Origin of the sequence: Parerythrobacter lutipelagi (assembly GCF_005434975.1) — a bacterium.
GTDB lineage: Bacteria > Pseudomonadota > Alphaproteobacteria > Sphingomonadales > Sphingomonadaceae > Parerythrobacter_A > Parerythrobacter_A lutipelagi.
This window is the reverse complement of sequence record NZ_SKCJ01000001.1, coordinates 448448-563333: the sequence shown is the minus strand read 5'-3', so window position 1 is coordinate 563333 and position 114886 is coordinate 448448. Positions and strand designations below refer to the sequence as shown.

At 60.4% G+C, this 114886-nt stretch carries 108 protein-coding genes, 2 tRNA genes and 1 other RNA gene (2 of these 111 cut by a window edge); 54 read left to right on the top strand and 57 right to left on the bottom strand.

What is annotated here, in order from left to right; genetic code table 11:
* A protein-coding gene (gene rimO, locus E0502_RS02795; protein ID WP_137676445.1) for a 30S ribosomal protein S12 methylthiotransferase RimO crosses the window boundary here: on the bottom strand, positions 1–137 show its 5' portion. The gene continues 1234 nt to the left of window position 1, outside the view; the window shows 137 of its 1371 coding nt (coding positions 1–137); the start codon lies at positions 135–137; its stop codon lies off the left edge, out of view.
* A 59-nt stretch (positions 138–196) separates the two neighbouring features.
* On the opposite strand from rimO, the gene E0502_RS02790 reads away from it, so the two are divergent.
* Positions 197–619, top strand: a complete 423-nt coding sequence (locus E0502_RS02790; RefSeq protein WP_240048831.1) for a DUF1761 domain-containing protein — start codon at positions 197–199, stop codon at positions 617–619.
* A 22-nt stretch (positions 620–641) separates the two neighbouring features.
* Here the strand turns inward: E0502_RS02790 and E0502_RS02785 are convergent, their stop codons facing one another.
* The 15 genes from E0502_RS02785 to E0502_RS02710 form a co-directional block, all read right to left on the bottom strand.
* Positions 642–1742, bottom strand: coding sequence for a potassium channel family protein (locus E0502_RS02785; protein WP_137676444.1), 1101 nt, complete (start codon positions 1740–1742; stop codon positions 642–644).
* A gap of 5 nt (positions 1743–1747) precedes the next feature.
* On the bottom strand, positions 1748–2515 hold the full coding sequence (locus tag E0502_RS02780) for a M23 family metallopeptidase (RefSeq protein ID WP_161593690.1): 768 nt from the start codon (positions 2513–2515) through the stop codon (positions 1748–1750).
* Positions 2516–2519: 4 nt separating this feature from the next.
* Positions 2520–3287, bottom strand: a complete 768-nt coding sequence (surE, locus tag E0502_RS02775; RefSeq protein ID WP_137676442.1) for a 5'/3'-nucleotidase SurE — start codon at positions 3285–3287, stop codon at positions 2520–2522.
* Between the two features lie 11 nt (positions 3288–3298).
* Positions 3299–4135, bottom strand: coding sequence for a TIGR00266 family protein (locus E0502_RS02770; protein WP_137676441.1), 837 nt, complete (start codon positions 4133–4135; stop codon positions 3299–3301).
* Positions 4136–4155: 20 nt separating this feature from the next.
* On the bottom strand, positions 4156–5436 hold the full coding sequence (gene serS, locus E0502_RS02765) for a serine--tRNA ligase (RefSeq protein ID WP_137676440.1): 1281 nt from the start codon (positions 5434–5436) through the stop codon (positions 4156–4158).
* 56 nt (positions 5437–5492) lie between these two features.
* A complete protein-coding gene (gene hemN, locus E0502_RS02760) occupies positions 5493–6806 on the bottom strand; it encodes an oxygen-independent coproporphyrinogen III oxidase (RefSeq protein ID WP_137676439.1) in 1314 nt (437 codons plus the stop codon).
* A 237-nt stretch (positions 6807–7043) separates the two neighbouring features.
* Positions 7044–7199 carry a cbb3-type cytochrome oxidase assembly protein CcoS gene (gene ccoS / locus E0502_RS02750; protein WP_137676437.1) on the bottom strand — a complete coding sequence of 52 codons (156 nt, stop codon included), beginning with the start codon at positions 7197–7199 and terminating at the stop codon, positions 7044–7046.
* Positions 7196–9322: a heavy metal translocating P-type ATPase gene (locus E0502_RS02745; protein WP_137676436.1), complete on the bottom strand. Its 2127-nt coding sequence runs from the start codon at positions 9320–9322 to the stop codon at positions 7196–7198. The genes ccoS and E0502_RS02745 overlap by 4 nt, the downstream gene beginning before the upstream one ends.
* On the bottom strand, positions 9319–9765 hold the full coding sequence (locus tag E0502_RS02740) for a FixH family protein (RefSeq protein WP_137676435.1): 447 nt from the start codon (positions 9763–9765) through the stop codon (positions 9319–9321). Before E0502_RS02740 ends, E0502_RS02745 begins: the two co-directional genes overlap by 4 nt.
* Positions 9762–11219: a cytochrome c oxidase accessory protein CcoG gene (gene ccoG / locus E0502_RS02735; RefSeq protein ID WP_137676434.1), complete on the bottom strand. Its 1458-nt coding sequence runs from the start codon at positions 11217–11219 to the stop codon at positions 9762–9764. Before ccoG ends, E0502_RS02740 begins: the two co-directional genes overlap by 4 nt.
* Positions 11206–12132, bottom strand: a complete 927-nt coding sequence (gene ccoP / locus E0502_RS02730) for a cytochrome-c oxidase, cbb3-type subunit III (protein WP_137676433.1) — start codon at positions 12130–12132, stop codon at positions 11206–11208. The genes ccoG and ccoP overlap by 14 nt, the downstream gene beginning before the upstream one ends.
* A complete protein-coding gene (locus tag E0502_RS02725) occupies positions 12122–12286 on the bottom strand; it encodes a cbb3-type cytochrome c oxidase subunit 3 (RefSeq protein WP_137676432.1) in 165 nt (54 codons plus the stop codon). The genes ccoP and E0502_RS02725 overlap by 11 nt, the downstream gene beginning before the upstream one ends.
* Positions 12283–13062: a cytochrome-c oxidase, cbb3-type subunit II gene (gene ccoO / locus E0502_RS02720; RefSeq protein WP_137676431.1), complete on the bottom strand. Its 780-nt coding sequence runs from the start codon at positions 13060–13062 to the stop codon at positions 12283–12285. Before ccoO ends, E0502_RS02725 begins: the two co-directional genes overlap by 4 nt.
* A 12-nt stretch (positions 13063–13074) precedes the next feature.
* Complete coding sequence (ccoN, locus tag E0502_RS02715) at positions 13075–14751, bottom strand: cytochrome-c oxidase, cbb3-type subunit I (protein WP_137676430.1); 1677 nt, start codon at positions 14749–14751, stop codon at positions 13075–13077.
* Between the two features lie 78 nt (positions 14752–14829).
* Entirely contained in the window at positions 14830–15552 is a 723-nt protein-coding gene (locus E0502_RS02710) for a Crp/Fnr family transcriptional regulator (RefSeq protein WP_137676429.1), read from the bottom strand.
* A 143-nt stretch (positions 15553–15695) separates the two neighbouring features.
* Here E0502_RS02710 and E0502_RS02705 point away from each other — a divergent pair, with 143 nt between their 5' ends.
* Positions 15696–16367, top strand: coding sequence for an OmpW/AlkL family protein (locus tag E0502_RS02705; protein ID WP_137676428.1), 672 nt, complete (start codon positions 15696–15698; stop codon positions 16365–16367).
* A gap of 55 nt (positions 16368–16422) precedes the next feature.
* Entirely contained in the window at positions 16423–16659 is a 237-nt protein-coding gene (locus E0502_RS02700; RefSeq protein ID WP_192895944.1) for a hypothetical protein, read from the top strand.
* Positions 16660–16671: 12 nt separating this feature from the next.
* Here the strand turns inward: E0502_RS02700 and E0502_RS02695 are convergent, their stop codons facing one another.
* Positions 16672–19014 carry a TonB-dependent receptor gene (locus tag E0502_RS02695; protein ID WP_137676426.1) on the bottom strand — a complete coding sequence of 781 codons (2343 nt, stop codon included), beginning with the start codon at positions 19012–19014 and terminating at the stop codon, positions 16672–16674.
* 104 nt (positions 19015–19118) lie between these two features.
* Here E0502_RS02695 and E0502_RS02690 point away from each other — a divergent pair, with 104 nt between their 5' ends.
* The 4 genes from E0502_RS02690 (at position 19119) to E0502_RS02675 (ending at position 24827) form a co-directional block, all read left to right on the top strand.
* Positions 19119–19757, top strand: coding sequence for a TetR/AcrR family transcriptional regulator (locus E0502_RS02690; RefSeq protein WP_137676425.1), 639 nt, complete (start codon positions 19119–19121; stop codon positions 19755–19757).
* Positions 19758–20492: 735 nt separating this feature from the next.
* Positions 20493–21257 carry a 2OG-Fe(II) oxygenase gene (locus E0502_RS02685; RefSeq protein ID WP_137676424.1) on the top strand — a complete coding sequence of 255 codons (765 nt, stop codon included), beginning with the start codon at positions 20493–20495 and terminating at the stop codon, positions 21255–21257.
* 288 nt (positions 21258–21545) lie between these two features.
* Positions 21546–24161 (top strand): M16 family metallopeptidase, encoded by a 2616-nt coding sequence (locus E0502_RS02680; protein ID WP_137676423.1) that lies wholly within the window; start codon positions 21546–21548, stop codon positions 24159–24161.
* A gap of 18 nt (positions 24162–24179) precedes the next feature.
* Positions 24180–24827 carry a hypothetical protein gene (locus E0502_RS02675; protein ID WP_137676422.1) on the top strand — a complete coding sequence of 216 codons (648 nt, stop codon included), beginning with the start codon at positions 24180–24182 and terminating at the stop codon, positions 24825–24827.
* Between the two features lie 14 nt (positions 24828–24841).
* Here the strand turns inward: E0502_RS02675 and E0502_RS02670 are convergent, their stop codons facing one another.
* The 4 genes from E0502_RS02670 to sppA all read right to left on the bottom strand — a co-directional run bounded on the left by E0502_RS02670 (position 24842) and on the right by sppA (position 30654).
* Positions 24842–26968, bottom strand: coding sequence for a peptidase domain-containing ABC transporter (locus tag E0502_RS02670; RefSeq protein WP_137676421.1), 2127 nt, complete (start codon positions 26966–26968; stop codon positions 24842–24844).
* A 13-nt stretch (positions 26969–26981) separates the two neighbouring features.
* The gene (locus E0502_RS02665; RefSeq protein WP_240048830.1) at positions 26982–28001 is read right to left on the bottom strand and encodes an HlyD family secretion protein; all 1020 of its coding nucleotides are present in this window, start codon (positions 27999–28001) and stop codon (positions 26982–26984) included.
* A gap of 606 nt (positions 28002–28607) precedes the next feature.
* Positions 28608–28682: transfer RNA gene (locus tag E0502_RS02660), tRNA-Val, on the bottom strand.
* A gap of 82 nt (positions 28683–28764) precedes the next feature.
* Entirely contained in the window at positions 28765–30654 is a 1890-nt protein-coding gene (gene sppA, locus E0502_RS02655; RefSeq protein WP_137676419.1) for a signal peptide peptidase SppA, read from the bottom strand.
* A 114-nt stretch (positions 30655–30768) separates the two neighbouring features.
* Between sppA and E0502_RS02650 the strand changes: the two genes are divergently transcribed.
* The gene (locus E0502_RS02650; RefSeq protein WP_137676418.1) at positions 30769–31800 is read left to right on the top strand and encodes an aspartate carbamoyltransferase catalytic subunit; all 1032 of its coding nucleotides are present in this window, start codon (positions 30769–30771) and stop codon (positions 31798–31800) included.
* Positions 31797–33023, top strand: a complete 1227-nt coding sequence (locus tag E0502_RS02645) for a dihydroorotase (protein WP_137676417.1) — start codon at positions 31797–31799, stop codon at positions 33021–33023. Before E0502_RS02650 ends, E0502_RS02645 begins: the two co-directional genes overlap by 4 nt.
* On the opposite strand, the gene E0502_RS02640 is transcribed toward E0502_RS02645, so the two are convergent.
* Together E0502_RS02640 and E0502_RS02635 are read right to left on the bottom strand one after the other, a co-directional pair.
* Entirely contained in the window at positions 33020–34306 is a 1287-nt protein-coding gene (locus E0502_RS02640; RefSeq protein WP_240048829.1) for a DUF418 domain-containing protein, read from the bottom strand. The genes E0502_RS02645 and E0502_RS02640 overlap by 4 nt on opposite strands.
* A gap of 88 nt (positions 34307–34394) precedes the next feature.
* Complete coding sequence (locus E0502_RS02635) at positions 34395–35567, bottom strand: SPOR domain-containing protein (RefSeq protein WP_137676416.1); 1173 nt, start codon at positions 35565–35567, stop codon at positions 34395–34397.
* 261 nt (positions 35568–35828) lie between these two features.
* Between E0502_RS02635 and E0502_RS02630 the strand changes: the two genes are divergently transcribed.
* The 5 genes from E0502_RS02630 to bfr all read left to right on the top strand — a co-directional run bounded on the left by E0502_RS02630 (position 35829) and on the right by bfr (position 39534).
* Entirely contained in the window at positions 35829–36545 is a 717-nt protein-coding gene (locus E0502_RS02630; protein WP_137676415.1) for a ParA family protein, read from the top strand.
* A 16-nt stretch (positions 36546–36561) separates the two neighbouring features.
* Positions 36562–37176, top strand: a complete 615-nt coding sequence (locus E0502_RS02625; RefSeq protein WP_240048828.1) for a hypothetical protein — start codon at positions 36562–36564, stop codon at positions 37174–37176.
* A gap of 19 nt (positions 37177–37195) precedes the next feature.
* Positions 37196–38590: an SPOR domain-containing protein gene (locus tag E0502_RS02620; protein ID WP_137676413.1), complete on the top strand. Its 1395-nt coding sequence runs from the start codon at positions 37196–37198 to the stop codon at positions 38588–38590.
* 143 nt (positions 38591–38733) lie between these two features.
* Positions 38734–38925, top strand: coding sequence for a (2Fe-2S)-binding protein (locus tag E0502_RS02615; protein ID WP_137676412.1), 192 nt, complete (start codon positions 38734–38736; stop codon positions 38923–38925).
* Positions 38926–39051: 126 nt separating this feature from the next.
* Complete coding sequence (bfr, locus tag E0502_RS02610) at positions 39052–39534, top strand: bacterioferritin (RefSeq protein WP_137676411.1); 483 nt, start codon at positions 39052–39054, stop codon at positions 39532–39534.
* 6 nt (positions 39535–39540) lie between these two features.
* On the opposite strand, the gene E0502_RS02605 is transcribed toward bfr, so the two are convergent.
* Genes E0502_RS02605 through der form a run of 3 tightly spaced genes read right to left on the bottom strand, consistent with a single transcriptional unit; the run spans position 39541 to position 43511 of the window.
* Positions 39541–40056: a DUF2721 domain-containing protein gene (locus E0502_RS02605; RefSeq protein WP_240048827.1), complete on the bottom strand. Its 516-nt coding sequence runs from the start codon at positions 40054–40056 to the stop codon at positions 39541–39543.
* 9 nt (positions 40057–40065) lie between these two features.
* The gene (locus E0502_RS02600) at positions 40066–42063 is read right to left on the bottom strand and encodes an acyltransferase family protein (RefSeq protein ID WP_137676409.1); all 1998 of its coding nucleotides are present in this window, start codon (positions 42061–42063) and stop codon (positions 40066–40068) included.
* An 8-nt stretch (positions 42064–42071) separates the two neighbouring features.
* Positions 42072–43511: a ribosome biogenesis GTPase Der gene (gene der / locus E0502_RS02595; RefSeq protein WP_137676408.1), complete on the bottom strand. Its 1440-nt coding sequence runs from the start codon at positions 43509–43511 to the stop codon at positions 42072–42074.
* A 254-nt stretch (positions 43512–43765) separates the two neighbouring features.
* On the opposite strand from der, the gene E0502_RS02590 reads away from it, so the two are divergent.
* Complete coding sequence (locus E0502_RS02590) at positions 43766–44413, top strand: CHAP domain-containing protein (protein WP_420813485.1); 648 nt, start codon at positions 43766–43768, stop codon at positions 44411–44413.
* A 3-nt stretch (positions 44414–44416) separates the two neighbouring features.
* On the opposite strand, the gene E0502_RS02585 is transcribed toward E0502_RS02590, so the two are convergent.
* Complete coding sequence (locus E0502_RS02585; protein ID WP_137676406.1) at positions 44417–44701, bottom strand: DUF3297 family protein; 285 nt, start codon at positions 44699–44701, stop codon at positions 44417–44419.
* A gap of 48 nt (positions 44702–44749) precedes the next feature.
* Entirely contained in the window at positions 44750–44917 is a 168-nt protein-coding gene (locus tag E0502_RS15150) for a hypothetical protein (protein WP_192895904.1), read from the bottom strand.
* Positions 44918–45058: 141 nt separating this feature from the next.
* On the opposite strand from E0502_RS15150, the gene E0502_RS02580 reads away from it, so the two are divergent.
* The 3 genes from E0502_RS02580 (at position 45059) to E0502_RS02570 (ending at position 47327) form a co-directional block, all read left to right on the top strand.
* Positions 45059–45143 (top strand) — tRNA-Leu (locus E0502_RS02580).
* Between the two features lie 63 nt (positions 45144–45206).
* Entirely contained in the window at positions 45207–46799 is a 1593-nt protein-coding gene (gene tig, locus E0502_RS02575; protein ID WP_137676405.1) for a trigger factor, read from the top strand.
* A 27-nt stretch (positions 46800–46826) separates the two neighbouring features.
* Positions 46827–47327, top strand: coding sequence for a hypothetical protein (locus E0502_RS02570; RefSeq protein ID WP_137676404.1), 501 nt, complete (start codon positions 46827–46829; stop codon positions 47325–47327).
* 3 nt (positions 47328–47330) lie between these two features.
* Here the strand turns inward: E0502_RS02570 and E0502_RS02565 are convergent, their stop codons facing one another.
* Positions 47331–48884: an amidase gene (locus E0502_RS02565; protein ID WP_137676403.1), complete on the bottom strand. Its 1554-nt coding sequence runs from the start codon at positions 48882–48884 to the stop codon at positions 47331–47333.
* A 178-nt stretch (positions 48885–49062) separates the two neighbouring features.
* Between E0502_RS02565 and E0502_RS02560 the strand changes: the two genes are divergently transcribed.
* Positions 49063–50295 (top strand): acyltransferase family protein, encoded by a 1233-nt coding sequence (locus E0502_RS02560; protein WP_137676402.1) that lies wholly within the window; start codon positions 49063–49065, stop codon positions 50293–50295.
* Between the two features lie 6 nt (positions 50296–50301).
* On the opposite strand, the gene E0502_RS02555 is transcribed toward E0502_RS02560, so the two are convergent.
* Positions 50302–52419: a TonB-dependent receptor plug domain-containing protein gene (locus E0502_RS02555; protein WP_137676401.1), complete on the bottom strand. Its 2118-nt coding sequence runs from the start codon at positions 52417–52419 to the stop codon at positions 50302–50304.
* Between the two features lie 226 nt (positions 52420–52645).
* Between E0502_RS02555 and E0502_RS02550 the strand changes: the two genes are divergently transcribed.
* From E0502_RS02550 to E0502_RS02540, 3 genes are all read left to right on the top strand, one after another.
* A complete protein-coding gene (locus E0502_RS02550; protein ID WP_137676400.1) occupies positions 52646–53347 on the top strand; it encodes an ATP-dependent Clp protease proteolytic subunit in 702 nt (233 codons plus the stop codon).
* Between the two features lie 192 nt (positions 53348–53539).
* Positions 53540–54805 (top strand): ATP-dependent Clp protease ATP-binding subunit ClpX, encoded by a 1266-nt coding sequence (gene clpX / locus E0502_RS02545; RefSeq protein ID WP_137676399.1) that lies wholly within the window; start codon positions 53540–53542, stop codon positions 54803–54805.
* A gap of 40 nt (positions 54806–54845) precedes the next feature.
* Positions 54846–55139: a low molecular weight protein tyrosine phosphatase family protein gene (locus E0502_RS02540; protein ID WP_240048826.1), complete on the top strand. Its 294-nt coding sequence runs from the start codon at positions 54846–54848 to the stop codon at positions 55137–55139.
* An 87-nt stretch (positions 55140–55226) separates the two neighbouring features.
* Here the strand turns inward: E0502_RS02540 and E0502_RS02535 are convergent, their stop codons facing one another.
* From E0502_RS02535 to E0502_RS02495, 9 genes are all read right to left on the bottom strand, one after another.
* Entirely contained in the window at positions 55227–55796 is a 570-nt protein-coding gene (locus tag E0502_RS02535) for a fasciclin domain-containing protein (RefSeq protein ID WP_137676397.1), read from the bottom strand.
* Positions 55797–55892: 96 nt separating this feature from the next.
* Positions 55893–56603 carry an anti-sigma factor gene (locus E0502_RS02530; protein ID WP_137676396.1) on the bottom strand — a complete coding sequence of 237 codons (711 nt, stop codon included), beginning with the start codon at positions 56601–56603 and terminating at the stop codon, positions 55893–55895.
* Entirely contained in the window at positions 56600–57190 is a 591-nt protein-coding gene (locus tag E0502_RS02525) for a sigma-70 family RNA polymerase sigma factor (RefSeq protein ID WP_137676395.1), read from the bottom strand. The genes E0502_RS02530 and E0502_RS02525 overlap by 4 nt, the downstream gene beginning before the upstream one ends.
* A complete protein-coding gene (locus E0502_RS02520) occupies positions 57190–58149 on the bottom strand; it encodes a cation diffusion facilitator family transporter (protein WP_192895903.1) in 960 nt (319 codons plus the stop codon). Before E0502_RS02520 ends, E0502_RS02525 begins: the two co-directional genes overlap by 1 nt.
* Before the next feature lie 228 nt (positions 58150–58377).
* On the bottom strand, positions 58378–59049 hold the full coding sequence (gene mtgA, locus E0502_RS02515; RefSeq protein WP_137676393.1) for a monofunctional biosynthetic peptidoglycan transglycosylase: 672 nt from the start codon (positions 59047–59049) through the stop codon (positions 58378–58380).
* 27 nt (positions 59050–59076) lie between these two features.
* Positions 59077–59994 (bottom strand): hypothetical protein, encoded by a 918-nt coding sequence (locus E0502_RS02510; protein ID WP_137676392.1) that lies wholly within the window; start codon positions 59992–59994, stop codon positions 59077–59079.
* Positions 59995–60004: 10 nt separating this feature from the next.
* Positions 60005–60595, bottom strand: a complete 591-nt coding sequence (locus tag E0502_RS02505) for an alpha/beta hydrolase domain-containing protein (protein ID WP_137676391.1) — start codon at positions 60593–60595, stop codon at positions 60005–60007.
* Positions 60596–60697: 102 nt separating this feature from the next.
* Positions 60698–61585, bottom strand: coding sequence for an RNA polymerase sigma factor RpoH (rpoH, locus tag E0502_RS02500; RefSeq protein ID WP_137677492.1), 888 nt, complete (start codon positions 61583–61585; stop codon positions 60698–60700).
* A 138-nt stretch (positions 61586–61723) separates the two neighbouring features.
* On the bottom strand, positions 61724–62668 hold the full coding sequence (locus E0502_RS02495; protein ID WP_137676390.1) for an RluA family pseudouridine synthase: 945 nt from the start codon (positions 62666–62668) through the stop codon (positions 61724–61726).
* Between E0502_RS02495 and E0502_RS02490 the strand changes: the two genes are divergently transcribed.
* The 7 genes from E0502_RS02490 to E0502_RS02460 all read left to right on the top strand — a co-directional run bounded on the left by E0502_RS02490 (position 62667) and on the right by E0502_RS02460 (position 68230).
* A complete protein-coding gene (locus tag E0502_RS02490; RefSeq protein ID WP_240048825.1) occupies positions 62667–63080 on the top strand; it encodes a M67 family metallopeptidase in 414 nt (137 codons plus the stop codon). The genes E0502_RS02495 and E0502_RS02490 overlap by 2 nt on opposite strands.
* Before the next feature lie 46 nt (positions 63081–63126).
* Positions 63127–63786, top strand: a complete 660-nt coding sequence (locus tag E0502_RS02485; protein WP_137676389.1) for a histidine phosphotransferase family protein — start codon at positions 63127–63129, stop codon at positions 63784–63786.
* Positions 63786–64493: an N-acetylmuramoyl-L-alanine amidase gene (locus tag E0502_RS02480; protein WP_137676388.1), complete on the top strand. Its 708-nt coding sequence runs from the start codon at positions 63786–63788 to the stop codon at positions 64491–64493. The genes E0502_RS02485 and E0502_RS02480 overlap by 1 nt, the downstream gene beginning before the upstream one ends.
* Positions 64494–64592: 99 nt before the next feature.
* On the top strand, positions 64593–65312 hold the full coding sequence (aqpZ, locus tag E0502_RS02475) for an aquaporin Z (protein WP_137676387.1): 720 nt from the start codon (positions 64593–64595) through the stop codon (positions 65310–65312).
* Positions 65313–65368: 56 nt separating this feature from the next.
* An RNA gene (gene rnpB / locus E0502_RS02470) (RNase P RNA component class A) lies at positions 65369–65794 on the top strand.
* Positions 65795–65862: 68 nt separating this feature from the next.
* Positions 65863–67389 carry a pentapeptide repeat-containing protein gene (locus E0502_RS02465; protein WP_137676386.1) on the top strand — a complete coding sequence of 509 codons (1527 nt, stop codon included), beginning with the start codon at positions 65863–65865 and terminating at the stop codon, positions 67387–67389.
* Positions 67390–67447: 58 nt separating this feature from the next.
* On the top strand, positions 67448–68230 hold the full coding sequence (locus E0502_RS02460) for a hypothetical protein (protein ID WP_137676385.1): 783 nt from the start codon (positions 67448–67450) through the stop codon (positions 68228–68230).
* Here the strand turns inward: E0502_RS02460 and E0502_RS02455 are convergent.
* The 4 genes from E0502_RS02455 to E0502_RS02440 all read right to left on the bottom strand — a co-directional run bounded on the left by E0502_RS02455 (position 68192) and on the right by E0502_RS02440 (position 74246).
* Positions 68192–69982 carry a D-arabinono-1,4-lactone oxidase gene (locus tag E0502_RS02455; RefSeq protein WP_137676384.1) on the bottom strand — a complete coding sequence of 597 codons (1791 nt, stop codon included), beginning with the start codon at positions 69980–69982 and terminating at the stop codon, positions 68192–68194. The two genes, E0502_RS02460 and E0502_RS02455, sit on opposite strands and share 39 nt — an antisense overlap.
* 86 nt (positions 69983–70068) lie before the next feature.
* Positions 70069–71808 carry a TIR domain-containing protein gene (locus tag E0502_RS02450; RefSeq protein ID WP_161593688.1) on the bottom strand — a complete coding sequence of 580 codons (1740 nt, stop codon included), beginning with the start codon at positions 71806–71808 and terminating at the stop codon, positions 70069–70071.
* 321 nt (positions 71809–72129) lie between these two features.
* The gene (locus tag E0502_RS02445; protein WP_137676382.1) at positions 72130–73440 is read right to left on the bottom strand and encodes a UDP-glucose dehydrogenase family protein; all 1311 of its coding nucleotides are present in this window, start codon (positions 73438–73440) and stop codon (positions 72130–72132) included.
* Positions 73437–74246 carry a metallophosphoesterase family protein gene (locus E0502_RS02440; RefSeq protein WP_137676381.1) on the bottom strand — a complete coding sequence of 270 codons (810 nt, stop codon included), beginning with the start codon at positions 74244–74246 and terminating at the stop codon, positions 73437–73439. The genes E0502_RS02445 and E0502_RS02440 overlap by 4 nt, the downstream gene beginning before the upstream one ends.
* 270 nt (positions 74247–74516) lie before the next feature.
* Between E0502_RS02440 and E0502_RS02435 the strand changes: the two genes are divergently transcribed.
* The gene (locus E0502_RS02435) at positions 74517–75425 is read left to right on the top strand and encodes a TorF family putative porin (RefSeq protein WP_240048824.1); all 909 of its coding nucleotides are present in this window, start codon (positions 74517–74519) and stop codon (positions 75423–75425) included.
* 207 nt (positions 75426–75632) lie between these two features.
* A complete protein-coding gene (locus tag E0502_RS02430) occupies positions 75633–76070 on the top strand; it encodes a VOC family protein (protein WP_137676380.1) in 438 nt (145 codons plus the stop codon).
* Between the two features lie 17 nt (positions 76071–76087).
* Here the strand turns inward: E0502_RS02430 and nhaA are convergent, their stop codons facing one another.
* Positions 76088–77302, bottom strand: coding sequence for a Na+/H+ antiporter NhaA (gene nhaA / locus E0502_RS02425; RefSeq protein ID WP_137676379.1), 1215 nt, complete (start codon positions 77300–77302; stop codon positions 76088–76090).
* Positions 77303–77388: 86 nt separating this feature from the next.
* Here nhaA and E0502_RS02420 point away from each other — a divergent pair, with 86 nt between their 5' ends.
* The 9 genes from E0502_RS02420 (at position 77389) to E0502_RS02380 (ending at position 87184) form a co-directional block, all read left to right on the top strand.
* Complete coding sequence (locus E0502_RS02420) at positions 77389–78795, top strand: glycosyl transferase family protein (RefSeq protein ID WP_137676378.1); 1407 nt, start codon at positions 77389–77391, stop codon at positions 78793–78795.
* The gene (locus tag E0502_RS02415) at positions 78792–79922 is read left to right on the top strand and encodes a hypothetical protein (protein ID WP_137676377.1); all 1131 of its coding nucleotides are present in this window, start codon (positions 78792–78794) and stop codon (positions 79920–79922) included. Before E0502_RS02420 ends, E0502_RS02415 begins: the two co-directional genes overlap by 4 nt.
* Before the next feature lie 46 nt (positions 79923–79968).
* A complete protein-coding gene (locus tag E0502_RS02410; RefSeq protein WP_137676376.1) occupies positions 79969–80883 on the top strand; it encodes a sulfite exporter TauE/SafE family protein in 915 nt (304 codons plus the stop codon).
* Positions 80880–81635: a TIGR02186 family protein gene (locus E0502_RS02405; protein ID WP_137676375.1), complete on the top strand. Its 756-nt coding sequence runs from the start codon at positions 80880–80882 to the stop codon at positions 81633–81635. The genes E0502_RS02410 and E0502_RS02405 overlap by 4 nt, the downstream gene beginning before the upstream one ends.
* A 137-nt stretch (positions 81636–81772) precedes the next feature.
* Positions 81773–82702, top strand: a complete 930-nt coding sequence (locus tag E0502_RS02400; protein ID WP_137676374.1) for an MBL fold metallo-hydrolase — start codon at positions 81773–81775, stop codon at positions 82700–82702.
* On the top strand, positions 82699–83145 hold the full coding sequence (locus E0502_RS02395; protein WP_240048823.1) for a YeeE/YedE family protein: 447 nt from the start codon (positions 82699–82701) through the stop codon (positions 83143–83145). The genes E0502_RS02400 and E0502_RS02395 overlap by 4 nt, the downstream gene beginning before the upstream one ends.
* Positions 83145–83567, top strand: coding sequence for a DUF6691 family protein (locus E0502_RS02390; protein WP_137676373.1), 423 nt, complete (start codon positions 83145–83147; stop codon positions 83565–83567). Before E0502_RS02395 ends, E0502_RS02390 begins: the two co-directional genes overlap by 1 nt.
* A gap of 11 nt (positions 83568–83578) precedes the next feature.
* Positions 83579–85336, top strand: a complete 1758-nt coding sequence (locus E0502_RS02385) for a SulP family inorganic anion transporter (protein WP_137676372.1) — start codon at positions 83579–83581, stop codon at positions 85334–85336.
* 84 nt (positions 85337–85420) lie between these two features.
* Positions 85421–87184 carry an ATP-binding protein gene (locus E0502_RS02380; RefSeq protein ID WP_137676371.1) on the top strand — a complete coding sequence of 588 codons (1764 nt, stop codon included), beginning with the start codon at positions 85421–85423 and terminating at the stop codon, positions 87182–87184.
* A 150-nt stretch (positions 87185–87334) separates the two neighbouring features.
* On the opposite strand, the gene E0502_RS02375 is transcribed toward E0502_RS02380, so the two are convergent.
* Positions 87335–88081 (bottom strand): 7-carboxy-7-deazaguanine synthase QueE, encoded by a 747-nt coding sequence (locus tag E0502_RS02375; RefSeq protein WP_137677488.1) that lies wholly within the window; start codon positions 88079–88081, stop codon positions 87335–87337.
* 358 nt (positions 88082–88439) lie between these two features.
* A complete protein-coding gene (locus E0502_RS02370) occupies positions 88440–89297 on the bottom strand; it encodes a M90 family metallopeptidase (protein WP_240048822.1) in 858 nt (285 codons plus the stop codon).
* 142 nt (positions 89298–89439) lie between these two features.
* Here E0502_RS02370 and E0502_RS02365 point away from each other — a divergent pair, with 142 nt between their 5' ends.
* Positions 89440–89838, top strand: a complete 399-nt coding sequence (locus tag E0502_RS02365) for a VOC family protein (RefSeq protein WP_137676369.1) — start codon at positions 89440–89442, stop codon at positions 89836–89838.
* A 147-nt stretch (positions 89839–89985) separates the two neighbouring features.
* On the opposite strand, the gene E0502_RS02360 is transcribed toward E0502_RS02365, so the two are convergent.
* On the bottom strand, positions 89986–92718 hold the full coding sequence (locus E0502_RS02360) for a valine--tRNA ligase (RefSeq protein ID WP_137676368.1): 2733 nt from the start codon (positions 92716–92718) through the stop codon (positions 89986–89988).
* A 78-nt stretch (positions 92719–92796) separates the two neighbouring features.
* Here E0502_RS02360 and E0502_RS02355 point away from each other — a divergent pair, with 78 nt between their 5' ends.
* From E0502_RS02355 to E0502_RS02340, 4 genes are read left to right on the top strand one after another with little or no spacing between them, the layout of a single operon-like run.
* A complete protein-coding gene (locus E0502_RS02355; protein WP_137676367.1) occupies positions 92797–93906 on the top strand; it encodes an MlaE family ABC transporter permease in 1110 nt (369 codons plus the stop codon).
* The gene (locus E0502_RS02350; RefSeq protein WP_137676366.1) at positions 93906–94742 is read left to right on the top strand and encodes an ABC transporter ATP-binding protein; all 837 of its coding nucleotides are present in this window, start codon (positions 93906–93908) and stop codon (positions 94740–94742) included. The genes E0502_RS02355 and E0502_RS02350 overlap by 1 nt, the downstream gene beginning before the upstream one ends.
* Positions 94743–94798: 56 nt before the next feature.
* Positions 94799–95746, top strand: a complete 948-nt coding sequence (locus E0502_RS02345; RefSeq protein WP_137676365.1) for an MlaD family protein — start codon at positions 94799–94801, stop codon at positions 95744–95746.
* Entirely contained in the window at positions 95743–96363 is a 621-nt protein-coding gene (locus E0502_RS02340; RefSeq protein WP_240048821.1) for an ABC-type transport auxiliary lipoprotein family protein, read from the top strand. The genes E0502_RS02345 and E0502_RS02340 overlap by 4 nt, the downstream gene beginning before the upstream one ends.
* 17 nt (positions 96364–96380) lie before the next feature.
* Here E0502_RS02340 and E0502_RS02335 read toward each other — a convergent pair whose 3' ends face one another.
* The 5 genes from E0502_RS02335 to crcB are packed head-to-tail and all read right to left on the bottom strand — an operon-like array spanning position 96381 to position 99489.
* Complete coding sequence (locus E0502_RS02335; RefSeq protein WP_137676363.1) at positions 96381–97076, bottom strand: ATP12 family chaperone protein; 696 nt, start codon at positions 97074–97076, stop codon at positions 96381–96383.
* Positions 97073–97282 (bottom strand): hypothetical protein, encoded by a 210-nt coding sequence (locus E0502_RS02330; RefSeq protein ID WP_137676362.1) that lies wholly within the window; start codon positions 97280–97282, stop codon positions 97073–97075. The genes E0502_RS02335 and E0502_RS02330 overlap by 4 nt, the downstream gene beginning before the upstream one ends.
* Positions 97275–97928: an HAD-IA family hydrolase gene (locus E0502_RS02325; RefSeq protein WP_137676361.1), complete on the bottom strand. Its 654-nt coding sequence runs from the start codon at positions 97926–97928 to the stop codon at positions 97275–97277. Before E0502_RS02325 ends, E0502_RS02330 begins: the two co-directional genes overlap by 8 nt.
* Positions 97928–99085 (bottom strand): RluA family pseudouridine synthase, encoded by a 1158-nt coding sequence (locus E0502_RS02320; protein ID WP_137676360.1) that lies wholly within the window; start codon positions 99083–99085, stop codon positions 97928–97930. Before E0502_RS02320 ends, E0502_RS02325 begins: the two co-directional genes overlap by 1 nt.
* On the bottom strand, positions 99082–99489 hold the full coding sequence (gene crcB / locus E0502_RS02315; RefSeq protein WP_137676359.1) for a fluoride efflux transporter CrcB: 408 nt from the start codon (positions 99487–99489) through the stop codon (positions 99082–99084). The genes E0502_RS02320 and crcB overlap by 4 nt, the downstream gene beginning before the upstream one ends.
* Positions 99490–99604: 115 nt before the next feature.
* Here crcB and E0502_RS02310 point away from each other — a divergent pair, with 115 nt between their 5' ends.
* The 8 genes from E0502_RS02310 (at position 99605) to E0502_RS02275 (ending at position 105294) form a co-directional block, all read left to right on the top strand.
* Positions 99605–100153, top strand: coding sequence for a DUF4287 domain-containing protein (locus E0502_RS02310; RefSeq protein WP_137676358.1), 549 nt, complete (start codon positions 99605–99607; stop codon positions 100151–100153).
* Positions 100154–100358: 205 nt separating this feature from the next.
* A complete protein-coding gene (gene rpsU / locus E0502_RS02305) occupies positions 100359–100565 on the top strand; it encodes a 30S ribosomal protein S21 (RefSeq protein ID WP_095012790.1) in 207 nt (68 codons plus the stop codon).
* 91 nt (positions 100566–100656) lie between these two features.
* Positions 100657–101223: an FKBP-type peptidyl-prolyl cis-trans isomerase gene (locus tag E0502_RS02300; RefSeq protein WP_137676357.1), complete on the top strand. Its 567-nt coding sequence runs from the start codon at positions 100657–100659 to the stop codon at positions 101221–101223.
* Positions 101224–101320: 97 nt separating this feature from the next.
* The gene (gene gatC / locus E0502_RS02295; protein WP_137676356.1) at positions 101321–101623 is read left to right on the top strand and encodes an Asp-tRNA(Asn)/Glu-tRNA(Gln) amidotransferase subunit GatC; all 303 of its coding nucleotides are present in this window, start codon (positions 101321–101323) and stop codon (positions 101621–101623) included.
* The gene (gene gatA, locus E0502_RS02290; RefSeq protein WP_137676355.1) at positions 101623–103104 is read left to right on the top strand and encodes an Asp-tRNA(Asn)/Glu-tRNA(Gln) amidotransferase subunit GatA; all 1482 of its coding nucleotides are present in this window, start codon (positions 101623–101625) and stop codon (positions 103102–103104) included. Before gatC ends, gatA begins: the two co-directional genes overlap by 1 nt.
* The gene (locus E0502_RS02285) at positions 103098–103316 is read left to right on the top strand and encodes a hypothetical protein (RefSeq protein WP_204517912.1); all 219 of its coding nucleotides are present in this window, start codon (positions 103098–103100) and stop codon (positions 103314–103316) included. The genes gatA and E0502_RS02285 overlap by 7 nt, the downstream gene beginning before the upstream one ends.
* Positions 103309–104811 carry an Asp-tRNA(Asn)/Glu-tRNA(Gln) amidotransferase subunit GatB gene (gene gatB / locus E0502_RS02280; protein ID WP_137676353.1) on the top strand — a complete coding sequence of 501 codons (1503 nt, stop codon included), beginning with the start codon at positions 103309–103311 and terminating at the stop codon, positions 104809–104811. Before E0502_RS02285 ends, gatB begins: the two co-directional genes overlap by 8 nt.
* 27 nt (positions 104812–104838) lie before the next feature.
* Positions 104839–105294: a tRNA (cytidine(34)-2'-O)-methyltransferase gene (locus E0502_RS02275; protein WP_137676352.1), complete on the top strand. Its 456-nt coding sequence runs from the start codon at positions 104839–104841 to the stop codon at positions 105292–105294.
* Between the two features lie 69 nt (positions 105295–105363).
* Here E0502_RS02275 and E0502_RS02270 read toward each other — a convergent pair whose 3' ends face one another.
* The 4 genes from E0502_RS02270 to E0502_RS02255 all read right to left on the bottom strand — a co-directional run bounded on the left by E0502_RS02270 (position 105364) and on the right by E0502_RS02255 (position 111877).
* Positions 105364–106056, bottom strand: a complete 693-nt coding sequence (locus E0502_RS02270; protein WP_137676351.1) for a hypothetical protein — start codon at positions 106054–106056, stop codon at positions 105364–105366.
* Between the two features lie 234 nt (positions 106057–106290).
* Entirely contained in the window at positions 106291–106596 is a 306-nt protein-coding gene (locus E0502_RS02265; protein ID WP_137676350.1) for a hypothetical protein, read from the bottom strand.
* A 73-nt stretch (positions 106597–106669) separates the two neighbouring features.
* Complete coding sequence (locus E0502_RS02260) at positions 106670–109585, bottom strand: M16 family metallopeptidase (RefSeq protein ID WP_137676349.1); 2916 nt, start codon at positions 109583–109585, stop codon at positions 106670–106672.
* Between the two features lie 54 nt (positions 109586–109639).
* A complete protein-coding gene (locus tag E0502_RS02255) occupies positions 109640–111877 on the bottom strand; it encodes a penicillin acylase family protein (RefSeq protein ID WP_137676348.1) in 2238 nt (745 codons plus the stop codon).
* Between the two features lie 129 nt (positions 111878–112006).
* Between E0502_RS02255 and E0502_RS02250 the strand changes: the two genes are divergently transcribed.
* Positions 112007–113455: a helicase HerA domain-containing protein gene (locus E0502_RS02250; RefSeq protein ID WP_137676347.1), complete on the top strand. Its 1449-nt coding sequence runs from the start codon at positions 112007–112009 to the stop codon at positions 113453–113455.
* Positions 113456–113470: 15 nt separating this feature from the next.
* Here E0502_RS02250 and E0502_RS02245 read toward each other — a convergent pair whose 3' ends face one another.
* Positions 113471–114886, bottom strand: the 3' portion of a protein-coding gene (locus E0502_RS02245) for a hypothetical protein (protein WP_240048820.1). Its footprint extends 150 nt past the window's final position; only the last 1416 of its 1566 coding nucleotides appear in the window; the start codon falls outside the window, past its right edge; it ends in the stop codon at positions 113471–113473.

Below are 114886 nucleotides of genomic sequence, written 5' to 3'. Positions count from 1 at the left end.
GCATAATCGGGTGACATGGCGTAGCCGTCTGCGCGCAAACGGGTGAGAATGCGCTCGGAATCGACCAGCGCCTTGGGGCAGCCGAGACTGACCATGCCGACCTTCTTCTGATCGGGAAGAGTTTTGGTAATGCTCATAGTTGCGCGCGCCTCTACACGCGCTGCGCGCAATACGCTATCCCTTGCTGCGGGTCCGCATGAAGAGGGGAACAGTGATGTTCGATGTTAACTGGCTGGCCATTGTGCTGGCTGCGCTTGCAGGGTTCGTGGTTGGCGGCATCTGGTACGGCCCGGTGATGGGCAAGCAATGGATGGGTGCGGTCGGCCTGACCGAAGAACAGGTCAAGCAGGGCAATATGGCGCTGATTTACGGCGGCGCATTCGCCTTTTCCCTGCTTGCCAGCTGGACGCTGGCACACACTTTCGCCAGCTATGGCTACGAATTAGGGGTGGGTGCCAAGGTCCTGACCGCGTTCGGCGTGGCACTGGGCTTCATCGTTCCGGCCATCGGCACGAACTACCTTTTCAGCCAGAAGGGCAAGGCGCTGTTCTTCATCGACGCGGCATATTGGCTGCTGTTCTACACTGCGATGGGGCTGGTTCACGCCTATATGCCATAAAGGCAGGACTACGGTTTCTGCGTCAATCGTGGCCGTTATGGCCGTCACCGCGTTGAGTGCCATTCTGTGTCGGGACGATTTCGACGACGATATCGCCCGGCAGCAGGCTTTGGCAATCGTCTTCCCAGAAGCCGAGCACCTTGCCGCTGCGGTAGACGCGCAAGCCGCGTCCGCCTGAACGCAGCTCCGATATGGCAAGACCGCATTCCTCGGCGGTCACTTCACGCTCGACCAGCTGGACCCGCCCGGTCACCGATGCGAGATCCGCGAGATAGTCAGCGATATGCTCGCCCTTGGCGCTTCCGGCCAGAAGCAGGCCGGTAAAGCGGACCGGATTGATGACATTGTTGGCCCCGGCCTGACGCGCGAGCGATTCATTGTCGGCCGCCCGCACGACCACGCTTATCGGGACGTCGGGGGCTATCTGGCGCACCGTGAGCACGATCAATATCGATGTATCATCACGCCCGGCGGACACGAGCACATTGGCTGCCTGCCTGATCCGCACGGCCTTGAGGGTTTCGTCACGCGTGGCATCGGCCGCCATGACGTTGCAGCCCATATTTTCGGCGTCAGCGAGACGATCCGCGCTCGGGTCGACCACCACAATTTCGCTCGGATCGGCACCGCGCTCGATCAATTCATTCACACTCTCGGATCCCGAGACGCCATAGCCAAGCACGACGATATGGTCGGTAAGCTGTTCCTGAATGCGGGCCATGCGCCATTTCTCCCAGCTGTGTTTAATAAGAAAATTGTAGGCCGTGCCCACGAATATGAAGAGCACTGCGAAGCGTACCGGCGTAACAATCACTGCTTCCACCAGCCGCGCCCGATCCGTAACCGGGGCAATATCGCCGAAGCCGGTCGTGGTGATGGAGATCATGGTAAAATAGACCACGTCGAGAAAACTGACTTCACCGTCCAGATTGTCGACCAGTCCTTCCCGGTCCCACCAGTGTATCAATATCACCATGCCGATCAAAAACAGTGCGAGACCAACCCGGATGCCCAGATCGCCCCACACCGGGACCTTGACCGCGCGGCGCAGTGGTTGGAACCGAGACCCGCGCACGCGGCGTCCGCTGCCGGGTGCTACAATCCGGTCGTTCTGCTTTTCCATCGCGGTCAGCGTTGCGGCAGCTTCTTGGCCGGGTCAACCGGCACGTTGTCTTTGAGGATGTCGAAATGCACCTCGGGCCGGGTTGCGACGCCGCCGCTGCCCGCCAAGCCCAAGCGCTCGCCGGTCTTCACCACATCGCCCAACTTGACTGTGATGCGCGATAAATGGCCATAACGGGTGCGCCATCCGTTGCCATGGTCAAGCACGATCAGCCGGCCGAAACGTCCGGAATCCTGCTGGGCATAGACCACCGTACCCGAGGACGAGGCGCGCACCATGTCACCGGTTTTGGCTGCGAGGTCGATCCCTTCGTGGCCCTTGTCATCGCGCCGCTGGAAACCGAGCAGGACCGCGCCATCATGTGGCCAGCGGAAATAGGGTTCTGTGCGCGTTTCGACCGGCGTTTCAGACACTGCGATAACCGCAGGGATGATCAGCCGCTGTCCAGTTTTGACGGTGTATGGTTCATCCATCCCGTTGGCGATGGCGATATTCTCAAACGGAACTCCGTAGCGGCGCGAAATGGCGAGACCGGTGTCACCGTCCTTGACGACATGCACACGCTGCCGGGGGATTGCGAGGGTTTGGCCGACGCGGACGTTGTAGGGTTCGACCAGTCCGTTGGCTGCAGCAATCACGCCCATCGGCACGCCTGCGCGACTGGCGATCCCGCTCAGGGTCTCACCCTCGGCCACCACATGGTGCGCTTCGGTCGCCGGATCGCCGGCTGCGAGAAGGAGCGGCAAGAATGCGAGCAAAGCGAAATGTTTCATGCGGTTATTCCTCGGCGGCGAAGCTTTCACGCAGTGTGGCGAGTGAGGAGTCATGCGTCAATTCGGGGCGCAGCGGTGTTACAGAGATATACCCGTCGGCAATGGCCTCCAGATCGGTGTCGTGGTCATTGGTGTGTTCGATCGCATGCAGTCCGAACCAGTAATAGGTCAGCCCGCGCGGGTCCCGCCCTTCGACCACGCTGCCGCGCGAATAGTCATGAAAACCCTGCCGGACCACGCGGATGCCTTTGATATCGGCGGCGGCGCGCGGCGGGAAATTGACGTTCACCAGCATCCGGTCTGCGAAGTCGAGTGTGAGCAACGGACGCAGCACCTTCGCGCCCCACTGGCGCGCTGCTTCGAATACATCGCGATCACCTTCGCGGTCGAGCACCTGACTGAGCGCAATCGAGCGGATGCCCGCAAGCGCACCTTCCATTGCCGCCGAAACGGTGCCCGAATAGGTGATATCATCACCGAGGTTCGCCCCGCGATTGACCCCGGACAGAATCAGATCGGGCTTGAGTTCCTTGAGCACCGTACGCAGCGCCAGCATGACGCTGTCGGTCGGGGTGCCGGTTACGGAGAAACGTCGCTCCCCCAGCTTGCGCAGCCGCACGGGCTGGTTGAGCGTCAGGGAATGGCCCGCGCCCGATTGCTCTTCAGCCGGGGCGCAGATCCAGACGTCCTCGCTCAATTCGCGAGCAATCTCCTCCAGCACGGCAAATCCGGGCGCATTGATCCCGTCGTCATTGGTGAGGAGAATGCGCATCGAATTTCCGATCAGTTGTTGCCCATCACGATATCACCGAGCGAGCCGAGCACGCTGCCTTCGCCGGCATTGTTCTTGCTGCCGAGCGGGCCCGCTGCTGCGAGCATTCGTCCGGCAAGGCGGCTGAATGGTAGCGATTGTATCCACACCTTGCCGGGGCCGCGCAGCCGGGCGAAGAACACGCCTTCGCCGCCCACCAGCATGGTCTTGACCCCGCCCACGCGAGTGACATCCATGTCGACCCCGGAAGTGTAGGCCGCGACGCAGCCGGTATCGACATGCAGTTCTTCGCCCGGGCCGAGCTCGCGCTCGATCAACGTGCCGCCCATCTGGACGAAGACCCAGCCATCACCGGTCAGTTTTTGCATGATGAAGCCTTCGCCGCCGAACAGGCCGGTCATCATCTTCTGCTGAAACTCGATCCCGATCGCCACCCCGCGAGCAGCGGCGAGGAAGCTGTCTTTCTGGCAGATCAATGTGCCGCCGACACTGTCCAGCTTGATCGGCAAGATCGTGCCGGGAGTAGGGGAAGCGAAAGCGACCCGCGCCTTGCCCTGGCCCTGATGGGTGAAGACCGTGGTGAACAGGCTTTCGCCGGTCACCAGCCGCTTGCCCGCACCGACAAGCTTGCCCATGAAGCCGCCATCCTGGCTGGCGCTGCCGTCACCGAAGACGGTCTGCATATCGATGCTGGCGTCTTTCCATACCATGGCACCGGCTTCTGCCACTGCGCTTTCACCCGGATCGAGTTCGATTTCGACGAACTGCAGGTCCTCTCCGCGGATGGCAAAATCGATATCATCGGACACGCTGCCGCTGCGGCTGTGGCTCCAGGGGCTATTGCTCATCGGGGATTCTCCTTGGTTGATCAGGCGAGAGGCTCCAGCCGCTCGATGCCGCCCATATACGGTTGAAGAACTTGCGGAATTGTAACGCTGCCGTCGGCCTGCTGGTAATTCTCCAGCACCGCGACAAGCGTGCGCCCGACCGCGAGGCCGGATCCGTTGAGTGTGTGGACAAAGGCGGTCTTCTTCTCGCCCTCGGGCTTGTAGCGCGCATCCATCCGGCGGGCCTGGAAATCGCCGCACCAGCTGATCGAGCTGATCTCGCGATAGGCACCCTGTCCGGGCAACCAGACTTCGACATCGAAAGTCTTGCGCGCGCCAAAGCCCATGTCACCGGTGCACAGCAGCATCTTGCGATAAGGCAGCTCAAGAGCTTCGAGCACACCTACGGCGCTTGCGACCATATGGTCATGCTCGGCCTGCGCTTCTTCGGGGCGGCAGATGCTGACCAGCTCGACCTTTTCGAACTGGTGCTGGCGGATGAAGCCGCGCGTATCCTTGCCCGCCGCACCCGCTTCGGAGCGGAAGCAGGGGGTGAGGGCAGTCATCCGGAGCGGGAAGTCGCTTTCGTCGAGAATCTGCTCGCGCACCGCATTGGTCAGGCTGACTTCGGCGGTGGGGATCAGCCAACGGTCGTCGGTGGTGCGGAAATTATCTTCGGCAAACTTGGGTAGCTGGCCGGTGCCGTACAGACTCTCACTGCGGACCAGCAATGGCGGCGCGCATTCGCGATAGCCGTTGTCGCCTGTTTGCCGGTCGAGCATGAACTGGCCAAGCGCACGATGAAGGCGGGCCATGCCGCCACGAAGGAAGGTAAATCGCGCGCCGGAGATAGAGGCGCCGGTTTCGAAATCCATGCCCAATGCGGGGCCGATATCGGCGTGTTCTTTCGCCTCGAAATCAAACGCGCGCGGGTCGCCCCAACGGCTGACTTCGACATTATCGTCTTCGTCAGCGCCTTCAGGCACGTCTTCGGCGGGCAAATTGGGAATCGCGGCCAGCACGGCTTCGAGCTCAGCGCTCAGCTGCCGGTCCTGCTCTTCCAGCTCCGGCATCTTCTGCTTCAAGTCCGCCACTTCGGCCTTGAGAGCTTCGGCCTTGTCCTTGTCGCCCTGGCCCATCGCCTGGCCAATCGCCTTGGACACATCGTTGCGGCGGCTTTGTACGACCTGCAGTTCAGTCGTCACTTCGCGGCGCTTCGCATCGAGCGCAAGGATGGCGGTGGACGACGCCTCGACCCCGCGCCTTGCCAGCGCGGTGTCGAAGGCTTCGGGATTGTCTCGGATAGAGCGGATATCGTGCATGGGCGGGCGCTATGCCGCTTTATCGGAGCCGCTTCAAGCGCATGCTGGCAGCGCAATCAGATCGCAGAGCTGAACTGCCGCGCCGACTCCTGGCGGTAACTGTCGAACAGAGCGGCAATCGAACGTGCGTAGGGCAGGCCATCGGGCGTGATCGACAGCCAACCGTCCTCGTAAGTGGCAAGTTCGCGCGCGATGAACGACTGCAGCCCGGACCATGCCTTTCGCATCAGACAGGCACCGATCCGCGCCCGTCCGTCACACAGCAGGCGCGTGATCACTGCGCCGCGATAGCGGTCATCAACGCTACGCACGATCCCCCGTTCGCTGGCCAGCAGCCCCTGGCTTGATTTCATGCGATACCGTCCGCTGTTCTTCTCGTTTTGCGCGATCAGGTCCGGGAAGCTGCTGATGGCGGAACTTCCCAGGCCGATGAGGTTGGGCGAAGGATCGTCGGTAAAGCCCTGAAAGTTGCGGTGCAGTCTGCCCTCGCGCACGGCCTTCGCCAGGGGATCACTGACGGTCCGTGCGAAATGGTCGAATCCGACCGGCGTGAAGCCATGGCTGCCGAGATAGGAGTAACCGAGCTGTGCCATCTCGAAGCGCGCGCGGGCACCGGGCAAATTGCTGGCATCGATTGCCCGCTGGCGCGGTACGATGTGCGGCACATGGGCATAGCCGAACAGCGCAATCCTGTCTGCGGCCAGCGCGCAGGTGCGGTCCAGGCTGTCGAGCAGATCGTCCTGCGATTGACCGGGCAGGCCGTACATCAGATCGAAATTGAGCGATTGGACCCCCGCCGCGCGCAGCCTCTCGACGGCTCTGACGATCAGCTCTTCCGGCTGGACGCGGCCGATTGCCTGCTGGCACGCAGCAGAGAATGTCTGCACACCAAGGCTCGCGCGCTGCACGCCGGTTTCCGCAAGGACATCGGCCCATTCGCCAGTCATGCTGCGAGGATCAAGCTCGATCGACCATTCGGGATCGGCAAGATTGAACCGCTGATGGAGCGCTTCGACCAGCGTGCGGAATTCATCGGGGGCTATGGCATTGGGACTGCCCCCGCCGAACGAGATACGCCGAACCCGGGCATCGCCGGGCAGCAACGCGCCGACTGTCGCAATTTCCTGCAAGAGAGCGCTAACATAACTCTCGAGCCGGTGGCGCCGGTTGGCGCGTCCGGTGTTGCAGCCGCAGTAGAAACATATTTTTTCGCAGAACGGGATATGCAGGTACAGCGAGACATCGCCTTCTGCGTTGTGCAGGGCGCTGCGATAGGCGTCAGCCGCCAGCGGGCCGAAGTCCGCTGCAGTCGGGTAGCTGGTATAGCGCGGGACCGGCTTCGCGAGCAGGTCGGGGTGATAGGTCCACATGCAGGCCCTATGGCCGCGGGCGAGTAGCCTTTCTTTGACGCAGATCAATTGTCTTGCGGCAATTGCCGGCATGACAGGCATTTTCGTGGCACGGCTCCGGCAGATGACGCGGTGAACGCTTGAGCGGGATACTTATCTCAGGCCCGCCGCATTGTTTGGCGACAATCTCTGCGCCGCCAGCGGGCGGAGGGCCCGCCATCAATGACACAAGGGCAAGCAGGGCCAGCGGCAGACGCATCAGTCCTCTTCCTCTTCCAGCTCGTCGATCAGGATGCGCTGGGCGGCTCCGTCGAGGTCCTCGAACTGGCCGCTGCGCATCGCCCAGAAGAACAGCGCAAGCCCGACGCCGCCCATCAGCAAAGCGACCGGGATCAGGATTGCAAGCACGCTCATCCTACAGCCCTCCCGGATCTTGCCAGGCGAAGCGAATTGGCGACGACCACAAGCGAACTGAGTGACATGGCTATGGCTGCGATCAGCGGTGTGACCAGCCCGGCCAGCGCGAGCGGAACAGCGAGGATGTTGTAGCCAATGGCGAAAGCAAAGTTTTGCCGCACAATTTGCATCGTCTGCCGCGCTGTGTGGACGGCCAGTGCAACCGGCATCAGTTTCTCGCCGACAAAAACGGCATCGGCTGCCTGCTGACTGGCGTCACTCGCAGTTCCGGGCGCGATCGAGGCATGAGCGGCAGCAAGGGCCGGGCCGTCATTCAGCCCGTCGCCCACCATCAGTGGTCGATGGCCGGTCTTGGTGAGACGGCTGAGAAACTCGAGCTTCGCCGCCGGGTCCATCGCACCCATGCCAGCGATGCCGAGCTGCGCCGCGATCGAAGCGACCGCACCGGACCGGTCACCAGAGATGATCGAGCCGTCGATCCCCATGGCGCCAAGCGCTGCCAGCGTCTCGGCAGCATCGCTGCGCAAGAGGTCGTTGAAAATTATCCGTTTCCGCTTGCTGCCGACCAAAAGATCGACCGCCATTGCCTGCGTGGCGCTGCCAGGCCGGACCAGCGCGACCGCAGTACCTCCGCACTCCGCCGCAACGCCCTGTCCGCTTTCTTCCCGGACCTGTTCGATTGCTGCGGGAGCAATCTTGCCTGCAAGCGATCGTGCGATACCGAGGCTGAGCGGATGACGGCTGGTTTGCGCGAGAGCCAGCGCGATCGATTTCTCCGCTTCGTCCAAGTCGGAGATATCCGCACGCGGCTCCCCCAGAGTCAGTGTGCCGGTCTTGTCGAACAGAGCGATATCGACTTCGGCCAGCCGCTCGAGTGCCGTTCCGTCTTTCACCAGCAGTCCGCGCCGGATCAGCGCGTTGCTCGCCACCACCTGTGCTGCCGGTACTGCAAGGCCGATGGCGCAGGGGCAGGTGATGATCAGCACGGCTATCGCTATGACCAGCGACTGGTACCACCCGGCGCCGGCAATCATCCATCCGGCAAAAGCCAGCGCGGCGAGCGTGTGTACGGCGGGTGCGTAGAGGCGTGATGCGCGATCGGCGATGCGGACATAGCGGCTACGCGACTGGCCCGCCTCGTCCATCAGGCGCGCGATTTCAGCGATTGCAGTGTCCTGCGCGACAGCAGAGATGCGAACCTTCAGCGGCTCAAGCAGATTGATCGACCCGGCATGGATGACTGCCCCAACCGAAACGGCTTCGGGCGCGCTTTCGCCGGTCAGCATCGAATTGTCGATCGCGCCGCTGCCCTGCTCGATCACACCGTCAGCCGCGAGCGCTTCTCCCGCAGCGACGAGCATCAGCATACCCGGTTCGAGTTGCTCGGCATCGATCCTGCGGGTTGATCCGTCGGGCTGGATCACGCTGCCACTGCGCCCCATCCGCCCGAGCAGCGCGCCGATACCCGCTCGGGTCTTGCCGCGCATCGCCGCGTCGAGTGTGCGTCCGGCCAACAGGAAAAACAGCAGCATCACTGCGCCATCGAAATAGGCATGCTCGCCGCCGGTCAGCGTTTCATAGAGGCTAAGCGCAGTCGCCAGCAGAACGCCAATGGAGATCGGAACATCCATGTTCGTCCGCCGATATCGCAGCGCCATCGCGGCGGACGCGAAGAAGGGCCGCCCGGAATAAGCTACCACAGGCAGCGCGATCAGCGCGGACAGCCAGTGAAACAGCTCGCGGGTCACGCCGCCAGCACCGGACCAGACGCTGACCGAAAGCAGCATGATATTCATCATGCCGAAGCCTGCGACCGCCAGCGCGCGCAGCAATTGACGGCTTTCGCGGTCATCGCTTGCTAGGGGATTGGCGCTGACTTCCTGCGCTTCGAAACCGAGCTGGTTGAGCGCTTCGATCAGCGCCGATTTTTCGGTCCTGGGATCATGGCGAACCGCCACCCGCTTGGCAGAAAAGTTGACGCGCGCAGACTCGACTCCGTCCAGTTCGCCTAGGCCGCGCTCGATTTTGGCGATACAGCCCGCACAGCGCATGCCCGGCACAGTGAAGCGCGTGTCGACCAGAACCTGGTGGTCGGTCGGCAGGTCTACCGGGACATTCATTCGATCCGCTCTTCGCCGAACCAGCTTTCATCGCCTGACTCGATGCGAAAGCGGATAATCCAGCGGCCTGCAGGGATTGCTTCGGTCGATTGGTAGGCCCCACCTGCGGTTGGTTCGAAGGCCAGACCAAGCCTTTCCCTGCTGCCCAGCGGGCGGCGCAGTTCGGCGGTCACCTGCGCCCCCGCTGGAACCTCTTGTGTGAACACGGCCAGTTTGCCGTCTCCCCGCCGCTGGCTCCGCGCCCGCCAGCCCAGCGCGCGGTCGCTCTCGGCCTGTTCGAGCCAACCGTTGAATTTCTGGCTCGCCACGTAGGAATTCTCGACCGTCACGCCGCCAAAGCCGCGCGTCGCCACTGTCGCCATGGCAATGTTGACCGCGAAAACGATGCCGAAGCCCACAATCAGGATGATCGCCATATGCCGTCCAGTGAATTCGCGGGTCATTCTGTGTCTCCGGGCGTGGCGAAGCGGATAGTACCGCTGTCTGTCTCGCGCTCTTCATCCAGTGTCGTGATGTGGAAGGTGATCTCGCGGCTGTTGGTGTCGGCCGGCGCTCGGACGTAGGCACGAACCGTCAGCGTCTGATCGGCGGCCACTTCAACCACTTGTGCGCGAGCGGCATCATCCGATCCGATCGTATCGGTCCACATGACCGCGCCTGACGGGCCATCGAGGGCGATTTCCATTGCGCGCGGATTGCTTTGCATATTGCGCAGTTTGAGCGTGTAGGAATTGCGGATCGATCCGTCGCTCATCAGCATGAAGGGCGGATTGCGGTCCTGCGACACGGAAATATCGGCATGAGTCCGGTTGCCGAGCGCGAACAGCAGGGCGAGACCGATGCCGCCCCAGATCAGCGAATAGGCGATCGTGCGCGGGCGCAGCAGTGTTTTCCAGACCGGGCGGGGCGGCTCGCCGGCAGCTTCGGCTTTGCAGTCTTCCAGCGTGGCGTAATCGATCAGCCCGCGCGGGCGGCCAATGTCGGCCATGACCTTGTCGCAGGCGTCGATACACAGGGCGCAGGTAATGCAACCGATTTGCGGACCCTCGCGGATATCGATCCCCGTGGGGCAAACCTGCACACATTGCATACAGTCGATGCAATCGCCGAACTCGCCGGGGGTCTTCCGGGCTTTCTTCAGACTGCCGCGCGGTTCGCCGCGCCAGTCCTTGTAGGTCACCAGCAGCGATTTTTCGTCCATCATGGCTGATTGTATGCGGGGCCAGGGGCACATGTAGACGCACACCTGTTCGCGCATGAAGCCGCCAAGCACGAAGGTCGTGAGCGTCAGGATCGCAACGGTGATATAAGCGACCGGCGCAGCCTGTCCGGTCCAGAAGTCGACTGTGAGCGTGGGCGCGTCGGCGAAATACATGATCCATGCCCCGCCGGTCCAGAAAGCGATGAAGAGGTAGATGGTCCATTTTGCACCGCGCCTTGCCACCTTGCCCCAGGTCCACGGCGCAGCGTCGAGCCGTGTTCGCGCGTTGCGATCACCATCGACAAAGCGGTCGACATGCTGAAACAGATCGGTCCACACCGTTTGCGGGCAGGCATAGCCGCACCACGCGCGCCCGACTGCGGTGGTTACCAGAAAGAGCCCGATTGCAGCCATGATGAGCAGCCCGGCGACGAAATAGAATTCATGCGGCCAGATCTCGATCCCGAACATGTAGAACCGCCGATTGGCAACGTCGATCAACACCGCCTGGTCGGGCGCATAGGGGCCGCGGTCCCACCTGATCCATGGCGTGATGTAATAGACTGCCAGAGTGGCCACCATGACCGCCCATTTGAAGCGGCGAAACGGGCCGTCGATCCGCTTGTTGTGAACCGTCTGATTTGCCTCGTATAGCTTGGCCGGGCCCGGACTGCCTGCGATATCAGGGCTGTTCATCGACCTGCGTTTCCGGGTCCTGCGCGACCTCGATGAAATCCTCGCCGCCGCCCAGCGAGTGGACATAGGCCGCGAGCATCTTGATCGTCACCGGGTCGAGCCGCTTCTGCCAACTCGGCATCATGCCCATGCGGGGGTTGAGGATTTGCTGCATGACCTGTTCCCGGCTGGAGCCATACAGCCAGATTGCGTCCGACAGGTTGGGGGAACCCTGCGCGCGGTCGCCTTCGCCGTTCGCGCCGTGGCAGACAGCGCATTGAGCCGCGTAAACTTCCGCCCCTGCCGGATTGGCCTTGGCCTTGCCGCTCAGCGAGAGGACGTGATCCGTCACCGCGCCAAGCTGAGCAGCGTCCAGCAGGCCTTCGAACGCCGGCATGGCACCGGTCCGTGTGCCTTCGGTTCCTTGCTCGCGAATGCCGTGTACCAGCGTGTACTCGATTGCCCGCAGGTCGCCGCCCCAGAGCCAGTCGTCATCGCTGAGGTTGGGATAACCGAGCGTCTGGCTGCCTGCCGCACCGGAGCCGTGACACTGGACGCAATTGACCTTGAAAGCGGCCGCGCCACCGGCGACTGCGCGCTGCATCAGCACGCTGTCATCCGGCAGCCGCTCGATCGGAACGCGCGCGAGCTGTTCGCGGAAAGTCGTCTGCGCCTGATCGGCGACGCTCATTTCCTGCGCCAGCTGGCCGCGGCTGGTCCAGCCAAGCACACCCTCGGTGCCTTTCTCGATCATCGGCCATGCCGGGTAGAGAACCACATAGACGATCGCCCAGATGATGGTCGCGTAGAAGGTCAGCACCCACCAGCGCGGCATCGGCGTATCGAGCTCCTCGATGCCGTCCCATTCATGGCCGACAAACTCGGTGCCTGTGGCCTGGTCGACGCGCTTGCTGTCCGGGCGTTCATTCGCCATCGTCTTGTCCTTCGAAAATCGAATTGGCAGCTGCCTGGTTGTGATCCTTCGCGCCGGGCCGGAACGGCCACAGGCAAAACGTCAGGAAAAGCAGGAACATCACCAGCAGGAACCAGCTGTCCGCGAAGTGGCGCAGAGTTTCGTACACGCTCACCGGCCTTTCTCCTCGGCCAGTTCTTCCTGCGCCGCTGCGCTGTTCACATCCACCAGAGTGCCGAGCATCTGCAGATAGGCGACCAGCGCATCCATCTCGGTCAGCCGTCCGGGGTCACCGTCGAAATCGCGCACCTGAGCTTTGGGATAGCGCGACTGGAGATCCTTCGCGTTGCCGAAGGCTTCCGCTTGCAGCGCGAGATCGCTTTCAGCCTGCTTAACCTGCGTATCGGAGTAGGGCACGCCCACTGTGCGGAGCGTGCGCATGGTTTCGGCCGGGTCCGGCACCTTGAGGTCGGTCTCCGCGAGGAACCTGTATGACGGCATGATGCTTTGCGGCACCACGCTTTGCGGGTCCTTCAGGTGCTGGACATGCCATGCGTCCGAATAGCGGCCGCCGACCCGTGCAAGGTCCGGTCCCGTGCGTTTCGAACCCCATTGGAACGGGTGGTCGTACATTGACTCCGCAGCCAGGCTGTAGTGGCCATAGCGCTCGACCTCGTCGCGGAACGGACGGATCATCTGGCTGTGACACGAATAGCAGCCTTCGCGGATGTAGATGTCCCGCCCCGCCTGTTCGAGCGGCGTGTAGGGACGCATCCCGTCAACCTTCTCGATCGTGTTGTCGATCCAGAACAGCGGCGCAATTTCCACGATGCCGCCGATGGCCACAGTGACGAGGGTGGCGACCGCCAGCAAGGTCACATTGCGTTCGAGCCGCTTGTGACCCTTTGGCTTGTCCTCGGCGGCGTTTGTCGTGTCGACGTGTTCGGTCATTGTCGGCAGTTCCTATTCGGCGGGTACGGCTGCGGGCACGGCTGCGGGCAGCGGGCGATCCGCTTGCGCATCATGCGGGGTTTCAGTCATCGGGGCTTCGTCGCGCAGCCTGCCAGCCAGCGTCATCGCTATGTTGTAGGTCATGATAATCGCGCCCGAGAGGTAAAGCAGGCCGCCGAACGCGCGGGCGACATACATCGGGAACATCGCGTCCATTGTGTCGGCGAATGACCAGATCAGGTAGCCGTCAGGCCCGTATTCGCGCCACATCAGGCCCTGGGTCACTCCGGCAACCCACATGCTCGCGGCGTAAAATACGATGCCGAGCGTCGCGAGCCAGAAGTGCCAGTTGATCATCCGCAGCGAGTACATCCGCTCGCGCTTCCACAGTCGCGGGACAAGAAAGTACAGCGCGGCAAAAGTGATCATGCCGTTCCAGCCGAGCGCGCCGGAGTGGACGTGGCCGATCGTCCAGTCGGTATAGTGGCTGAGGCTGTTCACCGCCTTGATCGACAGCATCGGCCCTTCGAATGTGCTCATCCCGTAGAACGCGAGCGCCATCACCATCATGCGGATTATCGGGTCGGTGCGGATCTTGTCCCATGCGCCGTTCAGCGTCATCAGGCCGTTGATCATCCCGCCCCAGCTCGGCATCCACAGGATGATGGAGAACACCATGCCCAATGTCTGCGCCCAGTCGGGCAGGGCGGTGTAGTGCAAATGGTGCGGCCCGGCCCAGATGTAGAGAAAGATCAGCGACCAGAAGTGAATGATCGACAGGCGGTAGGAATAGACCGGCCGTTCCGCTTGCTTGGGCACGAAGTAATACATCATCGCAAGGAAACCGGCAGTCAGGAAAAAGCCCACCGCATTGTGGCCGTACCACCACTGAGTCAGCGCATCCTGCACGCCCGACCACACGCCGTAGCTCTTGGCGCCGAGCAGGCTCACCGGCACAGCCAGATTGTTGACGATGTGGAGCATCGCAACGGTTACGATGAATGCGAGGAAGAACCAGTTCGCCACATAGATATGCGGCTCTTTGCGTTTAACGATGGTGCCCATGAAGACGATGAAATAGGCCACCCAGACGATCGTCAGCCACAGGTCTACATACCATTCCGGCTCGGCATATTCCTTCGACTGAGTGATGCCGAGCAGGTATCCGGTCGCCGCCAGCAAGATGAACATCTGGTAGCCCCAGAATACGAACCGCGCGAGCGAGGGGAAGGCAAGCTGCGTGCGGCAGGTTCGCTGGACGATGTAGAAACTCGTCGCGATCAACGCATTGCCGCCGAACGCGAAGATGACTGCAGACGTGTGTAGCGGACGAAGCCGTCCGAAATTGAACCAGGGTTCGATGTTCAGCTGCGGAAACGCCATTTGCAGCGCGATAAACAGCCCCGCGAGAAAGCCTGCCATGCCCCAGAATGTGGTGGCGAGGACGCCCCAGCGGACCGGGTCGTCATCATATTTGTCGGGTCCGTCCGGCATGCGAAAGAATGATCTGCCGCTGCTCAGCGGGTCAAACCTGGCCGCCGACACGAGCACCAGCAGGAACGCGACCGCAGCCACAATCGTAGCGTGCGCGGCAAAACCGCTGTCCTTGGCCGCGACAATCGCGACGATCGCGAGGAACATCAACGCGAACCAGAGTCCGATTCGGCCCAGTGCTGCTTCCGCTTGCATGAAAATCTCCGTTGGTTTCCTGCCGCCTATGCGGCTGCGTCCGGGCAGACATTGACTCAGATCAAATTGGAGAAATTCTCACGCGGCTATGGAGAAATTGCCCGAACGCGCTACCAGGCCGGCTATGTCGAGCAGCCGGACTTCCGACCTGCCGGAGGTGGCGATCAGCCCCATTTGCCGTAGATCGGTGAACTGGCGGCTCACGGTTTCAGTCGTCAGACCGAGGCTGTCGGCAATGTCGCGGCGCGACATCGGCAGGCTCAGGACGCATGCTCCGCGCTCGATCGAGCCGATTCTGCGGGCCGTTGCGATGAGGAAGGACGCGATCCTTTCCTGCGCCGTCTTGCGGCCGAGCAGGACCGCCTTTTCACGGCACCGCCAAAGAGCATGGAGCGCGCGCCGCGCCACTTCGCCCAGAGTAACCGGTTCAGTGTGAGCAATCTGCATGAACTCGAGCGACGGGAAGACAAGGATATCGCAATCGGTCAGCGCCCGCAGCGTATAACCATGTGGCCCGCGGGCCGGAATGGAGACAAGATCGTCGGCGAAATGAAAAGCGACCACTTGCTCACGTCCGCCGGAAGCTTCGGCAACCAGCTTGGTTGCACCCGATGCCAGAAAGACAAACCGGTCGGCGAGATCCATATTTGGAACGGTCTCGCCTGCATTGATCTGGCGGTATGCTGCCAGCGACTGGAAGCGCAGGTAGGCAGAATCGGAGACCTTGCCTGACAGCATTGCGGCGCCGAACCGCTCGAACGATTGCGCTTCACCGGCGCATTTTTCCGTTTGTGTTGCCATGACGGGCTATCTGGCCTTTTGCGCGTCCAGCGTCTTTGACTCAGGTCAATGATCCTGCCCCGCAATCGCCCCAAAGGGGTTCAGCAGCGAAGCAAGAATCCTGGGCCGCGCAGTGCGGCCGCTGTTTCGCCAGGGAAAAACCAATGAACACCAAGATCCTGATGCTCGCGGCCGGCGCGTGTGCCGTGGCCACGGTACCTGCGCAGGCTGCCGAGCGCGAAGGTTCGGTCCAGGTCAAGGCATTCGTCACCGGTGTCCTGCCGGATGGCAAGATCAAGACTGTCGAAGTGGATACGATCGGTCTACCGGCGAATACTCAGACCAGAGCCAACGACAATGTGGTCCCGACGATTGCGATCGAGTATTTCGTGAGCGACAATTTCTCGATCGAGACGATCTGCTGCCTGACTCAGCACGATGTCGACGGCACGACCGGATTGCCCGGGGCCGAGCTGGTCGCTGACGCGAAGCTGATCCCGGCCACGGTGACGGCCAAATATCATTTCGATGCCGGTCCGGTGAAGCCGTATGTCGGGGCGGGTCCGGCCTATTTCATGTTCATCGACGACGAGCCCGGTGCGGCAACGATCCCGCTCGGCGTGACCGATTTCAGCCTGTCGGATGAATTCGGCTTTGCGTTGCAGGCCGGCTTCGATGCCGAGCTCAACGACAGCGGTCTGGGGATCAGTGTGGATGCCAAACGGTATTTCGTCGACACGACCGCACGTTGGTTTGCTGGCAATACAATTGCCATCCAGACGGAGCACCAGCTCGATCCGTGGGTCGTCAGCGCGGGTCTTTCTTACCGTTTCTAGCGCCACGACCCCTCCGGGGCTGGAAACGCACGTCGGGGCGGGGCATTGGATGACAATGTCCCGCCTCGTTCATTTTGTCGGCTTTCGCGATGACCGGTATTGGAATGCGCTGCGGATCTTCGGTCCGCCCGATATGATCCACCGCGACTGGGATCGGTATGCGGCAGACGATGTCGCGCCAGACGATCTGGTTGTATTCGCAATCGGTGACGCGAACCAGAAACCGCGCAGCTTCACAGTGGAAGCTGCGCGGTCGCGGGCGAACCGGCGGCCCGCTAGCGCTTTCGATTGAGTGGATGTCAGATCAGAAGCGGAATTCGCCGGTGATGAAGAAACGCTGCGGATCGCCGTAGAAACCGGTCAGCGTGCCTTCGAGGCCGAGGGTAGATGCAAAAGGCTGACCGTTGGTCCCGCCAGCGACAAAGTTGTATCCTGAAACGATGTACCGTTCGTCGGTCAGGTTCTTGCCATGCACCCCGACCGACCAGCGATCATCGGCAGCCGTGTAGACAATGCTGGCATCGAGCAGGACAAATCCATCCTGGTCGAGGAACGCGTTGGGCGTTTCGAACTGGCTTGCGTCGGAACGCAGCGAGACTGAGCCGAGGAAGTCGATGAAGCCGCTGCCAATCGGCAGGCCAAGATCAAATCCCGTGTTGACCGTCCATTCAGGAGTGTTCTGGAACACCCGCTGGTCTGCCACATCATTGCCGAAAGCATCGATGAACCGGTTGTATTGAGCATCGACATAACCGAGCGCCCAGTTGACATCAAAGCGGCTTCCCATGCCGGCGAAATCCCTGCCAACCAGAGCATTGCCTTCGAACTCGAACCCGTTGACATCAGCCGAGCCGGCGTTGGAGGTAATGCCGATGAAGGTCTCGTTCACGCCGTCATTGTTCGCGTCGATGCCGACCGAACCTGGGATCTGGATGTCGGAGTAATCGCCCTTGAAGATGGCGAATGCGACGTTCAGCCGGTTGTCGAGGAGCGAGGCTTTCCAGCCCAGTTCATAGCTGTCGACTGTCTCCGGCGCGAAGCGCAGGAATTGGAACTGGTCGTCGAAATCGATGTCACCATCGCCATCAAGATCGGGCGCTGCGGTGGTTTGCCCACGCGGATCGAAGCCACCGCCCTTGAAGCCCTTTGAATAGGTGAAATAGATATTGTGGTTCTCATCGGGCCTGAAGCTGATCGAAGCGCGCGGGGTGAATTCCTCGAAGGTCTCACTGCCATCGAAATCGGATGTGACAGCAATCGGGATCGCGCCCGTGGCGAACAGGTCCGAATAGCCACCAATAAAAGTGGTGCGCAGCACGCGGCTGCTCCGTTTGTCCCACGTGTAGCGGCCGCCGAGCGACAGGCTCAGCTGGTCGGTGATATCGTAGGTGAAATCGCCGAAGACGGAGTATGTCTCCGTGTCGACATCGCCCAGTGTCTGCGCATTCAGGCCAGGCAGATTGATCAGCGCTCCGGTGGTGAACAGGGCCACATCGAATGCGGTGAACGCGCTCGCGTCAAGATAATAGACTCCGAGGACACCCTTCAGGCGGTCGCCGTCGTACAATAGCTGGAATTCCTGGCTGAACTGGTCGTTCTCATAGATTGCCGGGACATCGAGGTCGGCAGCCGGAAGGCTGTCGAAATCGATCGGGCTGGTCGACTTGTCCTCGCGGTAGCCAGTGATCGACTTGAGCGTGATGGTATCGGACACATCGAGCGCGATCTGCAGCGCGCCGCCATAGGCCTCCACTTCCTGATCAACGACGTTGAGTCCGGCCCGCGTGTCATAAACGTCATCGAGTACCGGAGCCCCGGTGAACAGACCCGGTATAAGGCGAGAACCTTGCCGCGCCTCTGAATTGTCCTTCACATAATCGCCGGACAGACGGACAAAGATCGGTCCGTTGTCGAATTCGATCGTGCCGCGTGCGGCCCAGACATCCTTGTTGTAATTCTCTACCCCGGGCAGGTTCAAATTGTCGCCGAAACCGCCGCGCGAAAGGCGCGCGCCGCTCGCGCCGATGCGCAGGCTGTCGGTCAGCGGTGTGGAGGCCGTCACGACCAGATCGGCCTGGTCGTAGCTGCCGTAAGTCCCGCGAACCTTGAGTGTGGTTGCATCGGGCAGGCGGGCGGTCACATACTTGATCGCGCCGCCAATGGTGTTGCGCCCGTAAAGCGTGCCCTGCGGACCTCGCAGCACTTCGATCCGTTCGACATCGTAGATATCCAGGACAGCGGCTTGCGGGCGATTGAGATAGACATCGTCGACATACAGCCCGACGCCGGCTTCGAAACCGGCGACCGGATCTTGTTGTCCGACCCCGCGAATAAAGGCGGTGAGAGTGGTGTTGGTGCCGCGGCTCACCTCCAGTGTGAGATTGGGCACTTTCTGGCCGATTTCCGTCAATTCCAGCGTGCCCGACTTGGCAAGCTGCTGCCCGTTAATGGCAGTTATGGACAGGGGTACATCGGTGATGCGTTCTTCACGGCGGCGCGCTGTGACGATGATCGGACCATCTGAATTGCCGCTTTCGGCAGCGATGTCTGCGCCAGCATCCTGTGCCATCGCCGGGGTAGCAGTAATTGCAAGAGCGGCGCTGCCAACGAGCAAGCTGGCGGCGAATCGGCGTTCAAATCTGGCCATTGTTCTTCTCCCTGAATCCATGATTGCTCGCCGTGTTATTGAAAGTTGAACCGACTTTCAAGTTGGATCTTGTGCAGGACGGGATTGGCGCTTACTTAGGGGGTATGGGACGGGGCTCGAAGATCGAACAGGCAGGGATGCAGCAGGCTTCTGGCGAAAAAACTCCGCGCACGGAGCGTGGGCGCCGTACCCTGCGCAAGCTTCTGGACGCTGCCGCCAGTGAATTCGGCGAGAAAGGGTTTCACGAAGCTTCGATCAGCGGCATCACTCGCAGGGCCGGTGTCGCCCTTGGCACATTTTACACCTATTTTGATTCGAAGGACGCGATCTTTCGCGGGCTCGTAAAAGATATGAGCGATGCCGTGAAGCAAGCTGCCGGCGAAGCTGTGCGCGAGCCCATGAGCGCGCTTGAGGTGGAGCGTCAGGCGCTGGCCGCTTTTCTGCGCTTCGCCAGCGAACACAAGGAAGTCTATCGCATCATCGACGAGGCGGAATTCGTCGACCCGGCCAGTTACCGCGCGCATTATGAAAACACTGCCGCACGCATCCTCGAACGCCTGAAAGCGGGCGCCGACAAAGGCGAGTTGCGGTCAGACCTGCACGAGGCGCAGGCCTGGGCAATCATGGGTATGAATGTATTCCTTGGCCTGCGCTACGCCATCTGGGGCTCGGGCGACTGCGACGCAGACGAAATCGCCCGGCAGGCGAACCTGCTTATTGGTGAGGGTCTCTCGAAAAACTAAGCAATGGTGGGCGCGGCATGGCTGATAAATCAGCTTCCGAGCTTCCGAATAGGGTAAGCGCGGCACGTTCTGCCGTGTACGACATTATCACGCAAGCAAAGGGTGATATTGCTCTTGCTTGAATGAGCGGCACATACGCCGGTGCGCTGACGAAATGCTTGAAACCGACCAGCAGTTTCGCTCGAAAACGGATAGGGGTCACTAGTCATTTCTCTGGAAATCCATCATGATTACTCCTTTTTATATGGCAGAGCGGACAGATGGGCATGAGCACAAAGTAGTCAACTAAAAAATTTCTTTTAGAGATCTTGACTCCTATGTAACCGTTAAGCGTTATTTATAGAGCACTCAAAAACGGTGTGCGATAGGAGTAGAAATGGCAAGAAAATCCCCAACAAAGGGAGCCAAGAGCGTAACTGAGGCAAATATTGCTGGAAGTGAGCTTGACGGCATCGTAAGCATCGAAGCGCCCGAGGTTCTCGACGAAGTGGTGGGAGGAGACCCCTATGGTCCTCCCAACGCGCCGCCGCCGCCGCCGCCTCCACCTCCGCCTTGGACGTATCCTGGCGAACCGCCCATACCGGCTTCTCCGGCGTTCGGACCTTTTCCGGCATCGAGGGATCTCTGAGTTGGAAGCCTGTCGGCTGACCAAGGGCTTGGCCCATTGTCAGTCGCAAGTTCCTTGAAGCATTCCGGCAAGGCAATGGGGCAATTTGAACCCCACGCCTTGCCGGAATGACTTTGCACTTTTCAAATACCAGGCAGCTTTGGCTGCACTTATGCGGCAGGACTTGCACAATGGGAATTAGAGAACGCGCTGCAATCAGTCGTCGAGTTGAAAAAAGAATTGCGGCCCATGAAAATGTGGTTGTATTCGGGCGCAGTGGCCTCGAAATCTACCTCGTGAAAGATTTCATCAAGCCCGACGAACGTGAATATTTGAAGGCCTTGATCAAGGGCAAGCTCGAGCGTTCCAAAACCATGGGCGATCAATTTCCGGCGATTTCGGAATTTCGTACGAGCTCAACCTCGAACATGGATGAGCACGATGAGGTGGTAAAAGCGATAGATGCCCGCATAGCCGATCTCATGGGGATCGAGGCTATCAATGGCGAGCTGACGCAAGGCCAGCATTATGCCGAGGGCCAGACGTTCCGGGCTCACTGCGATTTCATGCACGAGAGTCAGTCGCACTGGAAAATTGCGCGCCGCGAAGGCGGTCAGCGCGTCTGGACTGCGATGGCATATCTCGATGACGAGATGGAGGGCGGGGACACAAAGTTCGTCCGAGCCGGGTTCAGCATCAGGCCGGTAGCAGGCATGCTTGTTCTGTGGGCCAACATGAACAGAGATGGCCTGCCCAACTGGTTGACGTTGCACGAAGGAATTCCTGTCGCGAAGGGAGAGAAGACCATCATCACCAAGTGGTATCGGGAACGACGATGGGCGCGCGCGCCGCAGGAAAAGTCCAAGTCCAAGGGCAGCAAGGAAGCTGCGTGATTTCCAATCGCCGGATCGTCAGGTAGTTTTCCGGTTCGACGTCGCAATGGCTGGAGTGGTGGTTTGATATTCAGAGCTTTTGTGGTGCTTGGTTGCCTTGGCCTGTTCGGCGTTGGCGGTGCCACTTCACTCTTAGCGCATAGCGAGACCAATGTGGTCTCTTCGGATGCCGAATCGCCTGTCGATTCAGAGTCGGTTGTGTCCGGGCAGCTGGCCAATGGGCTGAGCTATGTCGTCGTCCGGCGACGCAGCGCCGCTCGTCAGGATTCTTCACGTGTTGCCATTCGAATGCATGTCAAAGGAGGCTGGCAGGCCGAACGACCCGGAGAGAACGGCCTTGTCCACTTGATCGAACACCTACCACGCGAAGCGAATGGCATGATGTCGCCCGACGAAGTCATCGCATTTCGTGATCAGGCCACGGTAGTGCGTGAATGGGGTGCCTTTACATCGCCTTATGCGAGCGAGTATTTTCTGACCACGCAGACCAATGATGTCGCCGCAATCGCCAACGCCCTGCGATACTTCCGCGGGATCGTAGACGGAATGCGAATTTCCGCAGAGCCTGTGGACCAGCAACGGCAGACTGTCATCAACGAGATGGCTGGAAGGCTGCCTCAAGCGATGAGGCTGCACGAGCGCGCTCGCGAGCTTGCCCCCGGCTCCGAATGGGATGTCTCGCGCGGATACGATTCTTCGGATGTAGCTTCCGCCAGCGTCGAGACAATCGAGGCGCTATACGCCCGGATTTACCGGCCGGAAAATGTGACCATTGTGATTGTTGGCGATGTCGATGCAGCCGAAACAAATGCAATCCTGCGTTCGACACTGGGGATGTGGTCGCCACCCGATCAAAATGTCCCGACTGCGATGCATCTTGATAACAACAAAGGTCACAGGCCAGCCGCTGTTGCCACGCTCTATACAGCCGATGCCGATGCTTCCGGGCCTCCGACGGTGCTTGCAAGTCTTCGCCTCGAAAAGCCGAAACTTTCAACAGGCACTTTGACATCTTCACACCTAGAAACCGCTATGCTCGACAGAGTTATTGCTCTGATTCTGTCTCACCGGCTTGATCTGCAAGCGCTGGAGACCGGTGTGGGCAGCGCCAAGTTCACGATTGACGACACCGCCCCGAGCAGCCGCGTTCTTATTTGGCAGGCGGATCCTGCAAAAGGAAAATGGCACTCTGCGCTCTCCATCCTTTTGGATCAAGTTGCAGCGGCACAAGCGGGCGCCTTCAGTGAGCGAGAGCTGGCCATCGCAAAGCGCGTAATCCTGAGGGACATCAGCGACCGGACCGATCAAGCTTTGTTCTACAGCAACAGCCGAGTCTCTGCGAGCATCGGAGAGGCCCTGACGAAAGGATTTGAACTGCAGTCCGAACAAGACCGTTTCATGCAACAACGTCGCATTCTGGCTGACATGACTCTCGACCGATTGAACGCAATTTGGCGCGACCAAGTGCCTCAAGCACCGTTTCAAACAAGAGTTGAAGGGGCTGCGGATCAGTGGACATCGACCCCGTCAAGCGAACTGGCAAAGTTCGTCAAAGCCTATGAGCCGAGGCCGCTTGGGGTATCTGGCGATAGCGAGGCCGATCCAGTGCGACGACAATTGGGTGGTACGCCCGGGGCGATCGTATCAGACCTGCGATCTGCAGAGGGGATCCGCAGCGTGACCTTTGCCAACGGCTCCATATTGCGCCTTATCGATCGCAAGCATCAGGGCAAATACCTTGAGATAGCCATCTATGCGAATGCGCCTGAGCCACGCGCAAGGCTGTCGCATTGCGATGCTCTGGTCCTGCCCCATTTCGTGCAGGCTGGAGGGACTAGTTCTCGATCGGAATGGGCGATCCGCGATGAACTTTGGGGCAAGGACATCCGCAATTTCCCGTTCGAAGCTACGGCGTTCGGCATACGAACTGGCGCGTCGGTGCGAACCGAGGATGCCTCTGTGGCACTGCGAAACCTGTACGCGTTCGTATCTGATCCCGGCTTTCGCGAGGCCGGTGACGTAGTGGCGAGCCGTCGCGCCGGAGATGCCCTTCGCGAGCAAGCGAAAAACCCTTTGAGGGCCGTCGTTGCGGCTCTTGAAAGCCGCCTGACACCCGGCACTCAGGTCGATGGCGCTGCGATGGTAGAGCGGTGCGTCAGCGCCGGAACGATGGCCCGCGCCTCCACACTTTTGCACCCGATCCTCACCCGGGGACATATCGATGCTGCGATCGCCGGCAGTATGGATGAAGACTCAATCATTGCGTTGTTCGCCTCGACCTTTGGTCAGGAAGACCGTGACGAGAATAATTACACCCCGCCTGATCCACCTGATGACACCGATATGCCTGTCATCACGGTCGATTTGCCGCCTGCTTCAGGAGGTCAGGAAATCGTAGGAGCGGTTTGGGCCATGGATGAGCCCGCTGACGCGCATGGGCGCGCAAAACAAGAGCTTTTCACGGCCCTGTTCGCGCGCATGATCTACATTGACCTGGTCGAACAGGGAACAAGCTATTCACCGCAGGTCGAGCGCGTCCAACGCGTTGACGGATATCGGCAACCGATCCTCGCCGCAGCGGTCACGGCTCCACGCGGGCAGGCAGCGGATGTGGCAGCGGCGATCGACGAGGTTGGCAAGAAATTGGCTGAGTCTGGTCCTGACCTGCAGCTTCTGGAGACAATCCGCGCCATGATGATCAATGGCATAGCGGGATCATACAATCAGGACCGAGCCTGGGCCTATCAGGCTGCCGAGCTTTCACAACGCCCGAATATCATCCGCATATGGCGCGGCGTCGAAACCCAGATGCAGACCATAACAGCCGACGAAATCGGAGATCTGGCACGCGAGACCTTCGCTCGTCCTCTTGCGCATACGCGCCCCGTCCAGCTCGCTAATTGACAACCAGGAACTGATACAATGAGAGTATACGGAGATTACGCTGATACGGGTCACGCGCATATCAAGCAGCTGCTGGATGAGAATGTAGTCCGGGCCATCCTCAATGATATAAAGAGGGATTGCGCACCAAGTGATATCAAGATCAATGAACCCAATCGCCACGCGGTCATCCTGAAGCGCAAGTCTTTCGAGGTATACGGACCATCTTACACGCCACTGAAGTTTCTTCTGTGGGGCCTTACGCCGGTGATGGAAAAGCTCATCAAGGTTCCGTTGGAGCCGACCTACAGTTTCTTCCGGATCTACCGGAAAGGAGACATCTGCCGGGTCCACTCTGACCGCGATGCCTGCGAGCATAGCTTGTCCCTGACATTGGGCTACAGCGACGACGCAATTTGGCCCTTCCATGTCAGCAAGGAACTATCCCCTGAAGTTCCTGCCCCTACCGACGATTTTGGTGATACGCCCTATGCGGATTTCGCTATGGAGCCTGGCGATGCCGTCATGTATCGGGGCATCGAGGCCAACCATGCCCGGATATATCCCAACCCCAACGAATGGTCGGCGCACATTTTCTTGCATTGGGTCGAACGCCACGGCCAATTCGCCGACGAAGCATTCGAGTGCGGGAGCTCTACCGAGCCGGTCGACTTCGTATTCGCCTGAAGACAGGAAGAACTCTATTCTTTCTGAACGTCCGGCAGGGGTTCGAACTGCCCGCCTTTCAACAGCAATATCCGTTCAGCCTGATCGATAGTCTCCTTGCGGTGAGCAACGATTATCCGGGTGATACCCAGCTTCTTGATCGCCTCGTTGACTGCTTTCTCATGCTTCAGATCGAGATGCGCGGTCCCTTCGTCCATAATCAGTATGCGGGGCTGGCGATATAAGGCACGCGCAAGCAGTACGCGCTGCTTCTGCCCTCCAGACAAAGTCGAGCCCATGTCGCCGACAAGGGTCTGATACTGCATCGGCATGTTTACTATGTCGGTGTGGATAGAAGCTGCGCGGGCCGCGCGAACCACTCGTTCCATGTCGAAATCTTCATCGAAAAGCGCGATATTGTCACACAGTGGGCCTGCGAAGAGCGTGTCTTCCTGTAGCACGGATGCGATCTGTCGATGATAACTCTTGTGCCCAAACCGGTCTAGCGGCAGGCCGTCGACCAACACTTCCCCGCTTTCCGGCTCGACCAATCCCAGCATCAGCTTGACGAGCGTGGATTTCCCTCCCCCCGATGGCCCGGTAATCGCTACGAATTCGTTCTGTTCGATCTTCAGATTCAAACCATCAAGAAGCAAAGGATCGGTGGGCGAATACCGATAGAAGACATCGCGCAGTTCGATCCGGCCTTTAAGCTCGGTTTGGCGCTCAAGGCTGGGGCCGAAGCTCTTGTCTTCATCAGACAAGGCAATGTCCGACAACCGCTCGAGATGCAGACTCAGCATTCGAAACGCTATCGCGCTGTCTATCAGAGCAGCACTTTTCTGAATGAATTGCCCTTTGTAGGCCATGTAGGCGAACACCATCCCGATGCTGAAGCCGCTTCCCTCGATTACGAAACTGATCGCGAAATATATTGTCGCAATGTTCTCCAACCCGAAGATCAACGTATTGGCAGTGCTTTGCCAGATGCTGATCCGTGCCCTGCGAATATCTGCATTCGTCGCATCTGTAAGCTTGGTTTGCCAAAAGGCGTGGCGCAGGGTTTCCCGGCCGAACAAGCGCAGCGTAGTCATCCCGCGAAGCGTTTCGATCAGCGCCGTCTGTTCCTTCCCCCGCGTGATGATCGAAGCTTCCTGTGCTTCGCGTTCGAACGAGTAGGAAACGGCGCGCACGATTCCGTAAAGAGCAAAAGCGATGATCGCGATAATCGCCAAAAGCACACTGTACCAGAACATCAGCGCTAGTGTGAAAATCGCCAGCATGCCGTCGACGATGGCTGCGACAGTGCCTTGCGTGAGCATGGTCTGGATTGGAGCAGTTGACTGAAAACGCGAAAGGATGTCGCCGGTATGACGTCTCTCGAACCAGTCTATGGGCAGACGAAACAGGCGCCGGGCTATATTTGCACTAAGCGTGAATCCGAGCGTCGTACCTGCAACCAGGACCACGAAAGAGCGCAGCAGCGAAGCTCCGGCATTCAGGATCATGAAGAGGCCGAATCCGATTGCGAGGACTGTGAGCAAATCCAGATCGAGCGCAGGCAACGCACTATCGATTGCAACCTGCATATAATAGGGTGCAGCGAGGACATAGGCTTGCAGCACAATCGTCAGCACCAGAACTTGCGCCAAAGCACGCTTCAGCCCTGACATACGGCGCCACAGCTGCGAGAGCTTGAGCCGTTCACGTTGCGTGCCAATTTCGAAATTGTCGCTCGGCCGAAGTTCAAGCGCGACGCCGGTGAAGTGTTGCGACACCTCTTCCAGCGGCATGCTGATAGAGCGACCGTCGGGATTGTGGATCAGCGCCCGAACGCTTTTGGCCCCGCGCGTTACTCGCTCCAGAACCACGTAATGGTTCATGTCCCAGTGCAGAATGCACGGCATCTGGAGGTTCTGCAGCTCCTCCAGCGGCAGCTTCACGGCTCGCGGAGTAAGGCCCATCTTGTCGGCGATCGCCATGAGCGAGCGCATGGTAGTGCCGCGCAAGGACGGAGCAAACCGGCGCCGCATGCACCCTAGATCGATATCAAGCCCGTGAGAATTGGCGACCATCGCCAGCGAAGCGAGGCCGCATTCGGCGATCTCTGTCTGGCGCACGAGGCGCACACGAGTGCCGGTGAAGAAACCCAAATCCAGCATCTCTGGGAGCTCTCTACCGCCGCCCTACTGCGTAGAGCGGTTCGAACAGCCATTCGATCAAGGATTGCTTTTCCGTGACGATGCGGGCCGACAGCGTCATTCCTGATACCAGCGGCTCCTTGCGGCCAAACGCCGTGATCGTTTCGGCATCCAGTTTCACGCGAACCGGATAGAATGAAACCACGGCACCGTTCGCGCCTTTTTGATTCAGCGCGCTTTGCGCAACTGTGAGCACTTCACCTTTCGCGGTTCCGAACCGCTGATAGGGGAAGGCGTCAATCGCGAGACTGACTTCCTGACCCTCTTTGACAAATCCTATCGCTGAGCTGGGAACAGCCAGCTCCGCTTGCAGCTCCGCTCCTGAAGGAATGATCGCCATGAGAGGACTTTGCGGATCAGCCGATTGTCCGGCGCGAGCAGTAATGGCGGTAACTCTGCCGCCGATCGGAGCTCGAATACCGTAGGAACGCGCCCCGGCAGTGCTGGCTGCCTGTTGCCCGACTTGCGCCCGCGTCGCAGCCAGATTGGCTCCCGCTACTCGGCCTTGCGCTGCGATCTGTGTGAGTGACCGTTTCGATTCAGACAGCGCTGCCCGCTGTGCCGCGAGCGCCTGGTTTAGCTGCGAAAGGCCCTGCTGGCGCGTCAGCAACGTTTCTTCGCGGATTTGCAGGTCACGCGCACTGATAAACCCGCGCTCTGCCACCTCCAGCGCCCGATCGAAGTCTTCGCGGGCTGTTTTCACCAGATTCGCCTGCAGCACAATCTGCGAGCGGATCTGGTCTATCTGCGCCATGTACCCACTTTGCTGGGCTATCAACTGGCTTTGTTGAGCTGCAGCCACCGCGCTGGCGGCGTCCATTTGCGAGGCAAGGCTTGCGTCCTGAAGTGCAATTGCCCGGGCGACCTGCTCTGCCGAAGAAGCGGATCCGTCACTGTCCTCTTCAGTCCGGATCGTGGCAAGCAAATCACCGGCCTGAACTTCTTCTCCTTCAGTTACGGCAAGCTCAATCACGACACCGCTGCGCGCAGGCACAATTGTTGACACGCCTTTATCAGGAGTCAGCGCGCCGGTAGCAGTTTCGGTCCGGGAATAGTTGGCGAGGGAAAGAAAAATGATTGCTGTGCACAGCCCTGCAAGAAAAAGGTAGCTGATAGCCCCCCACGACAGGGGAACCGCTATGATCACATCGCCCGACAGTCTATCGCGTGATTTTTCCAAGACCTCAGAGCGGAACATTTACTGAGGAAACCTCCTATTGTGCGTCGTCAGAAAATCTTGAACTTATTGCAGAATAATATTCTGTGGAATTGTGCCTAACCAGTTTGCCTTGTTTAAGCTGGTAGCCAGGGATGAGGCAAGCACGGATATTTGAAATTTTTAAGATTTGGCCTTCGGCAGCACCCCATTTTGGATTCAACTTCACCGAACTAAGTGCGGCCAACTCTTACAAAGTGGATCTTGTCGCTGCCTGCACTTAGACTTTGGCAGGCACTGTCGACTCTTTCGAAAAGCTCGGTCGGAGCAGCAAGTGATGGGCCAAGCTGTGGTGCGGTGGCCCTGATCCGCGGCGCCTACGCCCTTGCGGATCGCCCTATCGCGGCATGAATGTTTTCCATCTCTTCTAAGTCATTGAAAAGATGGTGGGCGCGGCAAGGATTGAACTTGCGACCCCACCCGTGTGAAGGGTGTGCTCTACCACTGAGCTACGCGCCCGCCTTTCAGGGAACTTGGGTCAATCCCGGCCCCGGCAGGGGCGCGCCTGTGCCACGCCCCTGAACGAATGACAAGATTCGATTCAGTCTGCGAACAGGCTTGCGAGTTTGGCCAGCCAGCCTTGCTCGCTCGCCGCACTTGCTTCGGCACGCGGCTGGATCGGGCATTCGAGGCAGTAGACCTGCATTCCGCGAACCGACAGCAATCGGGCGACATCGCTTTCCACCTGCCCGAGCGCGACCTGCTGCTGGCGAGCAACCATCGCGAACAAATCGCCGCCGCCCGACCGGGTACGGGCCTGGCTATCATCGGTCAGCAGGCTGGCGAGCAGCGTGTTGTATCCGCCAATTTCGTTGCCGAGATATTGCGCGTGCCAGTCACCGTCTTCGAGGCCAGCCTTATTGGCCGCCCAAGCGAGCGCGTCTTCGATGCCGCCATACTGATCGACCAGGCCGATCTGGCGCGCAGTTCCGCCATCCCACACGCGCCCCTGACCGATTTCGTCAATCTGCGATTTGCTCATCTTGCGCGATTGCGCAACGCGGGTGAGAAACTGGTCATAGCCATTTTCGATTGAGGATTGCAGGATTGCGTCGACTTCGGGCGTGAAGCCGGAAATGATGTCGGGCTGGCCCGATAGCGGCGTCGTGCGAACGCCATCACCGCTCACACCCCACTCGGCTGCTGCGCGTTCGAAGGTCGGGATGACCGCAAAGATTCCGATCGATCCGGTGATGGTCTCAGGCTCTGCGAAGATGCGATCAGCCGGGGTCGAAACCCAGTATCCCCCGCTCGCTGCAACATTGGCCATCGATACCACAACAGGAATCTTCTTCGCCTTGTGGCGCAAAATGGCCTGTCGGATATCTTCCGATGCGGTCACGGAACCGCCCGGCGAATCCACTCTCACGACCAGTGCCTTGAAGTCTTCGTCCAGTGCCTCGTCGAGCAGTTTGGCGATGCGTTCACCGCCTGCAGTGCCGGGGCCGGCATCGCCATCGACAATCTCGCCGGCGATGGTCACGACGCCAATGGCATCGCCCGGCGTGTCAGGCGCCACATCCGCAAGCCACGGATCGAGTTCTGTAAAGGCGAAGGCGCCGGGCAGATCGTCCCACCGGTCCTCGCCAGCGATTTCAGCCACGCGCTTGCCGAAGGCAACGCGGTCGCCCAGCTTGTCCACCAATCCGCCTTCAAGCGCGGCTTCGGCAAGGTTGCCCTGTGCGCTTTCGACCCATTCGACCGGTTGCTTGGTCACCCGGTCCAGCTCTAGCTTGGGGCGGGCCTTTTTCACATTGGCCTGCCACTCTTCCCACAGAGAGCCATAGAGCTGCTCGTAATTTTCGCGTGCTTCCGGCGACATGGAGTCGCGGGAATAGGGCTCCACTGCGGACTTGTAGGTGCCGACCTTGTAGACGCGCGCATTGACGTTGAGATTATCCAGCAAGGAGGCGTAATAGAGGCGCGAACCGCCGGGACCGGTGATTACGGCACCGCCCATTGGATCGACCCAGACCTCGCTGGCATGGGCCGCAAGATGCATCGCATCATCGCCATAGGCCAATGCATGCGAGAGGACCGGCTTGTCAGCTGCGCGCACTCTGTCGAGTGCTTCGCCAACGGCTTGCAAATGGACCTGCCCACCGCCCATGAAACCGCTCAGGTCCAGAACGACGGCTTTTATCCGGTCATCTCCGGCAGCCATGTCGATAGCGTGGACCAAATCGCGGACCTGATACTCGCCGACTGGCTGCTGGCCGGTCAACAACGTGTTCAACGGATCGACGATGGATTTCTCTTCCACCACGATGCCGTTGAGTTCGAGCAGCAATGCGCCGTCACGCACCTGTGCCGGGCTGGGGCGCGCGGTGAGGATCGCAAACAGGAGGGCGAAGAACAGCAACAGAAAGACAAGGCTCAGCCCGTCCTTGATGCCAACCAGAAGTTTCCAGACCTTGCCTGCAAATGCCATCGATAGTCCTGTTGTGAAATTGGTCCCTTGTGGCGGACGTAGGTCACCCCGCCGCAGCTTTCCAGTCGAAACCGCTTGAGCGGGTGACTTCACTCGACTAACAGCCGCTTTTTAATGACAGCTACGTTTAATCAGCCTGATCCCGGCCGCTTTCCAGCGGGCCGAAGGGCATTTCCGCATCGTGACTTGCTGGGCATCTCGCAGCTCGAGCGGCACGAAATCCTTTATTTGCTGGCCGAGGCGCAGCAATGGGTCGAGTTCAACCATCAATCCAAGAAGCGATCCAAGGCGCTACGCGGCCTGACGGTCATCAATGCGTTCTTCGAGAACTCAACGCGGACGCTTCTGAGCTTCGAGATCGCCGGCAAACGGTTGGGGGCGGACGTGGTCAACATGCACGCCGCGCAATCGAGTGTAAAAAAGGGCGAGACGCTGATCGACACGGCGATCACGCTCAATGCCATGCGGGCCGATGCCATCGTAATCCGCCATGGCAGCAGCGGCGCGGTCGAACTCATCGCTAGCAAAGTCGATTGCCCGGTGCTGAACGCAGGCGACGGCCAGCATGAACACCCGACGCAGGCCTTGCTCGATGCGCTTGCACTGCGATCAGCGCTGGCTGAAAGAGGGCAGGCGAGCGAGGACTTCACCGGGCTCAAAGTCACAATTTGCGGCGACATACTGCACAGCCGGGTCGCGCGGTCGAACATTCTTTGCCTGACGGCCTTGGGCGCGACGGTCCGTCTGTGTGCGCCCCCTGCGCTGATGCCTCAAGGTGTCGAGGCTATGGGAGCCGTGCCGTACCATGATTTCGATGCCGCACTCGAGGGAACCGATGTTGCGATGATGCTGCGGCTGCAGACCGAGCGGATGAGCGGTCAGTTCATCCCGTCCGCTCGCGAGTATCATCGCCTTTACGGACTGACTCAGGGACGGCTTGAGCGCTGCGCGCCAGACGCGCTGGTCATGCATCCGGGCCCGATGAACAGAGGGGTGGAGATTGATAGCGACGTGGCCGACATGCTCGACCGCTCGATCATCACGCGGCAGGTCGAGATGGGCGTGGCGGTGCGAATGGCCGCGCTCGATGTGTTGACCCGCAAGACCCGCGGTGTCGCAGGCTGGAACGATGGAGAGTGGCAATGAAGCAGGCTCGCCCACTCACTATCACCGGCGGCAGGCTGGTCACGCCAGACAGCGTCATGGACGGCGCGATCCGCGTGGTCGAAGGGCGCATTGCCGCATTGGGCAAGGTGACGGCGCAAGACGGCGATGAGGTAATCGATGCCAAGGGACAGCTGATCGCCCCCGGTCTGGTCGATTTCGGCGTCTTCGCGATCGACAAGCCGGCCTTTCATTTCGGCGGCATCACCCGCGCTGCATTGATGCCCGATCAGTCACCGCCGCTCGATCTGCCGAGCCGGGTCTCCTACATCGCGAAGAGCGGCAAACCCGATCTGTGGGTCCATCCGCTTGCGGCCGCGACATGCGAGCTGAGAGGCAGCGAACTGGCCGAAATCGGTCTGATGAAAGACGCTGGCGCTCGCGGCGTTGCAACCGGGCGCAAATGGATTGCTGATACCGGCGTGATGCTGCGCTTGCTTCAATATGCAGCGATGCTCGACCTGGTCGTCGTGACCCACGCGGAAGATGCCGCACTGGTCGGGGATGCGAGTGCGACTGCCGGAGAGATGGCGACCCGACTTGGTTTGCCCAGCGCGCCAGCCGAAGCGGAGGCTCTGGCGGTGGCGCGAGATATTGCTCTGGCCGAAATGTCGGGCGCGCGGGTGCATATCCGCCAGATCACGACACGCGCTGCGCTCGATCTCGTGCGAGCAGCGAAGGGGCGGGGCGTCGCAGTGACTGCCGGCGTCACCCCTGCGCATTTCATGTTGTCCGATCTGGCGACTGCCGAATTCCGCACTTTTGCGCGGCTTTCGCCGCCGCTTCGCAGCGAGGCCGACCGGCAGGCAGTGATCGAAGCAATCGCCGACGGCACGATAGACGTTGTTGCCAGCGGCCATGATCCGCGCGGGCCGGAAGACAAGCGTTTGCCCTTTGCCGATGCCGCGCCGGGAATGGCCGGGGCCGAAACGCTGCTGGCTATGACGCTGGGCCTCGTGCGCGACGGCGTGATCGACCTGGCGCGGGCTTTTGCCCTTCTAGCGGGCAATCCGGCGAGATTGCTGGGCATCAATGCCGGTGTGCTGGCTGAAGGCTACGAAGCAGATCTGTGCATTGTCAATCCGGACAAACCGTGGGTGGTCGATTCCGCTAAGATGGCCGCAGTCGCGGGCAACACGCCGTTTGACAAGCAACCGACGCAAGGCCGCGCCACGACCGTCATCAAGGGTGGCGTGATTCTCTAACGCTTGAGAGGAAAGCGTTTCCAGTACGTCAGACAGCGCCATAACCATTCGAGCGGACCGAAGCGGAACCGTTCGAGCCATGGCAGCGACCACGCCAGCATAACCGCCCATGCCGAGACGACAACGATATAGAGCTGCGGCCGGGTCAACTCGCCGAATAGCCCGCCGGCCCAGCCGTGAAACACGAACAGCATCAGGATCGAAGTGCCGAGGTAGTTGGTGAAGGCTGCCCGTCCTGCGGCTGCGATGCGGCGGCCAAGCCAACCGTCGGCGTTGGCCCCCCACAGCGCGAGGAGCGCTGCGAGACCCAGAATCACCGGCAAACGGGGGAACATGGAAAAGGCCGTGAATGCCGTCAGGCTGCCCCAGTAACTCGGCCCGGTGGAGAGTCCCCACAAGGCAACAGGCAATGTGGCCAGCGAGCCGCCGATCACACCGATCCAGCCCCACATCCGCTGTTTGCGCGGATTGATCCCGCCGCTGAACAAACCCATGCGGTAAAGCGCCATGCCGAGCATCATCAGCGGCAGGGTCTCAAACGCAAAGATGATCAGCATGGTGAACGGATCGGCCCCGTGGACCGTGAAATTGTGAGCGACGAAATCGAAATAGCTGCCATCTGTGATGATTGCGGCCTCGCTCACCCCATCGGCGATATCCTCGCTTCGCGCGAGCTCGAGATCACTCGCCAGTTCTGAGAAAGCGACCTGTTTCCCGAGCGATGTATCGGCCACGAAATAGAGCGGCCCGAACATCAGCAGATAGAGGATGCCGCCACCGATATAGCCGGTGATGCCGAGCAAGAGCTGCATCTTGGCTTCCATCCGGACCAGCAGCAGCGCGACAAATCCGCTGATTGCATACAGGAACAAGATGTCGCCGCGCCAGATGAAATAGAAATGGATCAGGCCGAACAGGCCGAGCCAGGCGAGCCTGCGGGCTTGCAATTTGCGCCCTGAACCGCGCTCCCACGCTTTTTCCAGAAACAGGTACATTCCCGCGCCGAACAGCAGTGTGAACAGACCGCGCATCTTGCCGTCGATCAGAATGAACTGTGTCACCCACATCCAGTTGGATGTGTCATCGTGTCCCGTCAGGAAGGCATCGGGATACATGTAGGCCTGGAACGGCTGGCCAAAGGCCACGATATTCGCCGCGAGTATCCCCATGACGGCGATCCCGCGGATGAAATCAAGGCTGGCGATGCGCGTGGTCTTGGTGACCGGCGTATCGTCGAACACCCCCGGCAATCCCTCAAGATTTTCGCGGTCCGCCATGCTCATCGCTATCCTCCCCCGGTATGGACAGTGAACGGCCTATCGCAAGGTAGCGGCAGTGGAAACGGTCAAATCGAGCAAGCAGAAGATTTGATTATCGGGTGACCAGGCAATCCTGCCCGCTGCGCTTGAGGCTGTTGCACGCCATTTGCGCTGCATTTCGGGAAGCAAATCCGCCCGCCTGCAAGCGCACGACGCGGCCGGAAGGTACGACAAACTTCTTTTTCCCGGCCAAGGCCGAATTGCCCGCGACGCGGCTCCACAACCGATCGGCATTGGCGCTGACTGAGAAAGCGCCAAGCTGGACCCGCCAGGGACCGTCAGCCGAACTGGTAGAGCGGGTCGTCGGGGCTGCTGCCGCAGCAGGGGCCGGGCGCGCGGCCTCCACCGGGCGTGTCTGTGCGGCCTGTATCGGCGCTGATGATGTCCCGGTTGCGATCGGTTGGCGTAAAAAGTCCGCCCCGGCGGTCGCAGGGCTTTCCGTACCTGTCACACGCGCAGCTTCCGCCACCGCTGCGCGCGCTGCAGCGACCGATGGCGGCACGACTGCTGCGGGGATTGGTTGTGGCAGGCGGCGCACCGCTTGCGGCAAAGGAGTTGTGGTCGGTGTCGCTGTCTGCGCGGCAGTCTGCGCGGTATTCGGTGCGGCAGTCGGTGCGGGGCGCGACCTCGCCTGATCCGGCAGATTGTCTGTGATGGCGAGGTCCACTGCCGCGAGTTGCTGCGCGCGCTGCGTGTCGGCATTGCGTTTGATGTTTTGCGCAACAAGTTGCGCCTGCTGGCGCTGTTCCAGCGGAATAAAATCGTCCATCTGGGCGAGGGCAGGCGGGGCCTGAGGCAAACCGGATCCGTTGGCGAGCGTCAGCAGCGCATAGGCACGCACCCAGTCCTTCTCGACCAGCTCGCCATTGAAATGGGCAATGCCGAGCAAATATTGCGCGCGCGGATCACCGCGATCAGCCGCGCCCTTCACATAAGGCATGGCTTCTTCGCGGCGTCCGGCCTGAAACAGCAAGAGCCCGTAATTGTCCGACGCCTTGATATGGCCCTGCGCTGCGGCTTTGGCATAGAGAACCTCTGCCTGCGCGGCATTCTCTTCCACGCCGCGCCCGAGGCGGTAAGCCTGCGCCATATTGAATTGTGCGTCGGGGTCGCCGGCGTTTGCCGGGCCGCGCCATTCACGCACGGCAGTCGTGTAATCGCCGCGGGCCCACGCATCGACACCGGCCTTTACATCGGCAAGCGCAGGAACGGCCACTGACATCATGGCTCCCGCAACAAACAGGTGAATTTTCTTCGAAACCTTCATCGACCCAATGCAACCTTTTGCAGCCCAGTCATGCCCTCGGGTTAGCCTGACATAGTGAACATGCCGTTAGCAAAGTTTTTCTACCACATCGGGAGCAAAGGGCCGAATTCCGCCAGATCAGTGGCAACCCCGTTAACCCAAAATTAGGGGTATCCTGCGAATTCAGTCCCCGGACCGCATTCAGGCGGCTCGAAATTGGAATTACAGGGGGACCGCGCCTTGCGTGTACTTGCATTGGCATCGCAGAAGGGTGGATCGGGGAAGACCACACTGTCCGGGCATCTCGCCGTTCAGGCGCAGCGCGCCGGGGCTGGCCCGGTTGTGCTTATCGATATCGACCCGCAGGGTTCGCTTGCGGACTGGTGGAATGAACGAGAAGCGGAATATCCGGCCTTCGCTCAGACCACTGTCGCCCGTCTCGCGAGCGATCTTCAAGTCCTGCGTCAGCAGGGCTTCAAGCTGGCCGTGATCGACACACCTCCGGCGATTACCATGGCCATCCAATCGGTCATCGGCGTTGCCGAACTGATTGTGGTGCCAACCCGCCCCAGCCCGCACGATCTGCGCGCAGTGGGCGCCACGGTCGATCTGTGCGAACGCGCTGGCAAGCCTTTGGTCTTCGTGGTCAATGCCGCTACCCCGAAAGCCAAGATTACTTCGGAAGCAGCCGTGGCGCTTTCCCAGCACGGCACAGTCGCTCCGATCACGCTTCATCATCGTACCGATTTTGCAGCTTCGATGATCGACGGGCGAACCGTGATGGAAGTCGATCCCGAAAGCCGCAGCGCTGCCGAAGTGACCGCGCTGTGGGGCTATATCGCCGACCGACTCGAAAAGAATTTCCGCCGCACCGTTTTTGCGGCGCCCAATACCGTTTCGCAGATAGCACCTGCCAATCGCCCCGCCGGCGGCTTCGGCCGTCGGGTCGCACAGTAAGCGGGGGGTAACGATGATGAGCGAATCGAATTTCGCATCGCTCGGCCCGACCCTGCTTGCACGCAAGGGCGGCGCCAAACCGGCCATGCGTCCACAACTCGGTCATATCCCGACTGGCCAGGCGGCCAATCTCGAGGATCTCGGCTGGAACGACATGGGCGAAGAGGACGAGCGCAAAACCAATGTGATCAATCTCACGCCCGAGCCGGAAAATCCGGACGTGGCGGCTGAAGCGCATGAACAGGATCTGGTCGAAGAGGCCAAACTGGCTGAAAAGCTGACGGCAAAGCCTGCCGTTCGTGCCCAGCAGGAAGCGATCGTTGATCGGCTCGAAGGTAAACAAGACGATGTCGGGCAAGATGATGTCGGGCAGGGCGTTCAAAGACAAATCCCCTCATCACCGCTGCGTTCGAAAGCGACCGCCGCACCGCGTCCGCGCCGTTCGGCGCTCGACCGCGGCAAGCGCGCTGCCTTCACGCTTCGCCTCGACCAGGAACGCCATCTCAAGCTTCGGCTAGCCAGCACCATGCGCAACAAATCCGCGCAGCAGCTGGTGACCGAAGCGCTCGACCAGCTTTTGGGCGAAATGCCCGAACTCGAATCGCTCGCCGCACAGATGGCGCACAAGTAATTATACAGGGGAACGTACAATGCTGACGGACGCCAAACGCAATCGTACCATCATGCTGGCGGTCACCACCGCCCTGGCAACGACGGCTCTCGCCGGGTGCACGACCAAAGCTGCTGCACCGGCAACTGTCTCCGCCAGCAAAGCGCAGGCTGAGCTGGCCAAGGGCAGGACCGATTCTGCCGTCGGGCATGCTGAGGATGCCGTTCGCGCGGAACCGCGCAACACCGCTTACCGCGCGATGCTCGGTGCCAGCTATATGGAAGTTGGCCGTTTCAGTTCAGCTGCAACCAGCTTCAAGGACGCAATGGACCTTGGCGACCAGTCGCCGCGCACCGCGCTCAGCTATGCGCTCGCTTCGGCGGCGGCAGGCAACCATGCCACGGCTCTGGCGACGCTCGATCAATGGCGCGGACAAATCGCCGCTGCCGATCTTGGCCTGGCCATGGCGTTGGCGGGAGATCCCGATCAGGGCGTGCACATTCTCGGCAATGCGCTGCGCAGCGGTGAAAACACTGCGAAAGTGCGTCAGAACCTTGCTTACGCCTATGCCTTGCAAGGCAATTGGCGTGCCGCGCGCTTGATGGCGGCAGAAGACGTTCCGGCCGACAAGGTTGGTGACCGGATGGCAGAATGGGCCGCGACGATGCAACCGGGCATGACCCAGCACCGCGTTGCCAGACTGCTCGATGTTCCCGTGGTTGGCGATTCTGGCCAGCCGGTGGAGCTGGCTCTGTCCAATGCGCCCAGCGCTGCACAGCTCGCTGCATCGACTGTAGAGCCGGAAGGTCAGTTCACACCCGTACGCGGCTACACAATCCCTGAACTCGCGCCGGTCGGCGGCGAGCTTCCGGCGACCGGTTATGCCGCAGCGGAACCCGTAGCGGTGCCGGCAGCCGTCGCCGCGCCTGCCCCGCAGGAAACGTTTGCTGAAGTGTTCGAAGCACCGGCACCCAATGCCCGAGCGATCGAGCGCTTTGCACAGGATACCGTGCGCTACGTCTCGACCCCGGTTGTGCAGGACGTTCCGGCCAGCCGCCGAGCACCGACAGGCACCTCTGCTTCCGCTGACACTGGCGCTGCATCGAATGCAGCTTCGTCCGGACAGCGCGGCGTGGTCGATGGCGAACACCTCGTCCAACTCGGCTCGTTCTCCAGCGAAGCCGGAGCCAAGCGCGCATGGGGCATCTATTCCAAGCGTTATCCGCAGCTGAAGGATGCCGATATGGTCATCACCAAAGCTGTGGTGCGCGGCAAAACCTACTTCCGTGTCTCGGCTGGCGGCTTCCAGCGTGCCAGTGCCGCGACCATGTGCAACAGCGTCAAATCGGGCGGCCACGGCTGTATCGCCTGGGCTTCTAACAAGCCACTGCCCGGGGCGATCGACAATGGAGTACGCCTCGCCCGTCGCGACTAGCATCACCGATCGGCGAATAGCGAGTGAGCCCTTCCGCAGCGATGCGGGAGGGCTTTCTTGTTGCACCAGCAGCGTAAAATTTCGACTTGCTATTGAGAATAAGTCGCATTAACAATTGGGCGTAGCAAGGAACGAATCGCCCTATGTATACCTGTGTCTGCAACGCCATCCGTGAATGCGAACTGCGCCGTGCGGCACGGGTCGTGCCGGGCGATGCGGAGTCGGTCTATGCATCGATGGGTAAGCAGCCGCAGTGCGGGACTTGCCTGTGCGAAGCGGACGAAATTCTGTTCGAAGAGCGGGAAATGACCGTCGAGCCGGCCTGCGCAGCATAGCGCAAATCGCTAACGCAAATCGCTCGCAACTGGCGGAATTCCGCCGTTTTCTATCTTAATGCCTCTTGTCATTCTGCATCGTCAGGGCGCATAGATGTGTCCTCATCTGATCCAAGGAAAAATGCCATGAAGGGCGACGAGAAAGTCATCGAATTCCTCAACAAGGCGCTCACCAACGAACTGACCGCAATCAATCAATACTGGCTGCACTACCGCGTCCTCGAAGACTGGGGCGTGCACAAGCTGGCCGAGTATGAGCGCCACGAATCGATCGATGAGATGAAGCACGCCGATCAGCTGGCCGAGCGTGTGCTGTTTCTCAGCGGGCTGCCCAATTTTCAGGCGATCCACAAATTGAAGGTGGGCGAGACCGTCGAGGAGATTCTCAAGGCTGACCTTGCGGTGGAGATGGAAGCGATCCCCCTGCTCAAGGATGCGATCGAACATTGCGAAAGCGTGCGCGATTATGTCAGCCGGGACCTCTTCGCCAGCATCCTTTCAAGCGAAGAAGAACACGTCGATTTCCTTGAGACCCAGTTCGATATGATCGAGCGGATGGGTCTGGAGAATTACGTGCAGATGCAGAGCAAGCCGGCGGAAGCCGGTTAGCGAACGCTAAGCGTCGGGTTCTTCACTGCCTTCGCCGCTTCGCTCCAGTATCTGCCGGCTCCGCTTGCGCCGATCCCGCGCACTGGCCGTAGCCAGCCGCGTCTCCATCAAGAACAATGTCAGCGCGCCGAACAGGAAAACCATGGTTCCGATCCACGCGGTGGCAACCGCTGTGCCGATCTGCGGCCGGATGAAAGCACTGATGAACAGCAAGGCCACAATCGCGCAGATGACCAGCGCTGCTGCCGTACTGAGACTGACGGCCAGCTGAGCGTAGTGCTGCCGCTGGCGCAGAGCGGGCAGTTCCTCCGCCTCGCGCCCGGCCAGCCCTTTTTCTGTCCGCCGCTCGACGAACTCGATGCGGTCGATGAGCCAGGTGAGCCGAGCATTCATCACATTGAGCATCGCACCAATGGCTGCGAGCAGGAACACCGGCGCAAGGCTGAGTTGCACGATCGCCTGCACTCGCGTCGTGCTCGATGTGCGTTCGATCAGATCAACGGCGAGCGAAAATGTATCCATCATCGTCCCTTACTCTCTTTCAGTCACTTTTTGGACCGTGGCAGTGACCATTACCCCTGCCGCGATGAGGCGTGAATAGAGAAGGCTGGGGTGGTCATCATCGAAATACAGCGGCCTGCCATCCAGTTCGTTGAGGCAGCGGCCACTGCTTTCGCTGCATACAAGCGGGGCGCTGCGAACCACTTCGATCGTATTGCTGGCTGCCAGGCGGCCCAACACTGTGTTCACGTCGGCGTTCTGGCGCTGGTATTCGGCATAGCTGGTCGAGAGCGGCTCTGTTTCGACGCCGAACTGCGCGCGCCTCGCCATAGCTCGCCGTACCAACCATCCAGCCTCGGGGATCTGATCGACGACCACCACTGGTGCAATGCGCCCCCAATCGCGCATCGATTGTTCGAACACCGCATAGGTATCTTGTACGATACGTCCGTCCGCCATGATCGGTTCAGCGTGCCCCAGTTCGCGGCCACCTTCGCCGTTGTCGAACGGTTCGCCCGTCGTAATCATGCGCCAGCGGCCGGCCAATACGATGGGCGCGGGGTTCGCTGCGATCAGATCGCGCACCTGCTCGCGGAACCTGCTGCAAGTTTGCGCGCTACGCTGAAGCGAAAGGCCGAAAACCGGGGTGCACGAGTGACGTTCCAGCGTGACAAGCGAAAAGCCCTGAGCCTCGGCATATTCGCGCAGTGCCGGGTCGATCGCACCAGCGTGGGAATCGCCAACAAGGTAGATCGTTTCGCCCGGGCGATAGCAATTGGCAACCGCGGCAGACAGATCATCGGGAGATCCGTTGGTCACGCGACAACTGGAAGTTGCGAACGTCGGATTTTGCAGGGGTTCGAGTGCCTCCAGCACCTCGGGCGAAAATCGCGCGGGCAAGCCATCGGTGGCATAGAGCCCCAGACCGGCGGCCATGGACGCTACCAGCGCACCTGCCGAGGCAGTGAAGATGGTCTTCCGACTAAAATTCCTGCGGTCACGCACCGGGTTTTCGATCCACCGCCAACTCGCGTAGGACAGCCCGACCGTAAGCGCGATCAGTAGCGGCATGGTGAGGCCATACGGGTCTACGAAATTGAACTGCCGAGCGAAGGCAAACAGCGGCTGATGCCACAGATAGATGCTGTATGACATCAGGCCTGCCGCAACCAAAGGGCCCCAAGCCATCATCCGGTAGGCCAACCCGCCGGGCTGCGCGAAGAGAATCACCAACACGGCACCCGTAACGGCAGGAAGGGCGGAAAGACCGGGGAAGCGGGAGGTGGGTTCAAGCCAGAAGAAACTGAACAGGATTAGTGCGAAGCCGAAATTGGCAGCAGCCCGCGAAAGTATGAAATCGGCTGCAATGTCACGGCGCGACATCACAATACCGGCCAGGGCCCCGACCAGAAATTCCCACGCGCGGGTGTGCAGATAGTAAAAGGCGGTAACGCTATCGCTTCGCACCGTCATCTCGGCAGCGGCAAGGCTGGCCAGCAGCACGACGCTCAACGCGGCCGCGGCCGGCTTGATGCCCCAGCGCCACAGAACGAACAGCAGCGGTGGGAAAAAGAGGTAAAACTGCTCTTCCACCGATAACGTCCAGGTGTGGATCAGCGGATTGAGCTCGCTCGATGCATCGAAATAGCCTTCGCGTCTGGCGAACAGGATATTCGACGCAAACGCGCCCACCGACGCAAGGCCGCTGCCAAAATTGCGCAAATCGGCCGGGAACAGGATTACCAGCGACAGCGCCAGCGTCACCAACATGACAGAGAATAGTGCGGGGAAGATCCGCCGTGCGCGGCGTTCGAAAAATTCCAGAAACGAGAACCGTTCCCGGTCCAGATCTTTTACGATCATGGAACAGATCAGATAGCCACTGAGGACAAAGAAGACGTCCACCCCGGAATAGCCGCCGGGCAAGAAGGTGTAGCCCGCATGATAGAGAATCACCGCGATCAGCGCGAAACCCCGGAGCCCGTCAAGCTCGCGCCTGTAGGTGAATACCAGCGGTGCGGACGTCATCGCACTAGCTACCGCTCTCCGCTGTAGTTGCCCCCACCGCCCTTGTTGGCGTTGTACGGGTTTTTCGGGCTTTTGAGCACGACACGGATTGGCACCGCATCGAAGCCGAGCGAGCGGCGGATCCCGTTGACGAGATATCGTTCATAGCTTTTCGGCAGCGCATCCAGCCTTGTGCCGAAAACCACGAAACGCGGCGGCCTGGTGGAAGACTGAGTGATGTAGCGCAACTTGATCCGGCGGCCCTTGGGGGCAGGGGGAGGGTTGGCTGCGAGCGCATCGTCGAACCAGCGGTTAAGCGCAGCGGTGGGTACGCGTTTCGACCACGCTTCACGGATTTCGAAGGCGGCGCCGATCATCGTGTCGAGCCCTTTGCCGGTCTTCGCACTGATCGCCAGCAGCGGAACGCCGCGCACTTGCGCCAGACCTTCATCGAGCGCGTGCTTGATCCCGTTGAACAGGCTGCTGGCGTTCTCAGCCACATCCCATTTGTTGATCGCTATGACCAGCGCCCGGCCTTCCTGCAGCACGCGGTCGGCGATCTTGAGGTCCTGATGCTCGAGGCCCAGTGTCGCGTCGAGCACAAGCACCACGACTTCTGCGAAATCGACTGCCCGCAGGCCATCGGCAACGGAAAGCTTTTCCAGCTTGTCGACGACCTTGGCACGCTTGCGCATCCCGGCTGTATCGATCAGCTCGATATCGCGCACTTCCCCCGAATTCGGATCGGTCCACTGCCAGTCGATAGAGATGGAATCGCGCGTGATACCCGCCTCGGGACCGGTCAACAGGCGATCTTCGCCCAACAGCCGGTTGATGATTGTCGACTTGCCGGCATTCGGCCGTCCGACGATCGCGAGTTTGAGCGGGCCAAGCGGCGGCTCGTCTTCCAGCGCCGCTTCAGCTGCGGCGGCTTCCTGGGCTGCTTCAGCGGCATCGACCTTGTCGCCGATTATTGGCCACAAGGCTCCGAACAGGTCGGCAATGCCCTCGCCATGCTCGGCCGAGACGGCGATGGGTTCGCCAAGTCCCAGCGAATAGCTCTCTAGTATGCCGGATTCGCTCGCGCGTCCTTCGGCCTTATTGGCCACGAGAATGATCGGCAGTTCCTGCCCGCGCAACCAGCGCGCGATTTCTTCGTCCATCGGCGTCAGGCCGGCGCGCGAATCGATCACGAACAAAACCGCGTCGGCACCGTGGAGACTGACTTCGGTCTGCTTTCGCATCCGTCCTGGCAGGGTTTCTTCGTCGAGGTCTTCCCACCCCGCAGTATCGACGGCTGTGAAACGCATCCCGGCAAGCTCCGCCTCGCCCAGCCGGCGGTCGCGCGTAACGCCGGGCTGATCATCGACCAGTGCCAGCTTCTTTCCGATAAGCCGGTTGAACAGCGTCGACTTGCCGACATTGGGTCGACCGAGAATAATGACTTGGGGAAGGGCAGTGGGTAGCATGGTGGTGCGCAGTTGGCCCCTAACGCGCCGAATGGCAAGCGTAGAGGCTTGCTCCAGCGCTTATGGCTAATTTGCGTTAACCGTACTGGTCAGTAGGGTTGCAACCCTAACGCGGCATTAGCCACCGCATGTTACGCCGTTTGACACCTCTTATCGTTTTCTTTTTGGCCGCAATCGGCGCTCCTGCGCTGGCCGAGACATCGGACAATTTTCGCGATCCCGATCGCGGCGCCCGGGTTGAGCTCCCGCCCTATCTGCAATGCGTGCCTTACGCGCGTCAGCTATCGGGTATCGGCATCTATGGTGATGCGCACACCTGGTGGGATCAGGCAGCGGGCAAGTATGCTCGGGGCAGTACACCGAAAGTAGGCGCGGTGATGGCATTTGTTCCGCATCGCAATATGCGGCTCGGCCATGTTGCCGCTGTCAGCAAAGTCATCGACAGTCGCACTGTGCTTCTCGACCATGCCAACTGGTCGCCGATCAACGGACGCCGCGGGCAGATCGAACGCGATGTCAAAGCGGTCGATGTGTCACCAGGCAACGATTGGAGCGAGGTTCGGGTGTGGTACGATCCGATCGAGGGTCTCGGAAAGACAGCATGGCCGGTTCACGGCTTCATCTATGGCGAACGTAGCCGGATCGAACGTTCGCAAATCGCGCTGTCGCCTGTCCGTGCGGCCCCTGTCCGTCCAGCCGCTGTGCGTCAGAAGAGTTCGCCTGAGTTCCTTCAGGCGTTTGCTGCGCCCGCAACCACTTCACCGCTTCGCCCCCGTCCGCTGCCAGCCACCGTGCAGCGGACGCGGGCGGAACCTGTACGCTCTGTGACGCGCCCGGCGGGACGCACAGCTTCGCGCAGCATCGACCCGCTGGAGGCTGCTGTCCTCCGATACGATAACTGAGGCTCAGTCTTTCTTGGCGATTGGCGGTTCGTCGCCCAGATCTTCATACCAGGCTTCAACCGGGCCATTGAGCTTGAGGGTCAAAGGCTGACCGTGACGGTCGGTTGTCTTGCCCGCCTGCACGCGGACCCAGCCTTCCGAAATGCAATATTCCTCGATATCGGTGCGCACCCGTTCCTTGAAGCGGATGCCGATACCGCGCTGCAATTTCTCTGCATCGAAATGCTCGCTGCGCGGATTGACCGAAATGCGGTCGGGCGGGGTGTCGTTTGCTGTGTCTTCGCTCATGGCACTGGCCCGTACTGTCGAGTTTGAACAGTGGCAATAGCTGAACGATCAGATTGGCTGGCCCGGTCTCTCGGGCGGAACTTCTCCCGGTTGGTCGATATCAGGCTGAGACGGCAGGATTTCGGGTGGCTCGGTGTTGGGGGCTTCGTCTGGCGCGTCCGGCGCGGGCGTCTCTGGCGGTGATTGCGGGTCGATACGATCGGGCTGCGTTGCCATGGGTCTTTCCTTCCATTCACACAACGCGCGTCTCTTGCCGACCGTTCCTGCACCATCCCTGCTTGCCCTTTGCGCCGTGCCCTTCTAAGGGCGCTCCCCTGTCCGTGCGGGTTTTTGCCTGCACGTGGCTTCGTTCGGGTTGCGGGCGTGGCGGAATTGGTAGACGCGCTGGTTTTAGGTACCAGTATCGTAAGATGTGGGGGTTCGAGTCCCTTCGCCCGCACCAGCCGCCGCCGGCTCACCCCTCGAAACCCTGAAGTTTTTGAAAAGACGAGAAGATATTCGCATCATGCAGATCAAAGAGACCACCAACGAAGGCCTCGCGCGCGCTTATGAAGTGACGATCCCCGCAGCCGATATTGCGGCCCGTGTGGATGCCGAAGTGAAAAAGATCGCACCGCAAGTGCGCATGCCCGGGTTCCGCCCTGGCAAGGTGCCGGAGAATCTCGTCAAGAAAATGCACGGCGAGCAGCTTCATGCGCAAACCGTCAACGACGTGATCCGCGAATCGGTCGACAAGGTGATGCAGGACAAGCAGCTGCGCCCGGCCATGCAGCCGGCGATCGACCTCAAGGAAGGCTACGAGGAAGGCAAGGACGCGGTCCTGACGATCGACCTCGAAGTTCTGCCCGATGTGGATGCGCCCGATATCGAGGGTATCAAGCTTGAACGCCTGACAGTGCCTGTGGCCGACAAAGCGGTCGAAGAAGCGCTGGGCAATATTGCCGGTCAGCAGAAAAGCTACAAGGACGCGGCCAAATCGAAGAAGGCTGGCGATGGCGATCAGCTGATCATCGATTTCACCGGTTCCATCGATGGCGTGGAATTCGAAGGCGGCAAGGCGGAAGACGCACCGCTGGTGATCGGTTCGGGCCAGTTCATTCCGGGCTTCGAAGAGCAGCTCAAGGGCGCCAAGACCGGCGATGAGAAAACCATCACCGTCACGTTCCCGGAAGATTACCCGGCAGAAAACCTGAAGGGCAAAGACGCGCAGTTCGCCGTCGTCGTCAAGCAGGTGAAGGTCGAAGACGAAACCAAGGTCGACGATGCGTTTGCCGAATCGCTGGGCCTCGAAAGCCTCGACAAGCTGAAGGAATTGCTGCGCGGCCAGCTCGAGCAGGAAACCAACGGCCTGACCCGTACGCAAATGAAGCGCCAGTTGCTTGACCGGCTTGCTGCAGGCCACGATTTCCCCGTGCCGCAGAAAATGGTCGATGCTGAATTCGAGCAGATCTGGGCTCAGTTGCAGCAGGAAGCCTCGCAGGACGAGAATCCCGAGAAGGCGATGAAGGAAATCGAAGCCGAGAAGGACGATTATCGCCACATCGCCGAGCGCCGCGTGCGTCTCGGTCTGCTGCTGTCGGAAATCGGCCAGAAAAACGGCGTCGAAGTGAGCCAGCAGGAAATGAGCATGCTGATCCAGCAGGCTGCCCAGCAATATCGCGAAGAAGACCGCGAGCGGTTCGTCCAGTACGTCCAGTCAGAACCAATGGCTGCCGCTCAATTGCGCGCGCCACTTTACGAAGACAAGGTCGTCGACTTCCTGTTCTCGAAAGCCGAAATTACCGAGCGCGAAGTGACGCGCGAGGAGCTTGAGGCGGCAATAGAAGCCGACGAGCAAGCCGAAGCGGAAGCCGCGAAGAAGGCTCCGAAAAAGGCGGCGGCGAAGAAAAAAGCCCCGGCGAAAAAGGCACCGGCCAAAAAGGAAGCTGCCAAGGACGACAAGCCGGCAGCCAAGAAGGCTCCGGCGAAAAAGGCAGCCGAGAAGAAACCGGCAGCGAAGAAGCCTGCGGCCAAGAAAGCCGATGCGGACAAGAAGCCCGCAGCCAAGAAGGCACCGGCCAAGAAGCCGGCAGCCAAGAAGGCTCCAGCGAAGAAGTAAGATGACGACGAGCAGGGCAATCGTGCGATGATGCGTATCGCCGCATTTGCACTAGCCCTGCTCGCGACATCATCGCTGTCAGTTGCAAACGAAGCCGGGAATGATTTCGGCGAGCGCGAAGAAGGCCGCTGGCATGTTTACGCCGGCGGATATTCCGGCTGGAGCGCGATGGATGTCGGCTCGATCGAGCGAGACGGCGATCTTGTGTATTTCCGATCGTTCGGCGTGAACCGCTCCGGACCTGTAAATGTGGACGGCCTGAGTGCCGATTTCTATATTCTGGACCGTGTTTACGACTGCGCGGCGAAGCTGCAGTGGTCCCGCAATGTCCGGTACTACCGTTTCGACGGAACGCAAATCCACGCGAAAGTGCTCGAGGCGAAGCCGCGACCGTTAACGGGATCGGAAGCCGTGCATTTCAGCCCGATGGCGTGCGGCGATGAAACTCCGCGAGGCGGAACGTCGCTCAATCTGCTTATTCGGACAGGCAAAGAGTGGCACGAAGCTGCGAGCGCTGCCGCAGATTGAACTCTACTCCGCTTTCCAGCGTTCGAAGGTCGGACCGGGAAGTTCAGCCGTTCGCGCCCGTTCGTAGGCGGCGCCCAGTTTAAGCACCTCGTGATCGGCCCACTTTGCACCAAAGAAGCTGATGCCGACGGGCAGAGCCTCGACCCGGCCCATCGGGACAGTGAGGTGCGGATAGCCTGCAATTGCCGCCGGACTGCCAAACCCGATGCTGCCGTTGAAATTGTCGCCATTGACCAGATCGCTGGTCCACGCCGGACCGCGTGTCGGAGCGACAAGGAATTGGACTGTGTTTTCCGCCAGGAGCATGTCGAGCGTTTCCTCGCCTGCGATGCGTACGGCGTTCGCGCGGGCGGTCTCATAGACTTCGCGATCGGTGGTGGTCTCAGCCAATTCGAACAGGTCCTGCCCGAACCAGCGCATTTCCTTGTCTGCATGCGCCGCGTTGAACGCGATCAGATCGGTGAGACTGCGCGGAGTGTCCTGCCCCTCCATCTCGGGCAAGGAGCGGAGGTATTTGCCCATTTCCTCGCGCAGTTCGAACATCAGTACCGTGAAGCTGTCGCCATACATTGCAGTGTCCGGCTCGAACTCGATATCGACCAGCACAGCTCCGGCGCGCTCCAGATCCGCCAGCGCCGTTTCGAACACGGTCTTTACGTCCTCGCGATTGCCGATCTGATTGCGCATTACCCCGATGCGCACCCCTTCGAGCGAGAATTCGGACAGTCCGTCGGTGTATTTCTGTTTGCGGTTGGGCACAGTCAGGGTCACCGGATCTGCGGTATCGGTCCCGGCAATCGCTCCAAGCAGCATCGCTGCATCGCGGACGGTCTTCGTCATCGGTCCGGCAGTGTCCTGCGTGCTGGAGATCGGCACGACATGCGTCCGGCTGACAAGTCCGATGCTTGGCTTGAAACCGACAATGCCATTGATCGATGCGGGGCAGGTGATCGAGCCGTTGGTTTCCGTACCAATTGCCCCCCAGGCAAAGCCTGCGGCCACCGCCGCACCGCTGCCGGAAGACGAGCCGCAGCTGTTGCGATCGATCGCGTAAGGATTACGGGTCAGGCCGCCCACGGCGCTCCACCCGCTGGTCGAGGCGTTGTCGCGAATATTTGCCCATTCGCTGAGATTGGTCTTGCCCAGCACGACCCCGCCCGCATTGCGCAGGTTCGCGATCAGCGGCGCATCGCGCCCGGTGTAATTGTTCGCGAGAGCAAGCGAGCCTGCCGTGGTGGGGAATTCGCGCGTTTCGATATTGTCCTTCACCAGCACCGTTCGCCCCAGAAGCGGTCCTTTGACCATGCTGCGGCCCATCGTCCGGTACGCTTCCTGATCGTAGACGATAACAGCATTCAATTCCGGACCGGCATCGTCCAGTTCGCGAATGCGCTCGATCTGGCGGCGCGCTATCACATTGCGCGGCGGCGGTATCCGCATGATTGCCGGGGCATCCTGCTCCTCCGCTTCAGTGTCTGCCCTATCCTGAGCATGCAAGGGAGAGCTGGCGAGGAGGGCGGCGAGCATAGCCGCACCTGCAAAGGTGTGCGTTTTCATGTGGCGACTGTGCAAACCCGCGTCTTCCTATGCAAGCGAAACAGCGCGCTTAGCGGAGCGTTAACGATTTCTCACGGCCTCGTCCCTAGGCAGGACAGCGGCAGTCCTGCGCTTGGCGTGTGCCACGCTGCGTGCTTTCCGATTGCCTGATTACAGACCCCTGGAAGACGAGTGAACGATGGACGCAACGGCACCGCGCAAGCATTACCATGACATCGACGGCGCCCGCTCGGTGCTGATGTTCCTGTCGGTCGCGCTTCATGCGGGGACCGTTTACGCGCCGGCGCGGCCTCATATCACTGCCAACATCGATCGCGCAGAGTTCTTCGATTGGCTGATTTTCGGGCTGCACCTGCTGGTGACGCCGACTTTCTTCTTCGTTGGCGGGTTTTTCACGGTCCTGCTGCTGTCGCGCCGGTCGGTTGGTGATTTCTTCTGGAACAGGTTCCTGCGTACCGCTGTACCGCTGATCACCATCGCGGTGACCTTCAACATGCTGGAACATTACCTGCGCTATGCCGATGCAGGCGGTGGCCTCAGCTTCTTTGGCTGGATCGGAAGTGTCGAATTCAACCATGTCTGGTCGAGCGGCCTGTGGCAGCTACACCTGTGGTTCCTCGTCAGCCTGATCCCGATGTTCGCTCTTTCAGGGATCATCCACGCTGTCCTGCCTGCTCAATCGCGCATCCGTGACTTGGCCAAAAAGGCGAGCATCAAGTTGGGCGCGTGGGCCGACAGCGAGAAGGGCGGGCGATTTGCGATCCTCGTCCTGTTGTTGGCATTCGTGAACTTCGCCAATTACACGGCTGCAGCCAAAATTCCGGGCAGTTACGAGCTTCTGCTGCCGGGCTTCCAAAGCTGGTACAAGCTGACATCGGAGTTTCCGTTCTACATTGTCGGCGTGATGGCGGCGTTGTCGCCGCGGCTTCTCTCCGGCCTGACCAGGTGGCGTGGCTGGATGCCCTACGCGGCCGCCGCTGCGTTCATCATCCAGCCCTACGCGTTCCCCGATAACGGCATGTGGGAAGGCATCGGCCGCCTGTTCGCCAACCAGCTCGCGATCTGGGTGCTGGTGCTGTTCATCCTGCAATTCTTCCATCGCTATGCAAACTTCCAGAGCCAGCGGACCGCGTGGCTCGCCGACTGTGCGCTGTCGATGTACCTGTTCCATCACTGTCTGGTGTACATTTTTGGACGTGCCTTCGTGTCATTGGACTGGCCGATAGCAATCGAGTTTCTTGCAATTACCGCTCTTGCGGCCGGGACAGTCGTTGTGCTGCACGAATATGTCATCCGGCGCGCCCCGCTCGCACGCTTGTTGTTCAACGGCAAAACCGATATCGGTGCGATCCGGAAACAGCGCGGCGCCCTGGGCAGCCGGCCAGCACCGGAAAATGCCCCGGCGACTTAGAGCGGGCTAGAAATTCCCGCTGACGCTGAAGCGGAAGATTGGCCCGATCCTGCGATTTCGATCTTCGACGAATGCGATTTTTCCCTCGTTGCGCGGCCCGTCGAATACCGTCCGTGCGAAACGATCGCGCCCGCCGATCAGGTTCGCTGCCGTTGCACGCACGGTCAGACCAAGTAAGTCTTTGTGTTCGACAAATACATTGGCGAAAGTGGGCCCGTCCTGTTCGCGCCCTACCTCCCCGATACGTCGGTAAGGCCGGGTTCGATTGTATTCCATGCCACCACCGTAGGCGATATTGCTCCCGGGAATATCATGGCGATAATCGATCTCGATTTCACGATCCCGTCCGCCTGAGAAATCTCGCAATTCGCCGGTCAGCAGGTCGATGACCTCTCCTTCTTCATACTCAAGACGGATATCGAACTGAGCACCATTCCAGCCGATCGGGTCCATCCGAACAGTGGTGGCCCACTCTATTTCGGTGCGCCGTGCTGTGTCGATGTTGCCTCGTGCTTCTCCACCACCGGGAATGGGTACAAGGTCGACGAAATCTTCGATCCAGCGTTGCTCGTAAATGAAAGTTGTCGATCCCCAGTCGCCAAGCGACTTGTTGACTTCAACCCGCGTCTCCCAAGTCTGCGACGGGACCAACTCATTATTGCCGGCATTCGCATTGTCATTGTCGAGGAATACGCGGGCGAGAAAATCGCCGAACGAAAGCTGACCCACGCGCCGCTCGATCGCTGCCGTGATATCGAATCCTTCGCCGACCTGCCATGAAAGCGATGCTTTACCTTTTGGCCGCGAAAAGCTGCGCTGGTTTGCTGCAATACCGCTCTGCTTTATGGTCGAAAATTCGTATCCCCCGGTAACCTGAAGGCTAAGCCGGTCGGTCAGAACGCGGCTGAGGCTGGTTGAGATTTCGTATCGGCTTTCGCTCACGCCGCCGGTTCCCTCGGGGAAATCGATTGCGTTGAAGTCTCCATTTGCGCCGAGTTCGAACAGGCCGGATATACGGTTCAGGCGATTGAATGCCGCTTCCCCGGAAATCTGCCAATCAGCTTCCCACAGGGGAAAGTTATATTCGGCCCGCGCAATCCGTTCGCCCGAACCATCGGCCCGGGTAAACCGGCTTCCGACAGTCAGTACCGCTGGATCCTCGAAGGACGAGACGACAGTCTGGCCGAATTCCTCATCATCATAGCTCTCTACGCCGATCAGTTTCAGTTGGCCTGCGCCTACCGGGAAAGTGATGTCGCCGCTTACTTCGTATTCATACCCTTCCTCGGCCGTAAGAATGGAGCGCAGCCGCGGATCGATTGCCGGCCCGGAAATGGTTTCGCCTTCGCTGCGCCGGAAATAGCTGCGGGTGTAGGACAGATTCAGCGTCGAAGAGATATTGTCGCCCAGATCGTATCCCAAATTGGCTGTCGCGGTCGGGCGATCAAAGCTGCCGGTGAAGATCGTATCTTCCGCCTGAACCAGCGTACCATCCCGGTCGACAATCAGCGTCGGTCCTTCAGCACCAAATCTGTTGTTATTGTTCGACAATGCCACGGTGAAATTCAACGCGCCGCTAGTTCCGGCGACCGACAATTCCCCGCCATACCATTCTGGATCGACGGCTGTGGTGCGAAATTCGCCTTGCCAATTGAATGTTCCGGCAATGCCCGCCAGATCGACAATCACATTGGCGACTTGTCCGGACAGGCCGGGCACGTCGAGACTGGTGCCGTCGATAATCTCGATCCGAATGACGTCCTTGGCCGGAATGCGTTGAAGTTGGTCGCGTACGCTGTCGCTCTTGCTCGACAAGCGCTCTCCATTGACCAGCACGTTCTGATCGGCCTGTCCCAAACCGCGACCTCCATTGCCGCCGCCGCTGATCTGGAATCCGGGCACTTGCTCGATCATGTCGAGAGCATTGCGTGGCCCATAACGTTCGAAATAGTCTGGCGAATACGTTGTGTTGCGGCCGCTCCTCTGCGCCGTGTCCACACCGTTTTCTTCCGGTGTGATTGCTGCGTCATCCTGCCCGAATGCAGGAGATGCGCTGAGCCATACACCCGTTACCAAGAGGCTCGCGAGTGGTCGCAGCCGGGGCTTGGGGGCGCGCGCAGTCATCGTTTTTTTCCAGTCCCCGTATTCGCTTCGCGTTGCAGGCGCAGTGCGCATTGCAGTTTAAAGCAACATCAACACCCGCAATCGACAAGGGTATGTCGCTGAACGATGAACGCGCATCCGCAAGACCTGTTCCGATAGGCTTTTCCACCGGCATTGGTTAAGCCCCTTGAACATCGCGCGCGCTCATCCGACATAGACCACCAATTCGAAATCGAGAGGCATTTTCATGATCGACCTGTCCACGCAGCTTGGCGAAACTCACGGCACTCAGGGCCAATTCACGCGCGACCCGCTGACCGGTGCGCTGGTGCCGGTAGTGGTTGAGCAGACGAGCCGCGGCGAACGCAGTTTCGATATCTTCAGCCGCCTGCTGCGCGAACGGATCGTGTTCGTGACCGGTCAGGTGGAAGACGGCATGGCATCGCTGATCACCGCCCAGCTGCTGTTTCTCGAAAGCGAAAACCCGAGCAAGCCGATCAGCATGTACATCAACTCGCCTGGCGGGGTCGTGACTGCCGGCATGGCGATCCACGACACCATGCAATACATCAAGCCGCGCGTCTCGACCGTGTGCATGGGGCAGGCCGCCAGCATGGGCAGCTTCCTGCTTGCTGCGGGCGAGCCGGGCATGCGCATCGCTCTGCCGAACGCCCGGATCATGGTTCACCAGCCCTCGGGCGGCGCCCGCGGGATGGCCTCCGACATCGAGATCCAGGCGCGTGAAATTCTCCGCATCAAGAAGCGGATGAACGACCTCTACGTGAAATATACCGGCAAGAGCCTGGAAGACATCGAAAAGGCGATGGACCGCGACACCTTCCTCGAAGCGGAAGAGGCGATGAAATTCGGCCTCGTGGACAAGGTCTTCGAGACCCGTCCGGAGAACGACGAAGAGGACAAGGACGGTTCGGGCGGCGCGCCCGAATAGGGGCCCGATAGGCCCTTCCAGCCAAGCCGACCCACATCGGGACGTTAACTGTAGCATTTCGGCAACCTTGCCACTTCAGCTTGTGGCAAGGGGTAATTGCTACATCCAATGTGTTGATTAATGACCATCCGGCCTTAGAGTCGGACGAATCCGCTGGCCCTCCGGCTTGGGTGGATTCGGGACGACAGGAATATGACGAAATTGAGCGGAACAGATAGCAAGAGCACGTTGTACTGCAGTTTCTGCGGGAAGTCTCAGCACGAGGTGAGGAAGCTCATCGCGGGCCCGACGGTGTTCATCTGCGACGAATGCGTCGAGCTGTGCAACGATATCATCCGCGAAGAGACCAAGGCGGGGCTGACCGGCCGCAAGGAAGGCGAAGTGCCGACGCCGTCGGAAATCTGCGGTACGCTGAACGATTATGTCATCGGGCAGGATCGCGCCAAACGCGTCCTCTCGGTGGCGGTGCACAATCATTACAAGCGCTTGAACCACGCGGCCAAGGGCGGCGATGTGGAACTGGCCAAGTCGAACATCCTGCTGGTCGGCCCGACCGGTTCAGGCAAGACGCTGCTGGCGCAGACGCTGGCGCGCACCTTCGACGTTCCCTTCACCATGGCTGATGCCACCACGCTGACCGAAGCCGGATATGTCGGCGAAGATGTCGAGAATATCATTCTCAAGCTGCTGCAGTCGAGCGATTACAACGTCGACAAGGCGCAGCACGGCATCGTCTACATCGACGAGATCGACAAGATCACCCGCAAGGCGGAAAACCCCTCAATCACCCGCGATGTGTCGGGGGAGGGCGTTCAGCAGGCTCTGCTCAAGCTGATGGAAGGCACGACTGCCTCCGTCCCGCCACAGGGCGGCCGCAAGCATCCGCAGCAGGAATTTCTTCAGGTCGACACGACCAACATCCTGTTCATCTGCGGCGGCGCGTTTGCCGGGCTGGACAAGATTATCGCTGACCGCCTGCAGAAACGCTCGATCGGGTTCGGCGCGCATGTCGCCGATCCGGACAAGCGCCGCATCGGCGAACTGCTCGAAAAAAGCGAGCCGGAAGATCTGCTGAAATTCGGCCTGATCCCTGAATTCGTCGGCCGCCTGCCGGTGATCGCCACGCTCAACGACCTGGATGTCGATGCGCTGGTCACCATCCTGCAGGAACCGAAGAACGCCATCGTAAAGCAGTACGGCAAGCTGTTCGAACTGGAAGATGTGGAGCTTACCTTCACCGACGACGCGCTACGCGAAATCGCGGAGAAAGCGATCAAGCGGAAGACCGGTGCACGCGGCCTGCGTTCTATCGTGGAAGCGATCCTGCTCGACACGATGTTCGACCTCCCCGACATGGAAGGCGTGACGGAGATCGTAGTCGACAAGGACGTTGTCGAAGGCCGCAAGGAGCCAGTCAAGGTCATGGGCGGAGAAGAAGAGAAGGAAGAAGCGGCCTGACTTGACCGTCAGGCGGCTTTTGTTCGTCTGTGGCAAGAACTTGCTTCGCAGCCCAACCGCTGAACAGATCTTTGCCGATATAGCCGGTTACGAAGTCATGTCTGCCGGGACGCGCCAGGATGCCGACGAGGTAGTATCGGCAGAGCTGCTCGATTGGGCCGACGAAGTTTTCGTGATGGAAAAGCGGCACGCTGCCCAACTGCGTTCAAGATTCCCCACATCGCTTCGAGCCAAAAAACTTGTCTGTCTCGATATTCCTGATCGCTACGCTTTCATGCAGCCGGAGCTGATCGCACTCCTGCGCGGTCGACTGCGAAGTCACTTGATGAAGTAAAGAAAAACCCCGCCCGGCCGGAGGAATGGCCGAGCGGGGCTCAGTAGGCGCCGCCGAAGTTCCGAAAGGCAGCGCCCGGGGAAAGGTTTAGCCAGGCAGGAACACGCCATCGGTCACATGGACGATGCCGTTCGAGGCCATGACGTCGGCTTGCGCCACTACAGTGGTGCGGCCGGTTGCATCGGTGATGGCGACCGTGTCACCAAACTTGCTGGCGACCAGTTTGCCGCCGCCAAGCGTATCGATGGTAATTGCGCCACCGTTCTTGTCGATCATCGACACGAGGTCACCCGCGGTCACGCGGCCTGCAACCGCATGATAGGTCAGCACATTGGTCAGCGCGCCCTTGTTTTCCGGCTTGAGCAGCGTGTCGACTGTGCCGGCTGGCAGCTTGCCGAAGGCATCGTCGGTCGGCGCGAATACCGTGATCGGACCGCCGCTCGAAAGCGTATCTGCGAGGCCGGCTGCCTGGACTGCGGCGACCAGCGTGTTGTGGACGCCGGTGCTCTGCGCGACGCCGACGATGGTCGGCTGCGAATGGGCGGCATGGCTGTTGTGATTATGCGCGGAAACCGGCGCGGTGGTGGCGATAGCAAAGGTTCCCATTGCGGCAACGGCAGCAAGGGCGGCGGCTTTGAACTTGGGTGAATTCTGCATTGTACTCTCCTGATGTCGATCAAGCCCCGTCCTGCTTGTCGTGAAGAGTTACGCAGCGCCGCGCCTTGCGGATGCAAAAACTTTTGTCAGGAAATTTCAGGTGGTTGCGAACGCGCCTTCGGCCACCACCGGTCCTGCCTCTGCATCGCCGGGTTTGCCGCCAATCGGTTCGCGGGTCAGAACCATCTGCGATCCGTCATGGATCAGCGCAGCCAAATCGGGATCGAGAGCCATGCGTATTTCTTCACCCGGCTTTACCACCCCAAGCGAGCGCAGCGCGCCTTCGTCGGGCACCAGCCACAACTCGTGATCATGCACTCCGTCTGCGGTCAGGCCGCTGGCAGAAACCAGCATTTCGTCACGGTCTGGCAGGTAAGTGACCGCAAGTCTCAGGTCGGTATCGCCAATCGGGATATTGGCGACCATCGGTGCTTCGGCGGGTTGCGGTATCGGTGCATTCGGCAGCGGTTGCATCAGCACCAGCGCGAAGACCGCGACGGCGGCAGCAGCAGCGCCGAAGCTGGCGAATTTCCAGTATCTCAGCCGCTTGCGCAGATCGATGATCTCACCGCTCGACGGGGTTTCGTCGATCGCCGCTGCGATCCGCTGCCACAGGTCGGGCGCAGGCTCTGCCCCGCCGATGTCATCCAGCAGCGGGGCCAGTTTCGTTTCCCAATAGGTAACTGCATCGGCAAATTCAGGCTCTCGCGCGGCGCGGGCACGCGCCATGAGCAAATCCTCGCCTTCAAGCAGGCCCAGCGCATATTCGGCAGCCAGCATATCGCGGGGGCGGTCGAGATCGGTCATTCGCCTTTCTCCAGACAGGTCTTGAGCTTGGTCAGTCCGCGGCGGATCCAGCTTTTCATGGTGCCCAGCGGGACCTCTTGCGCATCCGCCAGTTCCGCATAGGTGTGGCCGCCGAAAAACGCGCTGCGGATGGCATCGCGCGTCTTGCCATCGAGCGTATCGAGGCAGGTGTGGACACGTTCGGCGCGCTCCGCATCGATCAGCAATTCGTCGGCCAGAGGTTCTGCATCGGGCAGTTCGGCAGCGGCTTCCACCGGCACTGCGCCAGCGCGCACCTTGCCCGTGCGCAGGCGATCCACCGCGCAGTTTCGCGCGAAGGTTGCAAGCCAGCTGATCGGGCTGGCGCGCTGGGGATCGAACCGATCCGCCCGTCGCCACAAATTCACATAAACGTCCTGCAACGCGTCTTCGGCCTCCTTTCGGTTACCCAAGATACGCAGGCAAATCCCGAAAAGCTTCACATTGGTCGCGCGATAAATTTGCTCGAGTGCGGCGCGATCTCCGTTGCCCAGCCGGACCATGGCATCGGTCAGCCGCGCACGGGCCTGAGCAGGCTGATCGGCGGTGGAGTCGGTCTGGCTGCTCATCAGCAGCAGTTCTCGCACGCCTCGCGGTGCTGCTCAACCTGGATTGTTGCATGGCCGATGCGATGATGGTGTTCGAGTTCATGCGAGACGTCTGTCAGGAAAGCGTCGCCCGGGTGTCCGCCGGGCATTACCAGATGCGCGGTCAGCGCGGTTTCGGTCGTGCTCATCGGCCAGATGTGCAGGTTGTGCACGGCGGTTACACCGGGCAGGGAGGCAAGGTAGCATCTCACCTCCGTCTCAGAGATGTTCTCCGGCACGGCGAGCAGGCCCATCTTCACGCTGTCCTTGGCGAGGCCCCAGGTGCCCCAGGCAATAACGGCGACGATCAGCAGGCTGGTGAGCGGATCGATCCACAATTGTCCGGTCAACAGGATCATCACCCCCGCGACCACCACGCCGACTGAGACCAGCGCATCTGCCGCCATATGCAGGAACGCGCCGCGAATGTTCAGATCGTCATGCCGGCCGCGCAGGAAGAGCAGCGCAGTGCCGGTGTTGATCACAATGCCGATCCCGGCCACGATGATCATGGTCATGCCCTGAACAGGGGCCGGGTCGGTGAAGCGGTGTATCGTTTCGAACAGGATTGCGCCGATCGCGACCATCAACAATGCGGCGTTGGCAATCGCGGCGAGGATGGTCGAGCTCTTGTAGCCATAGGTAAAGCGGGAGTTGGCCGGGCGTTTGGCCGCGACACTGGCGACCCAGGCGAGGATCAGCGCGAGCACGTCGGACAGATTGTGGCCGGCATCGGCGACCAGCGCCATCGAGCCGGATAGATAGCCGTAGGTCGCCTCGACAATCACGAAAGCGGTGTTGAGGATTATCCCGATCAGGAAGGCCGAGCCGAAGTCCGCCGGCGCGTGGCTGTGCCCATGCCCATGACCGTGTGCATGCCCATGGTCAGCGGAATGCTCGCTCGCCTGCGCTTGTTCGCCATGTGAATGCGTTTGCCCCAATTTGGCCTCCCGCCGAGCACTCTTCAGGCACAATCCTGCCTTGCCCGGGCCCTAGTCATCCGATCGCAAGGCTGCAAGAAAATTCAATCAAATCAGTATGATATAAAATATCCAAGCCTATAATGGTATAACATATCCGTATTTTTGAGCGGAGCAACACTTTGATTGATCTCGCAAATTGCTCGCGCAAGCCCTTGGCGGGGCGCGGTGTTGAAATGGCGGGTCCGTCTAATCGTAAACGCAGGCATCGAGCCCGTCGCGCCGGACACTGCCCATCCGCGCGGCAATCGTGTTGCCATAGCGGCGTGTGAAGCCCGCCGGATTGGTGACCGAGCGTTCCTTGGGCAGGGGGAGGGCAGCTGCCATCCGTGCCGCCTGGTCCTTGGTCAGGCGGCTCGCCGAATGGTTGAAATAACGCTGCGCCCCGGCCTCTGCACCAAATGTCCCGATGCCTGTCTCCGCGACATTGAGATAAACTTCCATGATCCGCCGCTTGCCCCAGATGTTTTCGATCAGGAATGTGAACCACGCTTCAAACCCTTTGCGGACATAGCCGCCGCCCTGCCACAGAAAGACGTTCTTCGCGGTTTGCTGGCTGATCGTCGAGCCGCCTCTGATACGGCCGCCCTGTGCGTTGCGCTCGATCGCTTTCTGGATCGCCTCGCGGTCAAAGCCGCTGTGGCTGCAAAACTTGCCGTCTTCCGCTGCAATTACTGCGGAAACGAGATTGCGGTCGATATTGGACAGCGGTTCCCAATCCTTGGTGATGCCGTTTCCATCCAGCACCATGGTCGCAGTGACCGGGACCGGAACCCATTTGAACAACAGCACCAGCGCCAGGCTGAGCCCGATGAACCACAGCACGCACTTGGCGAGGAAACGAGCGACACGAGTTATCATCGGCTGATGTTATCCGGTTGTTACGCTTCAGAACAGCGGCAGAGCGACAGCAGCACTTTCGCCGTCGGCCAGCCGCGCTGTCCCGCTCAGCTCGAAGCCATCCTTCGCTGTCAGGCGCACTTCGACTTGCCGGCGCTGGTTGTCACGCACGATCGTCAGCGGAAACACCACTTCGCCGCGCGCAACCGTACCTTCCGATCTGCGCCCATTCCACGCCATGCGGAGCGCGCCGGAAGCGAGATCGACGTCGCTAATATAGAGCGGTTCGCCAACCAGTTCGCGGGCCAGCTTGCTGTCGCCGGTGGGCAAAAGGGTGAGCGAATCATTGTCCCGCTCCGCAAAGGCCATCGATATCGCGAGCTGCCGCAAGGGCGGGCGCCTCGTCTCGTAGAGGGCTTCGATCATCCCGCGCCGCAACAGCGGGTCTTTGGTCTGCGATATGCGGTCCCGCGCTTCGACTGCGCGCATCGTGTCGCTGCCATGCGAAATCGCGCTACTGAATTCGAGCATTGCGCGCGCATCGTCGGAAATCGGCAGGATAGCGTTCTGCAAACCGGCAAGCGGATCGATGTAGCTGGCGGCAACTCCGCGCTCCTCACCCTCGTTGCCCGGGACGGCTTGCTGGCCCAGCACGATAGTCCCGAAGACAAGCGCGGCAATCCCGCTGAAGATCGCCGCGGTGCCCGCTTTCGCGCGCAGCTTGGCGGACGACATGCCGGCCAGGCACAACAGGAGCAGCAGAATCGACAGCGCGAGCAAATTCATCGCAAATGGCGCAACCGGCTCGGCAATATCGGCGACCAGCCCGACAACCAGCGAAATCGCCGACCACGTGCCCAGTGCAGGGCCAGACACGCGTGACCACGCGCCGCGCAGACCGCCCGCCGATGGTTCCTGTTCCGGCGGCGCTACGGCGCCTGCTTCGCTCGCGCTTGTTTCCGTCATCATCCCGCCCCTATTCCAGTTCTTCACCCCAGCCGATCTGTTTTATCAATGCGCCGACATCGGGAAAGGTCTGTTCGCTACCATTCCAGCTGGCGCGGTATTTGACCAGCCACTCGCTGTCAGGCGGGCAGTAGAGGTACAGATCGGATATCAGTTCCGGGTAATCAGCCCGCATCGCGCCCGCCGGGATCCGGTAGCGGCCGAAATAGGCTGCTTCGCCTAGCGCGCCGCCGGGGCTCTCAACATTCGTTTCAGCGCGCAGCTCTGCTCCGTCATACTGCTCGATTGAGCGCTTGGCATCCTGATATGTCTGCAGGCAGGTGAATTCTTCGATCACCGGATAGACATATATGGTCAGCACCAGCGTGCCATTCTCGTCGCTATAGGAATAGCCTGTGCTCGCGTCGGAGCCGTTTGGATCATATTCGGTGATCGAGGTCCGTTCTGCTGAGGAAAGCATCCGGGGAAACGCCGTTTCGGTGCCCTTGTGTGTCCACACCCCCGCCGGGTTTTCGATCCGTTGCTGCGCCGAAAGCGGCGAGGCAGCGATTGCCGCGACAGCAAGCGTACAGGCGATGGCCAGCGTCCGGATCCTGAACATTCAAACCCCCTCCCAATTCGGCAGGAGTGTGCCAGATAGAAAACGCCCGGGAAAGCGCCAATCTGCGCGATCCCGGGCGATATTGTTATTCGGCAAGTGCGATCAGGCGATGCCTGGCAACAACCTTTCACCGGCGATGGACTTCATCGCTTTCTGCAGCTTTTCAAACGCGCGCACTTCAATCTGGCGAATGCGTTCGCGGCTCACGTCGTAGACCTGGCTCAGTTCTTCGAGCGTCTGCGGATTGTCCGTCAGACGCCGTTCGGTGAGAATGTGCTTCTCACGGTCATTGAGCGAACCCATCGCTTCGAGCAGCATGTCATGCCGCACGGTCGCTTCCTCCGCCTCGGCCACGGTTTCATCCTGCAGCGGGCGATCATCGGTCAGCCAGTCAAGCCATTCGCCCGAGCCTTCCTCGCCATTGCGCATGGTGACGTTGAGCGAACCGTCGCCGCCCATCATCATCCGGCGGTTCATATTGACCACTTCCTGCTCGGCCACGCCAAGGTCGGTCGCAATCTTGGTCACATCGTCCGGGTGCAGGTCGGTGTCTTCGTAGGCGTCGAGGTTCTTCTTCATGCGGCGCAGGTTGAAGAACAGCTTCTTCTGCGCAGCGGTGGTGCCCATCTTAACGAGGCTCCACGAACGCAGGATATATTCCTGAATGCTCGCCTTGATCCACCACATCGCATAGGTTGCGAGGCGGAAACCGCGATCGGGCTCGAATTTCTTCACACCCTGCATCAGGCCGACATTGCCTTCGGAAATGAGATCCGACACGGGCAAGCCATAGCCGCGATAGCCCATCGCGATTTTCGCCACGAGGCGCAGATGCGAGGTAACGAGCTGCGCCGCAGCTTCGGGATCCTCGTGCTCTTCATAGCGCTTCGCGAGCATGTATTCCTGCTCCGGCTTCAGCACGGGGTATTTCTTGATTTCCGAGAGATAGCGGTTGAGCCCCTGCTCACCGCCGAGCGCCGGTACGCTCATTGCTTTTGTCTTGCTCACTTTTCCCTAACCTTTCTTCGTCGACCGCGCTTGCCGGACCCCTGATGGGCATCCGCTCTGTCGGGCCACGTGGTTACATATACACCGAACTGCGGAGTTTTGCAGTGCTATTCATCGATTTCAACGAGCGGTTTCGTCGATAAGTTCCCGCATATCGGCAGGCAATTCAGCTGAAAAGCGGACTGCCTCGCCGGTGGCGGGATGGACGAAACCGAGTTCGGCCGCATGAAGTGCCTGCCGGGCGAAACCGAGCCGCTGAAGCAGCGGTCTAAGCGATTTGGGTGTGCGGCCATATGTCTGGTCCCCTAGTAGCGCATGGCCGATTGACGCGCAGTGAACACGCACCTGATGCGTCCTGCCGGTTTCAAGCCTGCATTCCAACAGACTGCAATCATTGAGGTTTTCCAGAACCTTGAAATGCGTCACCGAATGCTTTCCGCGGCTTGATGTGTCGGGCAGCATCGCCATCTTTTTGCGATTCGCATCCGAGCGGCCAATTCGCCCCGAAATTGTGCCCTCAGGTGAGGCGGGATGGCCGGCACAGATTGCCAGATAACGCCGATGGATCGAATGGTCGGCAAACTGCGCCGCAAGCCCCTCGTGCGCGGACGTAGTTTTTGCAACAACCAGCAAACCAGAAGTGTCCTTGTCGATCCGGTGAACGATGCCGGGGCGGGCAACCCCGCCGATTCCCGACAGCTCTCCGGCGCAATGGAACAGCAGGGCGTTGACCAGTGTCCCGTCGGGGTTTCCCGCGGCAGGGTGAACCACCATGCCTGCGGATTTGTTGACCACGATCAGATGCGCATCCTCGAACACCACGTCGAGTGGGATGTGCTGCGGCAGGGCTTCGGCTTCGTCAGGCGGAGGCAGCGTAATCGTGAAATGCGCGCCAGCCTGCATTTTTGCCGAAGGGTTCGTGGCAATCGTCTTGCCGACCAGCACCGCGCCTTGCGCCATCAGAGCCTTCACCCTCTCACGTGAAAGGCCGGATGTTTCGGCAAGCGACTTGTCGATGCGGCCGGCGGTTTCAATTTGGCCGGTAATGACTTCACGCTCGCTCATGCTAGAGCCATGCGCGATGGAAATTGCGCTGACAAGGGACGTGGCCGAAGCCATCGTGCGCGAAGCTGAAATTGCTCACCCGCTGGAGTGCTGCGGTATCCTGTTCGGGACAGGCGAATGCATCGATCGCTCGGTTGCTGCAACCAACATTCATCCGGCCCCGGCAACGCATTTCGAGATTGATCCGCAACCGCTGATCGATGCGCATCGCGCTGCACGCGGCGGCGGCGATCCGGTGATCGGATATTATCATTCGCATCCCAATGGCCTGGCCCGGCCATCTGCGACGGATCGCGCCATGGCGGCAGGCGCCAGTGCAATCTGGCTGATTGTGGCGGAGGGTGACATTTCCGCCTGGAAAGATGCGCCGGAAGGCTTCGCGCGGCTTTCCCTTCGCGTCATAGATGCGTAAAGGCAGGAGATATTCGAAATCAGGCAACAGGCGCGAACCACTTCTTATGTCCGACAATTCCTCCGTCGATCTTGCCGCACTGCTTTGTTCGCGCCTGTGCCACGACATGCTGTCGCCGATTGGCGCGCTGAACAACGGTCTAGAGTTGCTGGCCGACGAGCGTGACCCGGAAATGCGCGCCAAATGCATGGAATTGCTTGAACAAAGCGCCCGGGCGAGCGCGGACAAGCTCAAATTCTTCCGCCTCGCATTCGGTGCGGCAGGCGGTTACGGCGAAATGGTCGAGGTTGACGAGCCCAAGGCCGCGATCAGCGCGCTTATCGGCGAGAACAAGCGGATCACTGTCAATTGGGCTTTGGCCGAAGGCAAATTGCCCAAAGACGCGGTCAAGGTGCTGCTCAACCTGGCGCACATCGCGATCGATGCGCTGATCCGCGGCGGGACGCTCGATATCGGTGCCGAAATGCGCGATGGCGCGAGCGAGATCGTCGTCCGCGCCTCCGGCTCCAGGCTGGCTTTCGACGAGGATATCGGGCGCGTCCTGCAAGGCGAACTGGCGGCGGGCGAGCTGACCGGCCGGACAGCGCCCGCACATATGTTGTACCTGTTGGCGGAACAGGCCGGCGGCGGCCTGCAATACAAGGTCAACGACGATACGCTGGTGCTCGGCGCGGTGCTCCCGCAGCCTGAAGGGCTGATTGGCTGATGAAGGACGAGCTGGTCCACCGCGAGCAGCTTTCGCCCAATTTCAATGAGCGCAGCCTGCCGGTCAGCATGGTGGTGCTGCACTATACTGAAATGAAACCGGTCGAGACTGCGCTCGAACGGCTGTGCGATCCGGAAGCTTCGGTCAGCGCGCATTATCTCATCACTGAAGAGGGCGAGGTTGTCCGGCTGGTCGCGGAGGAAAAGCGCGCTTGGCATGCCGGATTATCCTATTGGCGCGGCCACAAGGATGTGAATTCCGCCAGCATCGGTATCGAGCTCGATCATCCCGGTCATGAGCTCGGCTACCGCGAATTTTCCGAAGCGCAGATCGATGCGCTGGTTCCGTTGCTCCACCGCATCGTGAAGGAGCATGACATCCCGCGCGCCAATGTGGTTGCGCACTCGGATGTCGCGCCTGCGCGCAAGATTGATCCGGGCGAATTGTTTCCGTGGGACCGTCTGGCGGAATACGGGCTGTGCCTGCCCACGCCGGAGAAGCTGGAGCAAGGCGACCCGTTCGACAATGATGCGTCGTTCTACCTCGCGCTCGAACGCTTCGGTTACGACATCACCGACGGCCACAAGGCAGTCGAAGCGTTCCAGCGCCGCTGGCGTCCGGAAAAGATAAACGGCGAGATCGACGGCCAGATTCGCGCGATCCTGTTCCAGCTGTTGCTCGACCGTGACCGGGGCGCCGCGCGGTAATCCTCGCGCCGCGAAAGCGAAAATTTACAATTGTTGGTTTGGAGCTTGCGCCCGATTGCGCCACCATTTGGCATTCGCAATGGACTGGGGAGATCCTCTATGATGCGCAAATTGTCTGCCGAAGCGTTCGGCACCTTCTGGCTGGTATTCGGCGGTTGCGGTTCGGCCGTGCTGGCTGCGGCCTTTCCCGAGCTGGGGATCGGCTTTGCGGGCGTCTCGCTCGCCTTCGGCCTGACCGTTCTCACCATGGCCTATGCCGTGGGCGGAATTTCTGGCGGCCATTTCAACCCGGCGGTTTCGCTCGGCCTCGCGCTGGCCAACCGGTTCGACTGGAAAGAGCTGGCGCCCTATTGGGGTGCACAGGTGTTCGGCGGGTTTATCGCGGCAGGTTGCCTGTTCGTTATCGCAAGCGGCATGGACGGCTGGACTGCGGGCGGCTTCGCCTCGAACGGGTTCGGCGAACTCTCGCCGGGTGGCTATTCGATGCAATCGGCCCTGATGATCGAGATCATTCTCACAGCCGGGTTCCTCGTGGTGATTCTCGGCTCGACCTCTTCGAAAGTGCCGGGCGGTTTCGCCCCGATTTCGATCGGTCTTGCTTTGACGTTGATCCACCTCATTTCGATTCCCGTCACTAACACCTCGGTCAATCCGGCACGTTCGACGGTAGTCGCATTCTATGCGCAGACCGATGCCGTCGGTCAGCTGTGGCTGTTCTGGATCGCACCGCTGGCCGGGGCCATCCTCGGCGCGCTGATCTGGCGTTACCTTCTCTCGCCCGATGAAAGTCTCGAGAATATCGGGGGCGATAGAGATTGACGCGAGTTACCGGGTGCCGCTTCCCAAACGGCGGCACCCGCACTAGATAGAGCGCGCCAGGGGGCCGGGCAGCCGCGTGTCTTCGGATACGAGGAAAGTCCGGGCTCCACGAAACAAGGGTGGCGGGTAACGCCCGCCCGGTGAGGGGCCAAGGGAAACCGCAACTCCGAAACCGAGGGAAAGTGCCACAGAGAGTATACCGCCGATGGAGGGCAACCTCACAGGCAAGGGTGAAAGGGTGCGGTAAGAGCGCACCGGGGCTTCGGCAACGCGGTCCGCATGGCAAACCCCACCCGGAGCAAGGCCGCATAGGGGTCTCGCGCCTGCGCAAGCGGGTAGTGGCGTTTCGCCGCGAGAGACCCGGGTTGGCTGCTTGAGCGCAGGGAGCAATCCCTCGCCTAGACGAATGGCTGCCCTCGCGGGGCCGGTGCTTCGGCATACCGCCTGCGAGACAGAACCCGGCTTACAGGCCCCCTGGCATTCACCATTGACGCCGTTCATGCCCTGAACATGGTCTGGCGCGAAAGCAGGTGAGATTGCAGGAGAGGGCATGATCCACGAACTCGTCACAGCCGCATTCTGGTTCAGCTTCGCTACGTCCAACCAGGTCGAGGCAAAGCTCGAACTCGATCCGGCAGAAGCGCAGATGGCTCGGCAGGGCTGCGCCTATGCAAGCGCCGAGGAGCGCGATGCGGCGGTTGTCAATGCCGAGGGCCAGACCGGCGCTGACATCCTCCGCCTATTGATCGAAAAGCAGGGCGCACAAGAGGTCATCGTTTATCGCGGCGATTTCTCGGGCGAGGATATGCGCGCGATCGCGCCGCTGGTGCGCGGCGGGTGCTTCTTCCAGACCAAGCTCGACAAGACCGACTGGCGCGGTGCGGATTTTAGCGGGACCGATTTCACCAGCGCGAGCGCGGACGGTGCCAACTTCAACGGGGCAACGCTGGAAGATGCCAGAATTGTCGGAATGAGCCTGAAAGAGGCTGACTTCACCGGGGCAAAGCTTGCAAGATCGCGCTTTGTCGGTGCTTTCGGCAGCCTCAATCTGAGCAACACCAACTTCACCCGCGCCGATTTGACGGAAGCCGGCTTTTCCTGCGGTATCGAGGTCTATGCCTGGTGTTTCGACAGCTACACCGCGCAGTTCGGTGAAGCCGAACTTGCACGGGCCGACCTGAGCACGCTGGGCATCTGGATTGAAGGAAATTTTGACCGCGCCCGCCTCGACGAAACGCGCATCTCGCCGCGCAGCATCCCTAATCTCGCGGCTGCCAGTCTCGTCGGTCCGATTATTCTGCAATCGCAGAACTGGTGGCAGGTGGAAGGCGACGAGCGGCCACCGACTGCCACGGTTTCGCCGCAGGAATTCCGGGCGCTGGTGGTCGCCTCGCGCAGCGCGAAACGCGATGTCCCGTCGTTCGATTGCACCAAGGCGGGCAACTATGCCGAACGCACGATCTGCGGCGAATACAATTCCCACCTGCGCATAAAAGATCGCGACATGGCGGCGCTCTATGACGAGCTGCGCGGGGCCGGAAAGGTCACCACGCAGAGCCAGCGCCAGTGGATCCAATCCCGCGGTCGCTGCGCCGATGAAGAATGCCTCGCCGCATCCTACGACCGCCGCATGGACACACTGTTCGCGGCGCGGGGCGACCGGCTGATCCTCGCTCCGGATCAGAGCGTTACTTACTACAACGAAACGCTTCCGCTGGCAGATGAGCTGCGCGACACGCCGCTATACCGCCGCATCCTGCCGGTGCTGAAGGATGCCGCCTCGCAGTCGATCACGCTGACCGGCATGGAGGATGGCAGTGTTTCGGCGGAAGGCGACGCGCTCGGGGCCAATGCGCATATCTGCAGCATGGGGGTCTATGATGCGACATTCGATCCCGCCAACGGGTGGCATTCCGGCACACTCGAAGACGGCACCCGCGTACCGCTGTTCCGCGTCTGGGGTGATCGGCTGCTGCTGCGATATTCGGGCAATCTTGGCGACACACCTGAAAAGGCGTGGGATTTCATCAGCTGCGGCGCCAGGGCGAGCTTCATCGACGGGCGGCGGCTTGACTGATCGCCGGCAATTCCATCATTTCACCGGAACGGGACGCGTTTTCGGCGCTTTCTAGAATATGACACAGCTTGTTCACCGCTCCAACCTCCAGCGTCTTGTCATCATCCTCGCGGTTGTGTGGCAGATCGGCGCGACTTTCCTGCCTGCACTCGGATTGGGTGAGCCGATCGGCGATCGGTCCGACAGCGTGCGGACGATCATCACCCCGTCGGGCTGGGCTTTTGCCATCTGGGGGCCGCTGTTCTTCGGTTCCGCGGCGTTTGCCATCTGGCAGGCGTTACCGGCGCAGAAAGACAATGCCCTGATCGACCGGATCGGATGGTGGTCGGCGCTGACATTGGCCGCGCAAGGCGCTTGGGCGACTTACACCCAGTTTGCCAATCTCACGGCGATCTCGGCGATCATCATCGCGACTTCGCTCGTCGCCTTGCTCGTGATCATGCGAGTGCTCGTGGCGTTTCCGCGCGATTTCACAGTGGCGGAACGCGTCATTGTGGCTCTTACATTCAGCGCCTTGGCGGCTTGGCTGACCGCAGCAACCGTTGTGAACATATCTGCGACGCTGGTTTATTACGGGGTTGCCGGCGGGTTCGAATTCCCGCTGGTCGGAGCTCTGATCGTGCTTGTCGCCGGGGCGATCGCTTCGGTCGCTGTGGCCCGAAGCAAAGGCAATCCCTGGTACGCGCTGGTGTTCTGCTGGGCACTGTTGGCGATCTATTTTCGCGGCGGGCAGGAATCGACGGCAATCGCCGCTGCCTGCGGTCTTTCTGCGGCGCTCGTCATCGGAGCCGCGCTGACCCGGCTACGAGTCCCGCCCAATCGCCGCCGCTGGTTCGGCTAAGCAATTCTTCGCCATCGCCGCAGGTCCCAACAGGCGCGATTGCCAATAGCAGGTGAAGAACACGTTCTTCGGATCGCGCTGCTGGCGCAAGGCCATGAAGTCGTCAAATTTCGGCAGATTTTCGCGATAATATTGGGCCCAACCGTCGAGATCGTAGGCCGGGATATATTTCCCCCAATGATGCCGGAAGGGAATGCCGGCAGCGCGCAGCGTATCCCAATACTGCTGGAAAAACTCGCCTTCGCCGTTGGGATAGCCCGGGTTGTCGCGGTACCAATAGACATCGAACCGGATGACCCCGCCCTTGTATTCGTCGGTGCCGTCGCTGTAGCTCGGATTGAGCCATGCAGTGCTGGCCTGGGCTGCGTATACTTCCTGCGCATACCAGCCAATCGCCTCAGCCCCCTTCGTCGTGAACATGTTCTGCATCACATTCATCGCCTGCTCGGAATACTGGATCGGAACCCAGATCTCGCAGAACTCGGTACACAGCAGCACGTCATCGGCGGTGTTGTCCATGCACAGGCTGCGCCAGTACCAATCATGGAAATGCAGCACATTGTCCTTTTTGTTGGTGCCTTTCAGTATGGTTTTTTTGGTCTTTGCATCGAACAGCGGCAGCAGGGTGGGATACAGCTTGTGGATTAGACCGGGGATCGCTCCGACCACGGAAGCAATCAGGATCCCGATACCGCTGACCGCAACGGCCCCCAAGGCACGGCCCGGCTTATTCGGCGCGCCTTTTCCTCCCAGCGTCTTGACGTTTTCAATGTAACGGTTTGCCTTCTGCTTCAGCAGCGAGAAGATGATTGGCAGGCTGGTGTTGCCCGCCAGCACGAAAATGACCGCGGCGAAGAAGGCCTCTGTCTGGCCGACGAAATCCTGCGTGAACTCTTCGTACGGCACAAGATCCTGATCGCTTCGCTCGACCCGTTCTGCCCGCCAGATCTGGACCCGCTCGACCCCTTTTTGCGGCCACCATGTCATGCGGCTGTAAGGTTGATCGGTCAGGAATTGCTGCATCGATGGGCGTCCGTCACGTCCCGGCCCGAACAGGTCGATCGGACACTGGATGTACTTTGGATCGGTTTCTTCGAACTCGGTCGTCGAAGTAACCTGCGTTCCCCTGATGTTGTACATCGGGATCAGTTGGAAGCGCATCTTGGTGATTACGCCAAGCAGGCCGAGCGATGTCAGCATGGCGTCGAATTCAGGGTCGGTGTCCCGCTCTATCCAGCTGGCATTGCCGGCCCCGTCCACCACCCGGAATGCCGTGATGTTGTTGTAGCCGTACATGATCGATCCGCCGGCCGATCCTGTGCCGGTAAACCCGCTGACCGTCTGGTGCGTGATGCCGCCGACGATGTCCACGCCCCAGCCTTCGAGAAACGCCTGGTAAAGGAAACTGTTTTCTAGCGTCGAAGCGTTGAACGGATCGTACGGGTTCTTGCCGAGATGGCAGCCAGCTTCGACTTCAACTAGACCGGTGTCGTTGAGCCACTCCACCGCCATCATCTTGTCGAACACGATATTGATATTATTGCCGGCCGGCGGCTTCACCACGAGCGTCTGGTTCAGCGGAAGCTGATCCACCGGATCGGTGTAGATCGACCATGCAACAGAGTGGGTCGCGCCGCGTACACGCACAGTCAGCCCGTTTGCCGCCGCATACTGTACCAGCGCGATGACATCGAGCTCGGTTTCGGGGTGATAATAGCCGTCGGGTGCCTTTGGGATGGGCGGATTGGGCATGCAGTGACTCCTCAGCTTTTCTAACTTGCCAATAATCCGACCCGGTTCGAAGCAATCTCGCGCTGCCTTCGAACCCGAAATTTACGCTATTTCCCGGCGTGACTTAGAGCCACTTTGCTCTTTTCCCTTTCTTCATGCATTTTCCATGCCTGTTCGAAGAGTTCGGCATTGCGCTCGCGCTTGGCATCGGTCTGACGCGAAGTGCGGATTGTGCCGAGAAACAGGTCGAGCGGCTCGTCCGGGTAGGCCCGCCGCAGTTCGGCGATGTCTTTGCAGGCCAGGTCCCAATCGCCGCGCTCGGCGTGAAACAAGGGCCGCAGCATCAGACCGGTGTGATCCGACGGCATGATCTTGAGGATTTCGGTCGCCGTTTCGACCCCCTCGTCGATCCGGTCGAGCCCGTAGAGCGCCCAGCAGCGATTGATCAGTGAGATTGTGAAATTGTAGCCGTGAGGCGCAAGCTGGTCTGCCCGGTCGAGGATTTCGAGGGCCTCTTCGTAGCGCTCGATCCGGGTGTAAGCCCCTGCCAGCGCTTGCAGCGCATCGGCGGACTTGGGGTTGAGTTCGACCGCGCGTTCGGAAAGCTGGAGCGACTCGTCCCAATCCTGGGCGTAGTATTTGACGATCGAAACCTGGAACAGCACCTGCCACACGCGGCCGCCGAGGTGCAGGGCGCGATCGCAGTGTTCCAGTGCTTCCTCGAGCAGTTCCGGCCTGCGGCTGCCATCGCGCTGATAGAGCAAGCCAAGCACGAGGCCGAGGGTCGAACGCACCAGCGCGCTATCGGGGTCGAACTCGACCGCGCGGCGCGCGTGTCCGACCGCCTTCTCCAGGCTGGGGATCGACATTCGCGGGATCTCTGCCCAACAGCGTTTCAGCGCGTCGCTGGCGTTCTCGGCCTTGGGTTTGCGCTGTGCGCGGGTCAGCTCGATCCGCTGAATTTCGACATGCAAATGCGCGATGACATCGTCGACCAGCTCATCCAGCAGATCGAACAATTCATCGGTCGGGCGATCGAATTTCTCAGTCCACAGAATTGCCCCGGTGTGTCCGTCGACCAGCTGCGCCGCGATCCGCACTTTCCTGCCGAGCCGGCGCAAATTGCCCTCCAGCACATAATCGGCACCGTGATCATGGCCGATCTTCCGGACGTCGATTGTCTTCCCGCGATATTGCTCCATCACGCTATGTGCGAGAACCCGAAGACCGCGCCCCTGCGACAGCGACGAAGTGATATCCTCGACCACCGCATCGGCGAAATCTTCGTCGTCGGGTTCATTCGAGCGGTTGGTGAACGGAATGACCGCAAGCGTCGGGCGTGAGCCTCTGAGCTTCTTGTTCGGCTTCGAGACAGCGATTGCAGTCAATTCGTCGGGTTTGGCCGAAGGCGTGGCCGGATCGATCCCGGTTGCGGCCTGATTTTCCGGCGCCGTACGGTTGGCAATATGGCGGCGGACATCGTCGACCAGCGCCTTCCAGGCATCGTCCCGCTCGTCGCCTTGCCAGTGGGACATCTCGGCAGTCTGAGTCAGCTCGAACATGATCGGCCGCTCGCACGGCTCGATGGTGACCGGGATGAATGTCTTTAGCCTGTCCGCGATGGTGGCTTCGGCGCGAACCCAGCGCGATACGACCGATCGCGGCGACCACAGGACGACCACGGCTGCGGCGGTGCGCAGTGCTTCTTCCGTTACTGTATCGTATGTTTCGCCAGAGCGCAGGGTGACGTCCCACCAAACGGTGAGTCCGGCCCTCTCGAACGCTTCGGCATATAGGCGCGCAACTGCCTGATCTTGCCGGTTGTAGGACAGAAAAATGTCCGCCACGTGCCCTCTCCGTGAACAACCCTGTCCCCTCTCTACGTCCAAATACATAGAAAGTCGATTGGGTTAGGGCTTTTTTGACTCTGTTCGGGCGGTCTGCCCGCGCTGCGCCGGACTGTGGCTTGCCCCGCCGCAGGTGGGGTATTTTCCTACACGCGCACGCGGTGCTAGCTTCGCGCAGGCTCATTGAAAATTGAATTTCGGGAGAAGTGCCGCGCTCCCCCGCAATTCTTCCTCATTTTAATCGCGATAAGTGTGAGTTTAAGGAATATATTCAGCAAAAATGCCCGGCAGATGAACGAATCGCCAAACAGTCTGCGCGAATCAAGCGCGGCCGATGCTGTGGTAGGTGAAGCCGAAAGAACGCACATCGTCCGGTTGGTAAATATTCCTGAGATCGACCAGTACCGGCGATTTCGCCAATTCCTTGACCCGCGCAAGGTCAAGCGCGCGAAACGCATCCCATTCGGTGACGATGGCAATCGCATCCGCACCTTCGATGGCTGAATAAGGATCTTGGCACATGGTGACTTCCGGCATGATTGGACGCGCCAGTTCCATTCCCTCGGGATCGTAGGCTGAAACCGACACACCTCCATCGGTCAGCGTTTGCGCAATTGCGATAGCCGGGCTGTCACGCATGTCATCAGTGTTGGGTTTGAAGGTCAGACCGAGCAGCGCGACCTTCTTGCCGCGCGCCGCATCGGACCCACCCAGGGCTTCGATCACCTTGCGGCCCATTGCGCGCTTGCGGCTCTCGTTGGTCTTGACCACCGCTTCAACGATACGGATCGGACTGTCGTAATCCTCTGCCGTCTTGAGCAGTGCCAGAGTATCTTTGGGAAAGCAGCTGCCGCCATAGCCAGGGCCTGCGTGGAGGAATTTCGAGCCGATGCGATTGTCCATCCCGATGCCCCGGCTTACGTCCTGCACGTTGGCGCCGACTTTCTCGCACAGATCGGCCATCTCGTTGATAAAAGTGATCTTGGTCGCGAGAAATGCGTTGGCGGCATATTTGATCAGCTCGCTCGACCGGCGGCTGGTAATCAGCAGCGGTGATTCATTGAGGAACAATGGGCGATATACGGCACGCATCACGTCGCGCCCGAAATCATCTTCCGCTCCGATTACGATCCGGTCCGGTCGTTTGAAATCGCCAATGGCCGCGCCTTCGCGAAGAAACTCAGGGTTGGAAACCACTGAAAATTTGTGCGGCGTGCCGCTGCTCTGAAGGATCCGTTCGACTTCGTCACCGGTCCCGACCGGCACGGTCGATTTGGTCACGATTACCGCATCATTTGACAGCGTCTCGCCCACTTCCCTGGCGACAGCATGGACGAATGAGAGGTCGGCGTGTCCGTCGCCGCGGCGGCTGGGCGTGCCGACGGCGATAAAGATCGCCGAAGCGCCTTTGATCCCTTCAGCCAGATTTGTGGTGAAGCTCAGGCGACCGGATGCCACATTGGTTTCGACCAGAGCGTCGAGCCCTGGTTCATAGATCGGCATGATCCCATCGTGCAGAGCATCGATTTTCGACTGATCCTTGTCGATGCAAACGACGTCATGCCCGAAATCGGCGAAGCACGCGCCTGAAACGAGGCCAACATAACCGGATCCGACCATTGCAATCTTCATCTGTCGCTTTCCTTGTGCTTGATCACCAGCTTGCCGCTTTTCTTTTTCTCGACTGCCTGAATGTACCGTCGTTCCTCGCCCTCCAGGACCAGCGCGGTAAGCTTGCCGAACCGGTAAGCGCCGGTATCGATTCCAATCCGGTTCTTCCGCTCGTCTATTTCTTCGAAGATCGTGTGTCCGTGGACGACTATGTGTGAATGCTGCGCACGGTGCCGCAGAAACGGCTCGCGGATCCAGCGCATGTCGCGTGGCTTCTGCTCTTCGAGTGATCGTTCAGGGTCGATCCCCGCATGAACGAAAAGGTAATCGCCAATTGCAATCATGTCCTCGAAGCCGGCGATGAAGCGGATGTCTTTCTCTGGCACGAGAACCTGCATCAGCTTCTGCAGTTCTTTGATCGAGGCCTTGTTGAATTCCTTGCGTGAGACCCCGTAGCTCAGGACGGTTTCGCGTCCTCCGTGCCGGAGAAAGTGACGCAGGGTATCGGTTTTGTCGAATGACTCGAGGAACATTTCCTCGTGGTTGCCAGCCAGGATGCGAACGTTACGTTTCTTCTGCCATTTGCGCGCACGCTTGACCACGCCGGCACTGTCCGGCCCCCGATCTATCAAATCTCCGAGCAGGATCACGGTAGTTTCTGCGTCCGGCAATTCGGCGTCGTCGATTTCGATCGCTTCGATCAGCTGTTCGAACAAGTCGAGGCGGCCATGAATGTCACCGATCACATAGACCCGTTGGCCGTCCGGCAAACGCGGGCGGTTTCTGGAACTCTTGCGAGCGAGCATCTGGCGAAAGGGTTCAAACATTCAGTGGGTCAAATTGCATATCGATCACGGCGCGCATAGGTCAGCCTGCCACTTAGAGCAACGACCTAGGGCAGAATGCAGGATGCCGAGTCTGGTGCTGCAAATCCACACTTGGCGCGTCGATACAAGTTCTTCCGGAAATTTGTCTTGTGCGCCGCAGCATGTTCCGGCAGCTTCCTTTCATATCCGCAAGAGATCGCACACTGAATGAATGCGACCTGTGGATTGCAGGTGGGACGAAGCGACACCACAAACAAAGGAAGTTTGGTTATGCTCACGTCCATCCGCGGCCTTCGCGCCGCAACATTTCTCGCCGGTACTGCCGTTTTTGCTACGCCGGCAATTGCATCCGAAACACTTGAAGCGCCCAATGCTGACGATGCCGCAATCATCGATGCCGATCAGATCGTTCTCGATGAGGTCCAGATCGACGCGCTCGAAGCCATTGCTTTGTCGCAAGAGATGGAAGTCGCAGAAGCATCACGAGTTACGATGCCGTCCGACATGGAAGAGCAGAGTGCTCTTGGTGCCGACAGCGGCTTTGACCTCTCTGGCAATGTCGCTTTGGTCAGCGACTACCGCTTTCGCGGTGTTTCGTTCTCCGATGGCGACATCGCGCTTCAGGGCGGTATCGACCTCGGTCATTCGAGCGGCGTTTACGTTGGAACCTGGGCTTCATCTATCTCCGGCGGTTCCGCATTCGGCGAACTTGAGCTGGACATATATGCCGGGTGGAGCGGCGATGTCGCGGACGGTGTCACCTTTGATGTCGGTCTACTCTACTACATTTATCCCACGGGCGATGTCCCGGGCGCGGATACCGACTATTTCGAACCTTACGCCTCGATCGGCTATACGATCGGTCCGGTCGGCGCGACCCTCGGCGTAGCATACGCCTGGGAGCAGGACTCTCTTGGCGGCCAGGATAACTTTTACGTTTACACGGACTTTGAAGTCGGCATTCCCGAAACTCCGGTCTCTCTCACGGCACATCTGGGTTACACCGATGGTATCTTCGCGACCGACTTCGGCGGCGACAGCTTCGATTGGGGCCTGGGTGCGTCCTACGCAGTTACCGACAGCCTGAGCCTCGGCGTCAATTACGTCGATACGCAAGGGCCGTCGATCGAGGATTTCACGGACGCAGGTTTCTTCTTCACCATTGGCTACAGCATGTAGGCTGCCGCATTTTTGCAGGAAGAATTTGGAGCCCGCACCGGCAATGGTGTGGGCTCCTCTTATTTTGGACGCACAACTTCGGACGGAAGTCAGGCACCGCCCTTAATGACGCGCCCGATTGCCTGGCGCGGCTTGCTATTGCCCGGGATCGTGTCGATGGAGCCTTGGACATTGGAAATAAACCGAACCAGATAAGGCGAGCCATAGATGGTCAAATATCTTCACACGATGATCCGCGTAAGTGATCCCGATGCCACCGTCAGGTTTTTCAATCTGATCGGCTTGGAAGAAGTTCGCCGTTTCGATGTCGAGGCTGGACGGTTCACGCTGATTTTCATGGCAGCGCCTGGACAGGACGGCGTGGCCGAAGTCGAACTTACCCACAACTGGCCGCCCGAAGATGGCACTGCTCCCGAGGTTTACCACGGCGGGCGCAATTTCGGCCATCTCGCATATCGCGTCGATGACATATACGAGACCTGCCAGCGGTTGATGGATGCCGGTGTGACTATCAACCGACCGCCACGCGATGGTCACATGGCTTTCGTTCGTTCACCGGACGGGATCAGCGTGGAATTGCTACAGGAAGGCAACCTGCCGCCGCAGGAGCCCTGGGCAAGCATGGAGAATAGCGGGAGCTGGTGACATGCGGCCAGCTCGCGTCAAGGAGTGACAGATTCGACTTCGCGTTCTTCCGGGTGCTTGGTTGTGAGTCGCAAGACAACATAACCTAGTATTGCCGAGATCAGCGAACCGCCGAGGATCCCGATCTTCGCTTCGTCGATCAGCAGGGCGCTCCCATCGAACGCGAGGCCGCTGATGAACAGCGACATGGTGAATCCGATTCCGCAGAGGATCGTAACGCCCCAAATCTCGATCCAGTTGGCGTTCTCCGGAGCTTTCGCAATTCCGAGCTTCACAGCGGCGACGATGATACCGAAAATGCCCAATTGTTTGCCGATGACCAGTCCTGCCGCGATGGCCAGGGGCAATGGTGCGAGAACTTCGTTTATGGTCATCCCGGTCAGGTTCACGCCGGCATTGGCGAATCCGAAGACCGGGACCACGAGATAGGCGCTCCATGGAGCTAGGCCGTGCTCGAGCTTTTCCAGCATCGAGTGTCCGTCTTTTGCATTCATGGGAATGGTCAGTGCAGCAACCACACCAGCGATTGTCGCATGCACGCCGGAAAAGAGCACGCATACCCACAGCACGAGTGCCACCACGACGAAGGGCCATATCCGGCGCACCCCGAAGCGGTTCATTCCGACCATGACAGCGAAGACCGCGACTGAAGCCGCCAGCCACATCATCTTGATGCCGGTGGTATAGAACGCAGCAATGACCAGCACAGCGCCGATATCATCGACAATGGCGACGGTGAGCAGAAAAAGGCGCAGCGAGGCCGGTACGCGATTTCCGAGCAGCCCAAGGACACCCATGGCGAAAGCAATGTCGGTCGCTGCCGGGATCGCCCAACCACGCGTCAGAGGGCTGTCCATGCCGACGACTGTCACGAAAATCAGCGCCGGAACAATCATACCGGCGGCAGCGGCCATGATCGGCAGCCGGCGCTGCTCAGGGGTCGACAATTGTCCGCAAATTAGCTCGCGCTTCACTTCGAGACCGACCACGAAGAAGAAAATCGCCATCAATCCGTCGTTGATCCACAGGTGAAGATCGTCGAGTTTGGGGATCGGCGTCCAGCGCAATTCACCGTAGAAAAGCTGCTTGTACTCATCGGCAAACGGCGAATTTGCCGCCAGCATGGCAGCAGCGGCTACAAGGATCAGCAAGATGCCAGCAGACGCGTCACTGACGAACAATGCGCGGACGGGGGCGATGAGCCGATTTATCGGTTTGCGAACTTGTACCATGGTTGCGGCCCCTTTTTCGCAATTCCTTGTGCGTTGCAAGGCTTGCGTTGGTTGGTTAGGCTGATTTGTGCAGGGGGTGGTCGCAATTGAGTGACGCAGGTTTCACGACATGGCAGTGGCTTGGCTTGGTGCAGCACGAGTTGCTGCTGTTTGCCGCTGTATTTTTCCTCCTTGGTGCGATTGATGAATTTGCCGTCGATCTCACTTGGCTTTGGCTCAAATTGAGCGGCCGGGCAGAAGATAAACGAATACCCCTGGACGGATCCAACAAGTTAAGCGGAATTGCAGCTGTCTTTGTGCCCGCATGGATGGAGGCCCCCGTCATTGGCGCGACTGTGGCGCACGCATTGAAGGCATGGCCCCAGACTGAGCTCCGCCTTTATGTCGGCTGCTATCGCAACGACCAGCAGACTATCGCTGCCGTGCTGGCATCAATCGGGCAAGACAATCGTGTGCGGCTCGTGATCCACGATAAGGCAGGACCGACGACCAAGGCGGATTGTCTCAATCGTTTGTTCCAAGCCCTGCAAACCGACGAACGAAGGACCGGAGAGCGGTCGCGGATGATCGTGTTGCACGATGCTGAAGATATGGTCGATCCGGCTGGGCTTGGTTTGCTCGATCATGCAATGGAAAGCGCGGATATGGCGCAGTTGCCGGTGTTGCCGCAACCGCAGCGGTCATCCCCGTGGATTGGCAGCCACTATTGCGAAGAGTTTGTCGAAGCGCATGGCAAGGCAATGGTTGTCCGCGATGCCTTGCGCGCAGGAATGCCGCTTGCCGGTGTCGGTTGCGCGATCGGGCGCGATGCCCTGCAGCGTATCGCTGACTCCAAGGAAAATGGTCAACCGTTCGCGGCCGAGTGTCTGACCGAGGACTATGAGCTGGGGCTCGGCGTCTACGAGCAGGGCGGAGCAGCCAGATTCCTGCGCTACCGGCATGACAATGGTGCTCTGGTCGCAACCCGCGCGTACTTCCCTTCGCGGCTGGATACAGCGGTACGGCAAAAAACGCGCTGGGTGCACGGTATTGCCTTTCAGGCATGGGATCGGCTTGGCTGGCAAGGCCGACCGGTCGAAATCTGGATGCGTTTGCGCGATCGCCGAGGACCGCTGGCAGCTTTGGTGCTGGCGGTGGCCTATGCGCTGCTGGTCCTGTCGACATTGGCATGGGGCCTCGCTGCACTTGGGTTTGGCGAGCCGATCCGATTGTCCGATACGCTGGTCCTGATCCTCTGGCTGAACTTTGCCAGTTTTGTCTGGCGCGGTGCCTGGCGTTTCGGCTTCACTGCGCGGGAGTACGGCTGGAGCGAAGGCATTCGTTCCATCCTGCGGATACCGGTCACTAACATTATCGCCATCATGGCGGGGCGGCGGGCGATAATGGCGTATCTTCGATCGCTTGGCGGGCAACAACCGGCGTGGGACAAGACGGACCACCAAACCCATCCGGTCCATACAATAGCCCATGAGCGCGCAGAGGCAGTGGCGTGACGGCGCGTGTCAAAAATATCCGGCCCGGGCAGCCGCTGATCATGCTTGGGCTGGTCCTGGCAATATGGGTCACCGCGCGGATGGCCTTGTGGCAGTCCCCATTCCCGCTTGCCCCGGGCCCGCTGCCGATGGCTTTGCCCGATTTGTTCAATGAGCAGGTGACAGTTGCTCAAGGCCCGGCGGCTGAGAAAAGCGATGTTCGACTGGATAGTCTGGGCCGCTCTTTTGACGCAGCCGCTTCGGCGCCGGTGAGACTCGCCGACGCAAATCGGGCTATGCGCGCGCTGCCAGCGCCGGTCGACCGTGTCATGACGCCTTCAGGGTCTGTCGAAATATTCGCCGGGCACCAGGTCATGTGGCTTGCGGCAATGTCGCAGGTCCCCATTCCCGCTGAAGTCGCAACACTGATGCGCCAGGCGAAACCGGCGCAAAGTCTTGTCGCCGCCAAGCCGGAGCGGATCTCTCCTGATCGCTGGAGCGTCGATGGCTGGCTGCTTTATCGGCCCAACTCGACGGGAGCCCTTGCGGCGGGATCGGGGCCGCTTCCGGCGACCTATGGTGCAAGCCAGGCCGGCGCGGTGCTGAATTATCGTCTTGCCCCGCAAAGCGGCCACCGGCCCGCGATCTATTTGCGGGCAAGCCAGGCTTTGGCTGGCGCACGTGAAAGCGAGGCGGCAGCCGGCTTCGCTGCTCGGCCAATTTCCGGCCTCCCGGTGCGCGCACAAGCGGAACTTCGGTTGCAAAGGGTGAACGGACAGTCCGATTGGCGGCCTGCCGTTCTGGCTGTGTCCGAGCTGCCTGCAGCAAAACTGCCACTTGGCGTACGCGGCGACGCCTATGTGCAGGCAGGATACGTCGGGGGAGATTTTGCCACCCCATTCATCGATGGCCAGCTTCGTGTCTCGCGAGAGATTGCCGACTTCGATCTCGGCAAGGTGGATGCGGGCGCCGGTATATGGGGCGGCGCGCAAAAGGGAGCATCGCGCCTCGATGTCGGGCCGAGCGCCGGTCTTGCGATCAAGGTTGGCGATTTGCCCGCGCGCCTGTCGGTCGATTACAGGCAGCGCATCGCAGGTGACGCCGCCCCGCAATCGGGTGTCGCTCTCACGCTTTCGACCAGTTTCTGACAGTTCGCTCCTTCCAACCTCCATCGCGCTCGGTTAGAGCCGGAGCATGGACGTCTACCTCCCCATTGCGAATTTGTCGGTCGATGGACTGTTCATTGTCGCATTGGGCGCGCTGACCGGGATACTTTCCGGCCTGTTCGGTGTCGGCGGCGGCTTCCTGACCACTCCATTGCTGATTTTCTACGGTGTGCCTCCTACGGTGGCCGCGGCTTCGGCATCGACGCAGGTGACCGGGGCCAGCGTTTCGGGCGTGTTTGCCCATACGCGGCGCAACGGTGTCGACTACAAGATGGGCGGAGTCACGGTTGCCGGCGGTGTGTTGGGGACCGGGGTTGGCGCGCTATTGTTTCGATTTTTCGAGTCTGTCGGCCAGATCGATGTCGTGATCAATATTCTCTATGTGGTCATGCTCGGTGCAATCGGCTCGCTCATGATGCGTGAAGCGATCACATCGCTCTGGCCTGCTTCGGGCGGAACAGTTCGCAAGGCAATGAAGCGGCGGCACCATCCGCTCGTCACTGCCTTGCCGCTGCGTTGGCGCTTTTATCGCTCGGGGCTCTACATCTCGCCCTTGGCACCGTTTCTGCTTGGCGTTGTCGTGGGGGCATTGACCATGCTGATGGGCGTGGGGGGCGGCTTTATCCTTGTGCCGGCCATGCTCTATATTCTCGGCATGAGCGCAAATGTCGTGGTGGGAACATCACTGTTTCAGATCCTGTTTGTCACCATGGCGACAACGATGATGCACGCGCTGACCACGCAGGCGGTCGATATCGTGCTGGCAGCCCTTCTTCTGCTCGGATCGGTCTCCGGCGCGCAGATCGGCAGCCAGATCGCACAGAAGGCGAAACCGGAACTGCTGCGTCTGATCCTTGCTGCCATTGTTTTGGTGATTGCCTTGCGGATGCTCTATGGACTGGGCGTCCAGCCCGACGAAATCTACACGGTGGTGCCGCTATGAAGCGCGCCCTGTTCCTGCTCGCGTGCCTGTTTGCGCTGACCGCTCAGAGCGATCCCATCCTGGTGCCGGATGTGTCGCAAGACGAAGTGCAGGTCCGGCAGGGTTTCACCGGAACGGAACTGCTGCTGTTCGGTGCCATTCTCGATCCATCGGGATCAAGAGCGGCTGCCAATTACGATATTATCGTTGTTCTCAAAGGTCCCGCCCAGCCGATCCGGGTCAGGGAGAAGGAGCAGATTGGCGGCATCTGGATGAACGCAGAGAGTTCGGATTTCCGTTCCGCACCGTCCTATTTTGCTGTCGCGTCGTCTTCGCCGATCAATGAGATCGTGGACGATAGGACCGCAGCGATCTACGAATTGGGCACGCGTTTCATTCAGCTTTCGCCCAGCGGGACGATCGATCCGGAGGAGCAGGCACGTTTTACTGCCGGGTTTGTCGATCTGCGTGAACGCCAGAGTCTGTACAAGGAGCAAATCGGCGGAGTTTCGATCAGCGAGGACGTTCTGTATCAGGCGCGGCTTTCATTGCCGTCCAATGTCACGACAGGAACTTACACGGCGGAAACTTTTGCGGTTTCCAACGGCCGGGTGATCGCGTCCGAAGTCGCCAAGGTCGAAGTGCGGAAAGTCGGGTTTGAACGGTTCGTTGAACTGTTCTCGCAGCAACAATCATTCTTGTATGGATTGCTTGCGGTCGCCCTCTCGATTTTCATGGGGTGGCTTGCCGGCCGGTTGTTTGCGCTGATTTGATCGGGTGGCATTGATGGTGGGCCGATCCTGGCTGCCACAAAGCCTGAATTGGTTTTCTCTCCGGTCTCATGTATGATTTGCTGTCCGATCAGCTGCGCACTGCCTAAATGACCTAAAGACGCAAATTGGAGAATGCGATGAGCCGCGACCAAGCTCTTGACCATGCTGCTGAACAGATACGGCGCGCGCGATCCGACGAGTCCTTGCGGCCCTCGATCGCGGGCTTTTTTGACGAAGCAACCTACACAGTCACATACGTCGTGCATGACCCTGCAAGCAGGGAAGCGGCAATTATCGACTCCGTGCTCGATTACGATGCCGCGGCGGGGCGCACGTCCTATGGTTCCGCCGATCTTGTCATCGAATACTCCACATCCAAGAACCTCTCGGTCAAGTGGCTGATAGAGACCCATGCTCACGCCGATCACATCTCAGCTGCGCCTTACCTGCAGGAAAAGCTTGGCGGAAAATTGGCCATCGGCCGCGGTATCATCCGGGTGCAGGACGTATTCGGCAAATTGTTCAACGCCGGGACCGAATTTGAACGCGACGGGTCGCAGTTCGATCACTTGTTTGACGATGGCGATACATTCACCCTTGGCGGGCTTGAAGCGATTGCGCTGCATGTCCCCGGCCACACTCCGGCAGACATGGCTTTCGTGATCGGCGATGCCGCATTCGTTGGCGATACGATCTTCATGCCCGATTTCGGAACTGCGCGAGCGGATTTTCCGGGCGGCGATGCATCGCAGCTATACCGGTCAATTCGCCGGCTGCTTAGTTTGCCCGACGATACCCGGCTGTTCCTGTGCCATGACTACAAGGCTCCCGGGCGTGACGAGTACGCCTGGGAAACCACCGTGGGGCAGCAGCGCCGGGAAAATGTGCATGTGAAAGATGGTGTCAGCGAGGAGGAATTTGTCGAAATGCGGACGAACCGGGACAAGACCCTCGCGATGCCCAATCTCATCATGCCGAGCGTACAGGTTAACATCCGCGGCGGTCGCTTGCCCGATCCCGAAGACAATGGTGTCAGTTACATCAAGATCCCGGTGAATGCAGTATGATTACGCAATGGTTTCCCGACGCCCAACCACTTCAGGGGCTGATCGGCGGCATGTTGATCGGGCTTGCCGGGGCGATCATGCTTCTCGGTGTCGGACGCATTGCTGGCGTCAGCGGAATGTTCGCGCGTGCAACTGCGATCTCGCGTTCAGGTACTCCGTGGCCGATTGCAGCGCTTTTCACGCTCGGACTGCTTGTCGGCGCATTTGCGCATTTGGGTGCGATCGGTCCGGTTGAAGCGACTTTCCCTCCGTCCACCAGCCTGCTCGTCGCCGGGGGGCTTATCGTTGGTTTCGGCACAAGGATGGGGAGCGGCTGCACGAGCGGTCACGGCGTGTGCGGTATGTCTCGGCTAAGCCCACGATCATTGGTCGCCACGGCGACGTTCATGGCTTCGGGCATGGTCACTGTCGCGATCGTCAACGCATTGGGAGGGGCATGGTGATGTTGCGTGCGTTTATCGCTTTGCTGTCCGGTGTCATTTTCGGGCTGGGCCTCGCCATTTCAGGCATGATGGATCCTACCCGGGTGAGGGGCTTTCTCGATATCCTTGGCGACTGGGACCCGACGCTCGCCTTCGTGATGGGCGGCGCGTTGCTGGTCATGGCCGCCGCATGGTTCATCCAGAGACGCCTTCATACGCCGGTGGCCTGTGACAGCTTCAGTCTTCCGGGCACCCGGTTGATCGACGGCCAGTTGATCGGCGGCGCGGCGCTGTTCGGGATTGGCTGGGGCATTGCCGGCCTTTGTCCGGGACCGGCGATCGCTTCGCTTGCGACGAATTTTGTCCCGGCTGCGATATTTGTTGCTGCAATGGCCACCGGAATGGTGGTGCACCGGCTGGTTACACCGCAGGCCCGTGCCTAGCCGGGCCTCTGATGCTTAAACGGTATTTCCCGATCCTCACCTGGGCGCGCGCCTATAACGGCGGGGCCTTGTCGAATGATCTGATGGCGGCGGTAATCGTCACCATCATGCTTATCCCGCAGAGCCTCGCATACGCGCTGCTGGCCGGACTTCCGCCGGTGGTCGGACTTTACGCCTCGATCCTGCCGCTGGTCGCCTACGCGATTTTCGGAACAAGCCGCACGCTGGCAGTCGGGCCGGTGGCAGTGGTTTCTCTGATGACAGCTTCCGCAGTGGGGGCTGTCGCGGCTCAGGGCACCGCAGAGTATCTTGAGGCTGCAATAACTTTGGCGGCACTATCAGGAGTCATGCTGGCAATTCTTGGCCTGTTGCGTCTCGGATTCCTGGCCAATCTGTTGTCGCATCCGGTCATTTCAGGTTTCATCACTGCGAGCGGAATCCTCATCGCGACAAGTCAGGTCAGGCACATCCTCGGTGTGCAAGGCGGGGGAGAGAACTGGCCCGAGATGCTCGGCAGTCTCATGCGCAATATCGCTTCGACCAATTTCAACACGCTGGCAGTCGGTCTGTTCGCAACCGCATTCCTGTTCTGGGTTCGCAAGGGGGCCAAGCCCGCGCTGATTGCGATCGGCTTCAAGCCGCGCGCGGCGGAAATGACTGCAAAAGCTGGGCCTGTTGTCGCGGTCATGCTGACCATTGCAGCGGTTGCTCTGTTTGCGCTCGAGACGAAAGGCGTGCGGCTGGTCGGGGCGGTGCCGCAAGGGCTCCCGCCCTTCGCTCTGCCGTCGACGGACATGGAGCTGATCGCACAGTTGTGGGTCCCCGCGCTGCTGATTTCGATCATCGGCTTCGTCGAAAGCGTGTCTGTCGCGCAGACACTGGCGGCCAAGCGCCGGCAGCGGATCGATCCGGATCAGGAACTCGTCGGCCTTGGTGCTTCGAACATCGCCAGCGCATTTTCCGGCGGCTATCCCGTGACCGGCGGCTTTGCCCGCTCTGTGGTGAATTTCGATGCCGGGGCAGAGACACCTGCTGCCGGAGCTTACACGGCGGTCGGCATAGCGCTGGCTTCGCTCTTCCTGACTCCTCTGCTGTTCTATCTGCCGATCGCAACACTTGCCGCGACAATCATTGTCGCAGTGCTAAGTCTGGTGGATCTGAAGACGCCGGGCGTGTTGTGGCGCTATTCGAAATCGGACTTCTCAGCGCATATCGTCACCATCGTCGTCACCTTGTTGATGGGAGTGGAGACCGGCGTGATAGCCGGGGTCGGCGCCGGCCTGCTGCTTTATCTGTGGAAGGCCTCGCGCCCGCACGCGGCGATTGTCGGCCGGGTGCCGGAGACCGAGCATTTCCGCAATGTAGAGCGGCATGACGTGCTCACTCTGCCGCACATTCTTTCGATCCGTATCGACGAAAGCCTGACCTATCTCAACGCGCGCTGGCTGGAGGAATATGTGCTGGAGCGGGTCGCTGAAAGGCCCGAGTTGCGGCATGTCATCCTGATGTGCAGCGCGGTCAACGCAATCGATGCATCGGGGCTGGAAAGCCTCGAGGCGATCAATCATCGCCTGCAGGACGGTGATATCTGCCTGCATCTGTCGGAAGTGAAGGGGCCGGTGATGGACCGGCTGGGGCAAAGCCATTTCCTGCAAGGGTTGGGGGGCAGGGTCTTTCTGTCACAGGACCGCGCATTCTCCGAACTTGCCACAGATGATGGCCGTGCGCCTGACCCGCTTGATCCGCTAGCTGCCAGAGGAATGATCTGACCTCCACGGAACAACGATTGACGCGATCTTAACCCTTTGTCCTCTACCTGCGATGGACCAAAAACAGGGAATTGGGCGCATCACATGGGTGACTTGGGCAACCAGAATTTCGACCGCTCGCAGGCGGAACCGGCTTCGCAGCCACCAGCGGCGGCCCAGCCAGCTTCGGCCGCGCCGCAAGCAAGTGCTCCACCGCCTCCGCGCAATTCGCAGCAGGAACAGCCCGGCGTGAAAAAGGCTCCGGCCGACAACGCCACTCAACCGATCGGAGTTGTCCTCGAAATTGCCGGGTCCGGTTCGCAGATCGCGCTGGATCTCGAACGCCTCAATCAATGCATGCAGGATGATGATCCGTCGATCGCGCTTGCGGGCCAGGTCGGCAGCCAGATCAAGATCCGTGTCGGCAACAGCTGGCTGCTCGCCAGTGTGCGCAACCAGCGGCAGGACCGGCGTCAGAACGGCATCCTCGCCAATATCGACTTTCTCGGCGAAGGTCAGGAAGAGAAGCTGACCGGCAAGATCCACGGTTTCCGCCGCGGGGTCACACGCTATCCCGTACCGGGCGCGTTGATTTATCCGGCGACGACCAACGATCTGAAGCAAATTTATGCCAGCGATGGCCGATCCAACATTCAGGTCGGCACGGTCTATCCGACCAAGGATATCCGTGCCGGTATCTATATCGATGCCATGCTGGGCAAGCATTTTGCTCTGCTCGGATCGACCGGTACCGGTAAATCGACCAGCGCCGCGCTGATCCTTCACAGAATTTGCGAAGCCGCGCCCGAAGGCCACATCGTGATGATCGACCCGCACGGCGAGTATTCCGCCGCGTTCAAGACCAATGGGCAAATCCTCGACGTCACCAACCTTCAGATGCCATACTGGCTGCTCAATTTTGAAGAACATTGCGAAGTCTTGCTGACCTCGCGCGGCAACGACCGCCAGGCCGATTCCGACATTCTGGCCAAATGCCTGCTCAAGGCGCGCGGCAAGAACCGCCTAGCGGAAACAATGGGCAAGATTACCGTCGATTCGCCTATTCCCTATCTCCTGTCCGATCTCAGCAATGCGGTGCAGGACGAGATGGGCAAGCTCGACAAGGCGACCAACACCGCGCCCTTCATGCGGATCAAGACCAAGCTTGACGAGATCAAGGCCGACCCGCGCTACCAGTTCATGTTCTCTGGCATGCTGGTGGGCGATACGATGGCGGACTTTCTGTCGAAGGTCTTCCGCATGCCGGGTGACGGCAAGCCGATCTCGATCATCGATGTGTCGGGTGTCCCCTCGGACATCACCAGCACGGTGGTCGCGGTGCTCAGCCGCCTCGTGTTCGATTTTGCCATCTGGGGCCGCGACGAGCAGACCCGTCCGATCCTCCTCGTCTGCGAGGAAGCCCACCGCTACGTCCCGAACGAAGCCAATGCCGATGGTTCTTCGGTCGGCACCATTCTCAGCCGCATCGCGAAAGAGGGCCGCAAATATGGCATTTCGCTCGGCCTGATTACCCAGCGACCGTCCGACCTCGCCGAAGGCGTGTTGTCGCAGTGCGGTACGATCATTTCGATGCGTCTCAACAACGACCGGGACCAGGCCTTCGTGAAAGCCGCCATGCCGGAGGGCGCGCGCGGTTTTCTCGACAGTATCCCCGCGCTCCGCAACCGCGAATGCATCATCTGCGGCGAGGGTGTGTCGATTCCGATCCGGGTTGCGTTCGACAACCTCGAAGAGGTCAAACGGCCGGCGTCGGAAGACCCGAGCTTCGTGCAGCTATGGAGCAAAGCCGGCGGCGAGGAAGACGCAGTCCATCGCACCGTTCAGCGGTGGCGCTCGCAAGGCGTTTGATTTGCGGGATATCAGGCTGCAAACCGCGGTCCGCTGAGCTTCCGGTGCTCACGTAGTTGAACTACGCTGCGCGCCGGTTCTCGCGGCCCACCGTTTTCGCTCCGATCCATTTTCCATGGTTGCCGCCCGGCGCCTGAGGGCGCAAATCAACTAAGTCCCGCGCGTATCGCCGAACAAATGGATATGTAGCCGGTCGCTGAGCCGAAAGCCGTGTTCCACACACAGCGGCACCAGCCATTCCTCGCGTGCCCGCAACGTGCCGCTGTCGGTCCCCTCCGGCATCAGGAACACCCGCTTGCGCGGCAGGGCGTGCGCCCGGACGAGTTCCTCCACCTCGGCTACGTCTTCGGGTGAAGCGACCACGAATTTGAACCACGCCCGTTCGTCGATCGAATAATTGCGCAGCCGTTCGGGGATCAGCGCCAGCTCCGCCGGATTGCCGCTGTGCGCCAGCTTGGGGCTGACATTGTACTGGTCAACCCGGATATCGACCCGCGCGGGCGCGGTGGTGGTGCCGTTGGTTTCGATCTCGACAGTGTGATCCGGCAGCGCTTCGAGCAGTTCGCCCAATGGCCCGCCCTGCAACAGCGGTTCTCCGCCGGTGACGATGAGCCGCTTCTGCCCCATTGCGAGAATACGCTCGGCGACCTCGGCGACTTCCAGCGTAACCTGATTGGCTTTGCGGTCGAAGGTTTCGCCGCTGCGATGCGGGCGATTATCGCCCCCATAAACACTGGCAAAATGCCAGGTATAGGCCGTGTCGCACCACTCGCAGGCGAGATTGCAGCGCGACAGGCGAACGAAAGTGCAGGGCGCGCCCGCGCTCGGCCCTTCGCCCTGGACCGAATTGAAGATTTCTGGCTCCCCCGGGGCCTGCGTGGCGAGGACCAGCTTCACGCGAAAGCCACTCGGTTTGTAGGAATAAGGTGACACGTGTCACCCTGTTGGATTCGGCAACTACCTGAAAAACAATGAGAATAGGATTCCCTACAGGGTGACACATCTGGCCGGGATTCCGGCCCGGCCTGCGTCGATTGGTCGGGAAAGGGCGGGAAGAAGGTCATTGACCGGATCCATGGCACAATCGGGCGATGTAGGAAAATCCTATCAACTCGTCATTGCGAGCCGCCAACAGGCGGAGCGGCAATCCAGTGAGGTATCGAGCAGTTCTGGATTGCTTCGCTGCGCTCGCAATGACGGTAGGAGGAAATCCGCTAGCAATCTCGCCAGCTGATTTCGAATTCGCAGGTCCCTTTCACGTCCACTGGGCGGGATCGAGCGCCAGCAGCTTCGCCAGCTGCGCGTAAAGGGCGGGTTCTTCACGGCACAGATCATGCGGCTTTTCGAAAAAGGTGACGATGGCTTCTGCGAAGAACTCCTCGTGATTGGTCGCGCCGTATGGGTCGATCAGGGTGCGTTCGCCGCGTTCGAGCCGGTCGACCTGATGATGGTAGGCATCCAGCATCGCCTTTTCCCAACCCGCATAGGCCTGCCCATCGCGCAGGATGGGGATACCGTCGGTGTGCCCGCTCAGCGCGTCGAGCTGGTGGGCGAATTCGTGGATCACGACATTGTGTCCGTCATGCATGTTGAGGCCGCCGTGCAGCGCATCGTCCCACGACAGCACGACCGGCCCGCGCGCCCAGCTTTCGCCCAGCGTCCCGTGGCTGTGCTGGTGGACGAAAGTGCCGTCATGCGTTTCATGCCCGGCAAGGAAGGCGGAGGGGTAAATCAGCACATTCCGCAGCGTGTCGTACCACGCCGGGCTGTTGACGATCAGCAGGCAGGCCTGCGCCGCGATCGACAGCCGCATTTCCTCGGTAACCTCTACGCCATTGTAGCCACGGAAAGTGACCTGATCGAGCATCAGGTTGACCTTGCCCTCGAGCGCAATCTGCAGATCGCCCGGCAGGCGTTTGACCAGCGGCACAAGCCGCTCGACCACAGCGCGCTGCTCATGCGTCAGCGGGGCGGCGAGAAGCGCTTGCCGCCTGCGCTTCCGCACCTGCCCGCGATAGAGCAGGAAGGCAGCGATAAGCAGCGGGACGGCAAGGATCAGCCAGGGCGACATGTTCGGGAAGTAGGAAGCGCCATCCGGGATTGGTAGGGCCAACGCGGCGCGCTTCGGAATGCGGCCTTTCCGCTAACGAGCCGGTAGCGGACATTCGAGGGCCGGGGGTGACTGCGGGTTATGTGCCTGCTAGGTGAGACGGCTAATGGCGATCGGAAGTCGATCAGCCTTCAGGAGAGTATGCGTGCTTTTTCACACCATGGTCGGATCGAACGACATTGAGCGATCAAAGCGTTTCTACGACACGGTGCTCGGCACCTTGGGTGCAGGGGAAGGGACGCGGAACATCGCCGACAGCGGCCATACCCGTCTGATCTACAATAACGGCAACGGAACCAACTTCATCGTCAGCCAACCGATCAACGACGAACCGGCAAGCATCGCCAACGGCAGCACAGTCGCCTTTTCCTGCGACTCGCCCGAGCAGGTGAAGCAGCTTCACGATACCGCCGTTGCCGCTGGCGGAACGTCGATCGAAGCTCCGCCCGGACCGCGCGAAACTGCCTCCATGGGCACCATCGAACTGGCCTATTTTCGTGATCCCGACGGCAACAAACTGTGCGGAATTCATTTTCCTGCCTGATTTGTCCGGCACGGGTCTGCTTCTAAAACTAGCGGACCTCGATCATGGGATCCCGCGAATGTCCGCTTTCCACCCCATCCCGGCCATCCTGGACCAATAGCCGCTCGCCTAGAGCTGACGCAGGTCGTGCAAGGGCAGGGCTGAACCTTACCCCAACCGCGCCAGTGCCGCCGTCAGCCGCTCGACCTCCGCGGTGTGGTGTGCGTGGTCGGCGCGGGCTTTTTCGACCGCTTCGGGCTTGGCGCGTTCGACGAAGTTGGCGTTCGACAGCCGCCCTTCGAGCGACCTTGCTTCCTTTTGCGAAACTTCGAGCGCTTTCGACAGGCGCGTCTTTTCCGCGTCGATGTCGATCACCCCTTCGAGAGGGATCACGAACACGTCGCTGCCGGCTGTCACCTGCATCGCCGGGCCTGCGGGCGATTCGCCCACGGTCAGCGGGGTCAGGCGGGCGAGGCGTTCGATCGCGGCGGCGCTGCGCTCGATTGTGCGGCTCGCGACATCGGAGGGCGAGGAGACGAAGGCCGCCAGCTTTGCGCCTGGCGCAATGCCGAGTTCGTTCTTCGCGCTGCGGACATTGCTGGTCAGCTCGATCACCCAGTCGATCGCATCGGTCGCGTCCTTGCTGACGCTCGCTTGCGGCTCGGGCCATTTGGCGGTGATCAGCGGGTAATGGGGGCGGTCTCCCTGCTTGCTCCACAGCTCTTCGGTGATGAAGGGCATGAAGGGGTGCAGCATAACGAGGATCTGGTCGAGCGCCCAGCCGGCGACGGCGCGGGTTTCGGCAGCCGCCGCTTCACTCGCGCCTTCTGCAAACACCGGCTTGATCAGTTCGAGATACCAGTCGCAGAACCGGTCCCAAGTAAAATGGTAGATGAGGTTCGCGGCGGCATCGAAGCGCAGTTCGGCCATCGCCTTGTCGAGCGCTTCGACGGTTTGCGAGACTTCGCCGATAATCCACTGGTTCGCGGCGAGTTTGGCCTCCGGCGCGGCCAGCGTCTCGCTCGCGCCGATGCCGTTCGACTGGCAGAAGCGGGTCGCGTTCCACAGCTTGGTGGCGAAGTTGCGATAGCCCTCGACCCGCTTGTCATCCATCTTGATGTCGCGGCCCTGGCTTTCCATCGCCGCCATGAAGAACCGCAGCGCATCGGCGCCATACTGGTCGATCAGGCCCAGCGGGTCGACGACATTGCCCTTGGACTTGGACATCTTGGAGCCGTCCGCCGCGCGCACCAGCCCGTGGAGATACAGCTTGTCCCACGGCTTCTCGCCAAGGTTGTAATAGCCCCACATCATCATCCGCGCGTCCCAGAAGAACAGGATGTCGAACCCGCTGATCAGCAGCGAGTTGGGGTAGTGCTTGTCGAGCAGCTCGGTTTTGTCCGGCCAGCCGAGCGTGGCGAAAGGCCACAGGCCAGAGGAGAACCAGGTGTCGAGGACGTCTTCATCTCGTTTGAGGGCAGCGCCGTCACCAGCTTTCGCTTGCGCCTCTTCCTCCGTCATGGCGACGTAGACCTCGCCATTCTCGTCATACCAAGCCGGAATCCGGTGGCCCCACCATAGCTGGCGGCTGACGCACCAAGGCTGGATGTTTTCCATCCAGTTGAAGAAGGTCTTTTCCCAGCTCTTGGGGACGATCTCGACCTCGCCGGACTTCACCGCTTCGATCGGCTTTTTCGCCAGTTCTTCGGCGTTGACGTACCACTGGTCGGTCAACCACGGCTCGATCACCACGCCGCCGCGATCGCCGAAGGGGGTGGCGATCTGGCGCGGCTCGGCGTCGTGTTCGACTTCTTCACCCTTCTTGGTCTTGGCGATATGCGGGATCAGGAAACCCTGTTCCTTCAGCCGCTGCACGACAAGTTCGCGCGCACCATCGACAACATCCCGCCTGAAGCGGTGCAGGCCGAGGAATTCTTCCGGGATCAAGCCATCCGCCACCTGACAGACGTTGGCATCGGCATCGAGCATGTTGAGCATGTCCGCAGGCGCGAACCCGGCGCGCTTGCCCACGTCGAAATCGTTGAAATCGTGACCCGGCGTAATCTTCACCGCGCCCGAACCCAGCTCGGGATCGGCGTGCTCGTCCGCCACGATGGGGATGCGCCGCCCGGTGAGCGGCAGCACGACATGCTTGCCGACGACAGACTTGTAGCGATCGTCATCGGGATGCACCGCAACCGCCATATCGGCCAGCATGGTTTCAGGGCGCGTGGTGGCGACTTCGATATAATCGCGCCCGTCCGCCAGCGTCACGCCAGCCTCGAGCGGATATTTGAAATGCCAGAAGCTGCCCGCGATCGTCTGCGTCTCGACCTCCAGGTCGGAAATCGCGGTGCGCAGCTTCGGGTCCCAGTTCACCAGCCGCTTGTCGCGGTAGATTAGCCCGTCATTGTAGAGGTCGACGAACACCTTCAGCACGGCACTCGAAAAATGCTCGTCCATGGTGAACTGTTCGCGGCTCCAGTCCATCGAACAGCCAAGGCGGCGCAGCTGAGTGGTGATGGTTCCGCCGCTTTCGCGTTTCCAGTCCCAGACCTTCTCGACAAATTCCTCGCGCGTGTAATTGGTGCGCTTGTCCTGCCGCTCTTCCATCTGGCGCTCGACCACCATCTGGGTGGCGATGCCCGCATGGTCTGTGCCGACGACCCACAGCGCATCCTTGCCGCGCAGCCGCTCGTAACGGATGACGATATCCTGCAACGTATTGTCCAGCGCGTGGCCGATATGCAGGCTGCCGGTGACATTCGGCGGTGGATTCACGATGGTGAAGGGCTCCGCGTCCGGGCGCTCGGGCCGGAACAGGCCGTTTTCTTCCCAGTGCTTGTACCATTTTGCTTCGATCGCAGCGGGGTCGAAAGTCGTGTCGAGTGTGTTGGTCATATCGTCTGTCCCCTTGCCAGTGCTGCGTTTGCGAAGCAATCACTTGTGAAGCGCTGAATTTGCTCGCATACCGATGGCATGACCGGCGGGGCAGAATTCCATCTGGAAGATAGTGAGGGCGGCTCGCGCCTGGTGCTGTCCGGGCCCTACCTCGTATCGACCATCGGCGAGATCGATCATGAACTGCGCGAAATCGAAGGGGGTTTCGCTTCGGTCGACCTTTCGCAGGTGAGCGAAATCGATACCGTCGGCGCGTGGATGGCGTGTACGCTGGCGACCCGGCACGATGCGGAAATCGTCGGCGCGGGCGAGCGGGCACAGCGGCTGCTCAAAGCCGTCGAGTCAGCCAACAGTGAAGCTGAAATCGCGGCGCCGCGCCTGCCAATCCACCGCCGGGTGCCGGTGGAAATCGGCAAGAAGGTCTTCAACGCGGGATATGGCATTGCGTCGGTCATCGGGTTCCTCGGCCAGATCATCATGGGCTTCGGCTCGCTGATCCGCCACCCGGGCCGCTTCCGGGTCAAGGCGCTGGTCCACCAGCTCGAACTGGTCGGGGTCAATGCGTTGCCGATAATCGGTCTGATGAGCTTCCTGATCGGAATTGTCATCGCTCAGCAGGGCGCGGTCCAGTTGCAGCAATTCGGCGCGGAGACGCTGACGGTCAATCTGGTCGGGCGGATCACCTTGCGCGAACTGGGCGTGCTGATGACCGCAATCATGGTGGCGGGCCGGTCGGGCAGCGCATTTGCCGCGCAGATCGGCACAATGAAGCTGACCGAAGAGGTCGACGCGATGCGCACGATCGGCATTTCTCCGATCGAAGCGCTGGTCATCCCCCGCATTCTAGCCAGCACGTTCATGATGGTGGTACTGGGCTTTTATGCCTCGGTTGTGGCAATCATCGGCGGTGCCGTGGTCGGCGACCTGATGCTGGGCATCCCGTTCTGGACATTCCTCGCCCGGATCCAGGAAGTGGTCCCGGTTTACGATATGTGGGTCGGGTTGATCAAAGCGCCGGTGTTCGGCCTGATCGTCGCGCTCGCCGGGTGCTATCACGGGATGCAGGTGAGCGGGAATTCGGAAGAGGTCGGCCGCCGCACGACCATGGCGGTCGTTTCGGCCATCTTCGCAGTGATTGTTATCGACGCGTTCTTCGCAGTGTTCTTTACCGAAATCGGATGGGGCTGATGAGCGAAGAAACCGGATCGGAAAAGCGTGCACTCGGCCGCCACGAGCGCTTCCGCGGTGATTACCCGGTGGTGGTCGAAGGGTTGAGAAACCAGTTCGGCGAACAGGTCGTGCACGAGGATCTCGACCTGAAAGTCAGGCGGCGTGAAATTCTCGGTGTGGTTGGCGGGTCAGGCACCGGCAAGTCCGTATTGATGCGGTCCATCATCGGGCTGCAGCAACCTGCACAAGGCAATATCGAAGTCTTCGGCCGGTCGATCACCGAGGCCGAGCCTGATGAAAACATCGGTATCCGCAACCGCTGGGGCGTGCTGTTCCAGGGCGGGGCGCTGTTCTCGACCCTCACCGTGGGTGAGAATGTCGAAGTGCCCCTGCGCCAATTCTACCCTGAGTTGTCGCCCGAGCTGCGGCGCGAGATTGCGCGCTATAAAGTCATTCTGTCAGGCCTTCCGGAAGAAGCGGCGAACAAGTTTCCCTCCGAGCTTTCCGGCGGAATGCGCAAACGTGCAGGCCTTGCCCGCGCGTTGTCGCTCGATCCGGAACTGTTGTTCCTCGATGAGCCGACCGCCGGGCTCGACCCGATCGGGGCAGACAAATTCGATCGCCTGACCAAGGAATTGCAGGATACGCTGGGGCTCACAGTCTTCCTCATCACGCATGATCTCGATACGCTGTACGCCATCTGTGACCGGGTGGCCGTGCTGGCGGAAAAGAGAGTGATTGCGGTTGGCACGATCCCCGAACTGCTTGAGACGCAGCACCCGTGGATCGAAGAATATTTCAACGGCCCACGGGGCAGGGCGGCGCAAGGCACGCAGGCGCGGTCCGATGGCTGATCGACGGATGACGAACATGGACAAGACGCGCAAACAGGGCGCATAGAGGCAAACAGATGGAAACACGCGCAAATCATCTCTGGGTGGGGATCGTCACTCTGGCACTGCTTGCTGCGCTCGCTCTTGCGATCGTCTGGCTGGCCCAGCTCGGTCGCGGCGAGCAGAAGGAATACGACATCCTGTTCCAGCAGTCTGTTTCCGGCCTGGCGCGCGGTTCCGAAGTGACATTCGCCGGTGTGCCGGTGGGGCAGGTGAGCGATATCCGGCTGTACGAGAAAGACCCCGATTTCGTGCGTGTGCGCATATCGGTGAGAGAAGATGTGCCGATCCTTGTCGGTACCACGGCTACGATCCAGGGTTCTTTCACGGGTGTCTCGACCATTTTGCTCGACGGCGCGCGCATTGGCGCACCGCCAATCACCTGCGATACGACCGCTTGTCCTGAGGGGCAGCCAGTGATTCCACCCAAGGATGGCGGGCTCAACGCATTGCTGTCCGATGCGCCGCTGCTGTTGCAGCGCCTTGCAACCTTGACCGAACGGCTCACTCAGTTGCTCGATGACGACAATCAGGGCGAAATCGCCGGCATCCTGCGCAACACTAACAAGATGACGGAAGAACTGGCTGCTACCGGACCTCAGACGCGCGCCACTCTGGCTGAATTGCAGGGCACGCTGGCGGAAGCGAGCCGGGCCTTGGCTGCGTTCGAACAGGTCACCCAATCCACTGACCGCGTGATCAACGAGGAAGGTGCTGCCTTGTCGAAGCAGTTGCGTGAAACGCTGAAATCCGCCGATGCCGCCGCTGCTTCGCTGTCATCGACGCTCGAAGACGCACGCCCCGCGACACGCCAGCTTGCCGAAAGCACTTTGCCCGCCGCAGAAGCCACAATGCAGGATCTGCGGGCAACCAGCCAGGCCTTGCGCCAGGTGACGGAGCGGCTGGAGAATGAAGGCGCAGGCTCGCTGCTCGGCGCGCAGCCTCTACCGGAGTATGAACCATGATTGCGCGTGCTGGAGAGACAATGAAGAAACTCGGGCTCGCCGTTCCGACAATGCTGGGTCTGGCGCTGGCGCTGAGTGGATGTGTCAGCTTTGGCACCGAGCCGCCGCCCAGCTTGCTGACTCTTACCGCGAACAATGCGCTTCCTGCTGGCGCTGAAAGTTCGACCACCCGCGAAACGGCCTTTGCGGTCTATGAACCGGGTGTGCCGCAATCGATCAACGTTCCGCGCGTACCGGTTCAGGTCGACCCGACCACCATCGCTTATCTCAAGGATGCCGTGTGGGTGGAAAAGCCCGCCCGGCTTTTCAAGCAATTGCTGATGGAGACAGTCTCGGCGCAATCGGGACGTTTGGTGGTGGAAGGTGAGGATCCGACAATCCTCGCCGATGACCGGCTGCGCGGTACAATCAACAAATTCGGCTATGACGCGCAGTCCATGTCGGTCGTCGTGCAGTATGATGCGGTGCGGCAGATGAAGGACGGCCCGATCCAGACCCGCCGGTTTGAAAGCGTCATCCCTGTGGCCGCCGCAGAAGCTGGCTTTGTAGGCGATGCATTGAACCGTGCAGCCAATGATGTGGCAGGCGAAGTGGCCGACTGGATTTCAGCCACCTAGTAACGGGCGGCCAAGGCTCAGCCCTTTAACAGCTTGAGGAACTCGATCGCTGCCCCGAAGTCGGCTGCACGCTTGGCGCGCCGGTCTTCGGCTTCGGCATCGCGTCCCCATAATTCAGCTTGCCAGGCTTCCTCGAGTTCCGACACTTCGAACAGCGCCGCCGCATCGGCATCGGGCTCGAGCGCGGCCAGGCCGATACACAAGGACGCGGAAAGCGAGACCACGGCCTGCAAGCCGCCAAGCGTGAACGCGTTCTCCGGTTGCAATCGTCTGCGCAGCGCTTCCAGCGTTTCTTTCGGCTGGCTGCGATGGATAACGCCGCTGATCCGTTCAAAACGTACGCCTTCACGCGCCTCGACAGCGGTCAGCAGCGGTTCCCATGCTTCGGCCTGTCGTCTGAACAGTGCTTCGCCCGGATCGGCGCGGTAGCACAATGTGTCCGTTTCGGCATAAGAGACGAGCTTCTCGATCGTCTCTTCGCGTTCAGTGCTGACTACGTCGATCGCGAAATCGGCGTGATCGCGGAAGCGGAAGCTATGCGGATCGATCTTTTCTCCCTGCGCCGCCCATTCCGCTGCGAGCGCTTGGGCAAGCGAACGGGTGGGCACACGCTGCACCGCGCGACCGGGCGTTTTGACCGGCTTGCCATCGAGCAGGACGTGGAAACCGCCATCGGACTCGCCGACGGTTGCTTCCTGATAAAACCGCTTCATTCCTTCGGGCTCCTCCAGGCGCGCGCGAGGATTTGCGGCACGATGAAAAACTCGATCACGCCGACAACCAGCAGAGCATAGGCAAACCAATCGCCCATCGCGACTGTGCCGGTTGCGCCCAGAATACCGGTGACCACCATGATCGCGCCAAACAGGCGGTTGAGCTGAATCAGAATGAAATGCGCCTTGGCCGGATCATCATGCATTGAGCAATTCCTCGAGATGTGGGCAGCTGGTGGCAACCGCCGCTGCACCTTCGGCCAGCAATTCGTCCGGGCCGTGATACCCCCAGTCGACCCCGATGGCGCGAACGTTCGCCGCACGGGCCATGACAATGTCGAAAGTCGTGTCACCGATCATCACCGCTTCGCCGGGTTTTGCTCCGGCTTCGAACAGCGCGGCTTCGAGCATCGCCGGATTGGGTTTCGAGGGGTGTCGGTCGGCCGTTTGCAAGCTGACGAAATGATCGGTGAGACCGTGCGAAGCGAGGCAACTGGTCAATCCCCGGTCGGACTTTCCGGTCGCCACCGCGAGCGCCCAGCCAGCACCGCGCAGCCGGTCGAGCAATTCGGCCATCCCGGCGAACAACGGCTCTTCCAGCGTGCCGTTCATGCGGCTGGCGCGAAACGCATCCTTATAGCTTTGCAATGCGATGGCGTGCTGGTCTTCGCTCGCATCCGGGGCGAGCATCTGCAGCGCCTGCGGCAGGCTGAGCCCGACGATACGGCGGATCAGATGGCGGTCGGGTGCAGCAAGCGAGGCGGCTGCGAAAGCCGTTTCCATCGCTTCGCAAATGCTGGCCTGTCCATCGACCAGTGTGCCATCGCAATCGAACACCGCCAGTTTCGGCATCAGCTTTTGCCCTTGGGATCCTTTGCGGGGCGACCGCCGGATTTCTTGCCGAGCTTTTTCTTCGGCTGTTCACCGCGCGAGCGGCGCGGGGTGCGCTGTGCCTTGCGGTATTTTTTGGCATGCTGGCGCGCTGCCTGCTTCTTTTCTGCCGGGCTCCGCTCGGGCGGGCCCTGATCGGGCTCGGCATCGCTGAGCGAGATATCGAACCCCATCTGGTCCATGCTGGCGGCAAAATGTTCCGGCAAGTCTGCGGTTACATCCAGCTTGCCGCCACCCGGTTCCGTGATGATCAGCCGCCGCGCGTGCAGATGCATCTTGCGGCTGATGCTGCCGGTCAGAAAGGCATCCTGCCCGCCATATTTTCCGTCACCGACTATCGGGTGGCCGATGGCATCGAGATGCACGCGCAACTGGTGCGTGCGTCCGGTGAGCGGTTCCAGCTCGATCCAGCAGGCTTTCTTGGCGGCGGTTTCCACCACCCGGTAGCGGGTCTTGGCGGTTTGTCCGTTCTCGAGATCGACATGCATCTTTTCGCCGCCGGTGCCCGGCTGTTTGGCGAGGGGAGCATCGATCGTGCCTTCCCTTACATCGGGCACGCCGACCACGAGCGCCCAATAGATCTTGCGCGCGGACCGGCCGGCAAAACGCCGGGAAAACGATGCGGCTGCGCTCGGGCTTTTCGCGATCAGCAGAACGCCCGAAGTGTCCTTGTCGAGTCGGTGGACGAGGCGCGGGCGCGGCTCTTCCCCCTTCACGAATGCGTCGAGCAGGCCGTCGACATGTTTGGTTGTCTTGCTACCGCCCTGCGTCGCGAGGCCCGGCGGCTTGTTGAGCACGATGGCCGATTTTGTCTGCATGATCACCATCGCTTCCGCTTCGGCGATTTCGTCTGCAGTCAGTTCGCGTTTGGGCTTGGGCGCCTTGTGCGCCGCCTCGCCGCCCGGAGGCACGCGCAGGACTTGCCCTTCGCTCAGCCGGTCGTCAGGCTTGGCGCGGCCGCCGTCGACACGAATCTGGCCGGTGCGGGCCCAGCGGCTGATGGTGGCAAAGCCGATTTTCGGCAAATTGCGCTTGAACCAGCGGTCGAGCCGGATGCCGTCATCGTCCTCGCTGACAGTGAACTGGCGAACTTCGTTAGATGTGTCGGGAGAATTCATGCTGCCAACCTCATCACGATCAGGCCAATATACAAGCCCACCAGGCCAGCGAGCACTGACACGAAGGCATAGGTCATCGCGTAGCTGATTTGCCCGCGTTCGATCAGCAGCATCATTTCGAGGCTGAAGCTGGAGAATGTCGTGAAGCCGCCCAAGAGGCCGACGCCGAGTAGCAAACGCATTTGCTCACCGCCCGAACCCTGCCGCGCCATCCACCCGGCGAGCAAGCCCATCGCGAGGCTGCCGAGCACATTGGCGGTCAACGTAGCCCAGGGGAAAGTGGTGACGGTCTTGATCCCCAGCCAGTGAGTCATCAGCCGGCCGAGCTGGTAGCGCAGCACGGCACCGACCGCGCCGCCGATGGCGACATTGGCGGTGGCAGCAAGAGGGGAAAGCGAGGACATGGCGGCTCCCTTAGACGGCAAAGCGGCGTTCGTCATCTGGTGCGTGATTACAGCATGAATTTCTTCGTCCGGCGGCATGTGCTAGGATCGCAGCAAAGCAGGAGAGTACGACCAGATGGCTTCGCCCGAGCAACAATTGGCCACCATGATGGCAAATATCCCTGAAAAGACCGGCAAAGAGCTGGACGAGTGGCTCAACATTATCGCCGCGTCGGATTGCCGGAAGCACGGTGAAATCATGAATTTGCTCAAGAGCGAGCATGGCATGACGCATGGTTTCGCCAATCTGATCGCTGCCAAGGCCCGCGAGCCATCCGGCGCTGCAGAAACCGATCTCGTCGCGGCGCAATACTCCAACGGCAAGGAATCCCTGCGTTCGCTTCACGACGCCATCGTCCTCTATGCCAATGCCCTTGGCGGTGATGTCGATGTTGCACCAAAGAAAGCCAGCGTCAGCCTGCGCCGCAAGAAACAGTTTGCTCTGATCACGCCAGCAACCAAATCACGCATCGATCTCGGACTGGCGCTGAAAGGAGAGCCTGAGGAGGGGCGGCTCGAAGGTTACAATGCGATGTGCAGTCACCGCGTGCGGCTCGAATCACTCGCCGATTTCGACGACGAGGTGAAGCAGTGGGTGCGCAACGCTTACGAGCGCGCCGGGTAGTTCGATTCGACTTATGAGGGTTTTTCGGGTATTGAATGCGCCTCTGACAACGCGTCTCAAAGCTTGCTTTTGTCCGGCAAGTTAACTAGGTGCGCCTCTGTTCGAGCTGGTCCGGAACGGATTCGGCCCAATTTTCGTTGTTTTTATAGCGGTATATCCCGCGCTTAGGCGGGCTCTTGCCGATTGCTGTGAGGTAGTGGATTTTATGCAGATCATCGTTCGCGATAACAATGTCGACCAGGCCCTGCGCGCGCTCAAGAAGAAGCTGCAGCGCGAAGGCGTGTATCGCGAAATGAAGCTGCGTCGCCACTACGAAAAGCCGAGCGAAAAGCGCGCTCGCGAAAAAGCTGCTGCCGTGCGCCGCGCCCGCAAGATGGAGCGCAAGCGTATGGAACGTGACGGCATCAAGTAAGACGGCTTGAACCCACAGCATTGTTAAGCCATCAGGGCGCGGAGTGATTCCGCGCCCTTTTGCTATCCGGCGCACAAACAGGACCTGCCCCATGACCGAAGTCACCCGCGTTCCGCTTCAACCCATCGCCAAAGGCTCGCTCGTGAAGCTGTGGCTCGGCGTGATCATCGCGATCCTTGCCGGTGCCGGCCTTGCCTGGGCCGCCGTGCCTGCGGGCGTGAAAGTTGACGAGCTGACCGCCGGTAGCGGCCCGAACCCGGCGGCTACCGATGTCGTGCTGGTGAATTATGTCGGCAAGCTGCAAGACGGCACCGTGTTCGATGAAGGACAGGCGGTGCCGCTGCCGCTCGACCAGATGATCCCCGGCTTTGCCGAAGGGGCGGTCAAGATGCAGAAGGGCGGCAAATACGAAATGACTATCCCGTCTGAAAAGGGTTACGGCGCAGAAGACCGGCGCAACCCGCAGACTGGTGAAGTTGTCATTCCGGGCGGTTCGGACCTCGTCTTCGAGATCGAGATGCTCGAATTCATGAGCGGCGAGGATTACCAGATGCGGATGCAGATGATGCAGCAGATGATGCAGCAGCAACAGCAGGGCGCGGAAGGCGGACCTCCGGGCGGGCCGCCGCAGCAGATGCCGGGCCAACCGCCGCAATAAGGCATCCGGTTGGGGTGCAGTGCTGCTTGAAGCCGTATCGGGCCGCTGCTAGCGCGGCGGCCTGTATTCGTTTGAATTTCCGATAGGGAAAAACGCTATGTCAATCGACAGGGCCACTGTGGCGAAAATCGCCTCGCTGGCGCGTATCAAGATGACCGACGAGGAGCTCGACCGGATGGCGCCTGAGCTGTCCGGCATTCTCGACTGGGTCGAGCAATTGGGCGAGGTCGACACTTCGCAAGTCGAACCGATGACCGCTGTCATCCCCAACACGCTGCGTCTGCGCGCCGATGAAGTCGATGCCGACCCCAAGACCGGCGGCAATCGCCGCGACGATATACTCGCGAACGCACCGGTGGCCGAACACGGCTTCTTCGGGGTGCCGAAGGTGATCGAATAATGACCGATTTCACTGCACTGGGCGTCAAGGACATCCGCGACGGAGTGGCCGGTGGTTCCTTCACCGCGCGCGAAGTAGCGGAAAGCTTCAACGCGGCGGTTGAGGCTGCGGCCAGCCTGAATGCCTTTATCGTCACCACGCCCGACCACGCTCTGGCCGCTGCCGATGCTGTCGATGCAACGCGCGCGGCGGGCAAGGATTTGGGTGCCATGGCCGGAGTGCCCATCGGCATGAAGGACCTGTTTTGCACCAACGGCGTGCAGACCACGGCGGCCAGCCACATCCTTGAAGGTTTCACTCCGCAATACGAAAGCACTGTTTCGCAGAATCTGTGGGATGCAGGTGCCGGGATGCTCGGTAAGCTCAATCTCGACCAGTTCGCGATGGGCTCGTCGAACGAGACCAGCTATTTCGGCAATGTCTCCTCTCCGTGGCGCAAGGAAGGCAGCAACGCCGCGATGAGCCCGGGCGGTTCTTCGGGTGGTTCCTCCACCGCAGTTGCCGCGCGCATTGCGCCGGCGGCGACCGGCACCGACACCGGCGGTTCGATCCGTCAGCCTGCGGCATTCACCGGCATCTGCGGGATCAAGCCAACCTATGGCCGCTGTTCGCGCTGGGGCGTCGTCGCTTTCGCCAGCAGCCTCGATCAGGCGGGGCCGATGGCGCGCAGTGTCGAGGATTGCGCGATCATGCTCGAAGCCATGGCCGGTTTCGATCCGAAGGATTCGACCAGTCTCCAGATGGATGTACCCAACTGGGAAGCCGCGCTGTCAGCGGACCTCAAGGGCAAGAAAGTCGGCATCCCGCGCGAATACCGGATGGACGGCACGGACGAGGAAATCCTCAAGTCATGGGAGCAGGGCAAGGCATGGCTGCGCGATGCGGGCGCGGAGATCGTCGACATCTCGCTGCCGCACACCAAATATGCGCTGCCCGCCTATTACATCATCGCCCCGGCAGAGGCATCGTCCAACCTCGCGCGCTATGACGGCGTGCGGTACGGCCTGCGCGATCTGCCGGAGGGCGCAGGACTGCAGGACATGTACGCCGCGACCCGCGAAGAGGGTTTTGGCGACGAGGTGAAGCGCCGCGTGCTGATCGGCACCTATGTGCTCTCGGCAGGTTTCTACGATGCCTACTACAACCAGGCACAGAAGGTTCGCGCGCTGGTGGCGCGCGATTTCGAGAACGCTTGGGCCGAGTGCGACCTTGTCCTCGCTCCGACGACACCGACCGCCAGCTTCCCGCTGGGTGACAAGAGCGACGATCCGCTGGCGATGTACCTCAACGATGTGTTCGCCGTGCCGGCATCACTGGCGGGCCTGCCCGCGATGAGCGTCCCCGCGATGCTCAACGCCGACGGCCTGCCGCTCGGCCTCCAGCTGGTCGGCAAAGCGTTCGACGAACAGGGCGTGCTGAATGCGGGTCTAGCCATCCAGCAGCGTGCGGGGTTCGACGCGAAACCGGAGAAGTGGTGGTAATGCTTTTCATGCTGATCCTGTTCGGCTCGCTCATCGCGCTGGTCATTCTTGCCTTCGTGATGTCGCGCAAGATCGAATACGGCGAAGCACGTTTCGATAGCACCACGGGAAAGCCTATCGCCGACGACAAACCGCCACCACCCGGACCGGTTGTCCCGGCGCAGAAGATAGACAGCAACAGTCAGAATGAGCGGAAAACGAACGATGAGTAGCTACCGCATTCAGGGCGCAACGGGCGAATGGGAGGTCGTGATCGGCCTCGAGGTCCATGCGCAGGTCACGTCACACGCCAAGCTGTTCAGCGGCGCTTCGACCGAATTCGGTTCGGAACCCAACTGCAATGTCAGCCTGATCGACGCGGCGATGCCGGGGATGCTGCCGGTGCCGAATGCCGAGTGCATCCGTCAGGCGGTGCGCACCGGGATGGCGATCGAGGCGCAGATCAACAAATACAGCCGGTTCGACCGCAAGAACTACTTCTATGCCGATCTGCCGCAAGGCTACCAGATTTCGCAGCTCTATCACCCCATCGTGGGCGAGGGTCAGCTGCTGATCGATGCCGACGAGAAAGGCGGTATCCCGCAAGACAAGGTGATCGGGATCGAGCGGATTCATGTCGAGCAGGATGCGGGCAAGCTGATGCATGATCAGCATCCGACCATGTCCTATGTCGATCTCAACCGGTGCGGCGTCGCGCTGATGGAGATCGTCTCCAAGCCGGATATGACTTCACCCGCCGAAGCCGGAGCCTATGTTCGCAAGCTTCGTTCGATCCTGCGCTATGTCGGATCGTGCGACGGGAACATGGAAGAAGGCTCCATGCGGGCCGATGTGAATGTCAGCGTGCGCAAGGTCGGTGACCCGGAACTCGGCACCCGCACTGAAACGAAGAACGTCAACTCGGTCCGCTTCGTGATGCAGGTGATCGAGCATGAGGCGAACCGTCAGGTCGACCTGATCGAAGACGGCGGCACGGTGGTGCAGGAAACGCGCCTGTTCGATGTTGCCAGCGGCACCACACGTTCGATGCGGAGCAAGGAAGACGCGCATGATTATCGCTACTTCCCCGATCCCGATCTCTTGCCGCTGGAGCTGGAAGACAGCTTCCTTGATGAATGCCGCGCCAGCCTGCCGGAATTGCCCGATGCCAAGCGCGCGCGGTACGAAAGCGAGCTGGGCCTGACGCCTTACAATGCCCGCGAACTGACTGCCGAGGTGGAAACCTTCGCCCGCTTCGAGACGCTGCTCGGTGCCACCGCCAGCGCCATCGGCAAGCCGGAGAAGGCCGTTGCGACACAGGTCGCCAATTGGTCGCTCTCAGTCGCGCCGGGCGTGATGAAGTCGCTCGGCGATGAGGCCAATCCCGCCAACGCCACTGCCGAAGCGCAGGCCAGCATCCTCAAGATGCAGGACGCCGGCGAAATCAGCGGCGGGCAGGCGAAAGAAATCTACGAAATCGTTCTGCGTGACGGCCGCGCGCCTGACGAAATCGCCGATAGCGAAGGCCTCAAACAGGTCAGCGACACCGGCGCGATCGAAGCTGCGATCGACGCGATTATTGCTGCCAATGGCGACAAAGTCGAGGAATACCGCGGCGGCAAGGACAAGCTCTTCGGCTTCTTCGTCGGCCAGACGATGAAGGCGATGCAGGGCAAGGCCAACCCGGCGGTGGTCAACCAGATCCTGAAGGGCAAGCTGGACGGCTGAGCGATTGGCAGTGAGAAAGGGAAGGCGATGACCTCCATCGTCCTCGTCCATCCCGAAATCCCCGGCAACACCGGCGCGATCGGGCGCACCTGCGTCGCGCTCGACATGGAGCTGGTGCTCATCCACCCGCTTGGCTTCGACATCTCGGACAAGCGGGTGAAACGCAGCGGGCTCGACTACTGGCCACATATAAAGCTGGTCGAGTTCGCCAGCTGGGACGCCTTTTTGCAGGAACGCGTCCCGCGCGCCGACCAGCTTTACCTGTTCGAGGAATATGCGACCCGCAGTTTCTACCAACCCGACTACCCGGATGACGCCTATCTCGTGTTCGGACGCGAGACGAAGGGATTGCCACCCCAGATCGTCGAGGCTTACCGCGAGCAGCTCGTGAGCCTGCCGATGCGGTCAGACAAGGTCCGCTCGCTCAACCTCGCCAACACGGTTGCGGCCGCTGCATACCAAGCGGTAAAGCACCACATCTAGGCCAGTATCGCCCGCGTGATTGGTCAACGAAAAGGGCCGTCAGGATTGCTCCGCGCGGCCCTTCTAAGCTTAATTCGTGAGGTTGAAATTCGATAGCACTTCGTATCGAATCTGCTCATTATTGGCATCAATGATGCGTATCTTTGCCCCCTTATAGGCAATCATGTCGGACTTGCTTAGGTCATATTCTGCCTCATTGGTGAACGCAGCTCTTGCCATATTTCCTGAAAACTCTCGATAGCTCACACGGATACGGTCCCCTACTCGCCCACTATATATCAACGTTTGTTGAAAGTTGTTTTGAGAAATTATTGGCCGTTCAGTGAACTCGTATGAATACTCGGTGTCACATACGTTTTGTGATATACCGTATACTCCTGGAACAACAACACAGGTTTTTTGGTTCTCTTTTTCAAATCTTATACCTTGGGGATAAGTATTCTGATTGAACACGCCTCCCTGCAAGGTAACTTGTCCCATATTGGGATCGCTACTGCCGATGGCAAATCTAGTAAATACGTGCTCGTCATCTTCGCCCGTTTGCGGGTAAAAACCTTGACTCAGGACCACCCCGCTGATGTTATTCTGACGCGGAAGGAACACCCCTTTGGTCGTTGTCGCGGTGCCTTGCTCAAGCATTTTGTCGCCGATCGTAGCGGTCTGTTCAACGTTGAGCGCAGGGAAACTGATCTGTTCGGTGCGAGGCACATAGTTATTTTTGACCGTAGCGCATCCCGCAAGTGATATTGCAGCAAAAATCATCAAAGTTGAACGCATCTTAAACCCCCATTGGAAACTCGAAGTATGCTGTTTCTTGAGAGTAATAGTAAGAAAGTCAATTGAGCCGAGCCCCGATTTTCGATCTAAAACCGTTTATCGTATTTCTGCACTGAAGGCGGCGAGTACTTTCGCAAGGGAAATGCTCAACCGATACGAAAAGGGCCGCCAGGATTGCTCCGGGCGGCCCTCTGAATGCGTTCGCGTAGAGCGAGGGTGTCAGCCCTGCTTTTCGCCGGTCAGCGCCATGTCGCCGAATGCGCCCGCGTTGACCTTGCCGGTCATCTGGTCGCCGTTGACGGTCGCTTCGCAATTGAGCTCCATCGGCATCGGGACGGTCATGTTCATCTTCCAGGTCAGCGTGTCGCCGTCGATCTTGCCGTCGGACACGTCCATGCTGCCCATGCCGCCGGCCATCGAGCCGGTGAAGGTGTTGCCGTCGTCGCCGGGGACTACGGTAAAGGTGCCCTTCTGGTCACCCATCGGGCTCTTCACAACGGTATCGTAGGTTCCTGCAACAGACATGCGTATCTCCTTAGTGTGTGCGTCAAAATTCGCGGGGGCTGCATCGCCCCTGCTTACACTGATGTCAACGAGTTCACTCCTCGTCCGTTCCCTCCAACTGGCGAACTTCGACCGGCAGGCCGAGCGCTTCGAGCTGAGGTTCGACCACCGTAGCATCGCCGACAATTACGAACACCAGATCATCGCCGGTGAAGTTGGACAGGGCTTCCGCATCGAGCTGATCGGCGGTCAGGGCCGAGTATTTCGCGGCCAGCGTTTCGTAATAATTGTCCGGCCGCTTGTCATTGATGATGTTGACGATTCCGCCAAGCACATCGCGGCTGGTTTCGAACTGACCGGGGAGCTCGCGGACATTGCCATTGATCAGGCGCGTCAGCTCTTCCTCGGTCACACCCTCGCCGCCGACATAGGCGTTAAGGTCGCTGAGCAATTCGCTGATCGAATCCCCGGTCCGGTCGGCCTGCACCGGTGCATAGATCAGGAAACTGGTGCGATCCCTCGGCTGCTGCACGATGCTGCGCACGCCATAGGACCAGCCCTTGGTCTCACGCAGATTCATGTTGATCCGGCTGAGGAAGCTGCCGCCGAACACTTCGTTGGCAGCGCTCAACACGATGTTATCGTCTGTCCCCTTGGCTTCGAGCACACGCCCGCCAAGGATTACCGATTGTGGCGAGTTCGGGCGGTTTATCAGCACGATGCGCGAGGCATCCTGTACCGGGATCGGAGCAGCATAGGATTTGACCGGTGCGGTCACGGCGGGTGCCTGCCACCCACCGAAGCTTTTCTCCAGCAAAGCCGTTGCTTCGGACAGCGTCGTATCGCCGACGACAAACACCTTCGCATTGTCGGGGCGCATCCACATCTGATGGAAATCCCGCAGGTCCTGCGTGGTCAGCGACTCAACGACCGCTGTGTCGCCTGTGCCGCTGGGCGGCATCCCGTAGGGATGGTCCATGCCGAACAGGATTGGTGCCAGAGCCCGCTGGCCGATTGCCCCGGGATTGTTCATCTCGTTGCGGATGCGGGTCAGCTGCTGAGTGCGAACGCGCTCGAGATCTGTTTCGCTGAAAGCTGGATTGCGGATGTAATCGGCCAACAGATCGAGTGAGGGCGAGAGGTTGGGGGCCAGCGTATTGAGCGTGAAGAAAGTCGAGTCGGCATTTGCTCCGCCGCCCAGTTGGAGGCCGTAGCGTTCTTTCGCGATCGCGAGTGCGGTAGAATCGAGCGACATGGTGCCTTCATCCATTGCCTGCAGCATGAGCGAGGAGAGCCCGAGGCGATCACGCGGATCGGCCGCATAGCCGGCATCGAAATCGACCCGAACGCTGACCACCGGCGCAGCGGCACGGCGGGCAAAATAGACTTCCATTCCGTTCGACAGGGTTGCGCGCTCGATATCGGGGAAATCGAGTGGCTTGAGTTCGCCGACTTCGGGCAGCTCGGACCGGTCGGCTTCGGCCACGGCGCTACCGCCCTGCAGCATGAACGGGCTTCGATAAAATGCCGGGCCGGCGAGCCCGGTTTCGTCGCCGCTACCGAAGAAGAAACCGCCGCGGTCTTCGCCGCCTTCCTGACGCTCGCCGGGTTCGACCCGCAATTCGAACACCGGACGCGCCATCCAGCTGGCGGTGACGTCGCGCACTTCCTGCGGTGTCAACTTCGCCGCGCGATCCAATTCCTTGCGATAAGAGGCCGCGTCGCCCTGATAGAGCAGACCTTCGGCCAGGGTTGGTGCCTTGCCGCTAAACCCGCCGACCTGCTCCAGGCCCCGGATCTGCCCGGCAGCATATGTCATCAACGCGCGGTCAAGCTCGTCCTGCGTCGGACCTTCGATCATGAATTTGGCGATTTCGGCATCGAGTGCTTCAGCCACCGCATCGGGATCCTGCCCCGGTGCCGCATCCGCAAAAACGACCAACTGACCGGATTGCGCGAAAATTTGCGCACTTGCCGAGACGCGCACGGCCATCTGTTTCTCGCGCACCAGGCTGTTGTCGAGCCGCGAGGAAGCGAGGCCGCCGAGCACAATCGCACCGGCTGAAAGCGGCAGGTACTGCGGATCATCCAGACCGGGCACCGCCCACATCCGGTAGATGCGCGTGGTCGCAACCTGATCGTAGATTGTCTTGCTCTTGTTGGCCGGGAGCATGGGTTCTGGCGCGTCGACGGCGCGAGTCTCCGGCCCGCGCTTGATCGCGCCGAACCATTTGGTGACTTTCTCTCGTGCGGTGGCGGTGTCGATATCGCCCGCCAGCACCAGAACCGCGTTGTTCGGCCCGTAATTGTCACGGAACCACTGCTTCACGTCTTCCAGCGTCGCGCTGGAAAGGTCGGCCATCGAGCCGATGGTCGAGTGGTGATAGGGATGACCCGAAGGGTAAAGGTTTTCCAACTGTTCGTATTCGACCAGACCGTAAGGGTTGTTGTCACCCTGACGCTTTTCGTTCTGGACCACGCCGATCTGGTTATCGAGCTTTTCCTGCGTCACCGCGCCAAGCAGGTAGCCCATCCGGTCGCTTTCCAGCATCAATGCGCGGTCGAGCGCGCCGGTCGGGACGGTCTCGAAATAATTTGTCCGGTCGAACCAGGTGGTGCCGTTGAAATCGGTCGCGCCGACCTGCTGCAGCGGCTCGAAAAAATCGCCCGGGGCGTTCTCGCTGCCATTGAACATCAGATGTTCGAACAAATGGGCGAAACCGGTCTTGCCTTCGGGCTCATGTTTGGAGCCGACATTGTACCACACGCTCACGCCGACGACCGGCGCTTTGCGGTCTTCGTGGACGAGCACGGTCAGGCCGTTGTCGAGTTCGAACTGGTCGTAGGGAATCGAGACTTCGTTGATCAGGTCGGATAGCGGGGCCGGCTCGGCCATCGCATCGTCGGCAGAATGCATCGCACCGTCCATGTGCCCATCGGCAAATGCCGGGCTCGCGCTGAGCGAAAGCGCGATGGCTGCAAGGCTTGCGGTGGCAAGTGAATTACGCATGTCTTTAGTCCCCGTTTAACAAGTCAGTCCGGTGCATCTGCCCTTATCGTGCAGTCAGCGATTGCTGACGGTTTTTCGACGAGTGGCATTTTCCAGCGCATCAACGCGCCAGAAATGGACAGGTTTCAGTTCGTGCCGCGTAAACAGCGGCATCTGGTCGGAATAATGGCGGCTCTCGGGCCGGGTGGTCGCAGCGCCATAGGGCTGGATCGATTGCGAGCGCACGCGCTGGCCGGGTTCCCACTCGACCAGCTGGATGAAGCTGTCTCCGTGGCGCACGGCCAAGCGCCCGTCATCATCGACATTCCACAACGTGGACGCGCGCAAAGTGTCGCTCCCTCCGTCGAGCGGCAGGTCTTTTGCGTAAGGGCCGAGCGGTTGGCGCAGACGCAACAAGTCCGACATCGGCGGATCGATCCGTCCGAAGTGGTCCATCAGGTGATCGACACTGCGCCGCAGCTCTTCGCGCGCATCGGGCTCCGGCTTGTTCTGGTACTCGGCGGACATGAAGGGCTTGATCATGAGCAGCACCAGCGAATCTGCGCCGCCGACACTGTCGGCCGTCCAGTCCCAGCTGGCCATCAGGCGCTGTGCTTCAGCGAGTTCGGCATCATCCGACAGGTCAAGCGCAGTGACGGCATCGAACATCTGAGCAACGTAGCCCTCGCGCTCGTACCCGGTGTCATATTTGATCCGCTCAAGGTTCGCGCGGTCGATCACCGGCGTGGCTTCCATCAGCTTGGCAGCACGGCGTGCGCGATTGGTCGTCTTGAGCTCGACACCCATCTCGGCTGGCACACTGTCAGGCGAGAGATCGCTGCCTTCCCCGGCCGCGGAGAAGGGCGAGTTGTTGGCGTTGAACAGCCAGCCGCTCGCCGGATTGACCAGTTGCGGGATCATCTCGAAATCGACGGTGTCGGTCCAGATCAGCTTGCTGTCATCGCCGGGAAGAACGTTGCGCCAATCGTGACCTTTGGGCCGGTCGGGGATCGCCGCATTGTAGAAATACCCGATGTTTCCCTGCTTGTCGGCGTAGATGAAATTGGTGCTGGGGATGTCCATCCGGGCCAGAATCGATTTGAACTCGGTCAGGTCCTTAGCCTTGTTCAGCCGGTAATAGGCATCAAGCTGACCAAGATTGTCGATCCCGCCATACCGAACAGCGAACGCGCCTTCATCGTTGACGATAACCGGCCCGTGTACGCTGCGGTGCACTGTCCGGCGGATTGGCAGGATGATCGGCCCGAACCGGACGGGCAGAGTGACCGTCTTGCTTTCGAGGTCGCGCCATTCGCCGTCCAGACGATAGCGCGTGCCGCTTTCGTCCATCACCAGCTGGTAGACATCGACCATGTCCGGCCGATTCACTGTATTTGTCCAGCCGATGGTCTCGTTGTGACCGAGGAAAGGGAAGGGGCTGCCGGGAAAATTGGCACCGGCATAATGCCAGCCCTCGTTGCTCTCCACGACCATTTCATACCATGCAACGCCGCCGCGTAGCGGCTGGTGGCTGTTGGACACAAGCCGGGTCACCCCGTCGCCCGATTTTTCCGGCGCAATGGCAAAAGCATTCGAACCTGACAGCGCTCCGTCTTCGCCCATATGCAAGGGTAGCGCGCGGGCAACTGTCTTGTCGGCCGGTTTTGGCTTGTCCTCCATGATCGGTTCGCCCGAGGGTTGGATGCCGAGGTCTTCTGGCGGTATCGGAGGGCCGAATTCCGGGTTGAGCGGTTCGCCCGCCACGAGTGGGCCGATGACATTGTTGAGGCCGAAGAAAAACGGCTGACGCAGCGCGAAGCCGGCAGCAACATCTTCTCCGTTGACCGGGAAAAGATTGCCCAGCTTCAGTTCTTCCGGATGTTCTTCGGCATATTGATTGAGCCCAGTAGCATAGGCGTTGAACAGGTCCTGCGTGTCCTGCGGAAGCTTCGAGAAATGCCGCTCTGCCGTCCCGCGGGCATCGAGCAGGTGATATACATAATCGACCTGAGCGCCATCCTGACCGGCAATCGCGCCATAGCGCCCGCGCGCCATGGCGACGACATCCTGCAAGGTGAAGAAATCGTCCTCAGCATGGGCGATGGCGACCCCATAAGCGACATCGGCATCGGTTTCACCGTAAATATGCGGCACACCGAATTCGCTACGCACGATCTCTGCCGTGTAGGTCCGGTCACTCGCCGGAGCTTCGCCGTCCTGAGCGAAGAACGGCTCCCACGTGGCGAGTGCGATAAAAGCGACAAGCAGCAAAGCCAGCAGCACAAAGCCGGTACCGGCGAAAAACTTCTTCATTCAGCGATCCTCTTCCGGCGAAGGGGGTAGCGAGAAATCCAGGATCGGTGAAGCCTCTGCACGATTCCATCGGGATAAGTTGTCGCAGCCCCTTCCAGCAAGCGGATTCGGCTCGCTACCCACGCGCTCGTGAAATCGGAAATTACCATCGGACACGAGGCGGGCGGACAGCCGGTCACCTTCGACATGGAGGAATTGCTCGCCACGCGCCTGTTGGTGCAAGGCAATTCGGGCAGCGGCAAATCCCATTTGTTGCGCCGCTTGCTCGAAGAAAGTGCCGCCATGGTTCAGCAGGTGGTGATCGACCCCGAAGGCGACTTCATTTCCCTGGCCGAAAAATTCGGCCATATCGTGATCGATGGTGCCGCCTATTCGCCGGCCGAGATAGACGCGCTGGCCCGCCGCATTCGCGAGCATCGGGCAAGCGTGGTGCTGGCGCTGGAAGGGCTGGAGGTCGAACAGCAGATTCGCTGCGCCGCGCAATTCATGACCGCCCTGTTCGATGCGCCGCGCGAGCATTGGTATCCAGCCCTGGTGGTGGTCGACGAAGCGCAGATGTTCGCGCCGTCGGTGGCTGGCGAAATCGCCGAGGACACCCGCCGCATGACCTTGGGCGCGATGACCAATCTCATGTGCCGTGGCCGCAAGCGCGGGCTTGCCGGCATCGTGGCAACGCAACGGCTGGCCAAGCTGGCGAAAAACGTTGCCGCGGAAGCGTCCAATTTCCTCATGGGGCGGACTTTCCTCGATATCGATATGGTGCGTGCGGCGGACCTGCTCGGGATGGAGCGCCGCCAGGCAGAGCGTATTCGCGAACTTGAACGCGGATATTTTCTAGCGCTTGGACCGGCCATCAGCCGCCGCCCGGTCGCAGTGAAAATCGGGCCGGTCCAGTCGGGCAAGAAAGAGACGTCGAGCGGGCTGATGCCGCTGCCGACCGAAGCGCCCGAAGACATGGAAGCCTTGTTGACCAAAGGCCTTGCTGCCGAAGCCGCGCAAGCTGCCCCGCCTCCTCCGACAGCGCCGCTCGCGCCGCCAATCGAAGCGATTGAACGAAGCATCGTGCAACAGGAAGATCACGCTAGTCCGACCGCCGACGTTGCGGGTCAAACCGATGTCGAAGCGCAGATCGGGCAAATCATTGACTCGCTTGCGCGTTCGGACGGGGCAGCGTTCCAGTCTGCCAGCGCACAATATCAGTCATTTGTTGCGCGTTGCCGGAGCGAGCGGATCATTGGACCGATGCCGGACATGCAGGCGTTTCGCCGGCAATTCGCCATCGCCGGAGCCGGGCTCGACGAGCTTGCCGAGCCGATCCGTGCGCGCATCCTGCACTTGGCAGAAAGTGTTGAGGAAGATCTGCTTGCGCCTTGGCTGGTGATCGCCCGTGCAGCGCATGCTGGCGAAACGCAGGTCGACGAGGACGCTCTGGCGCGGGCCTATGGCACCAGTTCTCCAGGGCGTATCCGCCGATTGCTGGATCACCTTGAGAAACAGGGCACCATCGTCGTGCGAGAGGATTTCGGCGGCGAACGCACCGTTCTGGTGCCCGGACTGGACGCAATTCCGGTCGACTGACCGCCGCGTGCCAGGTCAGAACGCGCCCTGTATCCCGAGCAGGAACACATTGGTGTTGGCGTCTTGGCGAGACCATGTTGCACCGCCAGGCAGGTTGCCCCCGCTGAGAAAATTCAGCGGAACGAAGCCTTCCGCGCGCACATATTCGCCAAACAAATTGACGTTACTGGCCGGAAACCAGGAAAGCCCCGCCACAAGCTGACTCTGTGCTTCCCAGGGCGCGCCATCGTCGCCAGCTGTAAAGCGGCTGAACTCGGCGGAAACCGCGAATTCTGGCTGCGCCGCGTCGTCGGCTTCAGTGCCGAAGCCATAGCGGCCGCCGACAGTCATCGAAGTGACGTGTACCGCGTCGAAAACGCTGAGCGGGTTGGTCGGATCGGGAACCTTGGTTCCGGCCCATTCATCGGTTGTCCGGGCGAACTCGCCAAGCAGAGTCAATCCGCCGATCTGGGCGGTTCCGTAGGCAGCCCATGCCGGATTGCGTGCCTGACAGGGGTTGAAATGGACCACCGGGTAATCTTGACAATAAGCGCTGCCGTGGAGGTAACTCGCACCGATGCGCGCGCTTCCAAGATCGCCCAGCTGCGCTTCATAGCTGCCGTCGACCGCAAAGTTGTTGAGCCGTGACGGGATCGAAGTGCCGTTGACCGGCGCGTTGGCCGCACGGAACTGTGCTCCGCCCTGGACCGCCATGGCGCGCAGGCTCAAGCCTCCGTCTGCATAACCGGCGGCTGCCCCGTATGCGAGACCGGCAAACGCATGCCAGTTGGTCGAGTTGGTAAAGGGACTGACGGTGTCGTTAAGGCCGAAAGGCACGTCCATCTTGCCGATCAGGAAATAGAACGGCGTCCGGTCAAGATCGCCAAGCATGATCCAGCCGCGGCGCAGCTGGATCTGGTTGCGCGAAAGGGCGGTCAATGTGCCTCCGCCAAAACTCTGCTGCGGATCATACAGCAGCTCGGAGAAGGCCGTTACGCCATCGGTCAGCTGTGCGGTGACCGCAAGCTGGGCAGAGTGGATCACCGCCTCGGAAACATGTTTGCCATTCTGGTTCGCCCCCGTCGGGTGACGCATCAGATAGCCGAATGTATCGTCGACATTGCTGTGTTGGTAATTGGCAAGGACCGTCGCGCCGCCCGACAGGGTGACCCGGTTCCTGAGTTTTCCTGCCGATACGGCGCGCAGTTGGTACAGCGGCTTGGTGTTGGTCCGTTCGGCGTGGTCGAGGATCGCATAGCCGTATTCGCTGTCGAACCCCACAAGGCCGGCCGTCTCGCCGTCACCACCTGAAGCGATGGTCGGCACTGAAGCCGCACTTGCGCCATGAGGCGCGCTGACAACGGCAGCATGGGGTTGTGCGGACGCAGGAACCGGACGCGCCTGAGTGTCGCGCATGAAATCGACTTCGGCCCGGAGGCGCGCGTTCTCGGC

Coding starts and splice junctions, on each gene's coding strand:
- E0502_RS02790 (WP_240048831.1), top strand. CDS start 197: ATGAAGAGGGGAACAGTGATGTTCGATGTTAACTGGCTGGCCATTGTG.
- E0502_RS02785 (WP_137676444.1), bottom strand. CDS start 1,742: ATGGAAAAGCAGAACGACCGGATTGTAGCACCCGGCAGCGGACGCCGC.
- E0502_RS02780 (WP_161593690.1), bottom strand. CDS start 2,515: ATGAAACATTTCGCTTTGCTCGCATTCTTGCCGCTCCTTCTCGCAGCC.
- surE (WP_137676442.1), bottom strand. CDS start 3,287: ATGCGCATTCTCCTCACCAATGACGACGGGATCAATGCGCCCGGATTT.
- E0502_RS02770 (WP_137676441.1), bottom strand. CDS start 4,135: ATGAGCAATAGCCCCTGGAGCCACAGCCGCAGCGGCAGCGTGTCCGAT.
- serS (WP_137676440.1), bottom strand. CDS start 5,436: ATGCACGATATCCGCTCTATCCGAGACAATCCCGAAGCCTTCGACACC.
- hemN (WP_137676439.1), bottom strand. CDS start 6,806: ATGTGGACCTATCACCCCGACCTGCTCGCGAAGCCGGTCCCGCGCTAT.
- ccoS (WP_137676437.1), bottom strand. CDS start 7,199: ATGAGCGTGCTTGCAATCCTGATCCCGGTCGCTTTGCTGATGGGCGGC.
- E0502_RS02745 (WP_137676436.1), bottom strand. CDS start 9,322: ATGAATGTCCCGGTAGACCTGCCGACCGACCACCAGGTTCTGGTCGAC.
- E0502_RS02740 (WP_137676435.1), bottom strand. CDS start 9,765: ATGACCCGCGAATTCACTGGACGGCATATGGCGATCATCCTGATTGTG.
- ccoG (WP_137676434.1), bottom strand. CDS start 11,219: ATGAACAGCCCTGATATCGCAGGCAGTCCGGGCCCGGCCAAGCTATAC.
- ccoP (WP_137676433.1), bottom strand. CDS start 12,132: ATGGCGAATGAACGCCCGGACAGCAAGCGCGTCGACCAGGCCACAGGC.
- ccoO (WP_137676431.1), bottom strand. CDS start 13,062: ATGACCGAACACGTCGACACGACAAACGCCGCCGAGGACAAGCCAAAG.
- ccoN (WP_137676430.1), bottom strand. CDS start 14,751: ATGCAAGCGGAAGCAGCACTGGGCCGAATCGGACTCTGGTTCGCGTTG.
- E0502_RS02710 (WP_137676429.1), bottom strand. CDS start 15,552: ATGGCAACACAAACGGAAAAATGCGCCGGTGAAGCGCAATCGTTCGAG.
- E0502_RS02705 (WP_137676428.1), top strand. CDS start 15,696: ATGAACACCAAGATCCTGATGCTCGCGGCCGGCGCGTGTGCCGTGGCC.
- E0502_RS02700 (WP_192895944.1), top strand. CDS start 16,423: ATGTCCCGCCTCGTTCATTTTGTCGGCTTTCGCGATGACCGGTATTGG.
- E0502_RS02695 (WP_137676426.1), bottom strand. CDS start 19,014: ATGGCCAGATTTGAACGCCGATTCGCCGCCAGCTTGCTCGTTGGCAGC.
- E0502_RS02690 (WP_137676425.1), top strand. CDS start 19,119: ATGGGACGGGGCTCGAAGATCGAACAGGCAGGGATGCAGCAGGCTTCT.
- E0502_RS02685 (WP_137676424.1), top strand. CDS start 20,493: ATGACTTTGCACTTTTCAAATACCAGGCAGCTTTGGCTGCACTTATGC.
- E0502_RS02680 (WP_137676423.1), top strand. CDS start 21,546: ATGCATGTCAAAGGAGGCTGGCAGGCCGAACGACCCGGAGAGAACGGC.
- E0502_RS02675 (WP_137676422.1), top strand. CDS start 24,180: ATGAGAGTATACGGAGATTACGCTGATACGGGTCACGCGCATATCAAG.
- E0502_RS02670 (WP_137676421.1), bottom strand. CDS start 26,968: ATGCTGGATTTGGGTTTCTTCACCGGCACTCGTGTGCGCCTCGTGCGC.
- sppA (WP_137676419.1), bottom strand. CDS start 30,654: ATGGCATTTGCAGGCAAGGTCTGGAAACTTCTGGTTGGCATCAAGGAC.
- E0502_RS02650 (WP_137676418.1), top strand. CDS start 30,769: ATGACAGCTACGTTTAATCAGCCTGATCCCGGCCGCTTTCCAGCGGGC.
- E0502_RS02645 (WP_137676417.1), top strand. CDS start 31,797: ATGAAGCAGGCTCGCCCACTCACTATCACCGGCGGCAGGCTGGTCACG.
- E0502_RS02640 (WP_240048829.1), bottom strand. CDS start 34,306: ATGAGCATGGCGGACCGCGAAAATCTTGAGGGATTGCCGGGGGTGTTC.
- E0502_RS02635 (WP_137676416.1), bottom strand. CDS start 35,567: ATGATGTCAGTGGCCGTTCCTGCGCTTGCCGATGTAAAGGCCGGTGTC.
- E0502_RS02625 (WP_240048828.1), top strand. CDS start 36,562: ATGAGCGAATCGAATTTCGCATCGCTCGGCCCGACCCTGCTTGCACGC.
- E0502_RS02620 (WP_137676413.1), top strand. CDS start 37,196: ATGCTGACGGACGCCAAACGCAATCGTACCATCATGCTGGCGGTCACC.
- E0502_RS02615 (WP_137676412.1), top strand. CDS start 38,734: ATGTATACCTGTGTCTGCAACGCCATCCGTGAATGCGAACTGCGCCGT.
- bfr (WP_137676411.1), top strand. CDS start 39,052: ATGAAGGGCGACGAGAAAGTCATCGAATTCCTCAACAAGGCGCTCACC.
- E0502_RS02605 (WP_240048827.1), bottom strand. CDS start 40,056: ATGGATACATTTTCGCTCGCCGTTGATCTGATCGAACGCACATCGAGC.
- E0502_RS02600 (WP_137676409.1), bottom strand. CDS start 42,063: ATGACGTCCGCACCGCTGGTATTCACCTACAGGCGCGAGCTTGACGGG.
- der (WP_137676408.1), bottom strand. CDS start 43,511: ATGCTACCCACTGCCCTTCCCCAAGTCATTATTCTCGGTCGACCCAAT.
- E0502_RS02585 (WP_137676406.1), bottom strand. CDS start 44,701: ATGAGCGAAGACACAGCAAACGACACCCCGCCCGACCGCATTTCGGTC.
- E0502_RS15150 (WP_192895904.1), bottom strand. CDS start 44,917: ATGGCAACGCAGCCCGATCGTATCGACCCGCAATCACCGCCAGAGACG.
- tig (WP_137676405.1), top strand. CDS start 45,207: ATGCAGATCAAAGAGACCACCAACGAAGGCCTCGCGCGCGCTTATGAA.
- E0502_RS02570 (WP_137676404.1), top strand. CDS start 46,827: ATGATGCGTATCGCCGCATTTGCACTAGCCCTGCTCGCGACATCATCG.
- E0502_RS02565 (WP_137676403.1), bottom strand. CDS start 48,884: ATGAAAACGCACACCTTTGCAGGTGCGGCTATGCTCGCCGCCCTCCTC.
- E0502_RS02560 (WP_137676402.1), top strand. CDS start 49,063: ATGGACGCAACGGCACCGCGCAAGCATTACCATGACATCGACGGCGCC.
- E0502_RS02555 (WP_137676401.1), bottom strand. CDS start 52,419: ATGACTGCGCGCGCCCCCAAGCCCCGGCTGCGACCACTCGCGAGCCTC.
- E0502_RS02550 (WP_137676400.1), top strand. CDS start 52,646: ATGATCGACCTGTCCACGCAGCTTGGCGAAACTCACGGCACTCAGGGC.
- clpX (WP_137676399.1), top strand. CDS start 53,540: ATGACGAAATTGAGCGGAACAGATAGCAAGAGCACGTTGTACTGCAGT.
- E0502_RS02535 (WP_137676397.1), bottom strand. CDS start 55,796: ATGCAGAATTCACCCAAGTTCAAAGCCGCCGCCCTTGCTGCCGTTGCC.
- E0502_RS02530 (WP_137676396.1), bottom strand. CDS start 56,603: ATGACCGATCTCGACCGCCCCCGCGATATGCTGGCTGCCGAATATGCG.
- E0502_RS02525 (WP_137676395.1), bottom strand. CDS start 57,190: ATGAGCAGCCAGACCGACTCCACCGCCGATCAGCCTGCTCAGGCCCGT.
- mtgA (WP_137676393.1), bottom strand. CDS start 59,049: ATGATAACTCGTGTCGCTCGTTTCCTCGCCAAGTGCGTGCTGTGGTTC.
- E0502_RS02510 (WP_137676392.1), bottom strand. CDS start 59,994: ATGACGGAAACAAGCGCGAGCGAAGCAGGCGCCGTAGCGCCGCCGGAA.
- E0502_RS02505 (WP_137676391.1), bottom strand. CDS start 60,595: ATGTTCAGGATCCGGACGCTGGCCATCGCCTGTACGCTTGCTGTCGCG.
- rpoH (WP_137677492.1), bottom strand. CDS start 61,585: ATGAGCGTACCGGCGCTCGGCGGTGAGCAGGGGCTCAACCGCTATCTC.
- E0502_RS02490 (WP_240048825.1), top strand. CDS start 62,667: ATGCTAGAGCCATGCGCGATGGAAATTGCGCTGACAAGGGACGTGGCC.
- E0502_RS02495 (WP_137676390.1), bottom strand. CDS start 62,668: ATGAGCGAGCGTGAAGTCATTACCGGCCAAATTGAAACCGCCGGCCGC.
- E0502_RS02485 (WP_137676389.1), top strand. CDS start 63,127: ATGTCCGACAATTCCTCCGTCGATCTTGCCGCACTGCTTTGTTCGCGC.
- E0502_RS02480 (WP_137676388.1), top strand. CDS start 63,786: ATGAAGGACGAGCTGGTCCACCGCGAGCAGCTTTCGCCCAATTTCAAT.
- aqpZ (WP_137676387.1), top strand. CDS start 64,593: ATGATGCGCAAATTGTCTGCCGAAGCGTTCGGCACCTTCTGGCTGGTA.
- E0502_RS02465 (WP_137676386.1), top strand. CDS start 65,863: ATGATCCACGAACTCGTCACAGCCGCATTCTGGTTCAGCTTCGCTACG.
- E0502_RS02460 (WP_137676385.1), top strand. CDS start 67,448: ATGACACAGCTTGTTCACCGCTCCAACCTCCAGCGTCTTGTCATCATC.
- E0502_RS02455 (WP_137676384.1), bottom strand. CDS start 69,982: ATGCCCAATCCGCCCATCCCAAAGGCACCCGACGGCTATTATCACCCC.
- E0502_RS02445 (WP_137676382.1), bottom strand. CDS start 73,440: ATGAAGATTGCAATGGTCGGATCCGGTTATGTTGGCCTCGTTTCAGGC.
- E0502_RS02440 (WP_137676381.1), bottom strand. CDS start 74,246: ATGTTTGAACCCTTTCGCCAGATGCTCGCTCGCAAGAGTTCCAGAAAC.
- E0502_RS02435 (WP_240048824.1), top strand. CDS start 74,517: ATGCTCACGTCCATCCGCGGCCTTCGCGCCGCAACATTTCTCGCCGGT.
- E0502_RS02430 (WP_137676380.1), top strand. CDS start 75,633: ATGGTCAAATATCTTCACACGATGATCCGCGTAAGTGATCCCGATGCC.
- nhaA (WP_137676379.1), bottom strand. CDS start 77,302: ATGGTACAAGTTCGCAAACCGATAAATCGGCTCATCGCCCCCGTCCGC.
- E0502_RS02410 (WP_137676376.1), top strand. CDS start 79,969: ATGGACGTCTACCTCCCCATTGCGAATTTGTCGGTCGATGGACTGTTC.
- E0502_RS02405 (WP_137676375.1), top strand. CDS start 80,880: ATGAAGCGCGCCCTGTTCCTGCTCGCGTGCCTGTTTGCGCTGACCGCT.
- E0502_RS02400 (WP_137676374.1), top strand. CDS start 81,773: ATGAGCCGCGACCAAGCTCTTGACCATGCTGCTGAACAGATACGGCGC.
- E0502_RS02395 (WP_240048823.1), top strand. CDS start 82,699: ATGATTACGCAATGGTTTCCCGACGCCCAACCACTTCAGGGGCTGATC.
- E0502_RS02390 (WP_137676373.1), top strand. CDS start 83,145: ATGTTGCGTGCGTTTATCGCTTTGCTGTCCGGTGTCATTTTCGGGCTG.
- E0502_RS02385 (WP_137676372.1), top strand. CDS start 83,579: ATGCTTAAACGGTATTTCCCGATCCTCACCTGGGCGCGCGCCTATAAC.
- E0502_RS02380 (WP_137676371.1), top strand. CDS start 85,421: ATGGGTGACTTGGGCAACCAGAATTTCGACCGCTCGCAGGCGGAACCG.
- E0502_RS02360 (WP_137676368.1), bottom strand. CDS start 92,718: ATGACCAACACACTCGACACGACTTTCGACCCCGCTGCGATCGAAGCA.
- E0502_RS02355 (WP_137676367.1), top strand. CDS start 92,797: ATGACCGGCGGGGCAGAATTCCATCTGGAAGATAGTGAGGGCGGCTCG.
- E0502_RS02350 (WP_137676366.1), top strand. CDS start 93,906: ATGAGCGAAGAAACCGGATCGGAAAAGCGTGCACTCGGCCGCCACGAG.
- E0502_RS02345 (WP_137676365.1), top strand. CDS start 94,799: ATGGAAACACGCGCAAATCATCTCTGGGTGGGGATCGTCACTCTGGCA.
- E0502_RS02340 (WP_240048821.1), top strand. CDS start 95,743: ATGATTGCGCGTGCTGGAGAGACAATGAAGAAACTCGGGCTCGCCGTT.
- E0502_RS02335 (WP_137676363.1), bottom strand. CDS start 97,076: ATGAAGCGGTTTTATCAGGAAGCAACCGTCGGCGAGTCCGATGGCGGT.
- E0502_RS02330 (WP_137676362.1), bottom strand. CDS start 97,282: ATGCATGATGATCCGGCCAAGGCGCATTTCATTCTGATTCAGCTCAAC.
- E0502_RS02325 (WP_137676361.1), bottom strand. CDS start 97,928: ATGCCGAAACTGGCGGTGTTCGATTGCGATGGCACACTGGTCGATGGA.
- E0502_RS02320 (WP_137676360.1), bottom strand. CDS start 99,085: ATGAATTCTCCCGACACATCTAACGAAGTTCGCCAGTTCACTGTCAGC.
- crcB (WP_137676359.1), bottom strand. CDS start 99,489: ATGTCCTCGCTTTCCCCTCTTGCTGCCACCGCCAATGTCGCCATCGGC.
- E0502_RS02310 (WP_137676358.1), top strand. CDS start 99,605: ATGGCTTCGCCCGAGCAACAATTGGCCACCATGATGGCAAATATCCCT.
- rpsU (WP_095012790.1), top strand. CDS start 100,359: ATGCAGATCATCGTTCGCGATAACAATGTCGACCAGGCCCTGCGCGCG.
- E0502_RS02300 (WP_137676357.1), top strand. CDS start 100,657: ATGACCGAAGTCACCCGCGTTCCGCTTCAACCCATCGCCAAAGGCTCG.
- gatC (WP_137676356.1), top strand. CDS start 101,321: ATGTCAATCGACAGGGCCACTGTGGCGAAAATCGCCTCGCTGGCGCGT.
- gatA (WP_137676355.1), top strand. CDS start 101,623: ATGACCGATTTCACTGCACTGGGCGTCAAGGACATCCGCGACGGAGTG.
- gatB (WP_137676353.1), top strand. CDS start 103,309: ATGAGTAGCTACCGCATTCAGGGCGCAACGGGCGAATGGGAGGTCGTG.
- E0502_RS02275 (WP_137676352.1), top strand. CDS start 104,839: ATGACCTCCATCGTCCTCGTCCATCCCGAAATCCCCGGCAACACCGGC.
- E0502_RS02270 (WP_137676351.1), bottom strand. CDS start 106,056: ATGATTTTTGCTGCAATATCACTTGCGGGATGCGCTACGGTCAAAAAT.
- E0502_RS02265 (WP_137676350.1), bottom strand. CDS start 106,596: ATGTCTGTTGCAGGAACCTACGATACCGTTGTGAAGAGCCCGATGGGT.
- E0502_RS02260 (WP_137676349.1), bottom strand. CDS start 109,585: ATGCGTAATTCACTTGCCACCGCAAGCCTTGCAGCCATCGCGCTTTCG.
- E0502_RS02255 (WP_137676348.1), bottom strand. CDS start 111,877: ATGAAGAAGTTTTTCGCCGGTACCGGCTTTGTGCTGCTGGCTTTGCTG.